This window comes from Chitinophaga filiformis, from assembly GCF_900102545.1.
Taxonomy (GTDB): Bacteria; Bacteroidota; Bacteroidia; order Chitinophagales; family Chitinophagaceae; genus Chitinophaga; species Chitinophaga filiformis.
The window spans coordinates 545,132-660,474 of the sequence record NZ_FNBN01000003.1; the positions used below are offsets into that span (position 1 = coordinate 545,132).

Sequence of the window (115,343 nt, forward strand, 5' to 3'; positions counted from 1 at the left end):
TATTCCAGCCACAATTTCTGTCCTTCTTTCTCAAACCCGGTAGGGGAGGGATTATTGAGATATTTACGCAGGAACGTAAGCGCCTCTTTACTGAGTATAGATTTTTGCTTTTTAGACATTGCTGTTAAGTTAATTGTGCTGCAAAAGTAAGTGTTTGCCAGCTTACAGCAAGCCCGGTATTGATTACAATAATGCCGTTATAACAAAATGAAGCAGAGCAGAAAGCATTACCATGCCATCCAGCACAAAATAGTAGAAATGATCTGAACGGTTACTGATGGCATATCGTGTAAGCAGTGCTGTTATTACTACCGGGGCCAGCAGGATAGCCGTCAGCTGCCAGCCATATGCGGGGAAAAGTGCCAGTGCAAAGATGGTGGCAAGCACCAGGGAACTGATATATAGTTTTTTAAGACCGGGTGCGCTCAGAATGGTGATCAGGGAGCGGATCCCTTCTTTTTTGTCCGACTCCAGGTCCCGGTAATCAAACAGGATGCAGATGGCATACACCAGGAAGAAGCGGTGTAAGGTGAGGAACAGTATAGTGGATGAATAAGGCTGCTTTTCTATAAATACCGGCAACAGGGTGGTGACATAGATCCAGACCGCAGTCAGGAACAGGGTTTTGCCAACGGCGATCTTTCTGAGCCATACAAAAGCCCGGTGTGGCAGTTTGGGGGCGGAATACAGGAAAGTAAGCACGGCAGCGCCTGACAGTGGCAGCCAGTGGTCCCGCAACAACCAGAAACCATAAGCTGCTCCAAGCGCCCCCAATGCACAAAGCACTAACTGTAACGTCTTATGACGGGCGCCCCAGAGAATGCGTTCAGAGGTGGAATAATCTGCGGGAGTCAGGTACCAGTGGAAATTATAACTGCAGATAGTTGAGCAAAAAACAAAGAAATAATAAGCCTCGTTAATGTCCCGGACCTGCAGCAGCGTATTTGTCTGCCATATCATGAGTATGGCGCAGCATGCTACGTAGAGAGACGAGAAGATAATAAAATTAAAAAGACCGCGAAGCATTAACAATCGGCATTAGGAAATTAAGAATCAGAAATTGGAATGCGAAATTAGGAATTATAGATCCTAAGATTACATTAATTCCTGATTCTTATGCTTAGTTAAAGCGGAATATTTCCATGTTTCTTCCGGGGCATTGTCACCATCTTGTTTTCCAGCATGGCATATCCTTTAATCAATTTTATACGGGCCTGGTCGGGTACGATCACTTCATCAATATATCCTTTTTCTGCCGCCAGGTAAGGATTGGCAAAACGTTCAGTATATTCTGCCACCAGCTCGTTGGTACGTGCTTCCGGGTCAGGGGCAGCATCTATTTCCTTCTTATAAATGATCTCTACAGCGCCTTTAGGCCCCATTACGGCTATCTCGGCCTGAGGGAAGGCAAAGTTGAGGTCTGCACCTATGTGTTTTGAGTTCATCACACAGTAAGCGCCGCCGTAGGCTTTACGGGTGGTAACGGTGATCTTCGGAACAGTAGCTTCACTCAGTGCGAATAGCAGTTTGGCTCCGTTGGTGATGATACCATTCCATTCCTGGTCAGTGCCGGGAAGGAAGCCCGGTACATCTACCAGTACCAGCAACGGGATGTTGAAGGCATCGCAGAAGCGGGTAAAACGGGCGCCTTTTACAGAGGCATGTATATCGAGTACCCCTGCCAGGTGGGCTGGCTGATTAGCCACAATGCCTATACTTCTGCCGGCAATGCGGGCAAAGCCTACAATGAGATTTTCAGCAAAGTCTTTATGTACTTCAAAGAAGCTCTCCTTATCCGTTAGCTCACTGATCACATCTTTCATGTCATATGGCTGATTGGAGCTGGCTGGTATGATGGTGTTCAGTGCAGTGCGGATTTCGTCGGCCGGTTCGTATGGATAGACAGGGGCATCTTCTTCACAGTTCTGTGGCACATAACTAAGCAGCTGCCGGATATTGTTGATGCATTCTACCTCATTGGTGCAGGAAAAATGGGTTACACCGCTTTTCACTGCATGGGTGTGTGCACCTCCCAGTTCTTCTGCCGTTACTTCTTCATGGGTAACCGTTTTAACGACGTTAGGCCCGGTTACGAACATATAGGAAGTCTCTTCCACCATCAGGATGAAGTCGGTAATAGCGGGGGAGTATACAGCGCCGCCGGCACAGGGCCCCATAATAGCAGAGATCTGCGGGATGACACCGGAAGCGCGGGTATTACGGTAAAAGATATCCGCATAACCACCTAGGCTTACCACGCCTTCCTGTATACGGGCGCCGCCACTGTCGTTCAGACCAATAACGGGAGCGCCGTTCTGCATGGCGAGGTCCATAATCTTACAGATCTTACGGGCATGGGGCTCCGAAAGACTACCGCCGTAGACGGTGAAGTCCTGCGAAAAAACGTAAGTCAGACGGCCGTTGATAGTGCCATAGCCGGTTACGACGCCATCGCCGGGAAATTGTTCCTGGTCGGTGGTCATACCACGGTTACGGTTATGTACGAACATGTCAAGCTCTTCGAAGGAGCCTTCGTCCATCAGGAGTTGTAACCTTTCCCTTGCTGTAAGTTTTCCTTTTTTATGTTGGGAGGAGATGCGTGCTTCGCCGCCACCAAGGATGGCTGTAGCGATCTTGTTCCGGAGTTCGTGGAATTTGTCCATGGAACAAATATAATCAGGAATCAGGAATTGAACGTGTCTGTGTAAGCATTCCTGATCCCTGATACTTATTTTATTGGTAGAGGATCTCTATTTTGGGTGTAGCGATGGTATCACTGATATTGCCGGCATTGTCAGTAATAAATACGAGATAATGCACGCTATCCTTCGGAATGCCGGTGTTAGGGAAGTCAATCGACTCCTGATGCAGAATTACTTCTGCCGTCAGGTTTGTTCCGTTATGGGCATCCAGATTGGGCATTTTACGGGAGGTAAATACTGTATCGGTGTCAACCTGGATATCGTAAATGGCCACGAAGTTGAACGAATTTTCAACATCTCCATCACCGTCTTTGACCTGAAAGTGAACATCCATTCCGTTGGACGATATCACGGGGTCGGAAGAGTAGGAGAGGAAACTGATCATCGGTTTGGTACCAATGGAGTCCTTCCCGCAGCCAGACCCGGATATAACTGCCAATGCGAACAGGGATAAAACGAGTATTTTCTTCATATAACAAACCTACATTATTTTTTTAACTATAGCTAATGTGCACAGGTACGCCGGTCCACTGTCGGTATAACGTAAAATCTGGTTTGATTGTTACGTATCCCCTAAATTTGTGCGTTTAAAGCAAGCGACAATGAGTGGCATTAATACGGCAGCGTTATTTACATTGCAGGAGCAGGATATGGAAGCGGCGGCCCTGGAGCTGTTCCATTACCAGTACAGGGAAAATGACCTTTACCGGGCTTATACGGATGCCCTGCGAAGAAAACCGTCCGAAGTGCGCTCATTGCAACAAATCCCTTTCCTGCCTATCCAGTTCTTTAAAACGCATACCGTTACCTGTGGTACCTTCACGCCGGAGCTGATATTTGAAAGCAGCGGCACTACCCAGACCATCAACAGCCGCCACCTGGTAAAGGAAGCCTCCCTCTATGAACGCAGTTTCCTGGCAGGGTTTGAACGTTCCTACGGCCCTGTATCCGACTTTGTGATACTGGGACTGCTGCCCTCCTACCTGGAACGCCAGCATTCCTCCCTGGTATACATGGTGCAGGACATGGTGAAAAGAAGCGGGCATGCAGCTAGCGGGTTTTACCTGTATGAACATGATAAATTGGCAGACCGGCTCGGGGAACTGGACGCCAGCGGACAGAAAACCCTGCTGATCGGTGTTACTTTCGGCCTGCTGGATTTCGCAGAGCATCATTCCCTGCAACTGAAAAATACTATTGTTATGGAAACCGGGGGTATGAAGGGGCGCCGCGAAGAATGGACCCGGCAGCAGGTGCATGCTTATCTCAAAGAAAAATTAGGTTGTGAGCATATTCATGCCGAATATGGGATGACAGAGTTATTATCCCAGGCCTATTCCCATAAAGATGGATTGTTTACCACTCCACCATGGATGAAAGTGCTGGTAAGGGATGAAAATGATCCTTTTCAATTGTCGACAGCGAATGCTTCCGGAGTGATCAATGTAGTAGACCTTGCCAATGTTTATTCCTGTGCATTTATTGCGACGGAGGATATTGGGAGATTGCATGAAGAGGGAAGTTTTGAAGTGCTGGGAAGATTGGATAATTCGGCATTGAGAGGGTGTAGTTTGATGGTGAGTTAGGAGGAAATGAACTCCAGAGAGCAATCTACATTTAGTAAATCTTCCAGTAAATAACCGTTCTGCTCGATATTGCCCAGTCTGATCTCATTTAATATGAAGTAATCTTCGATACTTTTCCGTTCTGTGGTCGGTTTCGAAAGGCAATCGATCAATTCATTAAGGATAAAAGTCAGATAGTATCTTAAGTTTGATGTTATCTGTTCATTATTGGTATTGGTTGCGGCATCGTGTATAATTTCATTTCTAAGCCTGTAGATCCTGGTGAAATGAATTTCCAGGTGTTCTTTATGGGCTCTTATATAGTCTTTAGCATTACCGGTTTTTCCTTTTTTGAAGAACCATTGTTTAAGTTTCATTCCTCTATATGCTAATAAGGGAAATTTCGGAAGGAGTTTAGAAAACTCATTATAAAATGATTCCTCTTTAAGAAAACTATCATCCGGCGAATGATATGCAGGCACCAATGTATTATCTAGTCGGGCAAAGTTCTTTTTTAGATGGTGCACATTTCTTTTCACATAGGCGAGACAATGTGCGTTTATGAAGTGTTCTTTTATTCTGTTGATTGTATGCTGGCTTTCGTAGTTTGAAAATAAATATTCCAATCCGATCCAGTAATTTATAAATTTGTGTTCGACTTCGATCGATTGATTACCTAGCCTCAAATAACGAATCGCAGATTTTATTTTCTGTTTTGTTTCATTAGCGATGAGAGGATCATTTAGAATCGCTGGAAGCTTTGTGGTGAATTCCCAGTAACGATCTTTTGTTACACGATACTTTCCATCCAGAATATTTACATGATGTTGGAAATCTCCGCTTTGTGGTGATCGGGAGTCTATAACTAATACCCGGTTATGTATCTCTAAAAATTCATCTGACAGTCCAAGGTTGATTACATCCAGGTATTCAGATAAAACACTTCGTGCTGTTTTTAAGGCGGCTAAATAATCTGTTGTTTTGACCTTACAATGAATAAATTTTCTGGTATTACCAGTAGCGTTAAAAGATGCCAGTTCTTCTTTTTTACTCATGCCGTCTAATTGAATATTGTTGATGTTATCAGATAGTGAAAGTTTTGGGTCTGAAATTGAAATTGTGGATATGGCGTCATAAACTTTATAGGTTGTATCAACTCTGAATATTACTGTATGTTCAACCTCACTATCTGATATTCTTGTTTTGAAGCTTTGGAAATGATCATTAAAGACACTTTCAGGGCCTAATGATTTGACAAATGTTCCGTATACCAATTTATATAAAAATCCTTTTGAGAATCCGTTATTGATCAATTCACTGAACAGGATATTTAATGTGTGATCCAGTTTTTCCAGCGTGGCAATGCTTGAGTTATTGATGGCCAAAAGTGAATCCAGTTCGTTAATAACAGTTCTTAAATATTGTTCGTTTTCGCTCAGAAGAATTTCAATACTCGAGATCACTTTTCTGTAATTGAATTCGTCAATTGTTCTAAGCGATTGTTCCAGGTATTTCTGGGATATGGATTTAAAAACCAGGTAATTGGGGTTATCGCTGCTTAATAAACTGATAGCCTCATCAACTGCGGCTTTCTTATCTTTTTCTTTGGCTTTAAGTGTATGGAAATGTTTAATACGACCTGTTTCATATTCCTGCAGACAATATTTTAATTCTTTTAAAATGGTTTTAGGATTATTGAGTTTGACTCTGTAAGAATCCATACTGCCCAGAAATAACAACTCTATTGACTTCTCAATAAAAAAACGCTGGCAAATTGATAAGGTGGAATTTTTATGATTTATTTTTTGCATACTCCCTTAATGATCATATCTTTACAACGGAAAAAAGAAACTCAAGAATAAAAAGGGAAGACTAGGTGGATGTGGTTCTGGAGAAATACCGCGCATCTTCGCTGCTTCCTTGAATAAAGAGAAGGGCACTTCATTTGAAGTGCCCTTATTATTTACAAGTTTAAGAGAGTTCTCTTTAAAACCAATTGTTCATTTTATTCATTTACTACATCATCGCCTTCTTCAACAACTCTTCCATTCTCTCCGGTTTCCCACTCATCTCCATCAATTCCGGCATATACGGAAAACTAAAATGATCCATACCAAACTTCTTCATCAGATACGAATCAAGTGCTTCCACATGTTGCGGTTGTTCTAAAAAGCTACGCAGGAAATATAGAAAATGCTGTTGTTCTTTTTCTATCAGCAATGTCAATGCGATCTTTTCTTTTAGTGGATTTCCTCCTTGTTGTTTAAACAACTGTAGTGCCTTTGTAAACTGGTTTTCCGTCAGTTCTTCATGATAAACCGGCAGGAAGTCAAGGCAGAAATATTCTACGGCAAAATCATCCATAATACCGGCACTGAGCTGATCTTCTTCAAAGGTATACCAGGTAGCCCAGTCGAGCAGTTCCTGTACAGTGATCTCTTCCTGCAGCAGTGCTTCAAGATGGTGGATCAGTCCCTTACGGGTAGGAACGGTACCTGAAGTATGTTGAATACTATCTACGATGTCTGCATAGAAAGCATCATTCATCTGGTGTGCAGCAGCAGTAAGCAGTTGGCTGACTTCGTTATGGGCAGAGGGAGGAAGCAGATCGGCAGTTTCCGCAAGTATTTCGGGCTTTGTTTTATGACCCTGAAGATATGCTTTTATCAGGGAGACGAAATAGGTTGAAGTGATATAAGGCAACTTGTCCTTCATACTTACAGGTTTTTTCTTTTTTGACTAACAACAGCGTTTCATGTTGGCTGTATTAGTAGTTCAGGCATAGGTAACGTAACGATCTGTGTTGATACAATTTACCACTAAAATCCGGGAAAATTAGTTAAACGAACAGAAATGATCAATCTGGTGGTAAATTTTAAGAGATTTTTCACATATAAAAAACGTTGAGTACTATAGCTGCGCCTGCTTTTGCTGGCATGGTTTTGGGGCCGATTAGGATGTAAGTACATTTTATTTTTAATCATCAAAAACAGCGTTATGGCAGTCAGGGATAGATCGATCGGTAGTACCGGTTTAGAACAGGGAGGTCCTAATATGGGGAATGACTATAGTCGTGACATTACCCGCGAAAAGACCGGAGATGACACTATTAAAGTGATCTTACCAAAAGACAAGAAACATCCGGTCAAAAAAGATAAAAACAAGCGCGGACCAGAAAGGCGCAACAATGAAAACAGGTGACAATGGGTTAAACTATGATCTGCTTGTTCCATAAAAAAGGATAGTTTAAACATGCATAATCAAGTCATCTGTACTCAATAAAGGCATAGACCCGTCTATGCCTTTATTGATGTTGTAGAGTGTGCTACTATATTGAGTATTAATTTACTAGATGTAATAAAAATCTATCGAGAGCGTTATATTAATGAAAAACATATTGTATCTTTAGCATGTATCTTATTGAAACCGGAATGCAATAGCAAGCCAATTTAATATACGGGGGATTCCCGACGTCCTCCTCACCGTACCTGTGAATTAAACCAGACACAATGCTGGACTGGCTACTTAAGTCCGTTGGAATTGCTAATCACAAAAAACAGAAATAACGAATTTATTGACCGAACGACCTAACTATTAAATCCTATGTTGCTAACTATCCAGGCCGTCCACACACGGCTCAGGGGAATACCATGTTGTTATCTCACATATTCTGTCGCAAGGATATGTGTATTACTAACGATCCTGCTGTCATGCTCTTTTTTGTTTAATGTAGCATCTGCACAGCATCTTACTTTACAGAATTCTTCACTTGAGGGTAAACCCGGAGTGAAGGTTGCACCACCTGGATGGCATGTGGCTACTAATACGCCTGACATATTGCCTGGCGTCAATGGTTGCCATAAAGTAGCGAAAGCCGGTAAGACCTTTATTGGTCTTCAGGCAGGACCTGTTTACAGGGAAGGAATAGAACAGGAACTATCTTCTCCTTTGTTAAAAGGGAAGATCTATAGCCTGTCTTTTGACCTTGCTTTCAGCCGGATCTATGGTCATGAACACTGTTATGGCAACCTCGCTGTTTTCGGTGGTGATACGCCCGGCGATACATCGGAATTACTATGGACGTCTGGTAGTTTTACAGATACGGCGTGGCACCGGTGGACGGCAGAACTGAGGCCCCGTGCATCTCATAAATTCATTTCGTTTTATGCTTATCCGGAAGAAAAATGTGCGCTTAACAGTTATGGTGTAGTGGTGTTCCTGGATAACCTGTCGGCCATTAACCAGATACTGAAAACAGAGATCTCCGCTACTTCTTCCTGCAACAACACTCCCACCGGTAGTGTAAGTGTCCGGGTAACAGGAGGGGCACAACCTTATACGTATCTGTGGACACCTGGGAATTATCGTACGCCACAGGTATCCAATCTGCCCGGAGGATTTTACGAAGTACAGATCACTTCTGCAGATGGCGTCACTACAAAAGCCGCTGTTACGGTGGGTGAGTCTGACCTGGCTGCCAGTACGGATGTTACATTGTCAAATTGTGCAGGTGATAATAAAAGCGCGATATCACTGAATATTACAGGTGGCATACCTCCATATGATCTGTCGGTAAATGGTATTGAAAGAGAGGGGAATAAGTTTGATAACCTGGTGCCCGGTAACTATGTCTTCATCCTGAAAGATAAACAGGTGTGCTCAGATACATTCAATGTGTTGATAAAAGAGCCGGATCCTTTGGTCATCAGGCAGGTGAATGTGGAGCCCTGTAGCTGCAGCGAAGTAAATGACGGTAGTATCAGTTGGGTAGTGGAAGGAGGGACTCGTCCTTATAAGTATCGTGTGGATGGAGATATGTGGCAGCCGGACAGCCTTCATCGTAATCTGAAAGCGGGTAGTTACCATTATGAGATAGAAGACGCTCAGGGATGTGGTGAGACAGGATCAGCAACGGTTACTTCTCCCTGGCAGAACTGTCTTGTTGTGATGCCGTCTGCATTTAGTCCAAACGGTGACGGGAATAATGATCTCTTTCGTCCGAAGGTATATGATGCAGTGACAAATTATCAGCTGAAGATATTCAACCGATGGGGGAGTCTTGTTTTTCAGACAAATGATCCGAAGAGGGGATGGGATGGTTATTATAGCGGTATGCCGCAGAGTTCACAGGCATTTGTGTATGTGTGCTCTTTTAATACCAGTCGTAATGAACTAAAGGAGTACAGGGGAACTGTGATGCTGGTGAAATAAAAAATCCTGGCTACATAGAAAGGAGGCGCTGTCAGCAGCCCGGTCCGGATTTAATGAATGACCCGGATTTTAATGCTGAAAAATTTTAAAAATCATGATTGCTGATTCTTTTTCAAGGCTTTTTTAATCTGCTCATGCAGGTGTACAAATACAAACGGTTTAACAAGATATCCTGCGGCGCCTTTTCGCATAGCATGTTCTATTTCGTCATCTTCTTTTTTGGCGCTGGTAATGAGCACGGGAATTTTGCAGAGAGCTGGATGTTCACGGAAGCGGTCCAGCAATTCATAGCCATTAATGACAGGCATGTAGATATCACTGATCACGAGATCAGGCAGATGCCGGATAGCCATTGCAAGTCCTTCCTCTCCGTTACGGGCGGTAATAACTGAATAGTCGTGCAGTTCAAGCAGACTTTTAAGTGTATTCAGAAGACCGGCTTTGTCTTCAATTAAAAGAATTCTGGCATTCATGTGTATATTTTACTGGTAGGTATCAGGGTACCTGAAAGCCAGTGTAAAAACCGTGCCTTTATCAGGCTCGCTGCTCACGGTAATTTCTCCATCGTTGGCTGTAACAAATGTTTTAACAATAGTAAGACCTAATCCGGTACCGGCAATACCATTTGTATTACTTCCCCTGTAATAGGGCTGGAACAAATGGGGCAGATCTTCGGGAGGGATGCCTATACCATCATCGCTAACAGTAATTACAAGTGCTTTTTCCTGGTAAGATAGATGAACGGTTGGAGCGTTTTTACGGGAGAATTTGAAAGCATTGCTAAACAAATTTGTAAATATTCTGGTCAACTGACCAGAATTGGCCAGTATTTTGCAGGGCGTACCCGACATTGTGATTTGCAATGTTTTATGATCGTCTGTAAGAGAACGAAACTGCTCCTTTAAAGGCAGGATTTGTTCTTCGACATAAAGTAGTTCTTTCTTTGCTTCGAAGTTGCCGGACATGATGTTGTTGATAGTCAGCATCTCGTCAAGCATGTTATTCAGGGAAAAGATCTCTGAAGTGATCCTGGACAGCTGTTCTTCATAGAATGGATTCATATAACGGTCTGCCTGGAGCTTGATGGAGAGAAGATCAACGATAGAAGCGATGGTGGTCAGTGGTGTCTTGAATTCATGAGCAGTAATGGCTAATATATTACTGGCATTACTCAGTAATGTGCTGCTCTTAGAAGTATGCGTGGAGTCCATTGTTCTAACTTTTAATGATTGGCTGCTTCTTTATCATAAATGTCTGATGAACAACCTGTAGAGAATCTCCACAGGTGTTAATTACACAGTTTGCCGCCAATTTGAAAAGCAAAATACTTAATAAAGGAGTAATTATCTAGTGAGTATTTAATTTTAAAATGTATTTTTACGTTAACGTTGAAAGTTGTGCTGAATTTTCGGAAAAGTTAACCAAAACATCATATATAAAATAGTATTATAAAATAGTGGGGACTGAGAGTGAACATGGCTTTATCTTTATTGTTTTCATAGTCAATGACTTATAAAATTGCCTTATGAGTTCTCGTTTTTGGAACTATTTTTGCAACAGTAAGTAACTTTTATATGCCATATTTTTTTATTGAACCGATTATGAACCTTGCTAACTTTTTACCCCTATGATCAATATTGGAATTATAGAAGACAATTATTTCCAGTTGAACAATTACAAGGAGTTTCTAGAGGATTTTCAAGAGTGTAAGGTCGTATTTGCTTGTAAGTCGATGGAGGAGTTCAGAGCACTCCCATTTAAAGAGACAGAGGTAAACGTAATATTACTGGACATTTCATTGCCGGGGGAATCAGGCATACAGGGTATGCAGGAAATAAAAAGGGTTTACCCTGAAGCAAAGCTTATTGTATTATCAGGACATGATGGGAAACATTATGTAATTGAATCGATCCGCCAGGGGGCGAATGGTTATATTATTAAGACCAGCCGTTTAATGGAGATCTATCATTCAATTATGGATGCTGTCAGCGAAGGAGGCACTCTTTCTCCTAAAGCAGCTCATTTACTCATTAATTATATTGCCAAGGATCCCCTGGAGGATATAAAACATAAGCTGACTAAAAGAGAATATGAGTTGCTCGCACTGTTAAAGGAAGGCTACTCATATAAGGAGATGGCAGAGAAGCTTTTTGTGACTGTTTTCACAGTAAACCAACACCTGAAGAAAATTTACCAAAAACTTAATGTTGCCACAAAATCAGAACTAATTTCGAAGATCTGGTCAAATAGTTTGTATTCTTTCTTTTTAATTACGAATTCTTGGATTTTTTTTCAAATGCTTTCGTTTAAAGATATGACGCTATTTTTGTGAGAGTGTATACTCTAATTAGTAGGCACGTTTGTGTTATATGGGCGTTTTTTACTGTATTGAGTAGTGTTCGTAAAGACCTCGATAGGCTAATATTGTAGTACGGAAAGCGCGGAAGAAAAACCTTTAAATATTTAAAACGGTAAGATGATTCTAAAGAAGGATTATTTGCGTTATATCTTTGTTGTTCCGGTCCTTATCTGCTGTTTCTTTTTTACATCTTGTGTCAGTACACAGAAATCAGTTTATTTTAAAAATCTTCCTGATACTGTTATTGCCCCCGTGAAAGGAAATTTCGAGCCGGTAATTCAAAAAAATGACGTTTTACAGATTATTGTGAGTAGCATGAACCCCGAGGATGCTATTGTGTTTAACACCCCAAGTACTGCATCCACCGGAGCTACGGGAGGTACCCAGGTAACAGGTTATCTGGTTAGTGAACAGGGATTTATTGAATATCCGGTGCTTGGACATGTAAAAGCTGCCGGACTTACAAAAGACCAACTGACCACCTATCTGCGTGATGAGTTGAACAACAGGAAACTCATGAAAGATCCTGTGGTGAGTGTACGGTTCCTCAATTACCGTGTAACTGTTCTCGGCGAAGTAAGCCGTCCCGGTGTTTTCGCCATCAATAACGAAAGAATGTCGATAATGGAAGCTTTGGGTGTAGCAGGCGACATTACTATTTATGGTAAAAAAGACAATGTACTGTTAATCAGAGATGTAGAAGGGCAAAGAGTGATTAAACGGCTCAACCTGAATAATGATGACATCTTATCATCTCCTTATTATTACTTGCAGTCCAATGACGTAGTATATGTTGAACCAACCAAAGCGAGAGTGGCTAATGCAAGTGGCAACCGCCAGACAATATCTATTATCCTAAGCAGTATTTCACTGTTTGTGATTATTCTGGACCGGTTGATATTAAACTAAGTTGATGCTATTCAAATAATTCATCCTACAAACTTGTGTGAGAGCCATGCAACAGAAAGTATTAAATACGCGCACAAAACGAGAGGAACACACGGGCCTCCTGGAAATGATCAGGCATAAATATCAGCCTTACTGGCCTTTATTTGTGATTGCGTCAATAATTTCTTTCTCTATAGCCTATGTTTATCTGAAATACGCAACTCCACTCTATAAGATATCTTCTACATTATTGATAAAAGAAGATGCCAGGGCTGTGGAAAGCTCTATCATAGAAATGATGGACCCCCTGGGATCAGGTAAGAAAATAGAAAATGAAATAGAAATATTGAAGTCCCGTAGTCTGTCCAAGGCTGTTGTAAGGAACCTCAATCTCTATGGAGAAATTTTCGAAAGAGGTACCATCCGGGATGTATCTATGTATAAAAGAGCGCCCGTTCAGATTACCTTTCTCGATCCTGACCAGATCAATCCGATGGAAGGCGCCCTCCTGGACCTGACATATGATTACAGAGGTAAGAAGCTGACCATGGGCGATAAAACTTATCCGCTGAATGATACAGTAACTACTACCCGCTGGGGACGTATATTAATAACACCCACTCCGGGTTTTAATCCTGCCAGCCTGCGTGATAAACATCTGTATATACGTATTGCGGGTGAAAAGGCCCTGGCCGGACAATTCCTCGGTAATCTCAAGATTGCGCCTGCGAATAAACAGGCAAATGTACTCAGACTGGAATATGTTGATGCCGTGCCTCAGAAAGGTATGGATATGCTGAATGAACTGATGAGGACATATGACGCGGAATCTATCGAGGATAAGAATAAGACAGCGTCAAAGACAATGTCATTTGTGGAAGACAGGTTACGTATCATTACCGCAGAACTGAGCCAGGTAGAGGGTCAGATTGAGCGTTATAAAACAGAAGAAGGCATTGTTGATATTGGCGAGCAGGGTAAAATGTTCCTCGCATCCGTAAAGGAAAATGATGCTCAGCTGAGTGAAGCTGATATGCAATTGTCAACACTGGATGCTGTTGAACAATATGTAAGAAATAAACATTCCGAAGATAACGTGGTACCTGCTACTATCGGTATCGCAGACCAGACATTACTGGGACTGCTGACCAGGTTGCAGGAAACGGAATTACAGCAGGATAAGCTGCGTAAGACCACCGGTGAGAACAGTCCGCTGCTGGAAAGCCTGAATGCGCAGGAAGAGAGACTGAGACCGGCAATTATGGACAATATCAGGAGCTTGCGTTCCAACCTGGAATCAGGAAGGGCAAAGCTGGCTGCTCAGAATGCACGCTTCCGATCACTGCTGAAAGGTGTACCTAATAAAGAAAGGACATTGCTGGAAGTAAGCAGACAACAGGCTATCAAAAACAATATCTATACTTTCCTGCTGGAAAAACGTGAAGAGACAGCATTACAATATGCTGCTGCTATCTCCGACAGCCGTATCATTGATCTGGCTGAAGCAGATACCTTCCCTTTCAGCCCGAAGAAATCCATGGTGATGGCCTTGGCTATCATAGCAGGTCTGGCTGCGGTAGCGGGCTTCATTGCAGTGAAAGATATGATGAACAATAAAGTAATGTTCCGGTCAGATATCGAAAAAGGTACTTCTGCACCGATCATTGCCGAGATCATGTTCGACAAAAGTGGTGGTATTGCCATCACTGAAGGAAGACGTACACCTGTTGCAGAGCAATTCAGGGCGCTTCGTACTACCCTGTCTTATATCGGTATCAATGGGGATAATAAAACCATCCTGGTCACTTCTTCCATCTCCGGTGAAGGAAAGAGTTTCATTGCTGTAAACCTTGGACTGAGCCTTTCACTGACAAAGAAGAAAGTAGTGTTGCTGGAGTTTGACCTCCGTAAACCGAAAGTAAGTAAGATCCTGAATGTGCCACATCATCCTGGTATCAGTAACTACCTGGCAGGCCATTCTTCACTGAGCGATATTTTAAAACAGCCAATAGAGAATAACGAATACATGTACCTGCTTTCTGCAGGTGTGATACCACCAAATCCAACCGAGTTGATTTTGAATGGCAGACTTGAACATCTGCTGGCCACTTTAAGAGCTTCGTTTGACTATATCATTATTGACACAGCTCCGGTGGGACCTGTTACTGACGCACGTTTGCTGGCGCCATATGCTGACGCTACGCTGTATGTGGTACGTCATGAAAGGACACCGAAGTTCAATCTGAAAATGGTAGAAGACCTGTATGAACAGGGGGACCTCGGCAAGTTGAATATTGTATTCAATGGCCTTAAAATGCGTGGACTGCCCGGTTATGCATATGGCTATGGCGGAGGCTATGGTTATGGCAACGGACAGGGATACGGATATGGGTACACAGACGACCACAAAAATGGCACTGTAAAAAAGGGACGTTTTACTAAAATTTTTAAATAACGAGATGTATTCCGCGGGTCACTGAATCTGACGGAACTCATTGAAAACTATTACTATTGAAAACTACTCATGTGACTGAGGAGGCGAAGCTATGCCAACTTTTATCCTCCTCTTCTCCCGCCTTTATACTTTCCACTTTACTTGATAATAAGTCATGCTTTATTAACTTTTAAATCCTCTGAAATGGAACAGAAGACACACACGTGGTATGCAGTCTACACTAAACCAAGATGGGAGAAAAAAGTGGCGGATGCCCTTGTTCGGAAGCAGATCGAAACATACTGCCCAATCAATAAGGTAACGCATCAGTGGAGTGACAGAAAGAAGATTGTGGAAGAGCCCCTTTTTAAATCGTATGTGTTTGTGCGTATCCCGGAAGACAAAAAAACGCTTGTACGTGAGACAAGTGGAATCGTAAACTTCGTTTACTGGCTGGGTAAACCTGCCAGTATTCCTGATCATGAGATTGATCTGATCAAACGTTTCCTGCGTGAATATCAGGACGTGGAAGTTGAACGTTTCCCGATACACGAGGATGATCTGATCCGGATCACCGCAGGTCCTTTGATGCACCAGCATGGAAGGGTGGTGGAAACAGGCAAGAATACTGTTAAAGCTGTATTGTACAGCATGGGATTCTCGCTGATCGCTACCGTGAAAACAAGTGATCTGATGGTGCTCAGTAATAACGGTAAAGAGTATGCCGGCGCCGGGAAATTAGGCGTTGGAAATCCTATTTAAAATATCAACTCTGAACACTATGCTACACGTATTATTATGTGGAGGGTCGGGAACCCGTCTCTGGCCGCTATCCAATAAACAGACGCCAAAGCAACTGCTGCCGTTATTTGACGGACAGAGTTTATTACAACTCACATGGGTGCGTAACAGTACCTTCTGTGAAAGTGTAATGGCTGTCGTAAATGAACAGCAGTCTGAAATGGTGTCGAAGCAACTGGGTGAAGCAGGTGCTCAGCATGTACAGATGATGGAAGAGCCTGTGGGGCGTAATACTGCAGCTGCAATCGCATTAGCTGCATTCTCCGCAACACCTGAAACTATTCTCCTCATCACGCCGGCAGACCATCTTATAGGTACGCCTGACCTGTACGCAGAAACAATAAAGAAAGCAGAGGAACTGGCTGCAGAAGGACATCTGGTAACGATCGGACTTCAGCCTGCCTACCCTGAAACAGGATATGGTTACATCCAGTATACGGGCTACGATGTAGTGCGCTTCACGGAAAAGCCAAATAAAGTGACTGCTGAAGCGATGCTGCAGAGCGGGGACTACTTATGGAACAGCGGCATCTTCTGCGGTAAAGCAGGCGTATTGTTACAGCAACTGCTGGAACATGCTCCTGAGATCTATACAGCAGCGGCAGAAGCGGCACTGATCTGGAAAGAGACCGGTTCTATTCCGCTGACAGCAATGGAAGCTATTCCTTCTGACAGTATTGACTACGCTGTGCTGGAGAAAAGCAATATTGTAAAGGTGGTGCCAAGCGCTATGCAATGGAGCGATGTAGGTGGTTATGAAGCCCTGGCAGAAGCCCTGGCAAGTCATTACCGCTATAGCAATCACCAGGCGGTATTTATAGAGAGCGATCCTGTAAACAGCATGGTGATAGGAAAAGATAAACTGGTAGCATTAGTGGGCGTCGAAAATGTGGTGGTAGTGAATACTCCCGAAGTGCTGCTGATCTTACAGAAAGGAAAGGGACAGGAAGTAAAACAACTGCATCAGTGGGTAAAGGAGAACAGGCCTGAACTGCTATAAACAATATTCAACCGTATGCAACTTAACGATAAGATCTATATAGCCGGACACCGTGGTATGGTGGGCGGTGCGATCAGCAGAAGACTGACAACACTGGGATATCAGAACCTGATAACGAGAAGCTCCGCAGAACTGGACCTCCGTTCACAGGCTGACGTGAATGAATTTTTCAGCAAAGAGAAACCGGACTATGTGTTCCTGGCTGCTGCCAAAGTAGGTGGCATCCATGCTAATAATACTTATCGTGCAGAATTCCTGTACGATAACCTCATGATGGAAACCAACATCATCCACGCTGCCTGGAAGCATGGCGTTAAAAAGCTCATGTTTCTTGGTAGCTCTTGTATTTATCCTAAAATGGCCCCCCAGCCATTACAGGAAAGCAGCCTGCTGACAGGCCCCCTGGAACCAACCAACGAACCTTATGCTATTGCTAAAATAGCGGGTATCAAATTATGCGAAGCATACCGTGATCAGTATGGTTGCAACTATATCAGTGTGATGCCAACCAACCTCTATGGCATCGGCGATAATTATCACCCTGAAAATTCACACGTGTTACCGGCATTGATCCGTCGCTTTCATGAAGCGAAGGAAGCCAGACAACCCAGTGTAACTGTATGGGGAAGTGGTACACCTAAACGTGAATTCCTCTTTGCAGACGACCTGGCAGCTGCCTGTGTATTCCTGATGTTACATTATGATGAGAAAGAACTGGTGAACATCGGAACAGGAGAAGATCTGACCATACGCGAACTGGCAGAGACGGTGAAAGAGGTGGTATGTTATGAAGGTGATATCGTTTTTGATACTTCAAAGCCTGATGGTACGCCCCGTAAGCTGATGGATGTATCAAAGCTGCACAAACTCGGATGGAAACATAGCGTGGAGCTGAAAGAAGGACTGGTACAGGCTTATGCCGACTTCCTTCATAAAAAGCACATGGTTGCACTATAAATAAGATTTCAAAACAGCGTCTCAATCTTAATGCACATGAAAGCAATTGTAATTGGAACAGGATATGTAGGGCTGGTTACCGGCGCCTGTCTCGCGGAAGTAGGTACGCAGGTGGTTTGCGTGGATGTTAATGCAGAAAAGATCAACAACCTTCAGAAAGGTATTTTACCTATTTATGAACCAGGTCTCGAAGAGATCGTTACCCGTAACTATAACAATGGGCGTCTGGCTTTCAGCACCAATCTTGCTGAAGTGATTCCCGGTGCAGATATCGCTTTCATTGCTGTAGGCACACCTCCGGGTGAAGATGGCAGCGCCGATCTGCAATATGTATTGCAGGTTGCGAAAGAGATCGGTACATATATGACGGACTACCTGGTAGTGGTAACAAAGAGCACTGTTCCGGTAGGTACTGCTGTAAAGGTGAACAGGGAGATCAAACAGGCGATGCTGAACAGGAATGCACTGATTGATTACGACGTGGCATCCAATCCTGAGTTCCTGAAAGAAGGTGCTGCTGTACAGGACTTCATGAAACCTGACCGTATCGTCGTAGGTGTGAATACTGACAAGGCAAAAGAAATGCTGGAACGTCTGTATCATCCATTCCTGCTGAATGGCCGTCCTATTATCTTCATGGACATTGCTTCCGCAGAAATGACCAAGTATGCGGCGAACGCGATGCTGGCAACAAAAATTTCCTTCATCAACGATATCGCCAACCTGTGCGAACTGGTAGGTGCTGATGTGAATAAGGTGCGTAAAGGTATTGGTAGTGATGCCAGGATCGGTAACGCCTTTATCTATCCGGGTATCGGTTATGGTGGCTCCTGCTTCCCTAAAGATGTAAAAGCCTTAGTGCAGACAGGTAAAGAATATGGTCACGGATTACGTATCCTGGAAGCTGTGGAAGCAGTGAACAATGATCAGAAAAAAGTATTGTTCGGTAAGGTCAGCAGGCACTTCGATGGTATGCTGAAAGGTAAAACTTTCGCTGTATGGGGCCTGTCTTTCAAACCAGCTACTGATGATATGCGTGAAGCATCCAGCCTGGTACTGATAGAGTCGCTCCTGGAAGCCGGCGCTAATGTACAGGTGTTCGACCCTGTAGCGATGCATGAAGCGAAGAAAACACTGGGCAATAGCGTTAAATGGTGTAATGACATGTATGCTGCCGCAGAAGGTGCAGATGCCGTATTGCTGGTAACAGAATGGAATGAGTTCCGTTTGCCTGACTGGACACGTGTAAAACAATTATTGAAAGCCCCTGTTGTATTTGACGGCAGGAATATATATGATAACGTATATCTTGAGAAGAATGGTTTCACCTGCTACAGCATTGGTGTATCTCAACCGGCAGTAAGCGTACTCTCCGGAAGTTAATCATATTCCCCACTTATCTTAAAAAAATTATTTTGTATGAAAGTTGCTTTAATCACCGGTGTAAATGGACAGGACGGCGCATACCTGGCAGAACTACTGCTTGAAAAGGGGTATATGGTACACGGTGTAAAACGCCGTGCCTCATTGCTGAACACTGACAGGATCGATCACCTCTATCAGGATCCTCATGCTGAGAATGTACGTTTCAAACTGCACTACGGCGATATGACCGACAGTACTAACCTGATTCGTATCATCCAGGAAACACAACCTGACGAGATCTATAACCTCGCAGCAATGAGCCATGTAAAAGTGAGTTTTGATACACCGGAATATACTGCCAATGCAGACGGTATCGGTACCCTCCGTTTACTGGAAGCATTGCGTATTTTAAAGCTGGAGAAGAAGACAAAAATCTATCAGGCAAGTACTTCAGAATTGTATGGCTTGGTGCAGGAAGTACCGCAGAGAGAAACCACTCCTTTCTATCCGCGTAGCCCTTATGCCGTAGCGAAGTTATATGCATACTGGATTACAGTGAACTACAGAGAGGCATATGGTATGTTTGCCTGCAACGGTATCCTGTTCAACCATGAAAGCCCGCTGCGTGGTGAGACTTTCGTAACCCGTAAGATCACCCGTGCTGTTGCTGCCATCGCATTGGGTTTACAGGATAAGCTGTACCTGGGTAACCTGGATGCCCGCCGCGACTGGGGACATGCAAAAGATTATGTTGAGGCAATGTGGAGGATCCTGCAACAGGATACACCGGAGGATTATGTGATAGCAACAGGTATCACTACGCCGGTACGCGAATTTGTACGTATGGCCTTTAACGAGCTGGGTATAGAACTGAAATTTGAAGGCAAGGGTGTGGAGGAAGTTGCATATGTGAGTGCCTGCCGCAACAAGGAATATATTCTGCCAATCGGCAAACAGGTATTAGCCGTGGATCCTGCTTACTTCCGTCCTACTGAAGTAGAACTGCTGATAGGCGATCCAACAAAAGCAAAGACGAAATTAGGCTGGGAACCGAAATATGACCTGCAGGAGCTGGTAAGTGAGATGGTAACCTGCGACGTGGAACTATTCAGAAAGGACAATAAAACACAGTGGGAACAACTGGCAGGATAAGGGCTTGCTTTGCCGAAATGCGTTATGCGAGTAAAAGTTTTTAATCAGCTATCTAGCAATCCGAAGTACACCAAAACGTTAGAGTGGGTTAAACTGGTTACCATGACCGGTTTCGCCCAGGTTTTTGTACAGGGTATCAGTCTTATAAGTGGTATCCTTGTGATACGTATGCTGGAACCCGAAGAGTACGCGTTGTATACCCTTGGCAATACCATGCTGGGTACGATGACGGTACTGGCTGACGGGGGGATTTCAACAGGGGTGATGTCGCAGGGGGGAAAGGTCTGGCTCGACCGTACCAAACTAGGTACTGTGATGGCTACGGGAATGGACCTGAGACGGAAATTCGCCGTAGGCAGCTTACTGGTATCCGTGCCGGTACTGCTGTACCTGATGCGGCACCACAACGCCAGTTGGCTGATGTCGGTGCTGATCATCCTCTCACTTATTCCATCCTTCTTTATGGCGTTGTCCGGCACTTTGCTGCAGATAGCGCCTAAGCTGCGACAGGACATCGGCCCCTTGCAAAGGAACTCAGTCATACTGAATGTTGGCAGGCTATTATTACTTGCGCTGACCATTTTTATTTTCCCATGGGCGTTTGTAGCCATCCTGGCTGCAGGTCTTCCGCAGATATGGGGTAACTTCAATCTCCGGAAGATCTCTGCCGGTTATGCAGACTGGCATCAGAAGCCAGACCCGCAGATCCGCACAGAGATCCTGAAGATGGTGAGAAGGTTACTGCCAATGGGTATTTATACATGTCTTTCGGGACAGATCACCATCTGGCTGATCTCTATCTTCGGAACAACAAGGGGAGTAGCCCAACTGGGTGCACTGGACAGGCTATCTATGGCGCTTAGCTTTATTACGATATTATTTGGTACCCTTATCTTACCGAGGTTTTCCCGGTTGCCGAATAACTCAGGTCTGTTATTGCGGCGTTTCTTACAGATCCAGGCAGGGCTGCTTGTCATGAGCGCCTGTATCGTTCTGACTGTCTGGTTATTCTCTACACAGATCCTGATGATCCTTGGGCCCAATTATTCCGGGCTGACGAAAGAGGTGGTACTGAAGATCATTATCAGTTGTCTCGGGATTATCTCTACTTCCACTTTTTCTCTTTTTACCAGCAGAAGCTGGGCTATTAATCCATTCATTTCAATTCCTGTCAGTATTGCTTCTATAGCGTTGGGTGTTGCATTCATTGATATCTCTTCCCTGCGCGGGGTACTGGGACTTAACATCATGATACAACTGATCCAGGTAACGATGAACGTTACTTATACGCTGATCAAGATCCGCAGGACGAACAACTCAACATTACCTACAGAAATTTAATAAGGATATTATATGAATTATTACTATCAGGTAGAAGGATTACTTCGGAACAATATCGGAGACGTACTTCAGGGAATGGTCGCCAAAGACCTGTTGCCTGAAGGTTCGAAGGTAGCTGACAGGGAAGCGCTGGCTGACCTGGCAAGTAACGAAAAAGGAATGCTGATAGCCAATGGCTGGTACATGCATTCCTTTAAGAAGTTTCCTGCACCAGATAATATCACACCTGTATACGCAGCTGTACACATCGCTAATTCTGCCCTGCTGGCAGATGCCGGCGTAAGAGAGCATTTCAGGAAACACGCACCTATCGGTTGCCGTGATAACAAAACATTGCAATTGCTGCTGGGCTGGGGCATTCCTGCTTATTATTCCAGCTGTCTGACCATCACTGCAAAGGCTCGCGGTCGGGTTACCAACAACCCTGACGGAGATGTGCTGCTGGTAGATAACGTAGACCATCCGGTGCCTGATGCTGTATTCAATAAGCTGGAAACTTTACTGGGTAAGAAGCTCGTAAGGATCTCCCACGACCCGCCTGATACATCAGGTGATATCGAATCGTATGCAAAGGTTTCTGAGGAGCACATGAACCACCTGCTGGCTACTTACTGCAAGGCTTCACTGGTACTGACGACCAAGATCCATTGTGCATTGCCATGCCTGGGTATGGGGGCTAACGTGAAGCTGATCCATCCGAATCCATCTGATCCCCGCCTGGCAACAGTAGCGGAGTTCATCGATATCATTTCCTACAAAGAGATCCTGGAAAGGACTAACATGGATAGTTCTCCTGTGAATAAAGCCGCGCTGGAAAAGAGAAGACAATTCCTGCTGGAACTGGTAGCTGATTCTATAAAAGAAGGCGCTAATGCTGTACAGGCATCCGGCAAAATGAAATACCGTTTGATCAGGGCTAAAGCTGCCCTGATGTCGAAGCTGTACCGCCTTGGTGTGGTATTGTCTTACCGTGTTGGATTTGCAAAGGATAAGATTGAAAGAGTATATGGCGCAGGCTTCTGACAAAAAAAGGATACTGGTCTATACCACCCAGTTGATGGAAACAGGGGGGATAGAGAGTCACCTGCAGGAGTTTTGCAGGCAGATGGCAGCAGCAGGTAATGAAATAGACCTGGTGGTGCTGAATGCCGCCATGACGCCCGAAACAGAAGAATTTTACAAACGTACATGCCGCTGGGTATACTTCGGCAAACATGGACGTTCCTATAAACGTTTACTGTGGATGCTGCAGCTGGGTATTAAGCTGCGCGGCACCCGTAAATACGATGCTGTATACACGAATGGTCAGGGAGAAAGTATCTGGATGTTTTCCCGTATGCTGCCTGCCTACGATAAGTGGGTACATCATCACCATACTTCCGGCGACGCCAAAGATCAGGCTACCTGGGGTACAAAATACAGAAAGACGCTACAGGAGGCAAATACCATCGTTGCCTGCTCCTTCAGGAATGCTGGTGATATGAAGGTGGTATTAAATCGCCAGATAGACGTTATTCCGGTATTTTCCAGGAATGTGGAAGTGCCTTTCACGCAAAGTCCGGCAGGCAAACTGCGCTTTGGTTATTATGGTCGTCTGATCCCCGAAAAAGGGATCGATCTGATCTGCCGGATGAGTGAGGACGCTGATCTGAAAGATATAGAGTTTCATCTCTGGGGTGAGGGGAAACAATATCCTGGTGGATATTTTGACCGTTATCCTAACGTACGCTTTCATGGTCCTTTTGCAGGTGAAGAAGGCTTAAAGAAGGCTATTGCGCAACTGGATGTATACCTGTTGTTGTCCACTCACCCGGAGGGGCTGCCTGTAAGTCTGCTGGAAGCAATGAGCGCAGGACTTCCCTGGCTGGCAACTGACAGGGGAGGCATTCCGGATATCGCCTGCGACCCGCAGGCAACACGCGTGATACCGGCTGGTTCTTCCTATGAGGAGTCAAAAGCGGCTGTAATGGCGTTTGCGAAAGATATCAGGAGTGGCCTGGTAACAAAAACGGCCCAGAAAGAATTGTATGCGAACAGGTTCTCTGCGGCAGCATTACGTTCGGCCTGGGGCGATATACTTGGATTACATAAGCAAAACTAAGAATGGTCATCATATCTCATCCTACAGGCAATGCGAATGTCAGAGCTGCGGTAGCGGGGCTGGCAGATGCAGATATCCTGTCTGAGTTTCATACGGCAATTGCTTCATTTCCCGGGAGTACGCTGGACCGCCTTGGCGGAATAGGGCCTCTGTCAGAGATCAGGCGTCGCGGTTTTGAAGCACGTCTGCAGCCTTTTACCAAAACCTGGCCCTGGTTTGAACTGGGACGCCTGTTAGCAGCAAAAGCAGGGCTGAAAAGCCTGGTAAGGCATGAGAAAGGCATGTTCTCAGTAGATGCTGTGTACCATAACATGGACAGGCGCCTTACCAGCCATCTGAATAAAGTGGCGCGTGAGGTGAATGCTGTTTATGCTTACGAAGATGGCGCCATGTTCACTTTCCGCGAAGCAACCCGCCTGGGGCTGAAATGCCTGTACGACCTGCCTATTGGCTACTGGCGTTCTGCAAGGCATTTGCTGGGAATTGAAAGAGAACGTTGGCCGGAGTGGAAGAATACCCTGATAGGGTTTAACGCTTCGCAGGAAAAACTGGACAGAAAGGATGAAGAACTGAAACTGGCCAACAGGATCTTTGTAGCCAGCAGCTTTACAAAAAAGACACTAAACGATTACCCTGGCAAACTGGCGCCGGCAGCCGTGATACCTTATGGTTTCCCTACGGTTACAGGCACCAGGGATTATGAGAAGATAAGCGGGCGTCCGCTGAAGTTATTGTTTGTAGGAGGACTGTCTCAACGTAAAGGCATCGCAGACCTCTTTGCTGCGGTAGAGAGACTGGGAGATGCAGTGACGCTGACAGTAGTAGGAAAGAAAGTAACAGAGGATTGTCCGGCACTGGATGCAGCCCTTGCTAAACATACCTGGATTCCCAGTATGCCGCATGCTGAGATACTTAAAACAATGAGAGCACACGATGTACTGTTGTTCCCATCCTTGTTTGAAGGATTCGGGTTGGTGATCACAGAGGCGATGTCGCAGGGCACACCGGTGATCACAACAGACCGTACGGCAGGACCAGATCTTATCACACATGGAAAGAACGGCTGGCTGGCAGAAGCCGGGTCTACTGATGCTTTATACAATGCCATAGCAGCACTGCTGGATCAGCCGGACAATATACCGGTGGCAGGACTGGCGGCAATGGAGAAAGCCCGCAGCAGACCATGGCAGGTTTATGGACAGGAACTGGCGACAGCAATCATACATGCATAAATGACCCACTAATGATGACTAAAAGGCCAAGACTTGAATTTCTGGATGGTATAAGAGGGCTCTGTGCCCTTTACGTGGCATTCTATCACGCGGTGTTCTTTACCGGCAACGGTATTGAGAAAACACAGTTCACCGGTGTGTTTAAGCCGCTTACATATCTGCTGGAGTTTGGTCATTATTCCGTTGCAGTGTTCATCGTATTGTCAGGGTTCTGCCTGACTATACCGGTAGCATTATCAGAGAACAGGGACCTGCGCGGAGGCTTCAAAACTTATATCAGAAGGCGTGCGCACAGAATATTGCCGCCTTACTATTTCGCGTTATTGTTTTCATTACTGCTGATATGGGCACTGCCCTTAATGCAAACCCCGCATGATACTGCCTGGGATTCCAAATTACCAGTGAAGCTGGAAAGTATCGTGACACATCTTTTGCTGGTGCATAATATCCATACGCACTGGATCTTTAAAATAAACGGTCCGCTGTGGAGTGTGGCTACTGAATGGCAGATCTATTTCACCTTCCCGGTGTTATTGCTGCTATGGCGCCGTTATGGCCTGGGTGCAGCAACAGCAGCAGCTGTGATTGTGGGCATCTTACCCGAACTGGTATTGCCTCACCGTATCAGTTTCTGGTGGTTACATCCCTGGTACCTGGGACTGTTTGGTATAGGAATGGCTGCCGCCATCGTTGCTTTTGATACAAAGGGGACAACAGAAAAGGTGAAACGCCTGTTTTCAAATGGCTGGATCGTAAGTGGTCTTGTAGCGCTGGTAATAGCTATACTGGCTGTAAGCAAGCCACTGAGCCTGTCGCTGACCTTTACAGAAGTGATGGTAGGACTGGCAGTGAGCGCCGTGATAGTATACTATACGCTGAAAGAGCATGCTATGCAGGGCCGCCCTTTGTTGTTACGTTTCCTGAACGGAAAGGTAGCTGTGGGACTCGGTGCTTTCTCCTATAGCATTTACCTGATCCACAGCCCTATACTGGCTGCGATCAACCTGTATACACTGAATTTACAGATGACAGACAACATGCGTTTACTATTTATGCTTTTGGTAGCCGTACCGGTGTCTGTATTGTTGGCACATGTGTTTTATTTACTGGTGGAACGCCGTTTCCTGAACATGCCGCCAAAGGCAGCAGCAACGCCCGCAACACCTGTTATAAATGTTTCCGGTAATTATGAATCAGTATCCCAATAAAAGTCAGATGGCGGCAAACCGCCTGGCTGAAATAGCAGCCCTGCGTTATCAACAGCTCACGGCACTCAACTCACAGAAATTGATGCTGCGGCTGAAGCAGGGGATATGGGCATACTTTTTACTGTTGTTGTTTGAAGGTGCTTTACGCCGCTGGATATTACCGTTCCTGGCCACGCCACTGCTGGTAGTACGTGACCCTGTGGCATTATGGCTGATCATTGTTTGTTTGCAGCGGAAGATACTCATCCCAGCCTATTCACTTTCTCTCATGACGATCATCGGGGTACTTGGCCTCATTGCCGCACTCACGGTAGGGCATGGGAATCCTTTTGTGGCAGCTTACGGCGCACGTATCCTCCTGATACACTTCCCGATGATGTTTGTTATAAGGAGCATCTTTACACGCAAGGATGTGGTACAACTGGGAAGGGTCATGGTGATGATAGCCATACCGATGGCGGTATTGATTGCCGTACAGTTTTATAGTCCACAGACGGCCTGGGTGAACAAGGGTGTGGGTGATGCTGAAGGAGGTGCAGGGTTTAGCGGGGCTTTAGGCTTTTTCCGTCCACCGGCAACATTTTCATTTACCAATGGAACTACTTTGTTCTTCAGCTTTCTGGCGCCTTTTGTCTTCTATTTCTGGCTGAGTAATGAAAAGATCAATCGCTGGATATTAATCGGGGCCACCTGTGGCCTGTTGATGTCCATACCACTTTCCATCAGCCGTGCATTGCTTTTCCAGATCATTATTACGCTGATGTTCTGCCTGTATGCAGGCTCCAGCAATCCTAAATATGCCGGCAGAATGTTTGGAGCGGTGCTTGGCCTGTTGGTATTGGTAGCACTTCTCAGTCAGACAAGTATTGTCGGAGGAGCTATTGAGGCATTCACGGCACGTTTCGAGAACGCCAATGAGAGTGAAGGCGGTATGGAGGGTGTATTCCTCGACCGTTATCTTGGAGGTATGCTGGGTGCCTTCTCTGCTACCTCGGATATGCCACTTTGGGGGTATGGGATAGGCATGGGAACGAACGTAGGCGCTATGTTACTGACAGGTGGATTTACCTTCCTGATCGCTGAAGGTGAGTGGGGCAGGGCAGTAGGTGAACTGGGACCTATTTTAGGATTAGGGCTGGTATTCATCCGTGTAGGATTGGCTATTAGTCTTGGGTTTGAGTCATTCAGAAAGTTGCGCACGGGAGACATTCTCCCCTGGTTACTACTGAGTGACGGATTCCTGCTGGTGGCACAGGGAGGATGGGGGCAACCGACCTCGCTTGGATTTGCAACCCTGGTAGGAGGTATTTTGATGGCATCATTGCGTGATGATGAAGAGGAGGAAGTACCGGAAACAGAAGAAGTGGAAGAGATGACAGTTTAGCATACATTCCACATATACATACCATAACCACAACAAAAACCGGATTCCTGATGAAACACGATGCCAACCCCGGAAGTAGCCGGATAGTCGTGCTGGACAGTCTGAGAGGACTTGCCGCCATGATCGTTTGCCTGCATCATTTTTTGTTTATCAATACCAGCTATTTCCAGGTATATAAGGGGCAAACCTGGTATGATATATTATTCCGGATCTCTGAGTATAACAAAGAAGCAGTGCTCTTCTTCTTTGTTTTATCTGGCTTCTCCATCGGGTTAAGCCTTAAAAACAAGACGCCTGACAGTCCTGAAACGATCAACGAATATATTTACCGACGTTTCAAAAGGATATTGCCGGTATATATACTAGCCTTGCTTTTTACACTGGTATCGGGTTTTGTCATGCATCAGGTCCATCTGCCAAACTATAGTGCCTGGAATATGCTGGGGAACATACTTTTCCTGCAAACAGCAGATATTATAGAAGGTTCCTGGTTCATCCCCTATGGATTTAACGGCCCCCTATGGTCATTGTCGTTCGAGTTTTTCTTTTATTGCTTCTTCCCATTGGTATACCTTATCAACAGGAAGTATCTAAGCAAGATCAATATACTGGTGAAATATGCTGTACTGCTGGTTCTATCCGTTGCTGCATTTGCTGTTAACAAGATCTTTTTTGTACCATATTTTGCTTTCTTCAGTTCATTCATTATCTGGTTATCAGGCTACCTGGCATCCAGAACATATCTGAAGGGAGAGACCTATCATTTATTGTTTACAGGCGCTTTTGTGTTTGGCGTACTGTACCTTGTAGCAGGCAGGCATTTCCTCTCCTCCAACACGCTGGTCTTCATTTGTAAGGGACTGATGATGGCCGCGGTATTTTACCTGATCACCTTCTTTAGTAAATCGGAAACAGCACAGACTATTTTTAAATGGCCGGTATGGGTTCTAAATAAAATATTCAATTACGTGGGCAAGGGCAGTTATGCTACCTATGCATTACACTACCCACTGATGCTGATGCTGCGGTATTTTCATGTGAATATAATCGTACAGATAGTATTGATCCTTCTTTTCGTCATCTTATGCACAACAATAGAGGAAAAGACCATCAGATGGAAGCTCAATATGCTGCGCCTGAATTATACATCACTTTTCTTCAGAAGGTTTAACATGGCCAGCTAACAGGCCGCTATGCTACTTTATACCATGAGTAATACTACAAATACCTCCAGAATAGGATGGATAGATACCCTGAAAGGTATCGGTATTTTAACAGTAGTGGCGGGGCATATATTCCCTGACAGTATCGCCAGGTACCTGTTTCTTTTCCATATGCCCTTATTCTTTTTTATAGGCGGTTTTTTATTTAAACCTTCTGCCGACTGGAAAGAATATCTGACAAAAAAATCATTTCACTTACTGGTGCCTTATGTGGCATTCCTGTGCCTGATCTACGTACCATATGAGATCAAAGAGATGCTGACAGGCAAGGAAACAATCGTCAAAGGTCTTGTAAGGCCTTTACTGGGAGGCCGCTTTCTGATAGGATGGGTGGCAGTGTTCTGGTATGTGACATGTTTCTTCCTGGTGCAGCAGGTGATGAATTTCCTGGTGAACAAAGTGAGTAAGAAAATCATTGGATTGTTGATGCTGGTGAGTCTTGTGATTAGCTATGCGATCAATACGGTCTTACCTCATTTCCCTGGACTGCCGTGGAATGCAGATGTAGTATTAGCAGCGCTACCCATCTTTTATATGGGCTATCTGTATAAGGGAATGCATGGCGATCCCGGAAAATATAAATGGGTATTCTTCGTACTGCTGGCTGCAGTGATGGTGTTCACTTACTACTATCCGGCCAATACATACGATATGAAAACAGGTAGCTATGGTATTCCTTTTGTTACACTGTTTTCCGCTTTGGTGATTGTAGTATGCCTGATAGAAATAGCGAAGCTCATAGCGAAGTCTCCTGGTGTCAGCAAGCCATTCAATGAATTGGGTACAGCATCTATGGTTATTATGTATCTGCATCAGCCGGTACAGTTCATCGCACTTGAACAATTTTCTATCGCGAATCCTTTGGCACGATTCTTTATAGCACTGGCCGTATCAATGGGAGGATATTATCTCCTGAACAGTTTTACGATCGGCCGTGCGCTTTTTATGGGCTCTCTACCTGACTTTAAGAAGGTCTTTAGACGGGAGAAGTTAGCGACGGTATAGCAGATAAATATTCAGACAATATATGCGAGTTGTTTTAATAGGAAATTATCCGAAGGACAGGCAGGAAAGTATGGAACGTTTCGCCCGTATGGTGGAAAGTGGTTTAAATGATGCCGGGCATACAACCGAGATCTGGCGGCCAACAGTTTTCTTCGGATCTTTTTTCAAAGCCACTAACGGTGGGATCGGTAAGTGGTTCGGATATGTGGACAAGTGGATATTATTCCCTTTAGTACTTCGTCTTAAAAACGTTTTCAGACCAAAGGATACACAGTATCATATCTGTGATCATTCCAACGCTTTTTATCTCAAACATCTGCCAAAGCAGCGTACTATCATTACCTGTCATGATGTATTAGCCATCAGAGGAGCACGTGGGCATGCAGATGCTTATTGTCCTGCTTCTTCTTTTGGTAAGGTGATGCAGGAGTGGATACTCTCTAACCTGATCAGTGCAAAGAAGATTGCCTGCGTATCTCACCTTACACTGAACCAGCTGAAAGAACTGGCTGCGGGAAAAGGAAAGGACGAAGCCAACTGGCAGGTAATTCATAATGGTTTCAATGGTGATTTTTCTCCTGTAGCTAACGCAGAACGTGAGGCCTTGTTGAAAGATGCTGGTCTGCGTGCTGATGAACCTTATATCCTGCACATCGGTTCCAAACTGCAGCGGAAGAATAGGAAAATGCTGCTGGATATGGTGCATGTACTGGGTGATAAATACAAAGGCAAGATCTGTTATGCCGGTAATGAAATAGAAGAGTCCTTGCATGCACATGCGGTGAAACTGGGATTGCAGGACAGGTTGGTGTCGGTAAAGAAGCCACCGCATGCTACACTGAAAGCTTTGTACAGCGGGTGTTATGCATTTATTTTCCCCTCTTTCTCTGAAGGTTTTGGATGGCCGGTAATAGAAGCACAGGCCTGCGGAGCGGCTGTCGTAGCCAGCAATATTGAGCCAATGCCAGAAATAAGCGGAGGCGCTGGTCTGCATGCAGATCCTCACAAGCCGGAAGCATTCGCAACAGAGTTCCTGAAATTATTTGATCAAACAACTAAAGACGCTATAATTAACCAGGGTTTTGTCAATGTAAAGCGTTTCTCTCCTGATATCATGATCAAGGCGTATTTATCCATGTATTCAAAGAACTAATATATCAGCAGATGATCCTAAAACTGATTACAGTGTGTTTACCCTGGCGCTTAAAACGCCTGGCATTACAAAGCTGGTTTAAATATAAAATTCATCCTACTGCACGCATCGGACTGGCATGGGTATTCCCGGGGAAGCTGGTTATGGAAAAGAACAGCCGCATTGATCATCTTACTGTTGCTGTGAATCTGGACCTCATGCAGATGAGCGAGCATGCTAAAATAGGCAGGGGAAACTGGGTGACAGGTTTTGCCACCAATACTAACTCTAAACATTTCCGTCATCAGCCAGAGCGTAAGGCAGAGCTGATTATGGGGGAGTGGGCAGCTATCACCAAGAATCATCATATAGACTGTACTAATTCCATCACAATCGGAAAATTCACCACTATTGCCGGATATCAGTCACAATTACTTACACACTCTATCAACGTGTATGAAAATCGCCAGGACAGCGCGCCTATAGTAATTGGTGATTATGCATTTATAGGCACGAACGTAGTGATCCTTGGTGGAGCAGTATTACCGGGTTATTCTGTGCTGGGCGCAAAATCTTTACTGAATAAACCATTCGATGAGGAATGGAAATTATATGCCGGTGTTCCTGCAAAAGCAGTGAGTGATATTGATAAAGATGCGAAATACTTCAGCAGGGTAGATGGCTTCGTCTATTAAGCAGTATTGTAAAACATTAACCGACAAATTGTTAAAAGAAAGTAACAGAATGAACATCCTTCATGTAATCCCTTCTTATAAACCTGCTTACGTTTACGGCGGCCCTATCTATTCAAGTTCGGCACTGTGCGAACAACTGGTAGCAGAAGGACATAAGGTGACTGTAGTAACTACGACTGCCAACGGAAAAGAGGAGCTGAATGTGCAGCAAGGTGTAGTACAGCAGGTAGACGGTGTGGATACGATCTACTTTAAACGTTTAACAAAAGACCATACACATTTCTCACCAGCGCTGATCAGTTATCTGTACAGGAATATCAAAAAGTATGATGCGGTACATATCCATTCCTGGTGGAACCTGGTGAGCATCTTTACGCTGTTGGTATGTTATGTGAGAAGAGTACGTCCTGTAGTTTCTCCCAGGGGTATGCTGAGTGATTATATTCTTGAGACTAATCACAATTTCCAAAAGAAGATCATACAGAAAGTAGTGGGAGATCCGCTATTATCTAAAGTGAAATTTCATGCTACTTCCCTCGCAGAAGTACACGAGATAAAGAAGATGTATCCGGCATCACAAGTGGCAGAGATATTCAACTTCGTGACAGTACCTGAAGCGCCTGTAGTATCTAAGACGGTTCAGCCAAAGATCAGGTTTGTATTCCTGAGCAGGATAGATCCGAAGAAAGGACTGGAGCTATTGTTCAAAGCACTTAGTATGGTCAGCTTCCCTTATGAACTGTCTATAGCGGGTCCTTATAAAGAGGATTACCTGGAGCAGTTGAAAGCGCTGACACGTGAATATGGCATAGACCAGCATATTACCTGGGTAGGGCCAGTATATGGAGATGCTAAGTTCAAATTGCTGCGTGATCATGATGTGATGGTGCTGACTTCTCACAATGAAAATTTCGCCAACATCGTTATAGAATCCCTGGCTATGGGTACGCCTGTACTGATCAGTAACATGGTCGGATTAAGCACTTACATCAGTGATAATCAATTGGGCTGGATCTCTGGTATCGACCCTCAGCATATTAGGGAAATACTGGAGCAGGTATATGCAGAACGTGACAGACTGCCAGCTATGTCTGCAGCTGCACCGGTATTGATGCAGCGTGACTTCGACAGAAGCCGGCTGGTAAACAAGTATATCGAATTGTATAAGTCAAAATAAATCAGGGTGTCTAATTCTTTAACAGTTATCGTCCTCAGTTATAACGAGGAAAAACATATTACCCGTTGTATTCAGAACCTGAAGCGCGTGTCAGACAATATTATCATTATTGACAGTATGTCTACTGACCGCACTGTTGAAATAGCGACTGCACTGGGTGCTACGGTTATTCAGAGACCATGGCCGGGCAATCACTCTGATCAGTTTAACTGGGCGCTCGACAATTGCAATATCACTACGACATGGACCATGCGCATGGATTGTGATGAATATCTGCTGGATGAACTGATAGATGAGATCAATACTAAACTGCCACAGGCAAAACCTGAAACAGGAGGTTATATCATCAAACGTCGTGTGATCTTCATGGAAAAGTGGATGAAACGTGGCGGCTTCTATCCGCACCGCCTGCTGCGCATCTGGCGTACGGGCACCGGCAGACTGGAAGAGCGTGCCATGGATGAACATGTGGTACTGGAAAAAGGGGAAACCGAGACGTTCCTGCATGATATGGTGGATCATAATCTGAATGACCTTACCTGGTGGACGCATAAACAGAATAACTATGCTTCACGTGAAGTAAAGGATCTGCTGGATATAGAAAGAGGTACAACATCAGCGAATAATGTGGATGTATCATTAAGTGGAGAGCAGTCTTCCCGTAAGAGATGGATCAAAGAAAAAGTATATAGTAAGATACCCTTGTTCGTACGTCCATTTATTTATTTTATTTACCGCTACTTTATACGTTTAGGTTTTCTGGATGGCGGCGCGGGCCTTGTATGGCATTTCCTGCAGGGATTCTGGTACCGCTTCCTGGTAGATGCCAAAATGTATGAATTAAAACGCAATAACAGGTTAAGATAAGGATGATATTGAGAATAAAGAGGCGTATGGTCGTAGTGACAATGATCATCTATATCGCAGCATTGTTGTATATCGTTTTCCTCGAGCCAACAAGGAGTGCCGGCGAACACTATGCCCCACCGAGATGGGTGCCACTGAAGAGTAATTATGATTTCATTATTGAAGCCGGTCATTCTATCAGACACTGGCTTTTCTTTCTGCTGAATTTACTGGGCAATATCATATTGTTCATGCCATTCGGCGCCCTTGGAGATGCATTGTCAGGAACACCTGCCAATAAATTTAGAGTAATAATCACTGCATTCTTTTTCAGCCTGTGTATTGAATCGTTGCAGCTGGCCTTTATGATCGGTGTGTTTGATGCTGATGATATCCTGCTGAACACACTCGGTGCCTACCTGGGTCTTTGCATATACCGTTACCTGGTAAGAAAAGATGTAGTACTTGTTTATAATAATTCCTGATAGCAATGGATAACTTTTATCTGTCACAGGTCCGCTTAAAAGACTTTAACGCTGCTGAAGGCCTGGACCGCGGCGCTGGTAAATTAAAGGAAACCTGCTGGTACATTGTCAAGATGCTGTTCTTCCTGACAGCCTTTCCTGTGCCCTCCGGTATCAAGGCCAGACTACTGCGCCTGTTCGGAGCGAAGGTAGGGAGTGGTGTAGTGATCAAGCCCAGAGTGAACATTCATTTCCCCTGGAAACTGGAAATAGGTAATGATGTGTGGCTGGGGGAAGAAGCTTACCTGCTCAACTTCGAGCCATTGGTGATAGGCAATAACGTGTGTATATCACAACGCGCGTTTCTATGCGGAGGCAATCACAATTTCAGGCATCCTGCCATGCCATATCGCAATGCGCCTATTACGTTGATGGATGGATGCTGGGTAGGCGCCTGTGTATTCATCGGGCCAGGTGTTACTATTGGAACAGACACTGTGATCACAGCAGGTTCTGTAGTGACGGCTTCTGTAGCACAGAATGGTATATTCAAAGGCAATCCACTGGCGTTTGTGTCAGAGAGATGGAGATAATAAAAAAAACAGAAATCTATATAGCGGTATGTCCAAGCGATTACTATTGATTGGAGGTAATTTCTCTCCGGAACCCACCGGGATAGGTAAGTATAATGGTGAAATGATCAAGTGGCTGGCAGCGCAGGGATACGATTGCACTGTCATTACCAGTTATCCTTATTATCCGGAGTGGAAGGTGCAGCCTCCATATGACAGGAACAAGAACTGGTATAAGAAGGAAGTAATAGAGAACAACGGACAGGGAGGAAAGATCACTGTATATCGTTGTCCGCAGTACGTGCCGGCAAAGCCATCCGGCAAGACGCGTATCATGCTGGACTTCTCTTTCGCAGTATCTGCCTTTTTCAAAATACTGCAATTGCTGCCCCGTAAAAAGTATGATGTAGTGATCACGGTGGTACCACCGTTTCACCTGGGATTACTGGCAGTACTCTATAAAAAATTCAAAGGCGCGAAGTTCTTTTATCACATACAGGATATGCAGATAGAGGCGGCACGCGACCTCAAGATGATCTCATCTCCAAAACTCATCAAAGCATTGTTCGGATTGGAGCGCTATATCTTTAAGAATGCGGATATGGTTAGCAGTATATCAGACGGTATGATGCGTAAAATCCAGGAGAAAGCAGGCAAGGATATTTTCTTCTTCCCGAACTGGGTGGATGTTACCTTGTTCCATCCTATTGAAGACCGTGCCAAACTAAAGACAGAATACGGCTTTGACAGCAATGACAAGATCGTGCTGTATTCAGGTGCGATAGGAGAGAAGCAGGGACTGGAAGCAATTTTGAATACAGCTGAAACGCTGAAGAGTGATAAACAACTGAAGTTCCTGATCTGTGGTTCTGGCCCTTACAAAGAGAAATTGAAAGGAGAAGCGGAGGCAAGAGGTCTTGATAATGTGATATTCTTTCCGCTACAGCCATTTGAAAAATTCAATCAGTTCCTCAATATGGCAGATGTGCACCTGGTGATACAAAAAGGTAACGCGAGCGACCTGGTGATGCCGTCCAAACTGACCACTATCCTGGCAGTAGGAGGATTGGCACTGATCACTGCGAATAGCGGAACAAGCCTGTATGAGCTGGTAGACAAACATAATATGGGTATACTGGTAAAGGCGGAAGATCAACAGGCGCTTACTGATGGTATCATCAGGGCGATGGAGGACAATGCTTCTGAAATAGCAAGGAACGGACGTGTGTATGCAGAATCACATTTGTCTGTAGGAAAAATAATGTCTCGTTTTGAGGAAGCCGTAGTTAGTTAACATCATTGAACCTTATTTTATATGTTAGACCGATATCTTAAAATATGCAGCATCCAGATCCTTGTAATGGATTTTATTTGCCTCAATGCATTCTTCTTTTTTACACTTTACTGGCTGCAGCAGTATGGCGTGCCGGTAAGCGTTAACAGAGATACTTTCCTGCTGGCTTCAAATATCGCATGGATTGTTGCCCTGTATACGACAGGCATTTATTTTATGAGCCAGCAGATGTCTGTGGAGAGGATTATCAAAAAACTGCTGCAGAGTATTATGTTGTACCTGCTGCTGTTACTGGCGTTCGTGTTCCTGAACAAGGAAGCTTTTAACAGGATCTTCATTGTAACCTATATGACATTGTTCGTACTGGTTGTGTTGCTGGACAGGCTCTTCTTTTATATGCTCACGAACTATATCATTCATCGTAAGGAGATCGAACGTAAGGTGGTAATTGTGGGCTATAACGAGCTTTCAAAGCAATTGGTGGATAACCTGGTAGGCCGTAAAAGTAACCTGCGTTTTGAAGGGTATTTTGAAGAATATAACAATGTACATGAACTGTCTTTATATCCGGTGATAGGTACACTGAAAGACTGCATCCCATATGCACAGTCAAACAATATCAGGGAGATCTATTCTACATTATCACCTGAGCAGTTCCCGTATCTGTATACGCTCGCGCATGAAGCAGAACGCCATTTTATCCGTTTCCGCTTCGTGCCTGACTTCAGGATGTTCGTGAACCGCCAGATATATGTAGACTACCTGGATAATATACCTATCATATCATTGAGAGCAGAGCCGCTGGATGATATTGCCAACCGGTTGAGGAAACGTATTTTTGATATTGTATTCAGTGGTGCTGTGATGTTGTTCATTCTGAGCTGGCTCATACCACTGCTGGCGTTGCTGATAAGACTGGAATCAAGAGGACCGATATTCTTTGTGCAGCACCGTACTGGGCGTAACAATCAAACCTTCCGTTGTCTGAAGTTCAGGAGTATGTATGTGAACAAGGATGCTAATTCCAAACAGGCAACAAGGAATGACCGTCGTTTTACGAAGATCGGGCGTATATTGCGTAAGACAAATCTGGATGAGATGCCACAGTTCCTCAATGTGTTCCTGGGTGATATGTCTATCGTTGGCCCACGTCCGCATATGTTGAAACATACAGAAGAATATTCAGCAATCATCCAGAAATATATGATCCGTCACTTCCTGAAACCTGGTATTACAGGCTGGGCGCAGGTAAACGGGTATCGCGGTGAAGTTACTGATGAACTGCATTTGCGTAAACGTATTGAACATGATATCTGGTACATGGAAAACTGGTCGGTGTATTTAGATCTGCGAATTATATTTTTAACTGTATTTAACACTATAAGAGGAGATAAGAACGCATTTTAACATTTTTTATAGCATATTTTACTCGTATTAGTAGGAATGTTAATGGAAAAGAAATCGCGTTAAGTGTTATTTTTACACTCCGGTAGTCAGGGTACACCGGGGTCAACTTCAGGGATGCCTGTAAACAGCGTTACATGAAAAGTTCTGTGTCAGCACAAAATTTCCTTGACGACAGCCGGCTAATAGAAGACATCTTTCACGAATTGAAATCTATTGTAGCAAGCATTCTTTCAAGTGTTGAACTCATAGTACTGTACGACGGGAAAGCAATGGGAAACAAGATTACCCGTCAGGCAGAATCAATCAAATCGCAGGTGATAGAGCTTGATTTTCAGCTGCAGAATATAAGGATCATACAGCATATGCTGGATAAAACCTTCCAGCTGAAGCGAAAGATGACCAACTTGCATTTCTTTCTGGGACAACTGGTACGTGAAGAGCCATACAACAATCTACTGTCTCCCGCCGTTGAATTACAGCATAGTAAAATACCTGTGGAGGCGAACATTGACGAAACCGTGATGCGGCAGTTGATCCTAAACCTTTTTTTCTGGATGCAACGGCACTCAACCACCCATCAGATCCCGAAGATGGTATTTAGTTTTGAGCCTGGATACTTTGAAATAAAGGGAACCTTTTATGCAAATTATATCTTCTCGTCTCCTTTCAAGTCATCGGAGAAAGGGGATAGCGAAATATTTCACCAGCCGATATGTCATATGATGTCGTATTTCGCCGCCTTACATGACGGCACTTTTGAAATACTGGCGGAACCGGAGAAGAATGTAGTGGTGCTGGTGAAAATACCCTGTAAGGCTTAGGTCTTACAGCCCGAAACACGTCTCTTAGAAACAATAAGATAAGGTTAAAACAAAAGGGGATATTTCCATATCCCCTATTTTTTTTATTACCAGTATGTAAATTCTGCTTATTTCTTCAGCTGTAATACTGCATTTGACCAGGTTCTTACCTGCTCCAGGAGAGTAGGATTCTCCGCCAGCTTTTGTCCGTAAGATGGGATCATCTGTCTCAGCTTGTTCTGCCATGCCGGCGTTGCCAGCATTTTAGGGAAGCAACGTTCCAGTAATTCCAGCATAATGGATACTGCAGTGGAAGCGCCAGGAGAAGCGCCCAAAAGGGCTGCAATAGAGCCATCTGCGGCACTCACTACTTCAGTACCAAATTCGAGGATGCCGACATGTTCAGGATCTTTTTTTATCACCTGTACACGTTGTCCTGCCACCTCCAGTTCCCAGTCTTCCATCTTCGCTTCCGGCAGGAATGCCTGCAGGGCTTCCAGTCTTTCTTCCGGCGACTGACGTACCTGATCGATCAGGTATTTGGTCAGTGGCAGATTGTCCAGTCCAGCGGCCAGCATAGGACGGATATTGTTGAACTTAATAGATTTAGGCAGATCGAGCCAGGAACCATTCTTCAGGAACTTAGTAGAGAAGCCGGCATAAGGTCCGAATAGCAGGGCCTTTTTACCATCTATCACACGTGTATCCAGGTGAGGCACGGACATAGGGGGAGCCCCTACAGAAGCTTTACCGTATACTTTTGCAGCGTGTTTTTCAACAATTGCCGGATTCTTGCAGACAAGCCACTGACCGCTTACGGGGAAGCCGCCAAAGCCTTTACCTTCAGGAATGTCTGATTTTACCAGCAGCGGCAGAGAACCACCACCAGCGCCTATGAATACAAATCTTGTATGTAGTTTTCTTTTCTTGCCTGTTTCCAGGTTTTTTACCTTCAGATACCACCTGCCATCTTCTTCTCTGTCGAGGTCGCGTACTTCATGTTTCAGGTGTACCTGTACGCCTTCCTGCTTCTGCAGATGGCCGATGAGTGCACGTGTGAGAGCGCCGAAGTTGATATCAGTACCGGCTTCCATACGGGTAGCCGCTACTTTTTCAGAAGCGTCTCTTCCTTCCATCACCAATGGGATCCATTGTTTCAGGACGGCAGGATCTTCTGAATACTCCATACCCTTGAATAAATTGTTGGCTTCCAGCAATTGCTGGCGTTTCTTCAGGTATTGAACGTTGTTTTCACCCCATACAAAGCTCATGTGAGGAACACTCTGTATAAATGTCTCCGGGGATTTAACGCACCCTTCCTGTACCAGGAAAGACCAGAACTCCTTGGATACTTCAAAGGATTCAGCAATCTTAATCGCTTTACCGATCTCGATATTACCATTCTTCTCGGGAGTATAGTTGAGTTCGCAGAAGGCAGAATGCCCTGTACCTGCGTTATTCCATGCATCCGAACTTTCTCCTGCAATGATATCCAGTCTTTCGAATATCTCAATGGTCAGTTCCGGTTGTAATTCTTTCAACAGTACGCCAAGCGTTGCACTCATTATGCCCGCACCGATTAAGACGATGTCAGGCGCCGATTTAGGAGACATATTAAACTATTTACGCGATTTGCGCTGCAAAAGTAATACGAAAAACAATAGTTCTATAACGTTTTAGTGTTCGTATTACACCTTTTTACGATAAAATATTGTCATTTTTCACTGTAACTACCTGCTGTAGTGCATATACTAAAAATGCAAATATATTGTTAATCCTGTGTGCCGGCCAGCCATCCCAGTGATGTTGCCGTAACAGGTGTGAAGTCGCTCAGTGGGGCCTCGCAGAGTGAGCAGCAGTATTGTTCCGGCAGTTCATGAAAGGATGTGCCAGGTACAATGCCCTGGCTGGGATCGCCAATGGATTCATCGTAAACAGTCAGGCAACGGCTACATTGATGCACCTCTTTCTCCGGTTGTGTCGTGCTGATAACTGTCTGCTGACCAGCTACATAATTCTGAAGAGGATCAGTAACGGCGCTGTTCTCGTAGAATTCACGGCAAAGGGACGTGATATAGGGCCCCAGGTGTTCTTTGGCCACTCCTGTCCGATAAGGCAGCAAAGTGCCGGAATTCGGGTTAAAATCCTGTGTATAAAGAATGTCAAAGCGCTGGTGACCTTTCAGGCGGCTTTTATTGACACTTTCCTGTCTGTTGATCACAATAGAGCCGAAGCAGTTATTGCCGGGATTGATCCTGATGCTGAAACACAAACCATAGGTTCTGACATCGGCATTATCAAAATGACGGATGATATGCCTTTTGATGATCAGGGCATCTTCACTGTTGTCTTCCACATGCCAGTTCAGCTCATTGGCCGCATGCCTTACATTGATCCCGTATTTACCGAGAATGTAATCCCACAGTCTCCTATGTTCAGGCGCTATATTCCTGATGATGAGTGATTTCCATGAAGTGGCGTATAACTGTCCGGTCCGGGTTTCCAGGCAGATCCTGCAGACATTCTGCAGGAATGCAAGGGGAAACTCTTCGTCCCGGCGATAGATACCCAGCCAGTAATGGTTCTCATGGCGGTTAAAACCTTCATAATAAGGCAGATGGAAAGGCGGTAACTCAAGTTCGGTGGTTACCGGGCGACAGGTATATTCCAGTTTGCTCTTTACAAGTGTATATAACTCATCGTTACTGATAGATGGACGCTGATATACGATGGACTCGATGCATTGACTCAGCTGTCCGATATTGTTCGTATAAACCAGCTCTGGCCATGCAAAGAGACGGCTGCTTTTCGGAAACCGGATGAACAAATGCCAGTAATGCGCAGCCCCTGCTGCAATCCAGTTAATATGTCCTGAGAAGAAAGGAGTGAATGTCTGTTTACTGTCGCAGATATTCACCTTCAGGGCAGGCGTATAGTCAAATAACGCAAATACGTCTTTATAGATACCTTCACTCAGCCAGCTGTCACTAATGAAAATACCAGCTGCCGGATAGGAGCTGGTGATATTGGGTGCAATACCGTAAGCATGGAATACGATCTGCTGGCGGGCACAATCTTCTTCAAATTGATCCCGGTATTTGCCGGGCACTTCTATCAGCAGTTGTTGTCGCAGGCCAAATTTTACCTGGGTTACCCTGGCCGCTGCCGCTATATCCAGAATAGTCAGCAGTTGTCCGGGAGAGACGATCCCTCCCGTAAAATTGATGCTCACTGTCTGTGTATGTCTGATCATATTAAACTGCTTGCATGATAAATACTGCTTCCTCTTTCTTACCGGAAGGCAGTTCCTTCTCCAAAATGGCTTTGATCTCCGGACGGCAACTGCCGCATCCCATTCCTGCGCCTGACGCCTGACATACGCTTTCCAGGGTATGAGCGCCTTCTTTTATTTTCTCACAGATATTGCCTTCTCCCACACCTCCGCAGCTGCATACCAGTTTGCCGATCACCGGGGTGGCTTTCTTGCCTGAACGCAATAATTCCAGTCGTTTTTCGGATAACTCTATTTTATTGGAGATCAGATCCCTGAACTCCAGGAACTCCGATTTGTCGCCAATCAGGATAGCGCCTATCAGCCGGTCGTTATGGATAACGCATTTCTTGTAATACCGTTTAGACTTGTCAATGAACACCACTTCTTCATATGCAGGATCATCTGGCGTTTCTATGGTGCCCAGTGAGCACAGATCAGTGCCATGCATCTTCAGGATATTCATGAACAATGATCCTTCGTAATAACCTGTCAGATCGCCGGCCATGTAATGGGCTACAACAGCTGCCTGTTGCTCTGCGGCTGCAGTAATACCAAACAGTGTTCCGTTGAATTCAGCAATCTCCCCGATAGCAAAGATGTTGGGATCACTGGTTTGCAGGTATTCATTTACCACCACGCCTCTTTTACAAAGCAGGTGAGCAGCACGGGCCAGTTCAATATTCGGCACAGTTCCTATCGACATAACAACAGCCTGACAAGGTACGTGTCTTCCGCTCTTCAACCTTATACCATCGAGTTTATTCAGGCCGGTAAATCTCTCTATCTCATCATTGTACAGGATCTCAATTCCACGGTCAGTCAGCTCTTCATACAACAGCTGGCTGCCCAGGGCATCCAGCTGTCGGTCCATCAGTTTAGACGTGCGTTGTACAACAGCCACGTCTATATCCATTTCTCTTAGTGAAGCCGCTAATTCAATACCCAGCAATCCACCACCAACAATCATCACTTTGCCAGCTGCCGGGTCAATATGCCGGACGAATGAATCTGCATCACGCCGGTTACGCATAGTAAAGATACCTTCCAGCGGAGGTGTATCCCTGAGGGTCGCCGCACGACTGCCCATGGCCAGTATCAATACGTCATATGTGTGTATATTGCCATTGCTGTCAGTTACCGTTTTCTGCTCACGATCTATCTCATTCACGCTAACACCTCTGTGCAGGGTAATATCCAGCAGATTTTCTTCTTCGTCTGTCATCTTCACCAGCTGTGCCCATTGCTGGGTACCGCTGATGTAATCGGGTAACATCACCCGGTTATAAAAAGGCTGATCTTCTTTACTGAATACCGTGATGGTATCAGTGGTGTTTATATCACGGTAAGCCTTTACAAATCCACAGGCGCCTGCACCTGCACCTATGATAACAATCTTTTGCGCCGGCTTCTCGTACAGTTTAACCTGCACTGCGGTGTACTTCAGATCCGGTTGTTTGGAGATCTTGTCAAGCAGCCGGTTAGTGAGATTGTTGGCGCGGTTCAGGTCATTGTCAAGTATTTTACCCCAGTGCATAGGGAGGAAAACCACACCCTTTTTGATGGATTTGCTTAACTGCGCTTTTACACGCACAACGCCATTCTCACTGAAGATCTCCACAATATCTCCTTCACGGATATCTCTGTCCATAGCATCCTCCGGATGGATCTCCAGCAGTGGCGCAGGAATATGTTGTTTCAGTTTGCTGACTTTACCGGTCTTGCTCATGGTATGCCACTGGTCGCGGATACGGCCTGTGGTAAGGATGAGTGGCCACTGAGGATCGGGCGGCGTTGACCGGTTATCATCAGGAAAAGAATGAATAATTGCTTTGGTGGACGCTGTATAAAATTTATGATCAGTAAACAGTCTTGGTGTACCATGATCTGTAGCATCGGCGGGATATGGCCATTGCACGGACCTCTTTTCTTTCAGCAGCTCGTAGCTAACACCGCTGACGTCGATATTGGTGCCTTGGGTAAGACGGCAATGTTCCGCATATATTGCCGCGGGGTTTTCATAGTCAAACCCATGATATCCCATTTTGTTGGCAAAGCGGCAGATGATCTCTGCATCCGGTAATGCTTCTCCCGGTGCATCATTTACTTTTTGCAGATAGGTGATACGTCTTTCCGCATTTGTCATGGTGCCTTCCTTTTCAGTCCATGCGGCAGCAGGAAGTACCACATCTGCGTAGCGTAATGTTTCTGGTTTGGAAGATATCTCCTGTACTACAACGAACTTCGCCTTTTGTAAAGCAGCTTCCGCCATACGTGCGTCAGGAAGGCTCACCAGCGGATTGGTACACATGATCCAGATCGCTTTCAGCCGGCCGTCATTCAATGCTTCAAACATTTCAGTCGCAGTCAGCCCCGGCTTATCAGAGATCGTAGTACCGCCCCAGAACTCCTCTACTTCTTTGCGGTGCGCCGGATTGTCGAGCACACGGTGTGCCGGCAACATGTTTGACAAACCACCTACTTCACGACCACCCATGGCATTGGGTTGCCCGGTTAGTGAGAACGGCCCGCAGCCCGGTTTTCCGATCTTTCCTGTGATGAGGTTGAGATTAATAAGGCTCAGGTTTTTGTTTACGCCTACTGCACTCTGGTTCAGTCCCATTGTCCACATAGTCATAAAACCTTTCGCCTGTCCAAGCGTCGCAGCAGCTTCATAGATCAGATCTTCCGAAATACCGCATACTGCTGCCGCGCTGCTAATGCTGCGCTGCATGACAGTATCCCGGTATTTCGCAAAACCTTCTGTATGTTGCTGAATGAAGTGATGGTCGGTATGACCAGCTTCTATCAGCAGCCTGCCAATCGCGTGGTGCAATACGATATCCGTACCCGGCATCAGTTGCAGGTGAATATCCGCTATTGCGCAACTCTGTGTTACACGCGGGTCACTTACAATGATCTTCAGGTTAGGATTCTTCGCTTTTGCAGCTTCTATCCTGCGCCAGAGTATCGGGTGACACCAGGCAGGATTAGCGCCGGCTACAAATATGCAATCTGTCTGTTCTATATCATCATAATTTCCAGGCACACTGTCTTCACCCAGCGACAGCTTATAGGCAGCTACTGCACTGCTCATACACAGTCGCGAGTTGGTGTCTATGTTATTACTGCCGATGAATCCTTTGATCAGTTTATTCACCACATAGTATTCTTCCGTCAGGCATTGACCAGAAGCATAGAAGGCTACAGATTCAGGGCCATATTGCGCTATCATCTGTTTGAACACTGCTGCGGTACGCTCCAGCGCCTGATCCCAGGAAACGCGCTGCCTTGGCATATGCCGGTGGTAGCGCATTTCTGGGTAATAAAGCCTGTCTGATGTGTCCATCACGGTGTAATGCAGGTTCATGCCTTTGGAACAAAGCATGCCCTTGTTCACCGGATGGTCTTTGTCTCCTTCCACGCTGAGTTTTCCCTGCCTGTCCCTGTGTACAACAATACCGCAACCTACGCCGCAATAGCAGCAGGTGCTTCGATAGCTGCCCGCAGGGAGTTTACTATGTTGATGATTGCCTGTCATTGTTATTCAGCAAATGCTACGTTTCCGGCAGTGGCCGTTTCTGCAGCTGGTTTCTTAATGAATTTTGTAATCATTACTATAAATGATACAACTATCACGATATAACCGATATAAGTAAATGCCTGTACATAAGTGATGCTCTCAGACTTGAAAAGGAAGCCGAACAGCATACCTCCGAGGTTACCACCGGCGCCTACTATACCACTTACCAGGCCCACATTCTTTTCATTGACAAAAGGCACAATACCATAGGTAGCACCATTAGCCATCTTCAGGAACAGTGCGAAGCTGAGCATAGATATGATAGCCAGCGCCAGTGAACCTGCCTGTGCAAACAGCAGCAGTCCTATACCTTCCAGCAGCAATACAATTGCCAGCAGAATACCTTTTCCTCTCATACCCGCTTTAGCGCCTACTTTATCTGAAATGATACCACCCATCGCTCTCGCAAAGATGTTCATGAAGCCAAAGATGCCTGCCCAGAAACCGGCGCTGCTCTGTGACAGATGGAATGTATCCACGAAGTGCAAAGAGGCAACGTTATCAAATGTGATCTCCATACCGAAGCACATACCGTAAGCCATTGTCAGTGCCCATATGCGCCAGTCGCCCAGTATGGTCCAGTCAGTTTTTGCTTTCACTGTATTGCTACGATCTATCTCATCGAAATTGCCGGCAGGAGTGTCCTTGGTAAACCGATGGTACATCCATGCTACTATCAGCATCATGATACCTGGTACGATCATCGCAAAACGCCATGCTTCGTGTTTGGTATATCCGAATCCTACAATGGCAGCAAAGATGAGTGGCATCACCATATTGGTTACACCACCGCCGAGGTTACCCCATCCGCCCGTAACGGCATTGGCAGTACCTTTTATATTCGCAGCAAACATCATGGATGTATGGAACTGTGTGATTACGAAAGAAGCGCCTATCACACCGATAGCAAGGCGAAATAACAGGAACGTTGTATAATCATGGGCGAATCCTACAAGAAATACCGGCAGGGAACCTGCTATTAACAGGCGTATAGCCGTTTTGCGCGGTCCCCAGGTGTCGCACAGTTTACCGATGATCAGTCGTGCGATGATAGTGCTGGATACAGACGCGATAATGATATTACCTACCTGTGATTTCGTCAGTCCCAGGTCTTCCCTGATGGTAGGCATCAGCGGCGCCAGACCAAACCAGCCAAAGAAGCAGACAAAGAACATCAGCCAGGTGGTATGAAACGTACGCATCTGCACCGAGTTCAGTGAAAAGAGAGGAAGTTTATTAAGAGGTTGTTGAGTATTCATGTTGAAAAAGATCTGGTTGAATAATGTTGTTTACTTGTTAAAAATCATCTCCGGCCTGATATTGATCGACACATATGCCCAGTTACTGTTGCTTTGTGCGTTGGAGACGTTCTTAACTGCTGCTGAAGTCAGTGAAGCTGTATTCCAGAAGTGACTGTATCCCGCTTCAAATGATATCACCTTTGTCAGCGCATACATGGCCACCATGTCAGCTTCAGTACCGAACTTCCGGCTGAGAGAGACACCGTTCTGTACCACATTGCTCGCACTATAGAATTCATGTACATCTCCTGTCAGCAGAAACTTTGATCCCGCTTTGTATTTTGTCTTCAGGTAGTAATCCTGTAATCCCCGGTTACCGAATCCGCTGGCCACATAGAAGTAGTCCATATAGCCCCAGAATTTATGCGGTGTTCCATACAGCGGATCGAAGGCGTGGCTCTTGCCTGCTGCATTGGTACCTCCGGTAGTGTAATCTGCACCCAGACCTGCGCTGAAAGATTGGCACAGCTGGTATTGAAAAGCGGCAGATAGTAATCCGGAGCTGAGCTCCTGTGCATTGGCGTTCGTTCCGAACTGGTAATATCCTGCAGCAGTGAGCGTCAGCTTATTGAACCTGTTATTAAAATACAGTCCGGTTGTCATGCGCGTATGTACGCCCTTATCCCAGATCTTAACGCCTGTGCTGTCCGGATGGAATTTGGAGAACTGGTCAGCCAGGAATAAGAAAGAGATACTTCCTGCAGATAGTTTCCTTGCACCATACAGATATTCCAGGCTTTTATACATGGTACCGCCATTTGTCGTAGCGGTGTAATTCCCCGGAGGGGTGGGATTATAAACTGTACCTGCTGCATTTTCTTTGTTCTGATTGAAAGCAGCACCCAGGTGTAGCGTATATGGTCCCGTTTCATACTTCAGTACCGCTGCATCGTGGCGGCGGCCTTGTTGCGCCCAGTCCAGGTTTCCCAGCAGGCGGTGATCATCATAAATAATTTCCTGTCGACCGATCTTGAGGCTTAGGTTCTTGTTTTTTACTACTGTGTCCAGCAGCATAATTTCGGCCCAGGCCTCGTGCAACATCAGTCCATTGTTCTCCTGTGTAGTGGTCTTGTTAATGGTGGATCCGTCCTGTCCCCATATCCGGACGTCCTGTACTGTCAATCCCAGTTTAAAACGGTAGCCGCTAAAGCCTGCAAAGAGGCGGCTGCGCTGGGAGGTAAAAAAGGCAGGGGAGGAGCCTTGCGGCAGTGGGGCCCCCTGGCCGTCCTTCAATTCTGTGCGCGTTCTGAGTTGAGCGCCAAGTGTAAATTGTGCCTGCGCTGACGTGCGCAAAAAAAACATACAGAGCAGGTAAAAGAAACCCGCTGAGAACAATTGTTTCATGCATTCTGGTTGATAATGTGAGCAATAAGAGTATTCCCGCTCTCTGCTGCTGTTATTATGCTTCCTGCATGATCCCTATGTACACCTTGTCGTTTTCAACCTTGACAGGGTAGGTGGTGAGGGAGCATTCTGTCTCGTCTGACAGGCAACGGCCGTCTTCGAGAGAGAATGTTTTTTTGTGAAACGGGCAGGCCACTTTCGGCTCGCCATTATGTGTGCCTGTCATACCGCGGCTAAGAGCCATCTGCTGACGGTGAGGGCACAGGTTCTGTGTAGCATACCAGGCATCGCGTCTGGCGAAACGGAACAATGCAATTTGTACATCATCATACTTTACGCATACGCCTCCGTTAGGCGGAACGTCGATTACGTTACAGGCATAGAACCATTCTACTGTTGTTTGTGTGTTTGTGCTAATGGCTGTCGACATAAGTTATCTGTTTATTGATGAATGTCTTTTAATGGGCTGGTCTTTTATTTCCACTCTGCGGCTTTCTTCTGTTCCCGCATGTTGTCAAATTTTACCGTCGGGTCTTTTGCACCAGGCGCATTCACAAAGTGATTGAAGCGCTTGCGCAGTTCAGGACTTTCTACCACTTCCTTCCACTCGCATTTATATTTATCTACAAGGGCCTGCATTTCTTTGTCCAGCTCTTCTGCTATTCCCAGGCTGTCATTTATCACTACGTTACGCAGGTAGGTAATGCCGCCATCCAGCTTATTCAGCCATGTTGCAGTACGGGTTAGCGGATCGGCTGTCTTGATGTAGAACATCAGGAAGCGGTCTATGTAACGGATACAGGTTTCGCTGTCCAGGTCTGCCGCCAGCAGAATAGCGTGCTGTGGTTTGGAACCGCCATTACCACCTACATATAGGTTCCAGCCCTTTTCTGTAGCAATGATGCCAAAGTCTTTCGACTGTGCTTCTGCACATTCACGGATACAACCGGATACGGCGGACTTGATCTTGTGCGGAGCACGAAGACCGCGGTAACGTTCCTCTATCTGTATGGCAAAGCTCACACTGTCATGCAATCCGAAACGGCACCAGGTAGAGCCTACGCAGCTTTTAACTGTACGCAGGGCTTTTCCGTAGGCATGACCACTTTCGAAACCTGCTTCGATCAGTTCTTCCCAGATATCTGGCAGGTCGCTCAGGTGAGCGCCGAAAAGATCGATACGTTGTCCGCCGGTGATCTTGGTATACAGGTTATATTTCAGGGCCACCTGTGCGATGACCAGTAATTTAGCGGGAGTGATTTCTCCTCCGGGGATGCGGGGTACTACAGAGTAGGTACCACCTTTCTGGATATTGGCGAGGAAACGGTCATTGGAATCCTGCACTACATCATTACCCTTATCCAGGATCATATCATTCCAGAGGCTGGCCATGATAGAAGCCACAACGGGTTTACATACTTCACAACCATCACCGTGACCATAGTGGTCCAGCGCTTCATCGAAGGAGCGGACATCTTTAATACGGATCAGGTCATAGAGTTCCTGACGGGAGTAAGCAAAGTGTTCGCAGATAACGTTGCGGATATATTTACCCTGGGCTTTCATGGTGCCGGTAATGAGGTCTTTCACCATTGGCGTACAACCTCCGCAGCAGGTGCCTGCCTTGGTACATTTCTTAACGGCGTCCAGAGTTTCGTTGCCAGCTTCCACAGCGCCACAGATAGCGCCTTTGCTCACGCTTTCGCAGCTGCAGATGATGGCATCGTCCGGCAGACCCAGTACGCCTGGACCAGCCTCCTGGCTACCACCACGGGAACCCAGCAGCACATCTTCAGGGTTAGGAGGGAGGACTACTTTGTTTTTGGATGTCTGCAACAGCATATTATAGGCGTCTGCATCACCGATCAGGATACCACCCAGGAGGTATTTTCCGTCGTTGGTGATGCTGATACGTTTATAAACCCCTTTCATGGTATCTTCAAACACGATACTCCGGCTGGTTTCTGCTGACACAAAAGGATCACCGAAGCTGGCCACGTCCACACCTATCAGTTTCAGTTTGGTGCTCATGTCAAAACCGGTGAAGGTTTTCTGCTGTGCTTCGCCGGCGATATGAGAAGCTACTACTTCCGCCATTTCATATCCTGGTGCCACCAGACCGTAGATCATGCCATGATAGAGCGCGCATTCTCCGATGGCATATATCTCAGGATCAGTAGTTTGTAAGTGTTCGTTCACCACGATACCGCCTCTGTGACCAGTCTCCAGACCGCTCAGTTTAGCCAGTTCGTCCCGTGGTTTGATACCGGCGGAAATCACCAGCATATCTGCTTCCAGTATGCTTTCATCGGCGAATTGTAAGCCGGTGATAGTTTCATCGCCCAGTACTTCACTGGTATTTTTATTAGTATGAACCTGTAAACCAAGCTGTTTTAACTGCTGCTCCAGGATGCGGGAACCACTTTCATCAATCTGCCGGGGCATAAGCCTTGGAGCAAATTCTATTACATGGGTATCTGAAATGCCCAGGTCCAGCAGTGCCTTAGCTGCTTCCAGACCCAGCAGACCACCACCGATCACTACCCCTCTCTTCGCCTTAGGGGCATAATCGCGCATTAGCTCCAGGTCTTCTATAGTGCGGTAAATAAATACACCTTTTTTATCCACCCCAGGAATAGGAGGTACAAAAGCGGAAGAACCCGTGGCAATAACGAGATAGTCATAGGCTTCTGTAATACCTTTATATGAGTGAACTGTTTTATTGGAGCGGTCGATCTGCTGAACAGGATCGCCCAGGTGGAGGGTGATATGGTTGGAAGCGTACCAGTCTGCAGGCGCCATTAAAAGGTCATCTGCTGTTTTGCCGGCAAAAAACTCGCTTAAATGTACACGGTCGTAGGCAGGGCGGGGCTCTTCTCCAAAAACTACGATCTCAGCAGCCTGGGCTGGCAATTTGGAGAGTATTTTCTCGCAAAACTTGTAGCTAACCATGCCATTGCCTATAATTACAATTTTCATTGCCAAAGATTTGAGTTGATAAATTTAAAACGGTCTTTATATGCTTAATTATTTAATATGATAACTATTTTCCTGTTCGAGTTGTAAAAAGAGCCGTTTTTTATGATCTGCATCATGAAATTAGCAATAAGAGTTCTAATTTTATAGTGGTTAGTCTGATTTTACTCATATAAATATTATTATAATATATCTCGTATGGCATATTTATCTTTGCTGGGTGCAGGACCGGGGGATCCTGAGCTGATTACTTTAAAGGCTGTGAACGTTATCCGGCAGGCGGATGTAATATTATATGACGCCCTGGTTAATGAGAGCTTATTAAGTTATGCAAAACCAGGAGCTGTTGTCCGGTTTGTAGGCAAGCGCTACGGGTGCCATTCACTGTCTCAGCAGGAGATCAACCACCTGATCGTGTCTTATGCCCGGAGTCATGGACATGTGGTAAGGTTGAAGGGAGGAGATCCCTTTGTATTTGGCAGGGCTACAGAGGAGATAGCCGCCGCTAAAGGAGCCGGTATCCCCGTACAGGTTGTTCCCGGTATCTCAAGCGCGCTGGCAGGCCCTGCTGGTCAGATGATACCGCTTACTTCCAGGGGTATTACAGAGAGCTTCTGGGTAACTACCGGTACTACCCTGACAGGAGAGATCTCTGCAGATATAGACCTGGCAGCCCGTTCCTCCGCCACTATTATTATATTAATGGCGATGAGCAAGCTGGAGGCTATTATGGATATATTTGCAGGGTATGGTAAAAGCAATCTGCCCGTGGCCATCATCCAGAACAGTTCTACTGACCGGGAAAAGGTGGTTACAGGTACAGTTAAAGATATTGTATTCAAAGCGCAGCATGCCGGCATGTCGAATCCGGCAGTAATTGTGGTAGGAAAAGTGGTGGACCTGAAGGATATGACCGGCACAGTGCAGCAATTAATCGACAGGCATGAAGAAAGATAAACATGGTTGCGATCTGCAATCCTGTATGTTATGTACGTTGTGTATCCCTGCATGGAAACCAGCCATTGCAGCACACAGACAAAGTTTCACATTAAAAAAAGGTCAGATGCTCTTCCGGGAAGGAGAGCCGGTGAATGGGATCTATTTCGTGAATGCAGGCAAAGTAAAAGTACACAAGCATTGGGGCGATGACAGAGAACTGATCGTCCGCTTTGCAAAAGAAGGCGACATTGTCGGACACAGAGGTGTGGGCAGTGAAATGGTCTATCCGGTATCGGCAACTGCCCTGGAGACAGTAGATCTCTGTTTCATAGACCTGGCCTTCTTTCAGGCTACGCTCGGAGTCAACCATGAATTCCTGCACGCATTGATGATGTTCTATGCAAGTGAGTTGCAGGAGTCCGAGAAGAATATGCGCAATCTGGTGCATATGCCTGTAAAGGGACGTATTGCACATGCGCTCCTCGCGCTCCAGAAAAAGTTCGGTACAAACGAAGAAGGTTGTATTAATATGACGCTCAGCCGGCAGGACCTGGCCTCCTATACCGGTACTACCTACGAAACAGCCTTCCGTATCATGAGTGAGCTCATACAGGAAGACATTATCGCTATCACCGGTAAGTGTATCGCCGTAAAAGATCCTGCCAGATTAGAGATCCTGGAAGCGGCAGCTGGTTAGAGCAGTTTATATTCTGACGCCAGCTTCACAACAGAAGTGGTATTGTTTACACCGAACTTCTCCATCAGGTTCTTACGGTGACTTTCCACCGTATGGGTACTGATGAATAACTGGTCGGCTATCTGCATGGTGGTTAAACCCTTACCAATCAGCTGTAGGATCTCCTTTTCCCTGCGGGTAATACGTGGTATGGCTTTCAGGAGTTCCATATCTGCATTCTTCAGCGCTTCTTTGGTGCTGCTGCAGAGGTACTCCTCTCCATCCATAATGGCGTAAATAGCGCGGATGATTTCATTACCCAGTGCATTCTTCAGCACATAACCACTTGCTCCGTTCTGCAGCATGCTGTGGATGACAGGCTGTTCGTCATGGATGCTCAGCGCAATGATCTTTACATCTTCATACTTCTTTTTCACTTCCCCGCAAAGGGTTACACCACTAATGTCCGGAAGGTTTACGTCCATCAGTATCACATCAGGCTGTCCTTTTTCCAGCGCCTGTAATACACTTTTACCGTCTCCGTAATCGCCGTTCAATTCTATTCCTGCATCACTCCGCAGGATGTTCTTCAACCCTTCTACCATGATAGGATGATCTTCTACCACTACTACTTTGATCATAACTTCTTTCAATTAAGTTTAACTAATGGATGTTGCGCATTCTATGGTAATGGCCGTGCCGGTACCAGGTTCTGACTGGATATCTATCTTTCCACCCAGGAATTCCACACGGGCTTCTATATTTGCCAGTCCGGCTCCCTTGAGCTTATTGCCCACGGTTGTATCAAATCCCTTTCCGTCATCTTCTACAGTGAGGAACAGGGTATTGTCTGTCTGCTGTAATAACACGAGTATCTGCGATGCTTCTGCATGTTTGACGGCATTGTTCACCAGCTCCTGCATAATTCTGTATAATACCACCTGTCGTGTATGCTCCATCGTATCTGCCTGAAAATTGAACACCTGGCAGATAATGTTGTCGGTACCCGTCTTTTTCAATCCCCTGCAATATTCTACAGTAGCCTCTCCGAGGCCATATTTAATCAGTATCTCCGGCATCATGCTGCGGGCGATACGACGCAGTTCATCCATTGCACCATCCAGTCGCTGTAAGGTATTCTGTACCACTGACTGCCGGTGTACTGTAGTCTGGGAAGGATTCACGGTAGACAGTTCCAGTTTAATACCGGATAAGAGTCCGCCCAATCCGTCATGCAGGTCGCGCGCCAGTCTTGTACGCTCTTTCTCCTGTCCTTCCAGCATAGCAGAGAGGAGGGATATCTTATGCTCCTGACGGATGCGTTCTACTTCGAATTCATGCAGCTGCCGTTGTTGTTCCAGCAGTTTGCGGCCGTTACGGTAAAAAAGGTAACTAAGCGCTGCGACTACCAACAGTGATAATATGATCACCACCATCAGTGAAATCAACAGCCGGTTCTTCTGCAATGCAAATTCCTGGCGTTCATTCTCGTGCTGTAGCTGGAGGATACGGTTCTCTTTTTCGGAAGACTGATAATGTGCTTCCAGCTCATGGATCTTTTCCGTTATCTCCCAGTCCTGCAGACTGTCGGCCAGTATAATATACTGTCTAAGGTACTTATAGGCGTCATCAGGGAAGTGCTGTTTAAATGACAATTCTGCCATCAGGTCCAGCGCATTTAAACGGAAGGGGAAATCTTTCAGCGTAAAGGACAAACGCCCGTATTCATCCATCAGCTTCATGGCCTTGTCGTATTGTCCCTGTCTTTCAAAGAGTCTGGCCAGTGAGTACATGTTATTGCAGATAGCCACATTGTAGTTTAGCCTGCGGGCGATAGTAAGACCGTTGTAAAACATAGTTGTTGCATGGTGATACAACTGATGTTTCACATCCAGCAATCCCTGGTGATAATAATAATCAGCCCATATATTAATGGAGTCTACTCCCGTCTTGTCCAGTTTTTCTTTGGCTTCCATCAGATGGGTTTCCATCTTCTGCAGACTATCCAGGTGATACATGCAGCTGGCCAGGCTTAAATGCCTGCTGGCTATCAGATCGTTATACCGGGCAGGGTCATCATAGCTGGCAAGGCTTTTATAATAATAGGAGATAGCGGTCTTGTATTGTGATTTACTGAAGAAGATATCCCCCAGGCTTTGATAGGTAGCGTTCAGCTCAGGAATGGCATGTAGTTTCTCCAGTAAGGGAATGGTCTGCAGGTATTCTTCCATCTGAAACTGTGCCTGCCCCTTATTACCCAATACTTCTGCCAGGTTAATCCTGATCTGCGCCAGCAGCATACGTCCTTCTCTGCTCGTATCTTTCAGCATATCTTCTCTGGCAATGAGCAGGTGTTTTTCTGCCTCCTGGAAATTATTAATAGAATTGAACCAGGCACCTATTGCCAGGTAAGTACGTGCAATACCGATTTTGTTATCGTGGTCTTCTTCCAGCTGCAAGGCCTGTTTGAAATATTTCAACGCCTGCACAGTATCCCTTAAGGGGAGTTTCCGGGCCAGCCTTATATATAGTTCGGAAGATACCTCGTCGGCAGATCCGCGTTTGGTACCCGCTGTAGAATGAGTCTGGGCGCATAACCGGGCAGTTATACAAAATAGGACGATAAGTATAGGTATTCTCATGGGCATAAATCAGGGCGGAAATATATAATTATTTGAGATACATATTCTTATTATTTTTCCTTTGTAAAAGTATCAATAGGTCCTCCCTGGGAAAACCCCTGTTTTCCGGGATTTTTTTCCCTGACTTCGTTATTAATTTTGCATTGTGATTTTGAAAGCCCTTGAAGATGATTGTTACAGGTATATAGCTGCTTTAATTGTCCCTTAAGATTGTTTAGACCAATGTCTTATGTGGACGGCATGTATACTCCGAAGATATCACAAAGCAAATTACCAGAAATATTTTAACCGTCTTTATAGTATCAACATAGTATCACCACGAAGAAAATCGTGGCCATTTTTGTCACGCCCCAGATTGTATTTTTGTTGAAGAACCTTGATGAAGGGCAGCGGGTGTGTGGACCCGCTGCCATCCACCATCAAAACGAAGATCAGGCAGGTACTCTGCGTGGTTTCTCTCTCTCCCAGAACCGATGTTGCGCAATAGCTTTGATGAATGTCGCTGACAATTCAGCCATATCCTCACTCACAATAACGCCTTCCATCAATGCCGATTCTACAGATGTATCCTCCGGTAGTTTTTTGAAGAAATAAGTGGCCTCCAGTACCTGCAATGCACCTGTATGTGCTGCAATAGCCTTACAATGTCTGTACGCCTCGTTCAGGAAATGTACCGCATCTGCATCTGCTTCCAGTGTTGCGACACTGTTGACACCCGCTGCTACATATACCGCATCATACAGTACCGAAGCGGCCGTCAGGAAACTACGGACTACCGGTATGGGCGTATTATCTTCTGCAAGGATATTGCCGAGATGCGGTGCTATCACTTCCGGAATGGCGCCTGCAGCCTCCAATGCCTCTTTCACTGTTGTAAGCGACGCCGCATCCACGCCATCGGCTGCCAGCAGTGCGATCTTCCGGGTCCGGATACTGTTTTTCACTGTATTGGCCATACTCAATGCCGGAGATATATCAGGAACAGGTGCTTTAGGTGGAAAAGGTTCATATCTTTCCCTGTCGGCATCCGCAGGTACGCCATGATTAATGGGCTTTTCCGGCGTTTCAGGCACCTCCAGTCCTAGGCCATGTGCCACTTGTGCGGCCAGGTCTTTATCTACCTGTGTCAGGATGCCTACCATGCGTTGCCTGATAGCCACTGTCTCCACTTTGCCCAGTTCAAACCGGAACGCATCAATGAGGTGTTGTTTCTCGGCGTCTGACTGACTGTTATAGAAAAGCGTCGCCTGACTGAAATGATCGAAGAAGCTGCGGCTTCTTTCCCTGATTTTAACAGCGCTGATCTTTTCTGTATAGGAGGTGAATCCGCCTTCCGCAGCTTTCGCCTGGGCCGGATCTCCACCGCCAAGGGAATTAGGACTATAACTGCTTCTGCCCCTGTTGATAGTTTGCCGCATGAATCCATCCCGCTGATTATTATGTACAGGATTGATCGGACGATTGATAGGGATCTCCTGGAAATTGGGGCCTCCCAGCCGTATCAGCTGTGTATCCGTATAGGAGAAAAGGCGACCCTGTAACAGGGGATCATTGGTGAAATCTATGCCGGGCACTATATGCCCGATATGGAATGCCGCCTGCTCTGTCTCTGCAAAGAAGTTATCAGGATTACGGTTCAGTGTCAGTTTACCGATTCGCTGCACCGGAACCAGCTCTTCCGGGATGATCTTGGTGGCATCCAGCAGGTCAAAATCAAACTTATGTTCATCTGCTTCAGCCACGATCTGCACGCCTAATTCCCATTCAGGAAAGTTGCCACTTTCAATAGCCTCCCAGAGGTCGCGCCGGTGGAAGTCCGGATCCTTGCCGGAGATTTTCTGTGCTTCGTCCCAGGCTACCGAGTGTACGCCAAGCAGAGGCTTCCAGTGAAACTTCGCAAAAACACTTTCGTTAGCTGCATTTACCAACCGGAAGGTATGCACGCCAAATCCTTCCATCATACGGAAGCTGCGCGGAATAGCACGGTCGCTCATCAGCCACATGACCATATGAGTGGACTCAGGCATGAGTGAAATGAAATCCCAGAAAGTATCATGAGCAGATGCTGCCTGTGGTATTTCATTATGTGGTTCCGGTTTTACGGCATGTACAAGGTCTGGAAATTTCAAAGCGTCCTGTATAAAAAATACAGGCATATTATTGCCCACCAGGTCGAAGATGCCTTCTTCTGTATAGAACTTCGTGGCAAATCCCCTTACATCACGGGCCAGGTCTGTAGAGCCCCTGGAACCTGCTACGGTAGAGAATCTTACAAATACCGGCGTCTCCCGTGAAGGATCTGTCAGGAACCCTGCCTTCGTGTACTTTTCCATGGATTCATATACCCTGAATACACCATGTGCACCGGAACCACGGGCATGTACTACCCGCTCCGGAATGCGCTCGTGGTCAAAGTGAGTGATCTTTTCTCTGAAGATAAAATCCTCCATCAGCGTGGGACCACGATCGCCTGCCTTCAGCGAATTATGATCATCGTTGATCTTTACGCCGGTATTTGTCGTAATTATTTCACCTGTGCTGTCTTCTATATCAGGGGAGAGCTTCTCGATTTTTTTATTCTCGTCAGGAACTTTGGAGGTCTTTTTACCGGGCATTGTTTTGAGTTTTTATGGTTATCAGATGGGAAGGGTTTATTCTGCTGCAGCTTCGTAATTGATGTTGTTTTCCGCGATTTGAGTAAGCAGTACATCTGTTTCTTTTTCTTCTGCCAGTGTAGCTTCGAGCAATGAGGCAACCTCCGTAAGACCAAGGGTAGTGGCCAGTTGTGCGAGTCCACCATAAGTAGCGATCTCATAATGCTCTACTTTCTGTGCTGCGAGGATCAGACCTACGTCCCTGGTGGCAGTTCCTGCTTCTGTATCGGCGATAATGGACTCACCTTCCAGCACAATACCTTCAATGGCATCACATTTTTTACCTCTCGCGGGTTTACCCAGCAGGTCGAATACCTGCTCAAGGCGGTTGATATGCCCCATTGTTGCCTGCAGATGATCTTCAAATGCGGTCTGTAACTCAGGCGTTGTAGCTGATTTTTTCATTTTAGGCAGCGCCTTGGCGATGTGATTTTCAGCCCAGTAAATGTCTTTGATTTCTTCACAGAAGAACTCCTGCAGGCGGGAGTCCATTGTGGCGGTTGATGCCGTTTCAGCAGACCTGGTCGCTTTCTGATTGATGGATGAATTTTTTGCCATAAGTAGATAATTTTCATATTGTCTTGCCAACACTATACCGCTGCCGCTATATACAGCAGTGGCTTCTCTGAATTGATAAGCCTGTAGCAGATTTTGCACAGTATGTGCAGGATGAGCAATAGTGGAACAAGGCAATAGAAAACTCTTCCGTTATTTAAGGCTAAATTCGCGCAGGCTTACAACGCTGAATCGGCTATGTACAACTATCTCTTTATTGCCAGCTTTATTGGAATCCTTTTGACAGGCACCGGATGTAATCCGCAGGGTAATAGTCGTCGGGAAACCGTTCCTGATACAGTGCTGGTCGGCGAACTTATGCAACAGGCAGAACGATGTCTGGATAAGCCGGGATCTTTCCGGGAGGACATGGACAGTGCAATGAACATTGCGACCGAAATGGAACGGATAAGCGCCCGGCAGCAGTACATGCGTGGTATAGGGCTCAGCAACTTATTACGCGCAAAAACATTCAGGGAAATGGGGCGGGGTAGCCAGGCAAGGCAACCCGCAGCAAAGGCGGTGGAAATGCTGAGCCGCGCAGGTACTGAAACCGATAAGGCCCAGGCTTTGATCGAGCTGGGAGGTAGCTATGATATCAGGAAGGCGGATGAAATGCGGGGGAAAATAGCGCTCTATGAACAGGGAATAGGGATCTACAACCATCTCGGCGACAAGCTGAAAGAAGCCCAGTTACGGGAATTCCTGGGAGATCTGTACCAGATCACTCAGGATACTGCCCACGCGCTGAGTAACCTGAGGAAAGCCCTGGCGCTCTATCAGGAAGTGGGCTTTACACGGTTACAGGGAGTATACGGACTTATTGGTTCCGTCTATATGCAGGGCGACAACTTTACGGTGTCGCTTCGTTACAATATGCTTGCAATAAAAATCGGAGAGCAGCTCAAAGACAGTGGCGCGCTGATGGCAACCCTTTACAACCGCCTTGGTGGCAGCTATTGGTATATAGAGAATGATCAACAGGCATTGACCTATTTCAGAAAGGCGGCTATGATTGCGCGGGCTGGCAAAGATTCATTGGCATTACAGGATATACTGGGAAATATTGCCCGGCTCCTGGCCAGGCAAAAAGCATATCAGGAAGCGCTGGATTCAATGGATGCAGCGATAGCCCTTACACGCGAACGTAATGTTTACGATCAAAGCCTGTTTGATATGTTTCATCTGTATGTTTATACGATGATGAACGATCTTCCCAACGGAGAATTATATTTCAGGAAACTGAAAAAGATCTACGATGAGCATGTCCAGGACGACAATATGATGCAGTCTTTACGGTATACAATGGCGAATTACCTGGTAAAATCCGGTAACTTCGAAGCAGGTCGTCAATACCTCAACGCCCTTTCTTATAAGGCCGGCAGCTATCCCGTTATAATAACCAGACGTGCGATGGTAGAGTATCTTTATTATCAGGTCGATTCAGCGGCGGGTAACCTACAGGCAGCCATTACGCATTTCAGAAACTTCAAATCGATATCTGATTCTTCTAAAAATTTGCTCCAGTCGAAGCAGCTGGGAGAGCTACAACTCCGGTTTGAGACAGAAAAGAAAGACAATGATATTAAAATGCTGCTGCAAAAGAACCAGGTGCAGGAAACCTCTTTGCAAAACGAAAAAGTTATCAGGAATCTGGTCATTGCAGGAATCTTCATACTGGTTGTTTTTCTGGGGCTGATTTATAGCCGATACCGGAATAAGAAAATAATGAACATAAGATTGGAAAACCAGCAGAACGAGATCAACAAACAGAATGAGGCCCTGAGAAAACTGGTTGATGATAAAGAATGGCTGCTGAAAGAGATCCACCATCGTGTAAAAAATAATCTCCAGGTTATTATCAGCTTACTGAACACACAGTCCAGGTATCTTAATAACAAAGATGCACTTGACGCCATTCGTAACAGTCAGCAGCGGATGTATTCTATGTCACTTATACACCAGCGCCTCTACCAGACAGACAGCCTTGGTAAGCTGGATATGCGCTGGTATATCCCGGAACTGATCAGCTATATGAAGGACGGACATGAAGCAGGGAATAACATCGCATTTATTATTGATTGTGAAAATATAGAACTTGAAGTTGTGCAGGCCGTACCGCTGGGTCTTATTCTCAATGAGGCTATCAGCAATTCGTTGAAATACGCATTCCCCGATAAAAGAAAAGGCGCTATTACCGTGCGTTTAGAAATGGAAGATGATAAAAATTGCCGGCTTCGTATTGCGGATGACGGTGTCGGTATACAGCATCCCGAAGTTGTACTTGAAGGAGATTCACTTGGAATGAGCCTGATGAAGGGACTAAGTGAGCAACTTGACGGCTCATTTATTATTGATCACAATTGCCCCGGATTACTGATAGAAATAAATTTTCCATATCATGCATTTATACCGGATATCAGAAAATCGATCCTGAACTGATGAGAAACAAGGGAAAAATATTAATCGTTGAAGACGAATTCATTGTTGCCAATGATCTTCAACATATGTTGAAGAAGGCTGGATATGATGTTTGTGGCATTGCGTCTTCTGTTCATAAAGCGCGGACACTGATAGAACAGCATCGCCCGGATTGGGTGCTGATCGATATTATACTAAAGGGCGACTATTCGGGGATTGATCTCGGTCATGATTTGATGCAACAGCATATTCCTTTTCTGTATATCTCTGCGAATACAAACCAGCGGACACTGGAAGCAGCCAAACTTACCCGTCCGCACGGATTCCTTGTGAAACCTTTCAGGGAGAAGGACCTGTTCATTATGCTTGATATAGCAAGGTATAAGCTCCAGACAGAAACTGAGCGGCAATTGCCACCAGCGCCTAAAAGTCCAGACAATGAAGTGCCGGATATCACTGTAGCAGGATTCCATGCTGCGGAAACTTTGGAAAAAATAAAAATTGTTTCCCCTGCCGATACCTCGGTATTGATCATGGGAGAAAGTGGCACGGGAAAGGAACTGGTAGCACGATGTATTCATCATCTGTCACTTCGCCGTGATCAGCCGATGGTGGTAGTGGATTGTGCTGCACTGCCACTTGCCGTTATCGAAACGGAACTGTTGGGCCATGAAAAAGGTGCTTTTACGGGCGCAGAACAGCGCAGGGTGGGAAAGTTTGAGCAGGCGAACCACGGAACGATATTTCTTGATGAAGTGGGGGAGTTATCTCCGGATGCACAGGTGAAGCTGTTAAGAGTACTCCAGGAAAAGGAAATTACCCGTATAGGTGGGGACACCTCAGTTAAAGTAGACGTGCGTATTATCGCTGCAACTAACAGGCAACTGGAAAAGGAAGTAGCTGAAGGCCGGTTTCGCTTGGACCTGTATTACCGGTTAAGTGTATTCCCTGTCGAACTGTTGCCGCTGCGTGAACGGAAACAGGATATTCCCGTGCTGGCAAATCATTTTCTGAAGAAATATGCAGAGAAGAACAGAGTTGGTGTTGAAAAGATAACGGAAAGGGCCATGGAGCAACTAATGTCGTACGACTGGCCCGGCAATATCAGGGAGCTGGAACATCTGATAGAACGTCATGTATTGCTGGCCGCCGGTAAAGACATTCCTGCGTTCGATTTACCTGCATCTACCGCGGCTCCCGGTATTGAACAAACCGGCCGGCTTAAAACAATGGATGAAATGGAACGTGATCATATTCTTACTGCACTGCAGGCCAGCAAAGGTAAAGTATCTGGTCCCGGTGGCGCCGCTGAGTTACTTGGACTTCCTGCGCAGACATTATATTCCAAAATAAAAAGACTTGGAATAAAACAGATATTCAGATAATATCCGCCTTCCTGAGAGTGCCGCGGATGCTAAAATGCTCCTTTTTTATGCCCAGTTTCTGCATCCTGGAATTAAGGGTTGTGGAAGGCATCCGCAACTTCGCTGCGGCGCCGTTAGGACCAGCAATTCTTCCATTACAAAGCCTGACCACTTTAAGGATATAATCCCTTTCCATTGTTGCTAAGGGTACAATACTGAATGACCTTTCTTCGTCAGGAAGTAGAATTTTATGATCGGTGCCGGGAATATCTATATGAAGTGCGCCCTCTTTACTAAGCAGCATGGAACGTTCCAGCAGATGTTCCAGCTCTCTCACGTTCCCAGGCCAGTCATACTGCATCAGGCTTTCCATTACCTTGTCTGTTATTACCGGCGCTTTTTTCGCGTTGACACTTGTATAACGTCGGATGAAATGTGTGACAAGCGCCGGAATGTCTTCTTTTCTGTTACGCAGCGGGGGGATTGTTATGGGTACGACATTCAAGCGGTAGTAAAGGTCATGCCTGAAATTACCAGCTTTCACTTCTTCTGCAAGATTGCGGTTGGTAGCAGCAATAATGCGTACATTCACTTTAATAACACCTTTTCCCCCTATACGTTCTATTTCTTTTTCCTGGAGTACTCTTAATAGTTTTGCCTGGAATTCCATCGGTATTTCTCCTATTTCATCGAGGAACAGCGTACTGTTCTCTGCCAGTTCAAACTTGCCGATCCTTCGCTGAATAGCTCCTGTAAATGCACCTTTCTCATGGCCAAATAGTTCGCTTTCAAAGAGGCTGTGAGGTAATGCGGCACAGTTTACTTTTATCATCCTGTTATGCCTCCGGGGAGAGGCCGCATGTATAGCACCGGCAATTACTTCCTTACCCGTACCTGTTTCACCCAGCAACAATACGGTAGAATCAGACGGCGCTACCCGTTCCATTATCGTCAATATGTTTTGTATACCCCGAGAAGTGCCAATGAAGTCTTTGATATCACTATGCTGTTTTGTGCCTTCCTGCAAGCCGGCGGCATCGCTGTCTTCCTGTTTCCGGTACTTCCTTATTTCCCTGAGTTGCCGCTCCATGGTTTCATTGAGCAGGATATTGCGGAATCCTGTTCCAAGTATGTCAGCTATACATTTAAACAATCTGAATTTTTCCGCCTGAAAAGAACCATTCTTTTCCCCATAAAGATATAATACGCCTACAGGTATGCCTCCCCCTGATATTTTCACCAGCAGCATTTCCCTGATACCGGCATTGAACCAGCGGTAAATATACCTGGGAACGGTGCTTGCTTTCATGGCAGTGTGCAGGTCTATCAGCAACGGCTCTTCTGACGCAAGTGCCCTGTCAAAAATGCCGTCATTAACAGGATGACTGGATACGATAATGGGTGTTTCTCCTCTATAGGGGATATTGTTTTCTGCCGTATACAGAAATGGTGAATGTGTCACGCCGTCTTCGTTGATCAGGCAGAGTGTATAATATCTTCCGCCAAAAAGCCCTGGTAACTGGTCTGTGATAGCTGTCCGGAGATCCTGTCTGTTCTTGGCTCCGGCAATGATGCTACTCAGTTCCAGCAGAATGGCCTGTTCTTTTTTCTGTTGTTCAAGGCTTTCAATAAGGAAATGGTTGTCGGGAATAAAAGGCCCGCTCTGTTCTTTGGGTGTACATTTTTTCATACTTGCTCACTATGTTCCCCGACAAACATAATTACAATAAAACAGCTCTGGTAGAAATGTTACGTTTGCCCGCAATTTTTAGGTTCCTGCATAAATTCACGAAATATCGTGAATAAAAGTTCGGTGCTTCAGAAATAAGTGCATTGACAATCAGTTTGTAACTAACGGTGGAACGAATCCATTCCACCGTTAATTATTAAACACTATATGGATTAAATATGCCTGAATGTCCGGAGCTGATGATCACCTCCATTGTCTGTATACTGTACTACACGGGCGCCGGGTGCTGTTGATTGTGCTCCTATCTCCAGTACCTTACCGCTTTGCAGGCCGCCGCTACCGGCAGCCGCGAGGGCATAAGCAATATGATCGGAGACAGTGGTCATGATACCCTGGTCGATATCCTTCTTTGTACAGGCACTCAGCAGGAAGGAAAGTATTTAACATGTTCCTTGTTTTACAGTGTTGAGAACAATTACAATCTTCATGGAGCACTGATGATCCACTGCTGATTCGTACCGTTATTCAGTCCATATTGTTCAATCAGCGTACCTGATGTGGTGGATAATGCGGGTACTTCTATCACTTTTCCGCTTTGCACGCATTGTATCGTGTAATATCCACCTGCAGTAGGCGATATTATCCATTGCTGATTAGCGCCGCTGTTATAGTCATAGAGTTGCACCTTAGCACCATCATCAAGGCTTTGTCCGGCTATATCAAGGGCTTTCCCGCTTTGTACTCCGATAATCCTGTAATGATCACCACCGAGACTGGTGATTGCCCATTGCTGATTGCTGCCACCACTGTAAGGCCATTGTTGTACAGGCGTCTGATTGACAGTACCCTGTCCTTTTGCATCCAGTGCCAGATTGCTGTTGCGGTTGATGATCCGGTAGGTGCCATCAGCCAGCGGGCCTTTTCCACCTATGATATGAGGCGTGGGGTGAGTGGCCTGGTAGGGAATCTCACCCTTGATCATCCTTCCTGCATCATGTACAAGGCGCAGGTAAAAATCTGATGATACTGCCACGCCATCCTGATCAAGATTGACAAATGTGGTACCTGCTGGACTCTGTGAAGCATTCTCTGCCACTTTAAAAATGGCGGTACCTTCATTCACTTCGTCGAACATGGCGATATATAGACTTTTCACGCCCACCTTTTTCATCACCGCAACCTGCGCCCACATGAAATCGCCATGGTTTCTGGGAATTTCATTCAACGGGCTGCCGGCGTTAGTATTGTGAAAAGAGAAACCGGGATAAGCAATCGGCTGGTAATCGATACCATGAGATTCACAGTAGTCGTAATCACCCTGTATCCATGGCTGGTAGGATGCCACCACCTGTGCGGCTACTGCCCATGGAGCCAGCATGTTGAATGACTCATATACTTTCATGAAGTTGGTGCGGGAAAATACATTCGGTGTGCGCCAGTCCATAGGAACGCTACCAATGACATAGCATCCCTGGCTTTTGAACCAGTTGATAACATCGATACAGGCAGCAGAGTCGCCACCACCTGGTTCTTTTGCGCCCTTATAACCCATGCCGAATATACACACCACTGGTTTTCCATTCTGTTTCGCATAAGCAGGTGAAGACAGCAGGTCCAGGCTGCCTTTAATGGTATTGATCCAGTCTGTTTTCAGACGGCTCTGCATCTCCGCATCTCCGGAGATGTCATACATGACATAGAACTTTCTGCCGGTAGCTTCCGCTGCAGCTCTTACTTTCCGCGCCATACCATCTCTTTGTGATTTAAAAGGCGGATCAGACAATTCACCTGTGAACCGTTGCAGGGCGGCGCAGTCAATGCCGTTCTCCTGCATCCATCTGAAATGAACATCAACGGTAGACTGGTCATAAGAGGAGAACATCTTCGCTGGTTGCCCATTCCCCAGCGCAGGGAAAGGCGTTTGATACGTCACCGCATATTCTCTTGTATCAGGCCACATTTCCAGGTTCTGGTGTGTCCAGCGGTCAACAGCAGATCCATCTCCGGGAGCAGTGAACCATCCCTGGTAACCGACGGTTACTTTTCCTACTACATCGCCAATAGGAGATCCTTTCGGAACTGCATCAGCCGTCAATCCCGAAGGGGTTGGTATAGTTTCCGTATTGTTTTCTTTTTTGGTACAGGCAGACAGTAAGGCTATCAGCAAGCCTAAGGCAAGACAGGTTTTCTTCATAAGATAAACTGGTTTACGTAAATGGTTATTTGTTTCCGGTATTCCGTTTGTCGCGATCATACATGGCAAACCAGGGACCATTCTATTAAATGCTTATCTATGAGAAAGTTCGCATCTGCAGGGAATAAAATTTCTTACGGTATGTCGTAGAATGACGAAAGAGGGTTATGAAATAAAATAAAAAAAGGACTGCCAGCCTCCTGAAATGGATGGCTTCACAGTCCTTCTTTAAACATGCATAGCAGGCTCCAAAACCATACCTATGCCAACGTACGCGTCTCCGGCCTGTACCTTACAAAAAACGCCAGCCATATGGTCCTTGATATCCGCATAATAGGTGGTTGCAGGAACACCAGCAACACCGCATTAATTCCCAGCCACCAGAACATCCGGCTATCGTACAATGAGAAACCAATCAACACAAACCACGCAACAAATGTGGCCACACTGAATGCAATAGTCAACGCATAGCTAACATATCCCGTCCCGAAATAAAACCCTATCTCTCTTTCAAAATCCTCCCCACACACCGGACAATGTTCATTCATCTCGGTAAAGTGCTTCAGGTTATAAGCATTATCAGATTTAAATATTTTTCCCTTACGGCAGGCAGGACACCTGTTTTGTAGTATACTGCCCATCAGGTTAGGCTTTTTGTCAAATTTCGCTGCACACATATAATAGTTGTTTTAGCTACACCAAAGGTACTCCAGGGCCGTTCCCCCGCTGTGGTGGTATTCATCTTGTTTATGGTATTTTTTACTGATTCGTCGCAGGAAAAAGGTAGTACATATAAAATATTTTTATTTTATAGGGGTGCTTTCTATTTTTGTCGTTATTATTACCTTAAGACAAGTCTCAACACCATGACGGGCAAGATGCGAAAGAGGATTCTCCGAATCGTTTTAATACCTATTGCTATCCTGATAATATTAGCCGGTATCGCAATAGGCGTACTGTATTCCCAACAGCAGCGCCTTATTAATCTGGCAATCAAAGAGTTGAATAAGCAGCTCCCCGGCGAGCTGGTCATTGAGGGTAGTACCATTTCCCCATTCCAGAATTTCCCCTACATCTCTATAGGACTTAAAAACGTCCGGTTTTTCGCCACCAAGCAGCAAACCGGCAGGCCCATGTACCAGCTGGAAAAGTTGTATGTCGGGTTCAGCCTTCCCGATATACTCAGGCAGAAATATAATGTCAAGGTAATACTACTCAAAAAGGGTCACCTCGATCTCGTGAGGGATGTGAACGGTAAACTGAACATCGTTGAGGCAAACAGGATACAACAGGATACCATAACGACAACCGCAGCGGAATCTGCATCCCTCGACCTGGATATCAAAAAGATCGTGCTGAGAGACCTGGATATCGACTTTTCTGATAAACAAAGTGGTCAGCATGTCAACGCACATATCGGGAAGGTGAAAACCGCTTTCCGTATGGATAGCACTACCATCTTTGGCCACCTGGAAGGAGGGATGATAGCCGATTATACGACCCCGACAGATACCTCCCTGTTCCGGCATAAAAAGGTAGAACTGGACCTTCAGCTGACATATGACCAGGATCATGAGTTTGTCAGCCTGTCAGAAGGGGGGCTGAAACTACAAGATGCCAGCTTTAGCGTTACCGGAACGGCAGACCTGAAACATGGCAATAATGTTAACTTCAAGGTGAAGGGAGATAAGCCGGATATCGGCCAGTTATTATCTTTTGCACCGGCATCCGTTGCAGAGCAACTCAAGCAGTTCCGTTATGATGGCCGTCTTTATTTTGACGGTATCATCAAGGGAAAACTCTCCGGCGATCAGATGCCGCTGATAAAGATCAATTTCGGATGTGAGAATGGTTGGTTACTGAACGCCACCGCTAATAAAAAGATTGACTCCCTGGGCTTCAAAGGTTTCTATACAAATGGTGCAGAGCATTCCCTGAAAACCTCAGAACTACACCTGCTCAGCGTAAGCGCCCGTCCGGAGAAAGGTATCTTCAAGGCCAATTTTGTCATGAAGGACTTTACCGATCCGAAAATGATCATGCAGATCAATTCCGAGTTGGAACTGGAATTCATAGGGGCATTTCTCGGTATTGCCGATATGCAGCGCTTAACAGGGCATATCAACCTGAAAATGGACTTTAATGAGCTGGTGGATATGACTGTACCGGAAGTTTCTATGGGTAAGCTGAAAGAAGGTATCCAGAGTGAACTGAGAGTGAGTAACCTGACCTTCCGTATTCCCAACTATCCGCATATCATCCATAACCTGAACCTGCACGCAGATATGAAGGGTGGTTTCGTGAAACTGGATACGCTGTCCTTCTACTTCGGTAACTCCGACTTTGCCATGAATGGCTCTCTGAGTGACCTGCCTGCCCTGTTTCACCAACAGGAAAAGCCGGTACAGGTAACCTTCAATGCACGCAGTAAGAAGATGATTCTGAAGGAGCTTTTGTCATACGATTCAACCGTGGCAAAGAAAGCAAAGGAAGAGATATACGGGTTTAATATTGGCTTGTCACTGGAAACATCTGTAAAAGAGCTGCAGCATCCTGCTCCATTGCCTAAAGGTAAATTCAAAATGGAGAAACTGTACGCCAGCTTTAAAGAATACCCACACGCCTTCCATGATTTCGGCGCAGAACTCACTATCAATGATACAGCCTTGTTACTGCGGAACTTCGGAGGTATGATAGATAGCAGCGATATACGTTTCAGCGGTCGTGTGATTAATTACCAGCTTTGGTTTGATAAAGTGATGCGCGGAAAGACACAGGTGGCGTTTGATCTGAAATCGCAGCACCTGGCAATGAAAGATGTACTGGGACCTATCAGCCGCAATTATGTTCCGAAAGATTACCAGAAGGAAGTTGCTTCCGGTATATGGTTACGTGCGAAGGCAGACCTGCGTTACGATTCCATATTTAAATTCGCCAAAGTGAAACTGGCGAATGTATCTGGAGAGCTGCAGGAGCACAAGATCAAGGTAGATAGTATCAAGGGAATGGTGAAGATAGGATCTGATCATTTCCTGAAACTCGACACCCTCACAGGTCGTATCGGTAAAACTGATTTTGATATCAGTATGCGCCTGTACATGGGTAAAGATACTACGAGACGTAAGAAGGAAAACTTCCTGCAATTCACTTCCCGGAACCTCGATCTTGACCAGCTGACCAACTATAAATTAACGGCAAATGAAGACGATGAAACTGTTGTGGCAGCACCTGCTGTAAGCCGTACAGTGATCAAAGACACTACTCATTCCAGTGGCTTTAATATCTTCAATATACCATTCATTGACTTCCGTGCTACTGTCAATATCGGCAGGGTAAAATATCACCGCCTGTGGCTGAAGAACGTTACCAGCAACATCCGTATGCAGGCCAATCAGCACCTCTACCTGGATACGCTGGGAATGGGTATAGCGGAAGGCCAGATAGGCATGAGAGGTCATTTCAATGGTACTGATCCGAAAAAGATATACTTCCGCAGCAGGATAAGGGTATTCGACGTCAACATCGAAAAACTGATGTTGAAGCTCGATCACTTCGGACAGGATTATGTGATCAACAAGAATGTAAAGGGGCGCCTCAACGGACAGGTGAGAAGCCGTATACAGATGCATCCTGACCTCACGCCGATCATCGATAACTGTGAGGCGCAGCTGGATCTGGATATTCGCAATGGCAGCCTGGTGAACTTTGCACCGATGCAGGCAATGGCGGGTTACTTCAAAGACAAGAACCTGAACATGATCCGCTTTGATACGTTGAAGAATAAACTGACCTTGAAGAATGGCGTGCTGGAAATTCCGAAGATGAATATCAACTCTTCCCTGGGTTTCATGGAGATCTCAGGTAAGCAGTCGCTGGATATGAAAATGGAGTATTACATGCGTATCCCACTGAAGATGGTCACACAGGTAGGTTTTCAGTCGCTTTTTGGCCGGAAAAAGGAAGAAGTGGACCCTGACCAGGTGGATGCCATTGAATACCGTGATAAGGATAAAAAGGTCCGTTTTATGAATATCAAGGTAACAGGTACGCCTGATAATTTTAAAGTCGGATTAGGAAAAGCTAAAAAAGCGTAAGTAACTATATAGTAACAAGGCCGCCTCATTATATATGGGGCGGCTTTCTTATGTCCAATATTGAGTATTTATTGAGTAGAAGCAATTTGTTGAATGATAATCTATTAGCGGAAGGCCATCTTTGAACAAGATAATTTAACCTGAAATATATTATTTCTGTTATATATTTATGGCTGAGTAATGCAATACCCGGACAATACAAATCCCTATATCCATTATAACTAATGTTTGATAATCAGCGCAACCCTATCCCGGTACTATCACTGGTAGTCTTGTTTTTCCTGTCATTTTCCCTGCAAACGGCTATAGCAGGATCCCGTAACAATAACGCAGACAGATTTTACACAACTGATACCACCTCGGCTCCTGATATAGAAGGGTATGTCACAGGCGTCTTTGAAAAAATTAAGGAAGGTAATCACTATGTGAACAACGTAAGCGAAGAAGACATGGGCTCTCTGCCTGTGGGACTTGTCCGGGAGATCAATGGCAAAGTTTATGTAATAGCGATTGACAGCGCCCGTATAACACCGGAGGGCGCGTATTTCAGTGCCTATTTCAGATTCCCGTTTCCAGGTACCAACAGTGAACTGATATTCGGAGGCAAGGATATCGGGTTCACGCCAGGCGGTATCGCCATGACAGCATCAACCAAACTGGTACTGCTGAAAGAAAAGAAGATCGGTATCAACGATCACCTCGATCTGATTTTTCCAGGTGATGGTTCTAATTACGTAGAGTGGAACTGTAATGGATTCAATGCCGCCAACCTGAGTGGTGTTTTTGAATTCGATACTACATGGCTGCAACCGGTGGACAGTGCGTCAGACAAACTGCGTGCAGAGCTGCAGGTAAACGTGCATGACCTGAATAATATCCTCGCTACAATTGATATACCCGCATTCCGTATCAGCAAAATGAAGGACTTCAGTTTTAAGGTGAAAAATGCTGTGGTGGACATGAGTGATACAGAAAATCCTACCGGACTGAATGTAACCGGCGACATGCTGGAGGACCCCTCCGATAAGCTGTTATGGCGTGGATTTTATCTGCAGGAAATAGAAGTCGGGCTGCCCTCTCAATTGGCTACAAAAAAGGGGCGTCCTGAAGTGAGTGTGCATGATTTTATTATAGATGATCATGGTGTGAGCGGAACGGTTACCGCAGAGAATATTGTGAAACTGGGCGATGCCAGCGCCGGAGGATGGCCCTTATCTGTAGATAAGGTAGGACTGACCTTCCATCAGAATAAGCTTAGTGGTGGAGTACTGGGCGGAAAGATGCAAATGGACTTCCTGGGCGAAGATACATTGAAGTATGATGCCAGTATAAACATGCGTGGCGATGATACCTATTACTCATTTGCGGTAAAAACAACGAAAGAGAAGAAATATAAATTCTTTGGTGGTGAAATCATCCTGGATGAGAACTCCGGTATTGCTATTACAAAAACAGATAAGGACTTTCTGCCGGTAGCTACATTAAACGGCAAGGTCACATTGAATAAGAGTGTACTCAATGTGAAGGATATTACCTTTCAGGAGCTGACAATATCTACACAGAAGCCCTATGTGCATAGCGGCACTTTTCAGATATCCAACGAGGACAGTTCAAGAATGGGTGGGTTCCCAATCGGAATTGACAGTCTTAAGATTGGTATATCCGAAGGTAAGATTGCCATTGGTGCAACCGTACGGCTGAACTTTATGAACAGCAGTGATAAAGGTTTCAGTGGAAGCACTTCCTTCATCGTATCAGCGGCCAATGAAGAAGAGGTACAAACAGTAATGGTCAATAACACACCGGTACAGAAAACAAGGACACACTGGAAACTGGACAAAGTTAAGATCAACGATATTAACCTCGCTGTAAAAGTAATGGCCTTCCAGATGAAAGGCTCACTCAGTCTTTTTGATGATCACCCGGTATATGGCAACGGTTTTCGCGGATCACTTGAATTTGCAATACCCGGCCCTATTCCCAAAGCAAAGGCCACTGCCTATTTTGGCTCCAAAGATGATTATCGTTACTGGCATGCAGATGTATATATAGGTGTACGGCTACCTATTCCCCCGATGTTACAGATCACGGGAATGATGGGAGGAATGTCCTATCATATGGAACGTCCTTCAGACTTCGACCCCTATGATCAGCGAAATGCCATTGATCAGAAAGGGGGACTGCCGAAAGAGTTGGATGAGATCTTTAAGTATGTGCCTTCTAAAGAAGCCGGACTTGGATTTATGGGCGGCGTTTCCCTTGCCCTCTTTGAAGAGATGATCATGAACGCCAATGCTATCCTTGAAGTGCAGTTTGGAACTAATGGAGGATTACGCTATGCACAATTTGATGGCGCTGGCTATTTACTGCATAAAGCGGAGAAAGCCCCGAATGAAGACGCCGCCCGTGAAGATGCTTCTGCGCCTGTATGGACACAGTTTAAGATGCGATATGATAATACCAACAGCTCCTTTGACGCGAATATGAAGACATATATCAATATTGCAGGTGCCCTGAGAGGAAGTTATGAGCGTGGTCTGGTAGGCGAAGCTGCTCTCCATATAGCGCCGGACGACTGGTGGTTCTATGTGGGGCGTCCTTCTGCAATGTATGGCTTGACGGTATTGGGACTGGCGGATATTAAAAGCTATTTTATGATGGGCTCCCATGTAGAAGATATGCCACCGCCGCCTCCGGAAGTGAACGAAGTGATAGATGACGTCAATAACAATTTTATGATGGTTGAAAATGCCATGAGTAGTGGTTCCGGATTGGGATTTGGCGCGCATTTCAGGAGTGGATTCGTCTTTGATTATGGTGTATATGGTGAATTCGCCATCGGCGCGGGCAGTGACATACTGCTGCGTAATTACGGAGATGCCACCTGTAAAGGAAGTAATAGTGTGATCGGTTTCAATGGTTGGTATGCGTCCGGGCAAGCCTATGCTTTTCTGAAAGGAGATGTGGGGCTACGGGTGAAAGTGTTTGGAAAGAAACGGGCATTCTCTATTGCCAAACTGGCTGCGGCCGTGCTGTTACAGGCCAAAATGCCTAATCCATCCTGGTTTAGGGGCACCGTAGCTGTGAAGTATTCGGTATTGGGAGGTATGGTTAAAGGAACCGCAAAGATAAGAGTGGAGTTGGGTACTCAGTGTGAAATAGTCGGTGCAAAAGAACTGAACATACAGGTGATCAGTGATGTAAAACCAGACGATCAGGCTACAGATGTCAGCGTGTTTGCCACACCACAGGTCGCGTTCAACATCGCCGTTGCAAAGCCATTTTCTATGATGAATGAGTATGATGAAGTGGCTACTTACCGTGTGAGGCTGGCTGACTTAAAACTGAGCAATGGTACACAGGCTATAAACGGTGACGTTGATATTAATCCTGATGGTATGTCTGCTGCGCTGACACTGAGAGATATTCTGCCTCCTTCCAGCAAGCTGACAGCCGCTGCCAGGGTATATATTGAGCGGCAGAATGGTGTTGTATGGGATGCACTGAAAAATGATAAGAAAGAAATTGACTACGAAACCAAATCAACCACCTTTACCACAGGAGAAGCACCAGACAATATTCCATGGGAGAACGTAGCATATGCGTATCCTGTAAGAAGCCAGTATAACCTCTATCCTAAAGAATATGGAAAAGGATATATCAAGCTGAAACGTGGACAGCCTTATCTCTTCGCGACAGTAGATGATAAAGGAAAGAAATGGAAGATAGATGCCACTATCAATACTGCTCAGAGACAGTCAACCGCCATCAATGTAACCTATGATGTTGCCCAGGCACAGGTGAACTTTGATATTCCGGCTACAATGCCGAAGGAGACAGTGCATACTTTCGGTATTGTACGCTCCTCCCTGGATGGAGAAGCCGCTGTGAATAACACGGTGAAAAATGAGCAGACTGATACGAATGATGGGGACACGACCACAGTAACGCAGACAGGTCTGAAAGGAAATGCTGTCGCTGACGCCACTAAAGATATCATCCGGTACAGCTTCCGTACCAGCAGGTATAGCACATTTACTGAAAAGATGAATGCGGCCACTGATCAACTTGACCTGTATGACGTGGCGACTAATTACATCAGCGTAATTGGTAAGCAATTCAGCATGGATGAGACGTTTGATAAGTTCGAGATTGAAGGTGACGGCACCTTCGCTACAAAACCGCTCATTGCATTGAAAGCAGGGCTGAACAATAAATGGCTGCAGGAAAAGATACTGCCAATCATGTATAACGGCTATCCTTTCGAGCCATCGATGAAACTTGACAGGGATCCTTTACTGACGGATGGTATACCCCCCCTGGAGGCAGTGCGACTTTACAACAATGATCATAGTTTATATAAATTGGAAGAAACTGCTGTTGCAGATGGATTTGCTATGAGTAACCCTGGGTATTGCCGTTTCATGTATTATGTATCCTTTACAGCAAATGTTGATTACAGGGAACTGGCAGCTAAAGCATTCCGGCTTTACAGTAATGCAGGTAACGCGCCTGCCCCAATCAGGACAATACTGACAACGCCATTCCCTGACCTGATGGGTAACATCTATTACCCTGTGGACATTCAATACCGCCTGCCGGGCACGAATCATATTACATCATCAGTAACAAGAAGCATTTACTATAAACTTTAATATCAGCATGTACCGTGCCCTATACACCCGTTTGTTATCGGTATTGCACATACCGGGGAGAACTAGTTCCCTATTTGCGCAGCAATCACATTCTAAAGGTTCATCAATGATGAAACAAAGCTTACATATTATTGGGTTTGTTATCCTGTCTGGGATTTTTCTATTATGTCATAACGATGTATCGGGACAAATAAATTTCCCGTATCCTGTTACCTTTTACTTACAGGTCGACGATAGGGGGGCGTACGACGTGAATGGACTGAAAATGGATGGCGCGTCGCTGTCATTCACGGGTTATGGGCCGGGTCGGGTATATGAAGTTACCCAGAGTAAGCTGCCTATAGGATCTTACACGCTAAGCATAGGAGCGGCTAATACTAATATTGGTTCTGTGGGCTACCGTCAGGCATATCCCGGTGGGGAGCTTGTTTATGAATTGCCATTTTCCGGAAACTATACGAAGTATCAAAATTATTTCTATGGACGTTGGGCATACAAGATGTCACGACCAGCAAGGCCCCACGTCTCGGATTACAGCACACAGATCTGTGGCAATCAGCGTCTGGGTCTTAACTCGGATTATAACTGGCCTTTGTTTACCGATAGTTATGTAGCCGCTTCCGTTGTTTGGGAGTATGATATAAATGGTAATAACAACTGGCGGGCGATTGATTCATCTAATATTGATTACTGGGCGTCTTTCATCCCGGCAAAACTGATCCCGGAGATCCGGACGGTAAAATGTAATGTCAGGTTCCGCTGTAGAGCAAAGGCGCAGTATGCAACAGCTACTTATTATTCGCCTATGTCAGATGCTTCGGCAGCCATTGAGATCAGTCCGGGGCCTCCGGCATTTGATTCCCTAGATGCAGTAAAAACACCCGCCTGCTATGGTATGTCCAATGGATCTATCTACATACCTGGCAACCGTATTTATTCCAGCTTCAGTACTATGCGATGGATACTCAGGCCGGGTAATGTCACACAACCCTGTGACCCAGGCCTCAGCAGCGGTTCGTCCAACTGTGGTGATATGATCGCCTGGAGTGATGGGGTAGTGCCCGTATCAGACGGTATAAATATTAATGCAAGGTTGCCCGCTGGTAAGTATACCTTATGGTTACTGAACCCGGGACAGGATGCAGGAAACTGTTTAACACCTGTAGTACTGACAATTGATCAGCTAAACCAGTTAAGGATCACGCAGAATACCACCCAGTCAAAGAGCGTCACCTGTCCTGGTGGCAGTGATGGTGCTATTGCCGTATTTGCGGCAGGTGGAGAATATCCTAAAAGCAGTTACTACTTCACACTGACAACAAAAGACAATGTAGTCGTGCGGACGGAAGCAGCAGGTACCGGTGTTAATATGAAGTGGACCGACCTGCCTGCCGGTGACTATAAGGCCATTGTCAGGGATACACGCTGTGGCGGTACTTCGATTAATGTAACAGTAGGAGGGCCTCCGGCACCCAAAGGCGAACTTACAGTAGTGCAACCTACCTGCTTCGGACAGGGGAATGGTAGCATTGGTGTAGTCGCCTCTGTAACAGGAGGAACGGCGCCATCTTCCTATAAATTCATTCTTTTCAAAGACAATGCGAGGAAAGATTCAGCCACTGTAAACGCAAACACATATGCCTTTAACGGATTAAGCGGCGGTACTTATATAGTAGAGATCCGCAGTGGTCAATACCTTTCCTGTCCGGGCTGGAGAGATACCGTGCAGCTGGACGTGCTGAACCCATTAGCCCTGCAAACAGGAACGCCTGATTCTGTGAGTTGTTACGGGGGCAGTGACGGTCGCCTGCAATGCAGTGCTACAGGTGGCTCAGGCAGATACACATTTACACTTTCCGGTAACGGGGTGTCTTTAAAAAATAATACAGGTCTCTTCGAGGGACTGTCGGCCGGTGCTTACACTATTAAACTAACTAATGAGGATGCCGCTTGTAGTGATGAAGTAGTGCAAGTTGTCAACGTATATCAACGTGGACAACTTGATGCGACATTGCAGGTAACTCCTGTTACCTGTTATCAGGCAGATAATGGTAAACTGAAGGCCGTTGTCAGTGGGGGTTCTGGTAGTTACAGTTATACGTGGCAGGAATGGAAGAACAATACCTGGTCAGAAAATCCTTTCTGGTTCAGTACAGATATACAGATCGTAAACCTGTCACCTGGCACATACCGGGTGATCATCTCTGATAATAAATCAGCAGGTTGCACGGATACAGTAATGGCTGTTACATTGGATGACGTTGCACCACTTGTAATAAATAACATTACCGTACATGACGCTGTCTGTCTGGCGGAAGGAGCTTCCATTGAGATGACTGCTACAGGCGGAGACGGCAATTATACTTATCAGTGGTCCCTGGATGGCGGTGCAAATTTCGAGCCATTCACATCCACAACAGCCATCCATAGTGCCGGTCAGTACCAGTTGCGTGTCAGTGATGGCAAAGGATGTATTACCGATGCAGCTGCATCATATACAATCATTTTGCCAGCAGAGGCTTTCGCATATACGACTACCCTGTCTGATTACAATGGCTTCAACATCTCCTGTAATGACGCCAGTGATGGAAAGATCATGATCAACGCTATAGGTGGCAATGGCGGTACCTATACTGGCTATCAATACAAGCTGGATGAGGGTGCATATCAGTCTGCACCTGAGTTTACAGATATGAAGGCGGGAACATATACACTGACAGTAATAGATGGACGCGGTTGTGAAATAACAACACCTGTTACCCTGATCCAGCCATTCATCACTATCAATGCAGCCAAAGAGGATATTAAATGTTACGGAGCAGCAACAGGCAGTATTACGACAAATATTAGCGGTGGCGCCGCACCATATACACTACAGCTGAATGGTAAGCAGGTAGGCGTTAATACGACCTTAAACGATCTTCCAGCGGGAGATTATCTTCTGCATGTCACAGATGCTAATCAGTGTACAAAAGATTCTACTATCAGCATCGTGTACAGTAATCCGGAATTTATTATCCGTAATGCAGTAGTAAGCGACATCGTCTGTTATGGTACATTCGGACATATCACTGCAGATGTTGCCGGTGGCGATGGCGCATATAGCTATGCGCTCAGTCTTGATAACTGGGCTACAGCAATACCATATACAAACGGTGCGGATCTTTCTGCCGGTAAATATGCACTGCGTGTGACCGATGGACAGGGTTGTACCATCGCATATCCGGACTATCTGACTATTACCACTCCGGCAGCGCCAGTGCGCTTCACTGCTAAATTGTCTGATTACAATGGATACAATATTTCCTGTGTAGGTGGTAATAACGGTTTCGCATTGATTACAGCAGCCGGTGGTAATGACGCGGAATACAAAGGCTATCGATATGCACTGGACAACGGTGCCTATAGCGACGACAATCTCATTCAGGGTATCAACGCCGGTAATCATACGATTAGCGTAAAGGACGCAAGAGGATGTGAAATAAAAACGCCTTATACTTTTACAGCTTCTGCTACTGCGATTAATATCACCCTGGTCAGTACAAAAAATCTGAAATGTGCATCTACGCCCGCTGGTAGCATCACGGTGTCTGGTAATGGAGGTGTAGGCGTATTGCAATACACTATCGATAACAAATCATGGCAGACCAGTCCTGTGTTCGATAATCTGATGGCTGGAACATACACCGTTACCGTAAAGGATATCAACAGTTGCACCAGTTCAATAGTAGTGAATGTCCTTTCTGATGATCCGGCTATTCTGATAGACAGTATCCGTAGAAATGATATCGTGTGTTATGGAGCGAAAGGAACTATCCTGATGTTTACACATGGAGGTTCCGGCACGCTGACACATGAATATGCTTATAACGGAACAGCATACAAAACATTTAATAACGCAACACCATTGGAGGCGGGTACCTATACACTCCGAGTACTGGACGGCGCCGGTTGTTATTCGGAGGTCGCTGCGCCTGTAAGCATCACAGCACCCGCGGCGCCATTGGATGCAGTGATCAGCACCAGCGATTTTAACGGTCGGCAAATCTCCTGTTTTGGTCTGACAGATGGTGCATTCTCCATAGCGCCTTCCGGTGGTAATGGTGGACCATATAGCGCTTACAAATATAGCGTAGGAAATGGCGTCTATACAGACAGGAATAATTACAATAACCTGTCGGCAGGTGTCTATGCTGTTAGTATACAGGATGGCCGCGGTTGTATCCTGTCAAAACAGGTCAGCTTACAACAGCCGGATGCATTGTCGTTGGGTGTAAGTGACATTGATCATCTTATATGTGGTGCAGATCCTACCGGTAAAATTGAGTTGTCAGCTACCGGTGGTACCACGCCGTATACATATGCATTGAATGACGGCGGATGGCAGCAGACGCCCTCTTTTGGTGGTCTTACCGCAGGACAATATGCACTGGCAGCAAAAGACATGAATGGTTGTATGGCACAGCAAACGGTTACTGTCACGACACTTTATCCTGCTATCAACGCTACTGCTGTTGTAGCGCCTGTACTTTGTAATGCACAGTCAAATGGTGCCATTGCAACCACAGTCACAGGCGGTGATGGTAGTTACCGCTACGAATGGTCATCTCCACAGCTGTCTGGTGCACATGTACAGGATCTTCCTGCCGGCAGCTATACATTGACTGTTACAGATGGCACAGGTTGTAAACAGGTCTTTAACTATGCTGTAACAGAACCTAATGCCCTCCAGCTGAGCGTAACAGCGCCTGCTATCTGCGACGGGCTCAATGAAGGACTCATCGAAGCAACTGCTACCGGTGGTACACTTCCTTACAGCTATGCATTGAATGAAGGCGAATGGACGGCAGCAAACACATTTAGTGAGCTGGCCGCCGGTAATTACCGCTTGCAGGTGAAAGATGGTAATGGTTGTAATGTCAGTAAAGAGACAGTGATTGAGAAAGTGAATATTAAACCTGATATTAACTTCCTGGTCGCAACAAGAAAGAATGCCCTCGATACACTGGCGGTGAAGGATGTCAGTGTCCCTGCACCAGATGCAATAAGCTGGACATTTGATCCGGCTGCAACATTGCTTGGATATGAGAAAGGCGCTCCACTTATCAAATTTGGCAAACCGGGTATCTATTGGGTCACGATGACAGGCACCTTCGGTTCCTGTACTTATTCACTGCGAAGAGAACTAACAATAAATCCTTATGATCCGCTGGCTGGTCCGGGGTATAGTATGCCGGTACATGTGATTGATACCGTCATGCTATCTCCTAATCCCAATGATGGCAATTTTAACTTCAAAGTGAAACTGAACAGAAATCAACAAGTGATGGTATATGTCTATGATATGAATGGCATCATAGCAGATAAACGGCAGTACCCGGCTTCATTATTAATTGACGATCGCTTCTCGCTGGGAGGCACTGCAACGGGCACTTTTATTTTGCGGGTGATTGCTGAAAGTGAGAGCAGGGATGTACGCTTCATTATATCCAGATAAAGCCATTTACCGTGTGAGGAAACGTGTGCATTGAAATTACTATTAACTATTACTATTCGTTCCAATAATGGATACTTCAAAACCGGGCCCGTTCCCGATATTCCGATACCTGTTATGCCTGCTGTTATTAATACTACAGCAGGCGTCTAAAGCACAGACGTACCCTATTGCTATTAGTACACAGGTAATACCTCCCTACAGTGTTTACCTGCCTGATTATGCGGTGCCCGGCAGTGATAAGCTGCGTGTTATCCTTATTCAGAATGACCTCGGACAGCCTTCTTATAGCATACGTTTGCAAATGACAGTAGAGCGTAACGGAACACTGATCATGCGTACGGCGCCAACATATACGCCGAAGCCATTATTGTTAAGTCCTGGTATACCTACTATCATCGGAGGTAATGAATTATATGACTACCTGAGTGCTGCCAATATTGAATTCAGTGGTGGCTTCAGTCGTGACGAATACGAGCGCACCAAATCATTGCCTGAGGGAGCCTATCGTATCAGCTTTGCAGCATTCGACTATCGGCGTCCTGAGGTACAGGTGAGCAATACCGGTTCCAATGTATTCTTCTTCCAGAAGAGCGATCCTCCCTTATTGAACCTGCCCGTGTGTGGCAGTCGTGTGGAGAAGCGCGATCCGCAGTTCCTGTCTTTTAGCTGGAGCAGCCGTAATACGCCTAATCCTCTGCCTGGCAGCGGAACAGAGTACGTCTTTTCACTGTATGAAATAAAGCCTGCAGGTAGCAACCCGGATTATATCCTGCGCAGTGCCCGGCCTATCTTCACGACAGTTACTGAAATGACCAACCTGATATATACGCAGGCAGAGCCAGCCCTGACAGACAGTATGCAATATGTGTGGGCCGTACAGGCGCGTGATAAGAGTGGCCGTGACATGTTCAGTAATCAGGGCCTGAGTAAGAGTTGCACCTTCACTTACCTGGGCGCTAATCCTTTTACACAGTTTGGCATTCCTAAGCCTAAACTATCAGCTGTGGCAACAGGTGCAAGAAGTATCCGTTATTCCTGGCCCTTGGCGCAAGCGAATGCCGGCTACCAGGTGGAAGCATATAGGTTACAATTCAGGGCTGCTGAAAAAGACGGTGTGGAGTTTGACTGGCAGACAGAAGAGAAACTGGAGGACACTGCCTTTACATCAGATAATCTTGAACCTGCCCGTTTATATGAAGCACGCCTGCAGTGGAAAGTGACCGGTGTCTACGGTCCATTCAGTGATGTGGTAAAGGTGATGACAGATAGTACGAAAACTTTCAAATGTGGTGATGAGAATCTGGCTCCTGTGTCAACTAATACAAAAGTGCTGCCATCGGCTATCGTAGGCGACATTATAAAGTCAGGCAATTTTGAGGTCAGACTACTGGAGGTAACAGGAGGTGACGGCATCTTTAGTGGGAAGGGGAAAGTGATTACGAAAGGATTCGGCTCCGGCTTGCTGGTGGAGTTTAAAAAGATTACGATCAACACCGACAAGGTCGTGCTCAAAGGAGAAATGCAGGCTGTAACAAAAGGCATTGACAAGTTTGTCAGTGATGCATTGAGCGAGCAGCATGGTGGAGGTGATGTAGGACAGGTGAAAACAGGAGATGTGAAGCCATCCATTATCACAAAGCTGTACATCTTCAGTCCCGATAGTGTGGTGGTTAATACGGAAGATAGTACTATCACATTGCTGGGTCGTGACGGTGAAAAAGAAGTGATCGACTACGGAACGGGCACTAAGACACTGCCTTTGGTACTGGAAGATGCGGGAGGTAATCTTTACAACATAGATAAGAATGGAAAGGTGACAGCTGCCGGCAGACGTGATCCATCACTGGCTGGTAACAGCGCAGCCTTAGCGGCATTGAATAATCTGCAGCTGGAAAATGGAAGGGTCACCTTCTCTGCCAGTGCTGATAGCAAATATGCGTTTGATGCCTGGAAAGATGCTTATGCAGGACATGCAAAGCTGGATAGCAGTTATGAGTTACTGGCCAAGGGACAGTACCGCGTCAGCGTCAAAGCGATTGTACCCGGTGGGCAGGATGAAGTGAAAGCCACATTGAAGGATGCCAATGGTATTGCTCCTGAGAAGCTGGTTTTCGTCAGCGGTACGGGCATTACTTACCCGGCAGAGAGAAACGGCAATACCTTCACGATTACCTTAACCGGTGGTCCCGGTGGAGATGCCCAGGAAATATACGCAGCGTATAAGGGGCCGGACAGCGCTTATATCAGCGTCGGCAAGTTGTTAGTGGTAAGTTATACGCAGTTGCAGAAGAAGCTGATTTTGGTGCCCGTGGGCGCTAATACCAACGTACCTGAAGATGCCATCAGAAAGAGCCTGCAAGAGGCCTACGAGGCTATAGGAGTTGCTTATACGGTGGAAGTGGATGAAAGCTTCCGGAATGATACCTCCTGGGATATTAACCATGATCAGCAGTTGCAGGACACGAAGAGCAGTTTCCTTAGCAGTGCTTATACCGGTGAAGAGAAGAGGATGAAGAAGGCATATACCAGCCTGCATAACATTGATGACAATGCAGTTTATCTGTTTGTTATTAATGAGGCGGCACTGCTGGACGGCGATCTGAGAGGTAAGATGCCAAGAGGCGGACAATTCGGATTCCTGTTTATAAAAAATACCACTGATGAAGTAATTGGACGTACTGCGGCACACGAAGCCGGACATGGCGTCTTTACGCTTGAGCATACTTTCGCAGAAAGCATCGGTTTACCACAGAATACTACTGATAACCTCATGGATGCCGGTCATGGGTATGAGTTGCTAAAATACCAGTGGGATATCGTACATGACCCGGGCAACGTATGGGGTATTTTTGAGGATGATGCTGACGGGCAAAGTCAGGGTACTGAATACCTGCCCGGTATGTTCCTCGACAAGGATAATAAATTTACGTTCATCACATATGGAGGCCAGTATATCACCCTGCCTTATAACGCAAATAATTTTGTGTTCCATTTTGGTATTTCCGATGTGGCGACAACGAAAAATCTGGTAACAGGTGTACTGCAGGGCTTTGAGATTGATCATAAAGGATACAAGGCCTCGCTGGATGGTGGTGTGGTCAGGTATGTAGCCGCAGATGGTACTATCTACAAAAATTCCTCTCCTCCATGGAAGACACTGGAAGGTGTTATCATGGCATTGCCTTATAAGTATTCGCTGTATGCCTTTAAACTGGGTGTAACTGGTTTACAACCGTATAATCCCGATGCTCCTGTTGCTGTTAAGAATGAATTTGACTTCCCGGTACTGCCTTTCTCGGAGGCTAACCCGCTATTGAACAGCGATTTGGGACAACCGCTTATTTACAATATGGGGCAGGTCACAGCAGAGTGTGCGTGGTGTTACAATGACACTATCAGGAAGATGGTTGCAGATCATAGTCTGAAACCGCAGATATTGTATGTTTCAAAAATTGCACAGTTAAGAAGAGCCTATCCGGCCGACTTTTGCCGGTTTACTTCAACCGGGTCTGACTGGGCATTCCCCAGGAAGGCGGATAATTCCTCAACCCGATCCGATGCGCATGAACCTGCTTTTGAACCAGTAGGCTGGTGGGGAGAAAAGATCGACGCTGATCCGGCTGGGCAGCTGAAAGGGCTCTATGAACGGGAGGATGGAAAGCCTTTGTTCTTCCGGCAGATGTTAAGTGAGCTGCTGACATTCACAGAGAGAGGCAGCGCAGAAAGGACCAGTTTCTTTGATACTGTAACTACCCGCTGCGATATTATGAAAATCATAGATGTGGTAAATCCTACTGCAAATGCGGAATGTACAAACATCAATATCAATGCAAGAGATACACTCCTGAAAGTATTAACGGCCGACTGGACCTTTGCAGGCGTTTCTATGAATGGGATTGATTTTGATATCGATTTTATCACCGAACATCAAATGGCTATTCTTAAGCTGGTGAAATACATAAAACGATGGGACATTCCTGCCCTGCTCCGGATGTTACATGACGAAAAAATGCTGGAACCGATAGTCAAAAATATATCTGATGACGCCATCCGGTATGAAGTGACAGATTCAATATTGTCGTACCTCAAGCAGAATCCTGATGAATGGATAGACCAGGCTTTTAATAAGGAATATATATTTACTAATAATAAACAGAAATATACAAATAGTCCGGTAACAATGAAGGGTAACCAGGTAAAGATGGTGTATCGTGAGATATCGGATCTGGATAGTACTGGTAAACCGAAACCCAGACCTTTCCCTGAAGAGGCATACAGAGGCACTATCACAATCGATCTGTATGAAACGGTGATTTTCTTGTTAGAGGAGGATTATAAAGTATTCGGGGCTACAAGGTACAAGACAGGCGATTATCTCGGGGGCGTCAAAATGACCGGGTTGGAATTATTCTTTTTAACGAATGAACGTACAAAACAGGCGTCAAGAACACTTACTGAAATGGTCAAGACTGCATGGGAACTGGTGCTTGGTGCAAAAGAACTGACGGCTGCCGCAGAACTGGCGGTTGCCGGAGAACTAACCGCTGCACAGAAATGGGAACAGTATTTGAAAATGATGGATATGTTACAGAAGATCTTTGAGGTGACGTATGATGCGGGTACACGGAATCAGCTTAAAGAACAGTACCCGCAGTCGGAAAAGTATTTTGAGATATGGGATACCATTCATTCGACATATAGTTCAGCGAGAGATTTACAGGGGAAACGTGAGAAAGTGCTCGAATACCGAAAGAGGTTGATCGAAGAAGCGGAAAAACTGAATAAAGACCCTTCAATACCAAAGACACTAAAAGAGGTGTGGAAACTGGGGCAGCTAATAAAGGATCTGAGTGAGTAACAAAATGACATTCTCCTGCTGAATCATTTCAGCAGGAGAATACATATAAAAATGCTAAGTTTAGTCATACATTTGTTATTCCCTTTTGCGTAAATGAAATTCCCGCTTTGATCAATCGCCCTTATCTTTTTGAAATAGCTTCGCCATGATCTATTCGCCATGATCTAATGAAATAAAAGACACCTATTTAACCCGTTTTAAAACCATTTTAGCAGGTCGCAGCCCGTCAGTTCCTGTGACCGTCTATAGCGGAAAAACCGATAGATACTATTTTGATTATGCAACAGAAGCGTAATAAATGTGGTGACCACATACCGGCCTTTCTATGCCCGGAAAGCGGTACCTCCTTCGATAGCTTGATTCCTTCCTGCGGTCATTTTCATCTCCGGCCATTAGCGCTGGATACAGATGTTCCGTTTATACATGAATGGGTGAATAAACCTTACGCCGTTTACTGGCAGTTACAGAACAGTACAGTAGAGAAAGTAAGGAATATGTACAGTGAACTTATCTGCACGGAACATATACAGCCTTTCATGGGATTCTATAATGACAAGCCAGCCTTCCTGGTAGAATTCTACTGGGCATTCAAAGACAGGATAGGAGAGTATTATGATGTGCAGACAGGCGACTATGGATTTCATATCCTCATGGCGCCTGCGGATACGCCGGTCAGGCACTTTACCTGGAATGTCTTCACTGTATTGATCGATTTCATGTTCAGCGAGGAAAAGGTAGAACGGCTAATTGTGGAACCTGACGCCAGAAATGAAAAGATACACCTGCTCAATAAACGCGCTGGCTTCGAATATCATCACCTTATCAATCTTCCTGAGAAAACCGCTCATCTGGCCTTTTGCACCAGGGAGCAATATACTTCTGCATTGGAAAGAGAACGGCAATTACAATCCGCCGGTACCATTTAACCGCAATTTAAGGATCTAATAAAAACTTTATAATGCATCCCTCATCAGCACTGTCTCCCGGGAGCGCAGTCGCACACCTGCGCCCCGAAGTCTGGAGCAAAGCCAACGCTTTGCATTTACGGAAGATTATCAGCGAATTTGCCCATGAACTTTTAATACAGCCAAAGGAGCTGTTTGTAAAAGACGGCTGGGGGCATTACATGCTCACGGCAGATACGCCAGGTATTGAATACCGCTTTCGTGCGAAGATCCTGAGCCTTGACCATTGGTACATCGAAAACGGGTCAATAGAAAAATGGGAAGATGGTAAAAATGCTCCACTGGATTCTGCCAGCTTCATTGCAGAATTCAGTGAGGCGATTGGCATCCGTCCCGACATCCTTCCCAAGTACCTGGAAGAGATCTGCAGCACCTTATATGGCAGCGCATATATGCGTGCACAGGAAGGACCTGGTGTAGAAGCCCTGGCACATGCCGACTACCAGGAAATAGAGCATGCCATGATGGAAGGACATCCATCTTTTGTGGCTAACAATGGGCGTATCGGTTTTGATGCGGCAGACTACAGGGCCTATGCGCCGGAAGCAGCAGCACCTGTTTCCCTGCTGTGGATCGCTGGTCATCGTAGCAGGGCTACTTATACCGCTACAGCCGAACTGCCTTATGATACATTGCTGGCGCAGGAGTTGGATACTGCTACACTGACGCGATTCAACAAGATAATGCTCGACCAGGGACTACAGCCAGCCGACTATGTATATTTTCCCGTGCATCCCTGGCAGTGGTACAACAAGATGAATCACATATTTGCAGCAGATATTGCCACACGTAATATGGTCTTCCTTGGTGTTAGTGATGATACCTATCTGGCGCAACAATCTATCCGTACATTCTTTAACATCAGCAGGCCGGAACGTTTCTATGTGAAAGTAGCATTGTCTATCCTGAACATGGGATTCATGCGGGGATTATCTCCTTATTACATGCGTACAACGCCTGGTATTACCCAATGGGTACGCGATGAATTGGGAGATGATAAATACCTGCAGGAAAAAGGTTTCATCCTGTTGGGAGAAGTAGCCACGGTAGGCTATCGCAATCTGTTGTACGAAAAAGCAGAAAAGAACGACAGCCCTTATAAGAAGATGCTGGCAGCACTCTGGAGAGAAAGCCCTGTTCCTATGCTAAAGAAAGGACAGGGTTTGATGACCATGGCGGCGCTGCTGCACATCGATCGTGAAGGCAAGGCCCTGTTGCCTGAACTGATCCGTACCTCCGGACTGGATACTGCTTCCTGGCTGCAATGCTACCTGGATGCTTACCTGAGCCCCATCCTGCATTGCTTCTACTATCATGACATGGTATTCATGCCGCATGGCGAGAACCTGATCCTCATTATGGAAAATAATGTACCGGTAAGAGCAATCATGAAGGATATCACAGAAGAAGTATGTGTTATCAGCAAAGAGAAGGTATTGCCTGACGAAGTAAAACGTCTGGCGGTGGATATGCCGGAAGAAGTGAAGATCCTCTCCATCTTTACAGATGTCTTTGATTACATTTTCCGTTACATCGCGCATATTCTGGTAGAACATAGCCAGTATCCGGAAGAGCAGTTCTGGGAGCTGGTGGCAGATTGTATACTGGCTTACCAGGAATCCTTCCCTGAATTAAAAGAGAAATTCAGGCAACATGATCTTTTCGCACCTGAGTTTATCCGTTCCTGCCTGAACCGTTTGCAGATCTGTAACAATGAACGCATGGTAGACCTGGCCGATCCAGTGGGCAGTCTCCAGTTTGTAGGAACACTGAAAAACCCGGTTGCATCATTTGCAAAGCATTCCAAATTCCCAATTTATTAACGATGATCATGAATCAATACAGTGACCTCTTTTATGAAGGCACTGCCAATGAATATAGCAAAGCCATTCAACTGGCCAGCGGCTCAGTAGTACGGTTCTTGGAGAAGAACAGAAAACCATTCAGCGGTATTACACCTGCACAACTGAAAACGGCATTCGACCAGGTAGATCTGAATACACCATTGCCTGATTACGACAGCCTGCTATCGGAAGTAGAACGCCTCTATTCGGATCATGCCGTGACCTTTCATCTGCCACAATATATTGCTCACCTGAACTGCCCTGTAGTGATACCTGCTATTGCAGCTGAGGTGCTGATCTCTGCTATCAACTCTTCCCTCGACACCTGGGATCAGAGCGCAGGCGCTACATTGATAGAACAACGCCTGATAGAGTGGACCTGCAGTGAGATTGGCTTCGACAGTAACAGCGACGGTGTGTTCACCAGTGGAGGTACGCAGAGTAACCTGATGGGTCTATTACTGGCCAGAGATCATTATGCAAAGGAACGCCTGCGTTATAATATCAAACAAAAAGGATTGCCGGCGGAGTCTTCCCGCTTCAGGATATTCGTAGCCGCCACAGGACATTTCAGTATTCAGAAGAATGCTGCCTTGCTGGGACTGGGTGAACAGTCTGTAGTCAGTATACCAGTGAAAGGTTACCGCATGGATGTGGTATTGCTGGAAGAAGCGATTCAGCAGGAATTAGAAGAAGGCAACATTCCCATCGCTGTAGTAGGTACTGCTGGTACTACTGACTTTGGCAATGTTGATCCATTGGAAGAAATAGGACAACTGGCTGCCCGCTATAAATTATGGTTCCATGTGGATGCAGCTTATGGCTGCGGATTACTGCTCACTTCTAAATACCGTCATCTGCTGAAAGGTATAGAACTGGCTAACTCTGTAACGGCAGATTATCATAAGTCATTTTTTCAGCCTGTCAGCAGCAGCGCTTTCCTGGTGAAGAACAAACGATCACTCGACCTGCTTACGCATCATGCGGATTATCTGAATCCGAAGGAGCATGATGAAGATGGGTTGCCTAACCAGGTAAACAAATCTATCCAGACCACCCGCCGTTTTGATGCCTTGAAGCTCTGGTTCACACTGCGCCTGATGGGCAAACAGAAACTGGGTAGTTACATGGAAACAATCATTGATACCACTGCCAAAGTAGCGGACATGATCAGTGGGGATGAAGAACTGGAACTGGTAAGCTATTCCGATATCAGTGCACTGGTATTCCGTTATTTTCCTGCCAGTCTTGACGAAGCAGATGTTACAGAAGTGAATCTGCATATCAAAAAAGAAATGCTGAAAGACGGTGCTGCATTACTGGCCGGTACACGTATCAACGGTGCTTTTTATCTAAAGTTTACGTTGCTGAATCCACTTACGACTACGGACGATGTAGCGAAACTATTATCCATCATCAAATCCCACGGAGCTGCTTACATAAGACAACACCGGGAAACACTTTACCACACAAGAGAAATAGCATAAACATGAGCACTCCACATACATACGATATTATCGGCATTGGCATAGGTCCTTTCAATCTTGGGCTGGCAGCCTTATTACAACCTGTGAGCAGGATCAATGCGGTATTCTTTGATCAGGCGCCGGGCTTTGACTGGCATCCCGGATTGATGTTAAGCAATGCCACCCTGCAGGTACCTTTCATGGCCGATCTTGTGACCATGGCTGATCCTACCAGTGAATACAGTTTCCTGAATTATCTGAAACAGTCAGGACGATTGTATAAGTTCTATATCAGGGAAGATTTTTTTATCCTGAGAAAAGAATACAATGCCTATTGCAAATGGGCAGCAGAAAGACTGTCCACATGCCGTTTCTCTCATAAGGTGACTGCCGTGCAGTATGAGAATGACAGGCAATTGTATGCAGTGAATACAACACATACCCTCACAGGTAAAACAGAACTGCACTATGCCCGTAAACTGGTATTGGGCACTGGTACACAACCTTACCTGCCTGCATTTGCAAAGAAAGGTATCCTGCCGGATGTGATCCATACATCGGAGTATCTCAACTATAAAGACAAGATAGGAGGGAAGCGTTCCGTAACAGTTATAGGCTCAGGACAGAGCGCAGCAGAAGTGTTTTCCGACCTGCTGCCACTGGCGGAAAATGGTATGCAGTTAAACTGGTTCACCCGTCCTGACAGGTTCTTTCCGATGGAGTACTCAAAACTTACACTGGAACTAACCTCACCTGAATATGTGGATTATTTCTACAGTATGCCTGCAGAAAGCAGACAGGAACTGTTATCGAAACAGAATCCACTCTTCAAGGGTATTAACTATGATCTCATTAACCAGATCTTTGATACCCTATACGGGATGAGTGTTGACCAGGATATTTCACATATACAGTTACGCCCCAATGTACAGCTCAATGATATAACGTATAACGGTAACAGGCATACGCTTTATCTGACACAGGTGCAGCAGCAACAGTCATTTACCCAGGAGACGGATTTTGTGGTGCTTGCTACTGGTTATAAATACCGTGAGCCGGCTTTCCTGGAAGGTATCAGCGAACGTATCATCAGAAGGGAAGATCAGTTGTTTGATGTACAGCGTAACTACGCCATAGACCTTCATGGGGATGAGATCTTTGTGCAGAATGCAGAGCTGCACACACATGGTTTTGTAACGCCCGATCTGGGAATGGGTGCTTATCGCAATTCCTGTATCATCAATGCGATAGCAGGAGAGGAGATCTACCATGTAGAAAAGCGGATTGCTTTCCAGCAATTCGGGGTAGAAGCATCCATACCAGCTATTACAGCTATATAAATAAGTACACGGGACATTGTCAATGAAATACGGAGGCACGGCGTCTGTTGGCGCTGTGTCTCCTGATCTTCCGCAACCTACTTTTCATACAAACGATACTGCATCTGATATGCAAAAAATAGTCTCGCCGGCGCAATCGCGTTCAGCGCTCATTTTCATCTTTATCACACTGCTGATTGATGTAACAGGATTGGGAATCATCATTCCTGTGCTACCGAAACTGATAGAACAGCTGATCCATGGCAATATGGGAGAAGCGGCTGCTATCGGTGGCTGGCTGACGTTTGCCTATGCCCTGGTGCAGTTTGTCTGTGCGCCGGTACTGGGTAACCTGAGCGACCGTTATGGACGGCGTCCCGTATTATTGTTGTCCTTGCTCGGTTTCGGATTAGACTACTTCTTTATGGCATTTGCCCCAACCATCATATGGCTGTTTGCCGGCCGTATCATATCCGGTGTGATGGGCGCCAGTTTTACCACCGCAGCAGCCTATATAGCAGATGTCAGCACACCTGAGAAGCGTACCCAGAACTTCGGTATCATCGGCGCCGCTTTTGGACTGGGCTTTATACTTGGTCCGCTGATGGGAGGTGGCTTAGGACAGTTTGGTCCGAGGGCGCCCTTTATCGCGGCAGGCATTTTGAGCTTGTTGAATGTTGCCTACGGCTACCTGGTACTTCCGGAGTCATTACCTGCAGGGAATAGGCGGGCCTTTGAATGGAAACGCGCCAATCCGGTTGGCTCGCTGGTACAGATGAAGCAATATCCGGCCGTATATGGGCTGATTGCCACCCTGGTGCTGATCTATATTGCCAATAACGGTGTTCAGACCACCTGGGCCTTCTATGGTATGCAGAAGTTTAGTTGGGATGAAGCCTGGGTAGGATATTCACTCGGCTTTAGCGGCTTGCTGGTCGCCATTGTACAGTTGGGTCTGATCCGGCTGATCATTCCCCGTATCGGGACTAAAAAGAGCCTGTATATCGGACTGGCATTTTACAGCCTGGGATTGCTGCTGTTTGCATTTGCCACCAGCGGCTGGATGATGTTTGTGATACTGGTGCCTTATTCGTTGGGGAATATTGCGAGCCCGGCCTTACAGAGTATCATCACAGGGCAGATCTCTTCTTCTGAACAGGGAGCATTACAGGGAGGACTGACCAGTCTCATGAGCGTTACCACGATCGTCGCGCCGCCCCTGATGGGTAGTTTGTTTGCCTGGTTTACCGGGAATGATGCGCCTTTCCTTTTCCCGGGCGCTCCTTTCTTCGTTAGCGGAGTGCTTGTGTTCGTGAGTATTTTCCTGGCCATTAAAAGCATGCGGAAACCCAATGTCAGATGAGGATTGCATCAATCTTCTATATCTCTTTTATGCTTTACCGTCATTTCCATATCACTTCACCGGCATATGTATATCGATTCGATATAGAGATGCCGGTAAAATGATATGGAAATGACGGTAAAGCGATATGGAAGTAAGAAGGAAACATGCTACACACAAGCAATCTGTAAGCATACAATTACGTATTACTAGCCTCTGGTACGACCGGCTCTTCCGCTGGAAGAACCATTGGTTCTGCCTCCGGAGGAATTGTTATTCCTTCCGCCACCTTGATAGCTTCCCTCACTTCTTCCGCCATTTTGTGAGCCGCCTCCCCAGGTGTTACCACGGGTGCCTCCTTCAGTTCTTCCTCCGGTTTGTGAATTACCTCCCCAGTTATTACCACGGGTGCCTCCTTCAGTTCTTCCACCACCCTGCGAGTTACCTCCCCAGGTATTACCACGTGAACCACCTTCATTTCTTCCACCATTCTGAGAGTTACCACCCCATGTACCGCCCTGGTAATTTCCTGAGCTGCCCTGAGGACGTCCGCCTCTGATGCTGCCATCGTTGCGTGAGCCCCTGTTGTCGTTGTAATATCCCTGGCGACCGCCGTTCCATCCATAATTATCCCGGCCGGAGCGATTGTCGCGGTAACCGTTGTTGTAATTCCTGCCGCCGTAATAGTTGTTCCTGTTATACCCGTTATAGCCATTATAGCCATTATAGCGGCCGCCATTATACCTGCCGGGGAAATGACCCCGGTCGGCTCTTGCTGAGCGGTAATTGGTCACTATTACGCGATTACGGTTATAAACAAAGCCGGAATAGGTCCTTATGGGATAATACATCCCACGGGCAGGGACGATCCTTCTTACGGGAGCGTATCCATATCCATACATGTAGTGATGGCATACAGGGCGATAGGCGTATACCGGCATCGGGCGCCAGGGCCTCCACCATCCGGGGGGATTGATCCAGGACCAGGGAGAGGTCCATACCACATAGGCTGGGGCATATACCCGGCGTACGCAGGGCCAGAACCATACGTTCACAAATACCCCAGCAGGAGCAATCCTGGCTGTGTTGGCATCAGCCGCAGGGCCATGTGCACGGGAAGGCGTATAATCGAAGGAATTATCTTCGGCGGAATACAGGCTGTCGGATGTTTCCACTGGTTCAGTCAGGGTGGTTTCGCCATAGATGTCTTCATCGCCGGCTATCTGGATAACGGCGGTGTTCTCGCCGGTCTTTTCCAGTTCGATAACGGCCACATCCTGGCTTTCCTGGTTAGATACCAGTGCCTGTATGATAAAGAGTTGTACCTGGTTTTGCTTTTTATTGATCACCCGCAGGTAGTCGATATTGCCATCCCCGTTCAGGTCAAGGTTGTTGACCTTGTTCGCTTCTGTATTCAGCAGTCTTTCAAATTCTTCCGGAGTACTGGCCTGTTTGAAAAGGGTAAGTGCCCCCTGCAGACTGAAGTTGTCGCCTGGTAAGCCGGTAGAATCGTGATCGGGAGGAGACCAGCTGGCATTATCCCATTCATCTGGTTGTTCCTGTAATTGTTGCCGGGGATTGTAATCCTGCGCATTGGCATCTAATACCGGTAAAAGGGATATGAGCAGCACAGGTAGGGATAGGCGAATCTTCATGGCAGAAATGTTTAGTATATAACTAATAAACGAAGTTGAATGTACGAATAGTTTAATAATGCAATATGTGTGCCGTAATTTAGAAGGGGCGCGGGTTTAAAAAGAAGAAGGGCCTTATAATATATCGTTGTAAGACAACATATTATAAGACCCTTACTATGATGAGTAGTTTTCTGCTGATCTGCCTGAGGACTTAATTCCCTCTCTCAGCCCTTTTGCGGCTGCCTCTTGTTCTGTTCCCGCTGCTTCGTCCTCCCCGGTTTTCACTTACCCTTGTCCCTCTGTCAGCTCTGCCTCCCCTGTTAATAGCGCTACCCCTGTCAGCCCTTACTGGTGTGGACGACTGGTATTGTCTGCCGCCACTATTGGTCCTGTTAGGTGTATATCGGTTTACATTCCTGGTAGTACGGTAATTGTTCACAACCACCCTGTTACGGTTAATAACAGTCACGGAAGTGGTTCTTACGGGGCGATAAATGACCCGGGCAGGAGGGATCCTTTGAACCGGTACTACAACATATCTGCGGGCATAGGCATAACGAACTGGCCGGTATACATGCCAGGGCAGGGGGCGCCAGGGACGATACCATACCGGGCGGCTGTACCACGTCCACGGGGATACCCATACAGCATATGCTGGTGCATATACGAAACGTACGCAGGGCCATAACCATACGTTCACCACAATACCCTCAGGAGAGGCGGCGGCAGGGCCATGGCTGGCGGTGGTATAGTTAAATGCATTGTCTCCTTCTTCTGCAGGTTCGGCGATAACAGATTCGCCATAAATGTCTGCATCGCCTACGATCTGGACGATGGCGTTATTGTCGCCTGTCTTTTCCAGTTCGATCACCGCTATATCCTGGCTTTCTGTGGATGAAACCAGTGCCTGCAGGATAAAGACCTGTACATCATTATCTTTTTTGTTGACAACGCGGATATAATCAGTGTTGCCATCTTCATTGAGATCCAGGTTGTTAACTTTGTTGTCGGCAGAGTTCAGGAGCTTTTCAAATGCTTCAGGGGATGCCGATTGTTTAAACAGGTCCAATGCCCCCTGGAGGCTGAAATTATCGCCCGGCAGACCGGTAGAATCCTGTTCGGGTTGATCCTGGGCTGATACTGTTAAGGTCATGCCCAGGCATACGATGCATGCGGTAAAGTAATGTCGGATATTCATGTACTTGATTTTTTGGGATACTCCCGGGTGCACCTGATAATCCGGGGAATATAGGTCCCGGTTATCTTTACTGTAACTACTGTGAGTATATATAGGTAGACTGCCGGAAACGGGTATAGTTTAACGGGAGGGGCAGAGAAGGCCGGGGAAGGATGAATTTTGCTTTGTTTTTATGTAAATAAAGCTAATAATCAATTGGATAGTCGTAATTATTGACCGTTGCTAACACAGATGATGAAATTACCACTTTGTTGTATATATGTAATATTTTGACGTCAAACCCTAATGTTTTTAGGTTTTAATTGAAATTTTTTCCTAATTTGGTGCCGTCATTCTGGTTTGATATTTATAAACCGGCTTATGATCTACCTTAGACCACAACTAGATATACTGTTAGACCTTCGATTCTTATCACCTATTGTTTAGTTACAACCCGTAGCTACATGTTTAAACCGCAACTAGCATACTGTTAGAGTTATGGAATCCGTCTTATGCCGGAGTACGTAATTTGATTGACATAATTATTAAACACTGCTTGTTTGCGGGGACTTTATCGCTTACCGTCATCGATTCACTGCAAATTTTTAGTGTTCAATATATAAATTTGGATCTGAAAACTTTTTCAGAACAGATAATCTTATACTTTCGCATAAAGTAGAAAGATTATACAACAGCTTAAGATATATCAGAATGAGCAAATTGTTACGTGCAAAGGAAGCCTCATTGGCCAGAGTTTACACTACCAAGGAAAAAGGGATCTACCCTTATTTTAGACCGATCTCTTCTTCTCAGGACACTGAAGTTGATATTGACGGTAAGAAAGTGTTAATGTTCGGATCAAACTCCTACCTGGGATTGACGAACCATCCCAAGGTGAAAGAGGCCGCCAAACGTGCCATTGACAAGTATGGTACGGGTTGTGCAGGTTCAAGGTTCCTCAATGGTACCCTTGATCTCCACCTGGAACTGGAGCGTCGTCTGGCGGAGTATGTGGGAAAGGAAGCCGCGCTGTGTTTCAGCACAGGTTTCCTGGCGAATCAGGGTGCATTATCGAGCCTGACCGGCCGTAATGACTACATCATTCTGGATGAACTGGACCATGCTTCCATTATCGATGGTAGCCGTCTGTCCTTTTCGAAAGTTGTCAAGTACCGCCACAACAACATGGAGGACCTGGAGGCTAAATTATCAGCACTTCCGCAGTCTTCCATCCGTCTGATCGTTGTGGATGGTGTATTCAGTATGGAAGGTGATATTGCCCGCCTGCCGGAAATCGTAGCACTGGCAGATACTTATGGCGCCAGTGTGATGGTAGATGATGCGCACGGACTGGGAGTAATTGGAGTGAATGGTGCCGGTACCGCGTCTCATTTTGGTCTTACTGACAAAGTAGACGTCATCATGGGTACTTTCAGTAAGTCTTTTGCGTCTCTGGGTGGCTTTATTGCCGGCGACAAAGATGTGATCGAATACCTGAAGCATGCCGCCCGCTCCCTGATCTTCAGTGCGAGTATGACGCCTGCAGCCGCAGCCAGCGTAATTGCTACCCTGGATATCATCCAGTCTGAGCCTGAGCATATCCAGCGCCTGTGGGACAATACCAACTATGCACGTAACTTATTAAAAGAAGCAGGTCTCGATACCGGAGATGTGTCAGAAACCCCTGTTATACCGATCTATATCAGGAATGAAGAAAGTGTTTTCCGCATCACCCGTATGCTGCAGGATGAAGGCATCTTCGTGAACCCGGTAGTACCTCCGGCTGTTCAACCGGATGCGACACTGATCAGGTTCTCCCTGATGGCAACGCACACCTTCAGCCAGATTGAGATGGCTGTAGATAAAATAGCGGAGACATTTACACGTGCGGGTATACCTTTAAAGCAAAAAATATAAATGGAAACATTGCAGACATCTCAGCAAACGGTACATGCTCCGCAACAAACCAACGGTTTACCAAAAGTGATCGTTCAAGCGGTTACTACCAAGAAGCAGTTGGCGCAGTTCATCGATTTCCCGCACGACCTGTACAGGAACGATGAAAAATATGTACCTGAGTTGTTTATTGCTCAACGTGACCTTCTGACTCCCGGAAAACATCCTTTCCATGAACATTCAGCGTTGCAGGGATTCCTTGCCTTCCGCGGTAATGAATTAGTGGGCAGGATAGCAGCTATCGACAATAAGAATCACAATATTTTCAATAAAACGAACGATGGCTTCTTTGGTTTCTTCGATTGTATCAACGACAATGAAGTAAGCCAGGCCTTGTTCAACGCAGCCATCAAATGGCTGAAAGAACGCAGACTGAGTACCCTGATCGGCCCTGTTAACTTCTCTACCAACGAAACCTGCGGGTTGCTGATAGAAGGATTTGACGGTCCGCCGGTGGTGATGATGACCTATAATTATCCCTACTACGTCAAACTGATTGAAGAACAGGGGTTGGCCACCAAGATCACCATGTTCGCCTGGAAGATCATTCCTGAGTACATGGAAGACCGTCCTTACCGTGTGATGGAAGTGATAAAGGAGCGACTGACAAGGCGTAATATCACCTTCCGTAAGGTGAACATGAAGAAGTTCGATGAGGAGGTAAAAGCCATCCATGCTATCTATAACAGCGCCTGGGACAAGAACCTTGGTTTTGTGCCAATGACAGAGAAGGAGTTCGAATACCTGGCGAAAGATCTGAAAATGATCCTGGATCCTGATTTTGGTATTGTAGCAGAAGAGAACGGGAAAATGATAGGGTTTGCCCTGGCTATCCCGGATATTAACCAGATCCTCATAAAGATCAAAAGAGGACGCCTGTTTCCAACAGGAATACTGAAACTGTTACTGGGCAAAAAGAAAATAAACGGTGTGCGTGTGCTGGCATTGGGCGTATTGGAATCTCACCGCAAACTGGGCATCGATGCCTGTTTTTATGGAGAATTAATGAAGGTAGGCAGGGCAAAAGGTGTTGCTTACGGAGAAGGGTCCTGGATACTGGAAACCAACGACATGATGAATGCCGCTATGCGCGGCATCAATGCCGATCCATACCGGACTTATAGGATATACGAAAAAGAGATATGAAACCCCGGATACTGATAACAGGTGCCAGCGGTTTTGTAGGATATCATCTGGTAGAGGCAGCTCTTGACGCAGGAATGGAAGTTTATGCTGCCGTGCGTGCGTCAAGTAGTGTCTCCCACCTGAAACATTTGCCGATAAATTTTGTTTATCCTGATTTCAGCAGTAAAGATGATCTGAAGAATCTGATTTTGGAGTACGGATTCGACTACATCATTCATGGGGCAGGTACAACAAAGGCAAAGTCTTTGGACGAATATAACAGGATCAATGCAGGGTATACCCTGAACCTGGCAGTAGCAGCCGGGGAATCTAAGGTCCCCATTAAGAAATTTGTATTTATCAGCAGTCTGGCGGCCGTAGGCCCCATCGCATATGATGCCAGCTGGCCTGTACCGGATGTGGATAAGCCCCAACCGGTGACCAGTTACGGAAAAAGTAAGTTACTGGCTGAAGAATACCTGGGAGTTATTTCAGATGTCCCCTGGGTAGTATTAAGGCCCACCGCAGTGTATGGGCCAAGAGAACGGGACCTTTTCGTATTGTTCAAGACGTACAGACGGGGTTTGGAACCTTATATGGGCAAAGGCGCCCAGTGGCTGAGTTTTGTCTACGTAAAGGATCTCGCACAAGCAGCATTGCTGGCACTGACAGCTCCTGTATCGGGAACTATGTATAACATTTCAGATGGTAAACGGTATGACCGTTACGCACTGGCCGATGTTATAAAGCAATATCTGAAGCTGCGCACTTTTCGTATTCACCTACCTCTGCCTGTTATTAGAACTGTTGCCACTATTATGGAAATGGTGAGTCGTGGGGCTCCCTTGCTGAATAGGGACAAACTGAATGAGCTGACGGCAGAGAACTGGGATTGTAATATTGAAAAGATACGGCAGGACCTGGGCTATCGCCCTGTATATGACCTCGAAAAGGGTATGCGGGAAACGCTGGACTGGTACACCGCCAATAAATGGTTTTGATTAAAACAGTTAAATAAAAGTCTCACATTTTTATGAAACATCAAATTAAAGAAGCAAAAGGGAAATTGGGTGTCCTGATGCCGGGCCTTGGCGCGGTAGCCACGACATTCATTGCCGGAGTAGAATCAATTAAGAAAGGGCTGTCAAAGCCCATTGGCTCTGTGGCACAGATGGGCCATATCCGACTGGGAAAAAGAACTGAAAACAGGAATCCGCTGATTAAGGACTTCGTTCCCTTAGCAAATCTGAATGACCTGGTATTTGGTGGTTGGGATGTGTATGAGGACAATGTGTATACCGCCGCAGTAAAAGCTGAAGTACTTGACAGGTTTATGCTGGAAGCTATCAGGCCTGAACTGGAATCCATCGTTCCAATGAAGGCGGCTTTCGATAAAAACTTTGTTAAAAATCTGGATGGTACACACGTTAAGGACTACAAGACCCGTTATGACCTGGCACAGGCCGTAATAGAGGACATTAAAAATTTCCAGAAAGAAAAAGGTTGTGACCGTGTTGTAATGGTATGGTGCGGTTCTACCGAAATATATCACGAAGCTGCAGATGTTCACCAGTCGCTGGCTGCATTTGAACAGGGGCTGAAAGATAACGATCCGCGTATTGCTCCAAGCATGATCTATGCATATGCGGCGCTGACCCTGGGCGTTCCTTTTGCGAACGGTGCGCCAAACCTGACCTGTGACATTCCTGCACTCGTAGAATTGTCCAAGAAAACTAAAACTCCGATCGCCGGTAAAGACTTCAAAACCGGTCAGACCCTGATGAAGACCATCCTGGCCCCAGGTTTGCAGGCACGTGCGCTGGGTATGGAAGGCTGGTTCTCTACTAACATCCTGGGTAACCGCGACGGTTGGGTACTGGACGATCCGGATAACTTTAAGACAAAAGAAGTATCCAAACTGGGTGTATTGGAAGATATCCTGATGCCGGAGGAAAATCCTGAGTTATATGGCGATATGTACCATAAGATCAGGATCAACTATTATCCTCCGCGTAAGGACAACAAGGAAAGTTGGGATAACATCGACATCTTCGGATGGATGGGCTATAAAATGCAGATCAAGGTGAATTTCCTTTGCCGTGATTCCATCCTGGCGGCGCCAATCGTACTCGACCTCGCTCTGTTCATCGACTTTGCGAAGCGTGCCGGTATGAGCGGTATCCAGGAGTGGCTGTCCTTCTATCTGAAATCACCACAAACAGCACCAGGCCTGCGTCCTGAGCATGACATCTTCAAACAGCTGATCAAGTTGCAGAACACCCTGCGTTACCTGATGGGCGAAGATTTGATCACGCACCTGGGTCTGGATTATTACGAAGGAATTTTAAACGAAGGATGATCCGAATTCATAAAATAATCGCTACCAGCCTGGGCATAGGCTACATTGGCAAGGGAGGGGGCACGGTTGCTGCCGCCGTGACAGCTCTTTGCTGGTACCTTGCGCAGGCTGGTGGTAATATATCTGCCCTATGGCAGGTAGCCATTACCATTGCCATCACAATGTTAGGCATTTGGTCCGGTACGGAAGTTGAACCTCATTGGGGGAAGGACGACAAGAAAGTAGTGATAGATGAAGTGTCTGGTATGTGCTTCAGTCTGCTGTTCCTGCCGGTAACCCCCGGTTATGTGCTGGCGGGACTTGTATTGTTCAGATTCTTTGATATCCGTAAACCATTACTGATCCGCCGCACCGAGGCGCTGCCCGGTGGATGGGGAGTAATGATGGATGACGTGGTAGCAGGAGTATATACCAACTTGTTACTGCAGATTGTGTATCACAGTAACGTTTTTGGAGGATGATGAAATTTTTGAAGGCTCAGGCCTCCTCACTGATAGCAACAGGCTTGGATTTCCTTGTGGTGATCCTGCTGTCAACCCAGGCGGGAGCCTGGTACGTCGGTGCGAATATGGCTGGTACCTTTGCAGGTGGAGCCGCCAATTTTATGATTAACAGGCAGTGGGTCTTTAATAAGGAGAAAGGCGCGATAGGAGGACAGGCACTGCGCTATGGTATCACCTGGGTGGGAAATATGCTGCTGAATGCAGCAGGCGTGTGGCTCATACTACATTTTACAGGATGGTACAGTCTTATAGAAAGAGTAGCCATGGTTAAAATGATAGTATCATTACTGATTGGTTTTACGTATAGTTATATAATGCAGAAGCGGTTCGTTTTTAAAGATGTTAGATAGAATGAATGGTAGTAAAAATATTAGTTTAGGTCTTTTGTTATTGCTTACGCTCGGCTTTAGTTCAGTATTTGCACAGACAACGAAGGTGAAAGGTGTAGTTACAGACAAAACAGGTGCACCTTTGCCCTTTGTGAGTGTCTTTGTGCCCGGTACTTCCTTTGGCATCGCTACTGATGCTGCAGGCCGGTACGAATTGCAGTTTGATAGCCCAAAAGATAGTGTACGGTTTTCCCTGATGGGGTATAAAACCGTTGTAGTACGCGTACAGAGAGGTAATGAACAGGTCAGGAATGTGACCCTGGAAAGTGGCGCAAAGGTCCTGAATGAGTTTGTAGTTCGGCGTAAGAAAGAAAGATACCGTAACAAGGATAACCCGGCTGTAGAGTTGATCCGACTGGTCATTGATAACAAATCAAAGAACAGAATGGAGCATTATGACTATGCCAATTATAACCAGTACGAGAAACTGGAGTTTGCACTAAGCAATCTCTCAGATAAGATCCGTAACAACCGGTTCACCCGGAAGTATAAATTCGTGTTCGACAACCAGGATACCACCAAAATGGAAGGACGCTCGCTCCTGCCAATGTACCTGGAAGAAAGACTGGCAGACGTGTACTTCCGCAGGGACCCTGAAAAGAAGAAAACAATTGTCACTGCTGATAAGAAGGTCAGCTTTGAGAACTATATAGATAACCGCGGTCTGAGCGCTTATCTGAACCACATCTATCAGGACGTGGACATCTACGACAACAACATGATGTTGTTCACCAACCAGTTCCTGAGCCCTATTGCAGATGCGGGTCCTACTTTCTACAAGTACTTCATTGCCGATACCATTAAAACAGCAGACAGCACAAAACTGATTGTCCTGGAATTCTACCCCAGGAATAAAGCAGACCGTTTGCTGGAAGGTAAACTGTACATCACGCTGGATGGGAAATACGCGATACAGAAGGCAGATATGACCGCCAATAAGGAGATCAATCTGAACTTTATCCGTGATTTCCACCTCTATATGGACTTCGAGAAGACGCCTGACGGCCGTTACTTCATGAACAAGAATACCCTGATGGCCGATTTTGGTCTCTTTAAGGGTAAGAGCGGTCTTTACGGAGAACGTACAGTGTCTCTGAAGAACATGGTGATCAATAAGCCGATGCCTGCCAGTTTCTACGAAGGAAGCTCCTATGTGGAGAATGAGCAGAATGTTGAGAAACCGGAAAGCTTCTGGGAACAGAACAGACATGATACACTGACAACTGCAGAATCGAAGGTATATGCCAATATCGATAGTCTGCAGCACATGAAATCCTTCAAACGTACCATGGATATCGCTACCCTGCTGTTGGCCGGCTGGAAGAGCGTAGGTCCCAAGTTTGAAGTAGGCCCGGTGAACACCTTCTATAACTTCAACCCGGTGGAAGGTTTCCGTCTGAGGTTAGGTGGAAGGACCACGCCTAAGTTCAATAAGAGCATTTACCTGGAAGGATATGGCGCTTACGGTTTCAAGGATGAGAAATGGAAATATTACTTCGGAGGTTCTTATGCCTTTAATCATAAGTCCATTTACGACTGGCCAGTACGCGCCATTAAGGCCAGCTTCCAGCACGATACGAAGATTCCTGGTCAGGAGCTGCAGTTCGTACAGGAAGACAACTTCCTGCTGTCATTCAAACGTGGTAACAACGATAAATGGCTGTATAATGACATCTTCAGGATATATTATCTCCATGAGCTGTACAATCACTCCTCTTTCCAGGTGGGCTTCAAACACTGGGAGCAGACGCCTGCCGGTACGCTATCTTACTACAAAGGTACCAGCGTTCCAGATAGTGTGAAGAAGATCTCTACCTCAGAACTGTCGCTGGAGCTCCGCTGGGCGCCTCATGAGCAGTTCTACCAGGGAAAGAACTTCAGGATACCTATCCCCAACAAATATCCTATCTTCACACTTAGAGCAATCGCGGGAGTGAAGGGGCTGGCAGGAGGTGATTATAACTACCAGAACATCACTCTGAATATTTATAAGATGGTATACCTTTCTCAGCTGGGGTATAGTGAGGTAGTAGTAGAGGGTGGTTACATCTTCGGGCACATACCTTATCCGTTGTTGACCATTCACAGAGCGAACCAGACATATGCTTACCAGTTACAGTCTTATAACCTGATGAACTTCCTGGAATTTGTGAGCGACCGCTATGCTGGTATAAATATTGACCATAGCTTTAATGGATTTATCTTCAATAAGATACCTTTGCTGAAAAAACTGAAACTCCGTGAAGTAGCAACAATAAAGGTATTGTACGGAGGATTGAGCAAGGGCAATGATCCAAGACTGGATCCGTCGAAGATACAGTTCTCAAATTATGCAGATGGAGTACCAATTACTTATACACTGGGCAATACGCCATATGTGGAAGGTAGTGTTGGTGTTGCCAATATATTTAAACTGCTCAGGTTAGATCTCGTTAAGCGATTTACATACCTGGATAACCCATTGATTGCCAATTGGGGTATCAGAGGCAGGGTTAGATTTGATTTTTAATGTTTTTCAATCGTAAGCCATGAAAAAACGATTCAGAGATAAGCTGCAGCAAGCAATTTACGTGGTGATCAACCCTCTGGTAAAGGGCTTAATAAAGCTGGGGCTGACGCCTAACGCCGTGACCCTGATAGGGTTCCTGCTGAACGTGGGTGTGGTAGTAATATTTGTGACGGGAGTTGAGGAAGGCCACAGGGGAGACCTGTCTTACGTAGGATGGGCCGGCGCCCTGATCCTTTTTGCAGGATTATTTGATATGCTGGACGGGCAGGTAGCCCGCCTGGGGAATATGGGGTCGCGATTTGGCGCCCTGTTTGATTCCGTACTGGACCGTTATAGTGAAATGGTCCTGTTCCTGGGGATCTGTTATTACCTGATCGGACATCACTATTTCCTTAGTTCCATATTTGCCTTTATTGCACTGATCGGCTCTATGATGGTAAGTTATACCAGGGCGCGTGCAGAAGGCCTCGGTATTGAGTGTAAAGGTGGGCTGATGCAACGCCCGGAAAGGATCGTGATCATTTCCGTATCTGCTATCGCCTGCGGTATCACTTCACACTTCATCGGCGGGGACTATAAACTGTTCGTACCAGGTATTCCTTTCCATATATTCGAGACCATTTCGATCTTCACCTTCCCGCTGTTCATCATGGCCATTATGACAAACATTACTGCCATCGGCCGCCTGAAGGATGCAAAGAAAGCGATAGACCAGCAGGACCAGGTAACCCGCGTGATCAGAAGCGCTACCACTACTCCGGTAGTTGCCCTGCTGATTATGGTACTGCCTTTTATGGCAGTAGCCAACGCACAAACGACGAAAGCAGAACCGGTATTCCCGGTACCGACCAATATTCCGCATATGCTGTTTTATATGCAGCGTACGCCCAATGCGAACACTATTATCTACGACCTGAACCTACAACAGGATGGTACACTGGATGAAGATGAACCGGTAAATATTTACTGGATCAGGTACACCGAAAAAGGTGAAAAGAAGGGATTAAATTATATACAACGTAAATTTGCGTACGGACTGAAGGTTAAGCAACTGGCGAAAGACAAGTATGAATTACGTTCCGTAGCCTATGACAAGAAAAAGATGTACCTGATGAAGTCGGCCCAGGGCGACTACCATATCTACACACAGATTGGTAGCGTAATGGCTCAGCTGAACAGGATCTACCTGCAGATCGAAGGTGGCACTTTCTGGTTTCCTAATGTGGTATACGTAGAAATGAAAGGGATAGATCCTGCTACCGGCAAAGAAATAAAGGAGCAGTTTAAGCCATAAAAGGTTGATTGTTAAATTTACAAACGAATGAGTAATAGACAGTACGTTTCCAACTCGCAGGAGTCTGTACCTATGTTCAAGAACCGATTGCTGGAAAGTTTATCTAAAGTACATTTCAGCGTTCCGCTGTTCTTATATGTTCCTGTGATCATTTATTGTAGCTGGATGGCGTTGGCAACAGTGAAAACAGGCGTTGGATTATGGTTGCTCTGTATAGCAGCAGGTATCTTTATCTGGTCGCTGACAGAATACATCATGCATCGCTTTGTATTCCATTTTGTACCGAAGTCTTCCTGGGGTCTAAAGCTGCACTTCATTTTTCATGGTGTGCACCATGATTATCCCAACGACAGGCTGCGCCTGGTATTGCCTCCATCTGTGAGCATACCGCTGGCACTAGGCTTCTGGTTCCTGTATAGGAGTTTTATACCCGAAATATATTTTTACGGATTTTATGCAGGTTTCATCGGCGGATATCTTTTCTATGATATCTCCCACTATGCCCTGCATCATTTCAATTTCAAGGCAAAGTTCTGGAAGAAGTTAAAGAAACACCACATGATGCATCACTATGCCGATGCTTCCAAAGGGTATGGCGTAAGTTCTTCATTCTGGGACAAGATCTTCGGATCAGATTTTCAAAAGTGAGATAAGATGGATGCACCGGTTCCTGCCAGGCCTACAACTGCTTTTTTTGATAGGCGAAATATGCTGATCGTTACTGCGATCAGCATTGCTTATCTGTTGCTTTCCACCTGGCTGGTTGGCTTTAAGAGTGATCAGCTGTGGCTGATAGCGATTTTCAATGTTTGCTATTACGTATCAAGACCGACCCGGCGTTTTATACTGGGTTTTTCGATCTTCATTTTTTACTGGATCGTGTTCGACTATATGAAGGCCTTCCCGAATTACCTGACGGGACCTGTACATATTAAGGACATCTACGAGACAGAAAAAGCATGGTTTGGCGTGATGATGGATGGAGTGAGAGTTACTCCCAATGAATACTGGCTGCATCATACCCGCGTATGGCTGGATGTGCTGACAGGATCATTCTATTTATGCTGGGTGCCGGTACCGCTGGCATTTGCTACATACCTGTTCTATAAGGATAGGCTGGCATTCCTGCATTTTGCCTTTACCTTTATACTGGTTAACTGGGTGGGATATATCGTTTATTACACCTATCCCGCTGCGCCACCATGGTATGTACAGATGCATGGTTTTGATTTCATTGCGAGCACACCGGGTAATACAGCAGGACTGGCCAGGTTTGACGCTGCGCTGAACGTTAATATCTTCGGATCATTATATGCAAAAGGATCAAACGTATTTGCGGCAATGCCATCATTGCATTCTGCATATCCGCTGATCGTATTCTTTTATGCGAGGAAGACCACTAATTTGTTCTTTACAACCATTTTCGGCATCATTGCCCTCGGTATCTGGTTTGCAGCAGTTTACACCAGCCATCACTATGTGCTGGATGTATTGGCAGGTATTGCCTGTGCGGCCGTAGGTATTGCCTTATACCGGCTCGTATTAATGAGAAGTGTGGCTTATAATGAGCGGATCAGCAAGTATTATGCAGCTGTTACGAAGTAGCAGCTTTTTGTTTGTCCAGGCGGCGTAACAATTCTTCCACTTCATTGCCATAATTACGTTTAAAGTGAAATCGTTGCGCCTTTAGCAGCATTTCCCTGGCAGTGTCTTCGTCTTGTTCTTTCAGGGCGAGCAATGCCAGGTTTCTGTAGGCATAGGCATTGCCTTTATTGAACTGCAGTGATTTCAATATGAGTTCCCTGGCAGCTACCGGAAATCCCAGGTGCATCAGTACATACCCTTTATTGTTGTAGGCATAGGCACATTCTTCATCATATGCTATAGCCTGATCGAAATAAGAGATCGCCTCCACATACAGCTCCAGCTTAATACACTCAAACCCAAGGCTATTCAGCAATTCGGAAGATCCCGGATTCAGGGATAGGGCATGTGCGTACAGGCGTTGTGCCCATGCATGGTTGCCCAACTCACTGTAACAATGCGCTACTTCTGCCAGCACGCCTGTATGTTGCGGATGTTTCTTGTGTACCTTTTCATAAAAGGGGAGGGCCTTCTGAAAATTCCTTTCCACTCTCCAGGTCACCCCCGACAGCCACAATGCGTTCACATGATCGGGCTGCATCTGTAACACCAGGTGGCAAAGTGCCCGGCACCTGTGTATATCATTATATTGCAGCAGGGCCTGTGCCTCCCCGAAATATCTTTCCACAGCAAGTTTCTTTTGCCGGGGACCGTAAAACAGCCGGATCAGCGGGTGGAAGAAACTGACATGGGAAGTTTTGATACGGGGGCTACGGAAAGGGACATCGACCTGGATCTTCCTGAGCGCCAGGATCTGTTCCAGGTAGCCGTCGAAGATGATACCAAGGGACTGGAATTTGTACTGGCAGCGGTTTTCTATGCTGAGCAGCGAGAGAATGATGTGCTGCGGGTGGAGCTGTTCATCTCCCAGCTTTTTCTGGTAGTAAGCCGCATTTTCCAGCATTCTTTCGGCCTCGGTCATGATGGGTACTTTGGGCCTGTTACCCGCAGGAATGGGCGTACCGGGGCGTTGTTCCCAGTTAAGAGCATGCAGCCACTGGACAAGCTTTTCCCTGTCAGATGCATCGATCGCGATATCACTGGCGTAGGAGTCCAGAATACCCAGGAGGATCATCTGACTGTCTATGTAAAAAAGCTTCCTTTCCAGGCTAAAAGTCCTGGCATAGGCAAATGCTGTCTTCAGTTCATAGGAGGAAGTCAAAAGCATCAGCAATGGTTAAGTACAATATCAAATTTATATTATTTATGGGTATCTGCCAGCGGTCAAATTACCAGAGTTCAATGCGCTGATACCTCATGCCGGGGCCTCACTGAGAATCAGCATCAATGCGGATTCTCCGTTAAAACAAGTATACCCTTTTTCACTGCAATTAGATTGTTACTGAGTGTGTTATCTTAGGGAAATTAACATTGGAACAGTACAGGCCGTGTAGCCATTGACTATTTTAATGTTTGATATTCATATTTACTGGTTTTTTAATAATTCCTACCTTCATTCTATGGAAGAGTCAGAAAAATTAAAAAGGGTCGTAGAAGCCCGCATGAAACTCAAGGCCCGCTTTGAGGACAAGATGCAGCAAACGCCCTCTGTGGCAGACAGCAGGCCTATGGGATCTGGTAATCCTAACCGCCATGGTATGCCGGTAGTGCCAGTTGGTCAGATTATTACGCATAAGTGGCCTGTACTGGATCTGGGGATCGAACCCGATGTGCCGCTGGAAGAGTGGAAGCTGATCATCGACGGGGCTGTAGAGCATCCGCTGGAACTGAGCTGGGAAGATTTTATGGCCTTGCCGCAAACGGAAGATACTTCCGACTTCCATTGCGTGACTACCTGGTCTAAATTGAATATGAACTGGAAAGGCGTACGTCTGCTCGACCTGGCAGCGCTGGCCCAGCCCAGGGAGAATGCCACGCATATCCTGTGTTATGGATATGACGACTATACTACCAATGTTTCCCTGGAGGAAGCCCTGAAGCCAGATGTACTATTGGTGCATACCTATGAAGGATTGCCTTTGCCAAAGGAACACGGTGGCCCGGTGAGAATGATCACGCCGCAGTTATATGCCTGGAAAGGATCGAAATGGATTCATAGGATTGAATTCCTTACACAGAATAAATTAGGCTTCTGGGAAGAGCGGGGTTACTCCAATACCGCGTACCCATGGAGAAATGACCGTTATAGCTGACATATTTTCCCTGGTGCGGATAATTGAATTATTCATCCCTGTTTTTCCCGGGGCTATAAACATACAGCTCGCCCGTGGTGAGCTGTTACATTAATTGGTTATAATTATCTCCGGGACCCTATTTCTCACCCCTAATTGTTTGATTTTTATCATTTTTACTTTGTTATGTGTAATTCTGTTGATGTGACAGATCGTAGTTTTGTGCTCTCAAAAAGAACGTACTGTTGGCAAAGAATATGTCAGATCACTAAAATAGGGGATGCATATAACCAGGTTTGGTAATTTTTAATGAGCGCAGATAGTTTGAGCTTTGCATACCCGATCAGCGTAATTATCAACAGCCATCAGGGCAAAAATAATAACAGAATGTCACGCAGCGCCTAAAATAGCCGCTGCGTAACGCCCCGCTGTCATGACAACTGTGACAGGAACTTATGTTACATGAACAGTGTAAACAGTTGTAGGTTTAGCAATGGCTGGAGTATTCCTACTTTAGCCTTTTTTTTATTCTTCCGGCGTCAGCCACACCAACCTTGATTTTCTTGCCGTACTGGTCATCTCTAACTTGAGCGTTACATAAGTATTGGTGGCTTTGTTATAATCTGAAAGATTGAATACTGCCAGTGTATGTTTCTCATCCTTCCTCAATGGACCAAAGAACAAACTCCGTTGCGGTGCAGGCGTTCCTGTTACATAGGAGTATGCCTGTCCGCCGGATAGTGCACGCAATTGTACAATATTTCCGTTCTCGGGATGTGTGTTCTGTTCTGCATCATTCATAAGAACGTATAATTTGTTCTTTGTATGCAGATAGGCAAACGAACGGTATTGTTCCGCCTGGATCAGATGCTGGGCAGACATTTTTCTTTGTGCGATATAGAAAGAAGGGTAGGAGGTGTTTTTGAGATATTGCTTTTTCGGAATGAAGCTGGTAGAAAGCATTTTACCATTTACATCAAATGAGGCAACTGCCACGTCATTCAGCATATAGTAAGTATAGGGCGTAGCATCCCGTGGCGTATGTTTTTCGTTGATCAGTTCTTCGTAAATAATAGAAAAGCTGCCGTCATCATTGATGACGAGGTCCTGCGGCATGCCTGTGAATGTTTCTTTTGCTCCATACAGCTTCTTTTTCTGCACATCAGCTTCTGTCGGATATATATTGATCTCCTGCTCAACTTTGGCTTTAAAAGGGTCTATAATGAGCAGGAATCCTTGGTAAGGCTGTGGATTAGCATCTTCTATATGAGCAGTGCCCAGCAGCATTAGTTTTTTAGTAACAGGATTGAACCGCACAATGGCGCTATCAGCAATACGGTTCTCAGACAGATCCAGTAGTTCAGAAGTCATACGCCTTCCGTTTTTAGGTAGCGTCATCATTACCAGTTGTCCTTCACGGTCACCGGAGGCGATCTCATTGTACGCAAATCCCAGGATGCATACCCTGTCATCTCCCAATACAGCCATATCCAGGTAGTTCAGAGAGGCATATTTAAAAGCCGGTTGATAGAAGGCACGGCTGAGTTCCTGGTGATTTCCATTATATACGACTACCTCCATCTGATTTTTATCTGCCAGACCGCTGTTATCGCGACGGATGAATACCGCATAGTTGTCGCTGTAAGGATCTTTACTGACAGAGAAAGAGTTCACAGGGTCAAATTCAGGGATCCAGCGTACATCCTTGAACAGGTATTTTTCTGCTTCCGCAATCTTTTCCTCCCATTCCAGGTTGCCGGTGGTTCCATCAAACAATAACTTGTGGAGAACAGGTGTTCTTTCCTGTACCTCACTGATCAGGAGTGCAATAGTTCCATTGGTTTCGAAAATAGCATTGACGCGGGCTCCCTTCAGTTTCCCGAAAGAAGGGTCGTGATGTTTGAAACCCGCCAGCTTGTGTTCGGGATTGTAAATGGTAAGATCTATACCGTTTCTGGCGCTCAGGTGTACAACAACGGTATTGCCGTTTTTAAGCTGGAGTATTTTTGCATAGCCGGTTTCAGGTTCCTCAAATAAGGGAGTTTCAGCTACAGTCTTGAATTGTGCATAGGCAAATGCCTGTAACAGTGTCACCATGCACATCAGGGTGATCTTTTTCATAGGTTCAGGTTGTTAGGATGGATATAATGACAATACTGGCGATAAAGATATCAAAATTTCCGGCCTAGTTATCCATAAATTCCCAGGCGCTCTGGTAGGCGTTTTGCTGCTCTGCATAGGAGATGAATCCTGCATAGAAGGGCAATTGGGACAATGTAGCGCTGTCGCCGATGATCACCAGCTTCTTACGCGCCCTTGTCATGGCTACGTTCATACGGCGGATATCCGACAGGAAGCCGATCTTATTATCGTTGTTGCTCCTGGTCATGCTGATGTATACAATATCCCTTTCCTGTCCCTGGAAACTATCGATCGTATTCACAGAGATCTTATCCCCGTAGGATTGCAGCTCCGGAGAGTACTGCAGTTGTTCCTTCAGGAGATGGATCTGCTGTTTATAGGGGGAAATGATGGCAATGGAAGGGAAATCTTCCTGCTGGTAATGAGGAGTGAGCCCTGATACGAGCTGTGTCAGGTGTTTGAACAGGAAGGCTGCTTCCTCCGGATTGGTGGTACTGGTACCTTCGGATTTTTCGTCAAATCCGCAGCCAGCGGTATCCACAAAGGAGAGGGGCATATCCTGGGGGAAGAGGGTATGTCCGGCTACCGAAGCATGGGCCTTCAGCTTGTCTTCATAGAAGATGGCAGAAGAATATCCCATGATCATCTGGTGCATGCGGTATTGTTCCTCCAGCAGCACAACTGATTCGGGATGCCTGGACGTGCATTTTTCCAGCAGGGTGGTACTCAGACCGTTCCTGGCGGCTTCATCTGACTTAACGGTAGGTGACAGCTGGCAATGGTCGCCGGCCAGCACTACTTTCTGTGCCTTCAGGACAGGGATCCAGCAGGCAGGTTCCAGAGCCTGTCCGGCTTCGTCAATGACGATAGTATGGTATTTCAGCTGGCGTACGGTGTAGTGATTGGCGCCCACCAGGGTAGCCGTGATCACCTGGGCCTTTGCCAGCAGGTCGTCCATGATGTATTGTTCCGTATTTTCGATGGATTTCATGATACTGCGGGCCTCGTCAAACAGCGCCTTGCGTTGTTCCCTTTCTGCCTTCCCGAAGTTCCGCTTGTATTTGTGGGCCATGTCCCTGAATTCATTGGCCTGTTTTTTCAGACGTTTGATCTCCTTCATGCTGTTGTGTTCTGCCATCCGGCTATCCAGCGTCAGGGCGGAGAGTCTTTCGGAGACACGGGCAGGATTCCCTACACGCAGTACGTTCAGGCCTTCGTCAGACAGTTTTTCGCTCAGCAGGTCTACAGCGGTATTGCTGGGGGCCACTACCAGTATCTGTTTGTTATCCTGTTTGATCAGCGCCTTGATGGCCTGTACCAGGGTGGTGGTCTTTCCTGTACCGGGAGGACCATGTACAATAGCCACGTCATTCGCTGCCAGTATCCGGTTCACAGCCGCCTGCTGGGATTCATTCAGTCGGGGGACGGTAACCGGAGGCAGGTCATCCCGGAAGGTAGGCGATTTCTCTCCGGTCAGTATCCTGATGAGGTGATCATTCTCTTCCTTGCTAAGGCGGGTATCAGCCTGTTTAAGGGCATTTTGCATCTCATCGTAGCTGTTGTCGTCAAACAGCAGGTCAATGCCCAGTTTGCCATTATTAGCCCATTCCGGCAATTCATCCGTACGGAGTGTGATTTTCAGGCGGTTACCGCCCTGGTAGGAGATCGTGCCTTCTATACGGTCGGTTTTAGGATCATGATTCGAAAAAAGGACTGCTGAAACGCCAAAACGGAGCTGGTGAACGACATCCTGGTGAGTGGTACGCTCCACTTCCACGGTGAGATAGTCTCCCCGGCTCATTTCTGAACCTCTGATGGCGATAGGGTACCAGGTAAGTCCATTAGCCCTGCGTTCGGCTACAGACGTTGATGCTGTCATTTCCAGATATGCTTTCCTGTCTACTTCCCGCTCTGTTTTCAGTAATTCAAGCAGCTTTTTGAAATAATCCATTTTGCAAAGGTAAGACGAATGGAAGATATTCGGGGGAATGGAGGAAACACGGGGTGTATCAAAAGTATGATACACCCTGTGTCGATTCGTATCCCTGATGGAGCCAGATAATCATTTAGACAATTCTCAACGCCTAATTTACTGTTGAGCCTTCCTCTGTCCGTTGACTATTTCTTCAGCCTTTGAATAATATTAGTGGTATAACTGATATCCTTCGTGATATTACCGCTCTGATCTTTATTGTGATAGCTGCAACCGAAGATGAATTCCATCATACCGCTACCGGGAGCGGAGGCTCTGAGCGTATCCGCAATTTTCAGTTCCTCGCCCGGCACAGTTGCCTGTCCGGCATTGATGGCACAGCCTGCGCCTACACCGATCAACACATTCTGACGGTTGCCGATGCCATCTCCATACGATTTTATCCATTTCATTACATCGGTAGCCTTGTTCCAATAGGACATCGTCATCACGTAATCAATGTACTGTTTTGACCTTTTGATCTGCTCCAGGTTGTAGTTATTATAGTCTACTACAGACAATATTCTACCTGTCTTTGAAACCGGACCAAGGTATTTGCTAAGGGCTATAATACTGCTGTCGATATTCGCTGTTCTGACATTACCATATTCCAGGTCAAGATCTATACCGTCAAATTTCCATTTGTCCAGAGAATCTTTCACAACTTTCGCCATGGAATCAGCTGCAGCGGAGGATAACTTTACCAGTGCGCCGGCAAAGGAGGTCGCCACTATCCTGATCCCCCTTTTTTGCAAGGCATGTGCTTTGGTCAGCACATCGCTCCATTCATTCTGACCGGACACACCTCTGTGTTCAAATTCCCAGCCTCCGGCAGTGGTTCTGCCTATGCCCAGGGTGAAAATGTTGACAACGTCCACGCCATCCGGCATAGCATCCAAAGGGCCTACCGTTGACCGGTCGTAGCAACAGCCGCCCCAGTAGTCTACCATAATGGGTCTTTTAGTGAGGGGCTTACCATAAAAGGGGGACGTATCTTCCTGATGAGTAGTGTCAGGACCTGGTCCCGGTGGATTGTTGTTGTCTTTCTTACAGGAATTGGATAAGGTGAGCATTGTACTCAAACATAATAACAACGCGGACGTTTTTACGATAATGTAGAATTTGGGTTTCATGTGTAACCGGATAAATTTAGCGTTAAATGAATCTGTAAAATATAGGCATCAGCAATTACCGGCATGGGTGATTGTCCGCCCTTCAGCAGGTGTATAATTTAAAAGTCATAAAAAGGGTGATGGAAATGCTATAAAGGCAGTCGCTGACAGCAATAATAAACGCACGAAATGAGATATTCGTATAACCAGAAAAATGTCTCCCTGTAGCTACATCAGACGGGAAAGACTACAGAATTATTACAGAATTGGCCCCGATATTTGGATACATTCCGGTAATCAGATTATTGATAAACTATGGAACTAACGCAAACGGAGTATCTCGCCGAAAAATATGTTATTGATCTGTTTACCCGGTTGGCTTCCACTTATCTGGTATATCACAACCTTTCGCATACAGAGCGCGTTGTAGGCCACGCCATGGAAATTGCAGATCATTACAGACTGAATGAAAGAGACAGGTTTATTTTAAGTGTGGCAGCCTGGTTCCATGATACAGGTCACCTTATTACCGATATAGCATTACATGAACAGGCAAGCGTCCGGCTGATGAGATCCTTCTTTATTGATAAAGATGCCGATGAAGCATTGATAGATACCATCTCCGAATGTATAATGGCTACCAAATGGCCTACAGCTCCTAAAACACTGCTGGAAGAAATTATCTGTGATGCAGATACCTATCATTTCGGAACGAAAGAGTTTGAAATAACAGATGAGTTGGTAAAGAGAGAATTCCAGCTGCGGACACATAAAAACTACGCTCACTGGTGTGATGATACTTTGATGTTATTAAAAAGCCATCGATTCTTCACTTCCTTTTGCCGTGATAAACTGGATAAAGGGAAAAAAGCAAACATCGCATACATGGAAGCAAAAATAAGATCCAACTAAAGTTCTCCGGAGAATAGCATATATATTGTCCAAATCGCATATATTACATTTAGATATTCCTACAACTGTTATACACCATGTGTAAAAAGACCTTATGCCTTTTGCAGCTCATTGTCATGCTGCTACCTTACTTGTCATTCGGACAACAACGAGATACTGCCATTACAGAACCGCAGTTCCAGCAAGATTCATTTTATCAGTATCGGCCAGAAAAGATTAAAAGACATTACAAAGGGTTGTTGTTGGTACCTACTACATTCATTTTATACGGCGTAGCTTCTCTTAAAGTAAATGGTCTGCAGGGCTTGAATCATGAAATGAAAGAAGAAGTATACCTGGAAGGGAGTCGCAGGATACATAAGTTTGATAATTATCTGCAGTATGCCCCGGGCCTGCTCGTATATGGATTGAACATCGCAGGTATCAAAGGCAAACATAATTTCGTGGATCGTACGGCTATTTATGCGATGGCGAATATCTTCATGGGAAGTACGGTAACAGTTACCAAGCATCTT

The 115,343-nt window shown here is 45.9% G+C and carries 83 protein-coding genes (2 of these 83 running past the window's edge); 54 read left to right on the forward strand and 29 right to left on the reverse strand.

Annotated elements, in window-relative coordinates:
- From BLR32_RS14485 to BLR32_RS14500, 4 genes are all read right to left on the reverse strand, one after another.
- Positions 1-119, reverse strand: partial view of a M42 family metallopeptidase gene (locus BLR32_RS14485; RefSeq protein ID WP_089832952.1) — the 5' portion only. It extends 982 nt beyond the left edge of the window; 119 of the gene's 1,101 nt are visible here — the first part of the coding sequence; the start codon lies at positions 117-119; the stop codon falls past the left edge of the window.
- Positions 120-183: 64 nt separating this feature from the next.
- The gene (locus BLR32_RS14490) at positions 184-1,026 is read right to left on the reverse strand and encodes a UbiA family prenyltransferase (protein ID WP_089832953.1); all 843 of its coding nucleotides are present in this window, start codon (positions 1,024-1,026) and stop codon (positions 184-186) included.
- A gap of 98 nt (positions 1,027-1,124) precedes the next feature.
- Positions 1,125-2,663: an acyl-CoA carboxylase subunit beta gene (locus BLR32_RS14495; RefSeq protein WP_089832955.1), complete on the reverse strand. Its 1,539-nt coding sequence runs from the start codon at positions 2,661-2,663 to the stop codon at positions 1,125-1,127.
- A gap of 70 nt (positions 2,664-2,733) precedes the next feature.
- Entirely contained in the window at positions 2,734-3,174 is a 441-nt protein-coding gene (locus BLR32_RS14500; RefSeq protein WP_089832957.1) for a hypothetical protein, read from the reverse strand.
- Between the two features lie 130 nt (positions 3,175-3,304).
- On the opposite strand from BLR32_RS14500, the gene BLR32_RS14505 reads away from it, so the two are divergent.
- Positions 3,305-4,288 carry a LuxE/PaaK family acyltransferase gene (locus BLR32_RS14505; RefSeq protein ID WP_089832959.1) on the forward strand — a complete coding sequence of 328 codons (984 nt, stop codon included), beginning with the start codon at positions 3,305-3,307 and terminating at the stop codon, positions 4,286-4,288.
- Here the strand turns inward: BLR32_RS14505 and BLR32_RS14510 are convergent.
- Both BLR32_RS14510 and BLR32_RS14515 read right to left on the reverse strand, forming a co-directional pair.
- Positions 4,285-6,078: a hypothetical protein gene (locus tag BLR32_RS14510; RefSeq protein WP_143011474.1), complete on the reverse strand. Its 1,794-nt coding sequence runs from the start codon at positions 6,076-6,078 to the stop codon at positions 4,285-4,287. The genes BLR32_RS14505 and BLR32_RS14510 overlap by 4 nt on opposite strands.
- A 205-nt stretch (positions 6,079-6,283) precedes the next feature.
- Complete coding sequence (locus BLR32_RS14515; protein WP_089832963.1) at positions 6,284-6,982, reverse strand: hypothetical protein; 699 nt, start codon at positions 6,980-6,982, stop codon at positions 6,284-6,286.
- Between the two features lie 282 nt (positions 6,983-7,264).
- Here BLR32_RS14515 and BLR32_RS14520 point away from each other — a divergent pair, with 282 nt between their 5' ends.
- Both BLR32_RS14520 and BLR32_RS14525 read left to right on the forward strand, forming a co-directional pair.
- Positions 7,265-7,468, forward strand: coding sequence for a hypothetical protein (locus BLR32_RS14520; RefSeq protein WP_089832965.1), 204 nt, complete (start codon positions 7,265-7,267; stop codon positions 7,466-7,468).
- Positions 7,469-8,053: 585 nt separating this feature from the next.
- On the forward strand, positions 8,054-9,478 hold the full coding sequence (locus BLR32_RS14525) for a T9SS type B sorting domain-containing protein (RefSeq protein ID WP_176842286.1): 1,425 nt from the start codon (positions 8,054-8,056) through the stop codon (positions 9,476-9,478).
- Positions 9,479-9,570: 92 nt separating this feature from the next.
- Here the strand turns inward: BLR32_RS14525 and BLR32_RS14530 are convergent, their stop codons facing one another.
- Positions 9,571-9,951 carry a response regulator gene (locus tag BLR32_RS14530; protein ID WP_089832969.1) on the reverse strand — a complete coding sequence of 127 codons (381 nt, stop codon included), beginning with the start codon at positions 9,949-9,951 and terminating at the stop codon, positions 9,571-9,573.
- A gap of 9 nt (positions 9,952-9,960) precedes the next feature.
- A complete protein-coding gene (locus BLR32_RS14535) occupies positions 9,961-10,689 on the reverse strand; it encodes a sensor histidine kinase (protein WP_089832971.1) in 729 nt (242 codons plus the stop codon).
- A gap of 416 nt (positions 10,690-11,105) precedes the next feature.
- On the opposite strand from BLR32_RS14535, the gene BLR32_RS14540 reads away from it, so the two are divergent.
- From BLR32_RS14540 to BLR32_RS14660, 25 genes are all read left to right on the forward strand, one after another.
- Positions 11,106-11,810 (forward strand): response regulator, encoded by a 705-nt coding sequence (locus BLR32_RS14540; protein ID WP_089832973.1) that lies wholly within the window; start codon positions 11,106-11,108, stop codon positions 11,808-11,810.
- A 144-nt stretch (positions 11,811-11,954) separates the two neighbouring features.
- Positions 11,955-12,746, forward strand: coding sequence for a polysaccharide biosynthesis/export family protein (locus BLR32_RS14545; RefSeq protein ID WP_089832975.1), 792 nt, complete (start codon positions 11,955-11,957; stop codon positions 12,744-12,746).
- Positions 12,747-12,792: 46 nt separating this feature from the next.
- Entirely contained in the window at positions 12,793-15,180 is a 2,388-nt protein-coding gene (locus BLR32_RS14550) for a GumC family protein (RefSeq protein WP_089832976.1), read from the forward strand.
- 183 nt (positions 15,181-15,363) lie between these two features.
- Positions 15,364-15,921 carry a UpxY family transcription antiterminator gene (locus tag BLR32_RS14555; RefSeq protein WP_089832978.1) on the forward strand — a complete coding sequence of 186 codons (558 nt, stop codon included), beginning with the start codon at positions 15,364-15,366 and terminating at the stop codon, positions 15,919-15,921.
- A gap of 19 nt (positions 15,922-15,940) precedes the next feature.
- Positions 15,941-16,960 (forward strand): mannose-1-phosphate guanylyltransferase, encoded by a 1,020-nt coding sequence (locus BLR32_RS14560; protein ID WP_089832980.1) that lies wholly within the window; start codon positions 15,941-15,943, stop codon positions 16,958-16,960.
- A gap of 15 nt (positions 16,961-16,975) precedes the next feature.
- Positions 16,976-17,917, forward strand: a complete 942-nt coding sequence (gene fcl, locus BLR32_RS14565) for a GDP-L-fucose synthase (RefSeq protein WP_089832982.1) — start codon at positions 16,976-16,978, stop codon at positions 17,915-17,917.
- Positions 17,918-17,953: 36 nt separating this feature from the next.
- On the forward strand, positions 17,954-19,300 hold the full coding sequence (locus tag BLR32_RS14570; protein ID WP_089834167.1) for a UDP-glucose dehydrogenase family protein: 1,347 nt from the start codon (positions 17,954-17,956) through the stop codon (positions 19,298-19,300).
- A 36-nt stretch (positions 19,301-19,336) separates the two neighbouring features.
- Positions 19,337-20,434 carry a GDP-mannose 4,6-dehydratase gene (gene gmd / locus BLR32_RS14575; RefSeq protein WP_089832983.1) on the forward strand — a complete coding sequence of 366 codons (1,098 nt, stop codon included), beginning with the start codon at positions 19,337-19,339 and terminating at the stop codon, positions 20,432-20,434.
- A gap of 102 nt (positions 20,435-20,536) precedes the next feature.
- The gene (locus BLR32_RS14580; RefSeq protein WP_245705429.1) at positions 20,537-21,775 is read left to right on the forward strand and encodes a lipopolysaccharide biosynthesis protein; all 1,239 of its coding nucleotides are present in this window, start codon (positions 20,537-20,539) and stop codon (positions 21,773-21,775) included.
- Positions 21,776-21,787: 12 nt separating this feature from the next.
- Positions 21,788-22,798 (forward strand): polysaccharide pyruvyl transferase family protein, encoded by a 1,011-nt coding sequence (locus BLR32_RS14585; protein ID WP_089832987.1) that lies wholly within the window; start codon positions 21,788-21,790, stop codon positions 22,796-22,798.
- Positions 22,755-23,876, forward strand: coding sequence for a glycosyltransferase family 4 protein (locus BLR32_RS14590; RefSeq protein WP_143011475.1), 1,122 nt, complete (start codon positions 22,755-22,757; stop codon positions 23,874-23,876). Before BLR32_RS14585 ends, BLR32_RS14590 begins: the two co-directional genes overlap by 44 nt.
- A 2-nt stretch (positions 23,877-23,878) precedes the next feature.
- Positions 23,879-25,108 carry a glycosyltransferase family 4 protein gene (locus tag BLR32_RS14595; RefSeq protein ID WP_089832991.1) on the forward strand — a complete coding sequence of 410 codons (1,230 nt, stop codon included), beginning with the start codon at positions 23,879-23,881 and terminating at the stop codon, positions 25,106-25,108.
- A gap of 11 nt (positions 25,109-25,119) precedes the next feature.
- On the forward strand, positions 25,120-26,316 hold the full coding sequence (locus tag BLR32_RS14600) for an acyltransferase family protein (protein WP_176842287.1): 1,197 nt from the start codon (positions 25,120-25,122) through the stop codon (positions 26,314-26,316).
- Positions 26,297-27,700 carry a hypothetical protein gene (locus BLR32_RS14605; RefSeq protein WP_245705430.1) on the forward strand — a complete coding sequence of 468 codons (1,404 nt, stop codon included), beginning with the start codon at positions 26,297-26,299 and terminating at the stop codon, positions 27,698-27,700. The genes BLR32_RS14600 and BLR32_RS14605 overlap by 20 nt, the downstream gene beginning before the upstream one ends.
- A gap of 50 nt (positions 27,701-27,750) precedes the next feature.
- The gene (locus BLR32_RS14610; protein ID WP_089832995.1) at positions 27,751-28,884 is read left to right on the forward strand and encodes an acyltransferase family protein; all 1,134 of its coding nucleotides are present in this window, start codon (positions 27,751-27,753) and stop codon (positions 28,882-28,884) included.
- A gap of 9 nt (positions 28,885-28,893) precedes the next feature.
- Positions 28,894-29,928, forward strand: coding sequence for an acyltransferase family protein (locus tag BLR32_RS14615; RefSeq protein WP_089832998.1), 1,035 nt, complete (start codon positions 28,894-28,896; stop codon positions 29,926-29,928).
- Between the two features lie 22 nt (positions 29,929-29,950).
- Positions 29,951-31,081 (forward strand): glycosyltransferase family 4 protein, encoded by a 1,131-nt coding sequence (locus BLR32_RS14620; RefSeq protein ID WP_089832999.1) that lies wholly within the window; start codon positions 29,951-29,953, stop codon positions 31,079-31,081.
- 11 nt (positions 31,082-31,092) lie between these two features.
- On the forward strand, positions 31,093-31,755 hold the full coding sequence (locus BLR32_RS14625; protein WP_089833001.1) for an acyltransferase: 663 nt from the start codon (positions 31,093-31,095) through the stop codon (positions 31,753-31,755).
- 49 nt (positions 31,756-31,804) lie between these two features.
- Positions 31,805-32,932: an XrtY-associated glycosyltransferase XYAG1 gene (locus BLR32_RS14630; protein ID WP_176842288.1), complete on the forward strand. Its 1,128-nt coding sequence runs from the start codon at positions 31,805-31,807 to the stop codon at positions 32,930-32,932.
- Between the two features lie 6 nt (positions 32,933-32,938).
- Positions 32,939-33,799, forward strand: coding sequence for a glycosyltransferase family 2 protein (locus BLR32_RS14635; RefSeq protein WP_089833004.1), 861 nt, complete (start codon positions 32,939-32,941; stop codon positions 33,797-33,799).
- Positions 33,800-33,825: 26 nt separating this feature from the next.
- Positions 33,826-34,263: a VanZ family protein gene (locus BLR32_RS14640; RefSeq protein ID WP_176842289.1), complete on the forward strand. Its 438-nt coding sequence runs from the start codon at positions 33,826-33,828 to the stop codon at positions 34,261-34,263.
- A 5-nt stretch (positions 34,264-34,268) separates the two neighbouring features.
- Positions 34,269-34,835 carry a WcaF family extracellular polysaccharide biosynthesis acetyltransferase gene (locus tag BLR32_RS14645; RefSeq protein ID WP_089833008.1) on the forward strand — a complete coding sequence of 189 codons (567 nt, stop codon included), beginning with the start codon at positions 34,269-34,271 and terminating at the stop codon, positions 34,833-34,835.
- Between the two features lie 28 nt (positions 34,836-34,863).
- A complete protein-coding gene (locus tag BLR32_RS14650) occupies positions 34,864-36,108 on the forward strand; it encodes a WcaI family glycosyltransferase (RefSeq protein ID WP_089833010.1) in 1,245 nt (414 codons plus the stop codon).
- A 21-nt stretch (positions 36,109-36,129) separates the two neighbouring features.
- Positions 36,130-37,515, forward strand: coding sequence for an undecaprenyl-phosphate glucose phosphotransferase (locus BLR32_RS14655; protein ID WP_089833011.1), 1,386 nt, complete (start codon positions 36,130-36,132; stop codon positions 37,513-37,515).
- Between the two features lie 134 nt (positions 37,516-37,649).
- Entirely contained in the window at positions 37,650-38,336 is a 687-nt protein-coding gene (locus BLR32_RS14660; protein WP_089833013.1) for a histidine kinase, read from the forward strand.
- A 107-nt stretch (positions 38,337-38,443) separates the two neighbouring features.
- On the opposite strand, the gene BLR32_RS14665 is transcribed toward BLR32_RS14660, so the two are convergent.
- From BLR32_RS14665 to nirB, 7 genes are all read right to left on the reverse strand, one after another.
- Positions 38,444-39,928 (reverse strand): malate:quinone oxidoreductase, encoded by a 1,485-nt coding sequence (locus BLR32_RS14665; protein ID WP_089833015.1) that lies wholly within the window; start codon positions 39,926-39,928, stop codon positions 38,444-38,446.
- 158 nt (positions 39,929-40,086) lie between these two features.
- Positions 40,087-41,568 (reverse strand): rubredoxin, encoded by a 1,482-nt coding sequence (locus tag BLR32_RS14670; RefSeq protein ID WP_089833017.1) that lies wholly within the window; start codon positions 41,566-41,568, stop codon positions 40,087-40,089.
- A gap of 1 nt (position 41,569) precedes the next feature.
- Positions 41,570-45,127: a nitrate reductase gene (locus BLR32_RS14675; RefSeq protein WP_089833020.1), complete on the reverse strand. Its 3,558-nt coding sequence runs from the start codon at positions 45,125-45,127 to the stop codon at positions 41,570-41,572.
- 2 nt (positions 45,128-45,129) lie between these two features.
- Complete coding sequence (locus tag BLR32_RS14680; RefSeq protein ID WP_089833022.1) at positions 45,130-46,428, reverse strand: MFS transporter; 1,299 nt, start codon at positions 46,426-46,428, stop codon at positions 45,130-45,132.
- A gap of 30 nt (positions 46,429-46,458) precedes the next feature.
- A complete protein-coding gene (locus tag BLR32_RS14685; protein WP_245705431.1) occupies positions 46,459-47,814 on the reverse strand; it encodes an alginate export family protein in 1,356 nt (451 codons plus the stop codon).
- A gap of 55 nt (positions 47,815-47,869) precedes the next feature.
- Positions 47,870-48,244: a nitrite reductase small subunit NirD gene (gene nirD, locus BLR32_RS14690; RefSeq protein WP_089833024.1), complete on the reverse strand. Its 375-nt coding sequence runs from the start codon at positions 48,242-48,244 to the stop codon at positions 47,870-47,872.
- A 44-nt stretch (positions 48,245-48,288) separates the two neighbouring features.
- On the reverse strand, positions 48,289-50,793 hold the full coding sequence (gene nirB, locus BLR32_RS14695; protein ID WP_089833026.1) for a nitrite reductase large subunit NirB: 2,505 nt from the start codon (positions 50,791-50,793) through the stop codon (positions 48,289-48,291).
- A gap of 195 nt (positions 50,794-50,988) precedes the next feature.
- Between nirB and cobA the strand changes: the two genes are divergently transcribed.
- Together cobA and BLR32_RS14705 are read left to right on the forward strand one after the other, a co-directional pair.
- Positions 50,989-51,747, forward strand: a complete 759-nt coding sequence (gene cobA, locus BLR32_RS14700) for a uroporphyrinogen-III C-methyltransferase (RefSeq protein WP_089833028.1) — start codon at positions 50,989-50,991, stop codon at positions 51,745-51,747.
- Positions 51,734-52,426 carry a Crp/Fnr family transcriptional regulator gene (locus BLR32_RS14705; protein ID WP_089833030.1) on the forward strand — a complete coding sequence of 231 codons (693 nt, stop codon included), beginning with the start codon at positions 51,734-51,736 and terminating at the stop codon, positions 52,424-52,426. The genes cobA and BLR32_RS14705 overlap by 14 nt, the downstream gene beginning before the upstream one ends.
- Here the strand turns inward: BLR32_RS14705 and BLR32_RS14710 are convergent.
- The 4 genes from BLR32_RS14710 to BLR32_RS14725 form a co-directional block, all read right to left on the reverse strand.
- Complete coding sequence (locus tag BLR32_RS14710; RefSeq protein ID WP_089834170.1) at positions 52,423-53,046, reverse strand: response regulator transcription factor; 624 nt, start codon at positions 53,044-53,046, stop codon at positions 52,423-52,425. The two genes, BLR32_RS14705 and BLR32_RS14710, sit on opposite strands and share 4 nt — an antisense overlap.
- A gap of 18 nt (positions 53,047-53,064) precedes the next feature.
- Positions 53,065-55,047 (reverse strand): ATP-binding protein, encoded by a 1,983-nt coding sequence (locus BLR32_RS14715; RefSeq protein ID WP_176842290.1) that lies wholly within the window; start codon positions 55,045-55,047, stop codon positions 53,065-53,067.
- A gap of 431 nt (positions 55,048-55,478) precedes the next feature.
- The gene (locus BLR32_RS14720) at positions 55,479-57,662 is read right to left on the reverse strand and encodes a catalase (protein ID WP_089833034.1); all 2,184 of its coding nucleotides are present in this window, start codon (positions 57,660-57,662) and stop codon (positions 55,479-55,481) included.
- A 36-nt stretch (positions 57,663-57,698) separates the two neighbouring features.
- Positions 57,699-58,259 carry a YciE/YciF ferroxidase family protein gene (locus BLR32_RS14725; RefSeq protein WP_089834171.1) on the reverse strand — a complete coding sequence of 187 codons (561 nt, stop codon included), beginning with the start codon at positions 58,257-58,259 and terminating at the stop codon, positions 57,699-57,701.
- A 195-nt stretch (positions 58,260-58,454) separates the two neighbouring features.
- Here BLR32_RS14725 and BLR32_RS14730 point away from each other — a divergent pair, with 195 nt between their 5' ends.
- Positions 58,455-60,698: a tetratricopeptide repeat-containing sensor histidine kinase gene (locus tag BLR32_RS14730; RefSeq protein WP_089833037.1), complete on the forward strand. Its 2,244-nt coding sequence runs from the start codon at positions 58,455-58,457 to the stop codon at positions 60,696-60,698.
- Entirely contained in the window at positions 60,698-62,062 is a 1,365-nt protein-coding gene (locus BLR32_RS14735) for a sigma-54-dependent transcriptional regulator (RefSeq protein WP_089833039.1), read from the forward strand. The genes BLR32_RS14730 and BLR32_RS14735 overlap by 1 nt, the downstream gene beginning before the upstream one ends.
- On the opposite strand, the gene BLR32_RS14740 is transcribed toward BLR32_RS14735, so the two are convergent.
- The 4 genes from BLR32_RS14740 to BLR32_RS14750 all read right to left on the reverse strand — a co-directional run bounded on the left by BLR32_RS14740 (position 62,055) and on the right by BLR32_RS14750 (position 66,602).
- Positions 62,055-63,731 carry a sigma-54-dependent Fis family transcriptional regulator gene (locus BLR32_RS14740; protein ID WP_089833041.1) on the reverse strand — a complete coding sequence of 559 codons (1,677 nt, stop codon included), beginning with the start codon at positions 63,729-63,731 and terminating at the stop codon, positions 62,055-62,057. The genes BLR32_RS14735 and BLR32_RS14740 overlap by 8 nt on opposite strands.
- A 212-nt stretch (positions 63,732-63,943) precedes the next feature.
- Positions 63,944-64,117 carry an RICIN domain-containing protein gene (locus BLR32_RS33785; RefSeq protein WP_143011476.1) on the reverse strand — a complete coding sequence of 58 codons (174 nt, stop codon included), beginning with the start codon at positions 64,115-64,117 and terminating at the stop codon, positions 63,944-63,946.
- Between the two features lie 98 nt (positions 64,118-64,215).
- Positions 64,216-65,925, reverse strand: coding sequence for an RICIN domain-containing protein (locus BLR32_RS14745; RefSeq protein ID WP_176842291.1), 1,710 nt, complete (start codon positions 65,923-65,925; stop codon positions 64,216-64,218).
- Between the two features lie 260 nt (positions 65,926-66,185).
- Positions 66,186-66,602 (reverse strand): DUF983 domain-containing protein, encoded by a 417-nt coding sequence (locus BLR32_RS14750; protein WP_089833045.1) that lies wholly within the window; start codon positions 66,600-66,602, stop codon positions 66,186-66,188.
- A gap of 201 nt (positions 66,603-66,803) precedes the next feature.
- Between BLR32_RS14750 and BLR32_RS14755 the strand changes: the two genes are divergently transcribed.
- The 9 genes from BLR32_RS14755 (at position 66,804) to BLR32_RS14795 (ending at position 91,986) form a co-directional block, all read left to right on the forward strand.
- Entirely contained in the window at positions 66,804-70,019 is a 3,216-nt protein-coding gene (locus BLR32_RS14755; protein ID WP_245705432.1) for an AsmA family protein, read from the forward strand.
- Positions 70,020-70,243: 224 nt separating this feature from the next.
- Positions 70,244-74,674, forward strand: a complete 4,431-nt coding sequence (locus BLR32_RS14760) for a hypothetical protein (protein WP_089833049.1) — start codon at positions 70,244-70,246, stop codon at positions 74,672-74,674.
- 106 nt (positions 74,675-74,780) lie between these two features.
- Positions 74,781-80,171, forward strand: coding sequence for a T9SS type A sorting domain-containing protein (locus BLR32_RS14765; RefSeq protein WP_218124196.1), 5,391 nt, complete (start codon positions 74,781-74,783; stop codon positions 80,169-80,171).
- A 67-nt stretch (positions 80,172-80,238) separates the two neighbouring features.
- Positions 80,239-85,029 (forward strand): fibronectin type III domain-containing protein, encoded by a 4,791-nt coding sequence (locus tag BLR32_RS14770; protein WP_089833053.1) that lies wholly within the window; start codon positions 80,239-80,241, stop codon positions 85,027-85,029.
- A gap of 278 nt (positions 85,030-85,307) precedes the next feature.
- Positions 85,308-85,955 (forward strand): GNAT family N-acetyltransferase, encoded by a 648-nt coding sequence (locus BLR32_RS14775; protein ID WP_089833055.1) that lies wholly within the window; start codon positions 85,308-85,310, stop codon positions 85,953-85,955.
- 32 nt (positions 85,956-85,987) lie between these two features.
- Positions 85,988-87,817 carry an IucA/IucC family protein gene (locus tag BLR32_RS14780; protein ID WP_089833057.1) on the forward strand — a complete coding sequence of 610 codons (1,830 nt, stop codon included), beginning with the start codon at positions 85,988-85,990 and terminating at the stop codon, positions 87,815-87,817.
- 8 nt (positions 87,818-87,825) lie between these two features.
- Complete coding sequence (locus BLR32_RS14785; protein WP_245705433.1) at positions 87,826-89,325, forward strand: pyridoxal phosphate-dependent decarboxylase family protein; 1,500 nt, start codon at positions 87,826-87,828, stop codon at positions 89,323-89,325.
- A 2-nt stretch (positions 89,326-89,327) separates the two neighbouring features.
- Positions 89,328-90,644 carry a lysine N(6)-hydroxylase/L-ornithine N(5)-oxygenase family protein gene (locus BLR32_RS14790; RefSeq protein ID WP_089833061.1) on the forward strand — a complete coding sequence of 439 codons (1,317 nt, stop codon included), beginning with the start codon at positions 89,328-89,330 and terminating at the stop codon, positions 90,642-90,644.
- A gap of 109 nt (positions 90,645-90,753) precedes the next feature.
- Positions 90,754-91,986, forward strand: coding sequence for a TCR/Tet family MFS transporter (locus BLR32_RS14795; protein WP_089834172.1), 1,233 nt, complete (start codon positions 90,754-90,756; stop codon positions 91,984-91,986).
- A 188-nt stretch (positions 91,987-92,174) separates the two neighbouring features.
- On the opposite strand, the gene BLR32_RS14800 is transcribed toward BLR32_RS14795, so the two are convergent.
- Together BLR32_RS14800 and BLR32_RS14805 are read right to left on the reverse strand one after the other, a co-directional pair.
- Positions 92,175-93,620, reverse strand: coding sequence for a dermokine domain-containing protein (locus tag BLR32_RS14800; protein ID WP_089833063.1), 1,446 nt, complete (start codon positions 93,618-93,620; stop codon positions 92,175-92,177).
- Positions 93,621-93,813: 193 nt separating this feature from the next.
- Entirely contained in the window at positions 93,814-94,800 is a 987-nt protein-coding gene (locus BLR32_RS14805) for a hypothetical protein (RefSeq protein ID WP_089834173.1), read from the reverse strand.
- Between the two features lie 690 nt (positions 94,801-95,490).
- Between BLR32_RS14805 and spt the strand changes: the two genes are divergently transcribed.
- The 10 genes from spt to BLR32_RS14855 are packed head-to-tail and all read left to right on the forward strand — an operon-like array spanning position 95,491 to position 106,519.
- Positions 95,491-96,696 (forward strand): serine palmitoyltransferase, encoded by a 1,206-nt coding sequence (gene spt, locus BLR32_RS14810; RefSeq protein ID WP_089833065.1) that lies wholly within the window; start codon positions 95,491-95,493, stop codon positions 96,694-96,696.
- A complete protein-coding gene (locus BLR32_RS14815) occupies positions 96,697-97,881 on the forward strand; it encodes a GNAT family N-acetyltransferase (RefSeq protein WP_089833067.1) in 1,185 nt (394 codons plus the stop codon).
- Entirely contained in the window at positions 97,878-98,861 is a 984-nt protein-coding gene (locus tag BLR32_RS14820; RefSeq protein WP_089833069.1) for an NAD-dependent epimerase/dehydratase family protein, read from the forward strand. The genes BLR32_RS14815 and BLR32_RS14820 overlap by 4 nt, the downstream gene beginning before the upstream one ends.
- Before the next feature lie 32 nt (positions 98,862-98,893).
- The gene (locus BLR32_RS14825; protein ID WP_089833071.1) at positions 98,894-100,219 is read left to right on the forward strand and encodes an inositol-3-phosphate synthase; all 1,326 of its coding nucleotides are present in this window, start codon (positions 98,894-98,896) and stop codon (positions 100,217-100,219) included.
- Positions 100,216-100,680 carry a phosphatidylglycerophosphatase A family protein gene (locus BLR32_RS14830; RefSeq protein WP_089833073.1) on the forward strand — a complete coding sequence of 155 codons (465 nt, stop codon included), beginning with the start codon at positions 100,216-100,218 and terminating at the stop codon, positions 100,678-100,680. Before BLR32_RS14825 ends, BLR32_RS14830 begins: the two co-directional genes overlap by 4 nt.
- Complete coding sequence (locus tag BLR32_RS14835; RefSeq protein WP_089833075.1) at positions 100,677-101,072, forward strand: GtrA family protein; 396 nt, start codon at positions 100,677-100,679, stop codon at positions 101,070-101,072. The genes BLR32_RS14830 and BLR32_RS14835 overlap by 4 nt, the downstream gene beginning before the upstream one ends.
- Positions 101,062-103,620 carry a DUF5686 and carboxypeptidase-like regulatory domain-containing protein gene (locus BLR32_RS14840; RefSeq protein ID WP_245705434.1) on the forward strand — a complete coding sequence of 853 codons (2,559 nt, stop codon included), beginning with the start codon at positions 101,062-101,064 and terminating at the stop codon, positions 103,618-103,620. Before BLR32_RS14835 ends, BLR32_RS14840 begins: the two co-directional genes overlap by 11 nt.
- Positions 103,621-103,639: 19 nt before the next feature.
- On the forward strand, positions 103,640-104,914 hold the full coding sequence (locus BLR32_RS14845) for a DUF4833 domain-containing protein (protein WP_089833079.1): 1,275 nt from the start codon (positions 103,640-103,642) through the stop codon (positions 104,912-104,914).
- 27 nt (positions 104,915-104,941) lie between these two features.
- On the forward strand, positions 104,942-105,562 hold the full coding sequence (locus BLR32_RS14850; protein WP_089833081.1) for a sterol desaturase family protein: 621 nt from the start codon (positions 104,942-104,944) through the stop codon (positions 105,560-105,562).
- Positions 105,563-105,568: 6 nt separating this feature from the next.
- On the forward strand, positions 105,569-106,519 hold the full coding sequence (locus tag BLR32_RS14855; protein ID WP_089833083.1) for a phosphatase PAP2 family protein: 951 nt from the start codon (positions 105,569-105,571) through the stop codon (positions 106,517-106,519).
- Here BLR32_RS14855 and BLR32_RS14860 read toward each other — a convergent pair.
- Positions 106,509-107,726: a tetratricopeptide repeat protein gene (locus tag BLR32_RS14860; RefSeq protein WP_089833085.1), complete on the reverse strand. Its 1,218-nt coding sequence runs from the start codon at positions 107,724-107,726 to the stop codon at positions 106,509-106,511. The two genes, BLR32_RS14855 and BLR32_RS14860, sit on opposite strands and share 11 nt — an antisense overlap.
- A 292-nt stretch (positions 107,727-108,018) precedes the next feature.
- On the opposite strand from BLR32_RS14860, the gene BLR32_RS14865 reads away from it, so the two are divergent.
- Positions 108,019-108,711, forward strand: coding sequence for a sulfite oxidase-like oxidoreductase (locus tag BLR32_RS14865; RefSeq protein WP_089833087.1), 693 nt, complete (start codon positions 108,019-108,021; stop codon positions 108,709-108,711).
- Between the two features lie 504 nt (positions 108,712-109,215).
- Here the strand turns inward: BLR32_RS14865 and BLR32_RS14870 are convergent.
- From BLR32_RS14870 to BLR32_RS14880, 3 genes are all read right to left on the reverse strand, one after another.
- On the reverse strand, positions 109,216-110,811 hold the full coding sequence (locus tag BLR32_RS14870) for a hypothetical protein (RefSeq protein WP_089833089.1): 1,596 nt from the start codon (positions 110,809-110,811) through the stop codon (positions 109,216-109,218).
- A 64-nt stretch (positions 110,812-110,875) separates the two neighbouring features.
- A complete protein-coding gene (locus BLR32_RS14875) occupies positions 110,876-112,783 on the reverse strand; it encodes an AAA domain-containing protein (RefSeq protein ID WP_089833091.1) in 1,908 nt (635 codons plus the stop codon).
- 167 nt (positions 112,784-112,950) lie between these two features.
- Entirely contained in the window at positions 112,951-113,937 is a 987-nt protein-coding gene (locus tag BLR32_RS14880; RefSeq protein ID WP_089833093.1) for an EndoS/ChiA family endoglycosidase, read from the reverse strand.
- Between the two features lie 294 nt (positions 113,938-114,231).
- Between BLR32_RS14880 and BLR32_RS14885 the strand changes: the two genes are divergently transcribed.
- The gene (locus BLR32_RS14885) at positions 114,232-114,828 is read left to right on the forward strand and encodes an HD domain-containing protein (RefSeq protein ID WP_089833094.1); all 597 of its coding nucleotides are present in this window, start codon (positions 114,232-114,234) and stop codon (positions 114,826-114,828) included.
- A 101-nt stretch (positions 114,829-114,929) separates the two neighbouring features.
- Positions 114,930-115,343: the 5' portion of a phosphatase PAP2 family protein gene (locus tag BLR32_RS14890; protein ID WP_245705435.1), read on the forward strand. It continues 363 nt past the right edge of the window; the window shows 414 of its 777 coding nt (coding positions 1-414); the start codon lies at positions 114,930-114,932; the stop codon falls past the right edge of the window.

Bases quoted from the DNA above. Each gene is read 5' to 3' on its own strand.
- BLR32_RS14625 (WP_089833001.1), top strand. From the start codon at position 31,093: ATGATCCTAAAACTGATTACAGTGTGTTTACCCTGGCGCTTAAAACGC.
- BLR32_RS14735 (WP_089833039.1), top strand. From the start codon at position 60,698: ATGAGAAACAAGGGAAAAATATTAATCGTTGAAGACGAATTCATTGTT.
- BLR32_RS14705 (WP_089833030.1), top strand. From the start codon at position 51,734: ATGAAGAAAGATAAACATGGTTGCGATCTGCAATCCTGTATGTTATGT.
- BLR32_RS14880 (WP_089833093.1), bottom strand. From the start codon at position 113,937: ATGAAACCCAAATTCTACATTATCGTAAAAACGTCCGCGTTGTTATTA.
- BLR32_RS14620 (WP_089832999.1), top strand. From the start codon at position 29,951: ATGCGAGTTGTTTTAATAGGAAATTATCCGAAGGACAGGCAGGAAAGT.
- BLR32_RS14655 (WP_089833011.1), top strand. From the start codon at position 36,130: ATGTTAGACCGATATCTTAAAATATGCAGCATCCAGATCCTTGTAATG.
- BLR32_RS14650 (WP_089833010.1), top strand. From the start codon at position 34,864: ATGTCCAAGCGATTACTATTGATTGGAGGTAATTTCTCTCCGGAACCC.
- BLR32_RS14535 (WP_089832971.1), bottom strand. From the start codon at position 10,689: ATGGACTCCACGCATACTTCTAAGAGCAGCACATTACTGAGTAATGCC.
- BLR32_RS14605 (WP_245705430.1), top strand. From the start codon at position 26,297: ATGAATCAGTATCCCAATAAAAGTCAGATGGCGGCAAACCGCCTGGCT.
- BLR32_RS14770 (WP_089833053.1), top strand. From the start codon at position 80,239: ATGGATACTTCAAAACCGGGCCCGTTCCCGATATTCCGATACCTGTTA.
- BLR32_RS14805 (WP_089834173.1), bottom strand. From the start codon at position 94,800: ATGAATATCCGACATTACTTTACCGCATGCATCGTATGCCTGGGCATG.
- BLR32_RS14745 (WP_176842291.1), bottom strand. From the start codon at position 65,925: ATGAAGAAAACCTGTCTTGCCTTAGGCTTGCTGATAGCCTTACTGTCT.
- BLR32_RS14775 (WP_089833055.1), top strand. From the start codon at position 85,308: ATGCAACAGAAGCGTAATAAATGTGGTGACCACATACCGGCCTTTCTA.
- spt (WP_089833065.1), top strand. From the start codon at position 95,491: ATGAGCAAATTGTTACGTGCAAAGGAAGCCTCATTGGCCAGAGTTTAC.
- BLR32_RS14845 (WP_089833079.1), top strand. From the start codon at position 103,640: ATGAAAAAACGATTCAGAGATAAGCTGCAGCAAGCAATTTACGTGGTG.
- BLR32_RS14660 (WP_089833013.1), top strand. From the start codon at position 37,650: ATGAAAAGTTCTGTGTCAGCACAAAATTTCCTTGACGACAGCCGGCTA.
- BLR32_RS14860 (WP_089833085.1), bottom strand. From the start codon at position 107,726: ATGCTTTTGACTTCCTCCTATGAACTGAAGACAGCATTTGCCTATGCC.
- BLR32_RS14580 (WP_245705429.1), top strand. From the start codon at position 20,537: ATGACCGGTTTCGCCCAGGTTTTTGTACAGGGTATCAGTCTTATAAGT.
- BLR32_RS14780 (WP_089833057.1), top strand. From the start codon at position 85,988: ATGCATCCCTCATCAGCACTGTCTCCCGGGAGCGCAGTCGCACACCTG.
- BLR32_RS14550 (WP_089832976.1), top strand. From the start codon at position 12,793: ATGCAACAGAAAGTATTAAATACGCGCACAAAACGAGAGGAACACACG.
- BLR32_RS14500 (WP_089832957.1), bottom strand. From the start codon at position 3,174: ATGAAGAAAATACTCGTTTTATCCCTGTTCGCATTGGCAGTTATATCC.
- BLR32_RS14680 (WP_089833022.1), bottom strand. From the start codon at position 46,428: ATGAATACTCAACAACCTCTTAATAAACTTCCTCTCTTTTCACTGAAC.
- BLR32_RS14850 (WP_089833081.1), top strand. From the start codon at position 104,942: ATGAGTAATAGACAGTACGTTTCCAACTCGCAGGAGTCTGTACCTATG.
- BLR32_RS14725 (WP_089834171.1), bottom strand. From the start codon at position 58,259: ATGGCAAAAAATTCATCCATCAATCAGAAAGCGACCAGGTCTGCTGAA.
- BLR32_RS14830 (WP_089833073.1), top strand. From the start codon at position 100,216: ATGATCCGAATTCATAAAATAATCGCTACCAGCCTGGGCATAGGCTAC.
- BLR32_RS14520 (WP_089832965.1), top strand. From the start codon at position 7,265: ATGGCAGTCAGGGATAGATCGATCGGTAGTACCGGTTTAGAACAGGGA.
- BLR32_RS14765 (WP_218124196.1), top strand. From the start codon at position 74,781: ATGATGAAACAAAGCTTACATATTATTGGGTTTGTTATCCTGTCTGGG.
- BLR32_RS14560 (WP_089832980.1), top strand. From the start codon at position 15,941: ATGCTACACGTATTATTATGTGGAGGGTCGGGAACCCGTCTCTGGCCG.
- BLR32_RS14720 (WP_089833034.1), bottom strand. From the start codon at position 57,662: ATGCCCGGTAAAAAGACCTCCAAAGTTCCTGACGAGAATAAAAAAATC.
- BLR32_RS14610 (WP_089832995.1), top strand. From the start codon at position 27,751: ATGAAACACGATGCCAACCCCGGAAGTAGCCGGATAGTCGTGCTGGAC.
- fcl (WP_089832982.1), top strand. From the start codon at position 16,976: ATGCAACTTAACGATAAGATCTATATAGCCGGACACCGTGGTATGGTG.
- BLR32_RS14585 (WP_089832987.1), top strand. From the start codon at position 21,788: ATGAATTATTACTATCAGGTAGAAGGATTACTTCGGAACAATATCGGA.
- BLR32_RS14670 (WP_089833017.1), bottom strand. From the start codon at position 41,568: ATGATCAGACATACACAGACAGTGAGCATCAATTTTACGGGAGGGATC.
- BLR32_RS14790 (WP_089833061.1), top strand. From the start codon at position 89,328: ATGAGCACTCCACATACATACGATATTATCGGCATTGGCATAGGTCCT.
- BLR32_RS33785 (WP_143011476.1), bottom strand. From the start codon at position 64,117: ATGACCACTGTCTCCGATCATATTGCTTATGCCCTCGCGGCTGCCGGT.
- cobA (WP_089833028.1), top strand. From the start codon at position 50,989: ATGGCATATTTATCTTTGCTGGGTGCAGGACCGGGGGATCCTGAGCTG.
- BLR32_RS14865 (WP_089833087.1), top strand. From the start codon at position 108,019: ATGGAAGAGTCAGAAAAATTAAAAAGGGTCGTAGAAGCCCGCATGAAA.
- BLR32_RS14685 (WP_245705431.1), bottom strand. From the start codon at position 47,814: ATGAAACAATTGTTCTCAGCGGGTTTCTTTTACCTGCTCTGTATGTTT.
- BLR32_RS14615 (WP_089832998.1), top strand. From the start codon at position 28,894: ATGCTACTTTATACCATGAGTAATACTACAAATACCTCCAGAATAGGA.
- BLR32_RS14715 (WP_176842290.1), bottom strand. From the start codon at position 55,047: ATGAGAATACCTATACTTATCGTCCTATTTTGTATAACTGCCCGGTTA.
- BLR32_RS14595 (WP_089832991.1), top strand. From the start codon at position 23,879: ATGGTCATCATATCTCATCCTACAGGCAATGCGAATGTCAGAGCTGCG.
- BLR32_RS14885 (WP_089833094.1), top strand. From the start codon at position 114,232: ATGGAACTAACGCAAACGGAGTATCTCGCCGAAAAATATGTTATTGAT.
- BLR32_RS14820 (WP_089833069.1), top strand. From the start codon at position 97,878: ATGAAACCCCGGATACTGATAACAGGTGCCAGCGGTTTTGTAGGATAT.
- nirD (WP_089833024.1), bottom strand. From the start codon at position 48,244: ATGTCGACAGCCATTAGCACAAACACACAAACAACAGTAGAATGGTTC.
- BLR32_RS14795 (WP_089834172.1), top strand. From the start codon at position 90,754: ATGCAAAAAATAGTCTCGCCGGCGCAATCGCGTTCAGCGCTCATTTTC.
- BLR32_RS14755 (WP_245705432.1), top strand. From the start codon at position 66,804: ATGCGAAAGAGGATTCTCCGAATCGTTTTAATACCTATTGCTATCCTG.
- BLR32_RS14730 (WP_089833037.1), top strand. From the start codon at position 58,455: ATGTACAACTATCTCTTTATTGCCAGCTTTATTGGAATCCTTTTGACA.
- BLR32_RS14645 (WP_089833008.1), top strand. From the start codon at position 34,269: ATGGATAACTTTTATCTGTCACAGGTCCGCTTAAAAGACTTTAACGCT.
- BLR32_RS14640 (WP_176842289.1), top strand. From the start codon at position 33,826: ATGGTCGTAGTGACAATGATCATCTATATCGCAGCATTGTTGTATATC.
- BLR32_RS14600 (WP_176842287.1), top strand. From the start codon at position 25,120: ATGATGACTAAAAGGCCAAGACTTGAATTTCTGGATGGTATAAGAGGG.
- BLR32_RS14870 (WP_089833089.1), bottom strand. From the start codon at position 110,811: ATGAAAAAGATCACCCTGATGTGCATGGTGACACTGTTACAGGCATTT.
- BLR32_RS14740 (WP_089833041.1), bottom strand. From the start codon at position 63,731: ATGAAAAAATGTACACCCAAAGAACAGAGCGGGCCTTTTATTCCCGAC.
- BLR32_RS14490 (WP_089832953.1), bottom strand. From the start codon at position 1,026: ATGCTTCGCGGTCTTTTTAATTTTATTATCTTCTCGTCTCTCTACGTA.
- BLR32_RS14710 (WP_089834170.1), bottom strand. From the start codon at position 53,046: ATGATCAAAGTAGTAGTGGTAGAAGATCATCCTATCATGGTAGAAGGG.
- BLR32_RS14665 (WP_089833015.1), bottom strand. From the start codon at position 39,928: ATGTCTCCTAAATCGGCGCCTGACATCGTCTTAATCGGTGCGGGCATA.
- nirB (WP_089833026.1), bottom strand. From the start codon at position 50,793: ATGAAAATTGTAATTATAGGCAATGGCATGGTTAGCTACAAGTTTTGC.
- BLR32_RS14815 (WP_089833067.1), top strand. From the start codon at position 96,697: ATGGAAACATTGCAGACATCTCAGCAAACGGTACATGCTCCGCAACAA.
- BLR32_RS14825 (WP_089833071.1), top strand. From the start codon at position 98,894: ATGAAACATCAAATTAAAGAAGCAAAAGGGAAATTGGGTGTCCTGATG.
- BLR32_RS14835 (WP_089833075.1), top strand. From the start codon at position 100,677: ATGATGAAATTTTTGAAGGCTCAGGCCTCCTCACTGATAGCAACAGGC.
- BLR32_RS14750 (WP_089833045.1), bottom strand. From the start codon at position 66,602: ATGTGTGCAGCGAAATTTGACAAAAAGCCTAACCTGATGGGCAGTATA.
- BLR32_RS14510 (WP_143011474.1), bottom strand. From the start codon at position 6,078: ATGCAAAAAATAAATCATAAAAATTCCACCTTATCAATTTGCCAGCGT.
- BLR32_RS14515 (WP_089832963.1), bottom strand. From the start codon at position 6,982: ATGAAGGACAAGTTGCCTTATATCACTTCAACCTATTTCGTCTCCCTG.
- BLR32_RS14540 (WP_089832973.1), top strand. From the start codon at position 11,106: ATGATCAATATTGGAATTATAGAAGACAATTATTTCCAGTTGAACAAT.
- BLR32_RS14495 (WP_089832955.1), bottom strand. From the start codon at position 2,663: ATGGACAAATTCCACGAACTCCGGAACAAGATCGCTACAGCCATCCTT.
- BLR32_RS14545 (WP_089832975.1), top strand. From the start codon at position 11,955: ATGATTCTAAAGAAGGATTATTTGCGTTATATCTTTGTTGTTCCGGTC.
- BLR32_RS14675 (WP_089833020.1), bottom strand. From the start codon at position 45,127: ATGACAGGCAATCATCAACATAGTAAACTCCCTGCGGGCAGCTATCGA.
- BLR32_RS14785 (WP_245705433.1), top strand. From the start codon at position 87,826: ATGAATCAATACAGTGACCTCTTTTATGAAGGCACTGCCAATGAATAT.
- BLR32_RS14555 (WP_089832978.1), top strand. From the start codon at position 15,364: ATGGAACAGAAGACACACACGTGGTATGCAGTCTACACTAAACCAAGA.
- BLR32_RS14855 (WP_089833083.1), top strand. From the start codon at position 105,569: ATGGATGCACCGGTTCCTGCCAGGCCTACAACTGCTTTTTTTGATAGG.
- BLR32_RS14875 (WP_089833091.1), bottom strand. From the start codon at position 112,783: ATGGATTATTTCAAAAAGCTGCTTGAATTACTGAAAACAGAGCGGGAA.
- BLR32_RS14505 (WP_089832959.1), top strand. From the start codon at position 3,305: ATGAGTGGCATTAATACGGCAGCGTTATTTACATTGCAGGAGCAGGAT.
- BLR32_RS14570 (WP_089834167.1), top strand. From the start codon at position 17,954: ATGAAAGCAATTGTAATTGGAACAGGATATGTAGGGCTGGTTACCGGC.
- BLR32_RS14800 (WP_089833063.1), bottom strand. From the start codon at position 93,620: ATGAAGATTCGCCTATCCCTACCTGTGCTGCTCATATCCCTTTTACCG.
- BLR32_RS14760 (WP_089833049.1), top strand. From the start codon at position 70,244: ATGTTTGATAATCAGCGCAACCCTATCCCGGTACTATCACTGGTAGTC.
- BLR32_RS14840 (WP_245705434.1), top strand. From the start codon at position 101,062: ATGTTAGATAGAATGAATGGTAGTAAAAATATTAGTTTAGGTCTTTTG.
- BLR32_RS14630 (WP_176842288.1), top strand. From the start codon at position 31,805: ATGAACATCCTTCATGTAATCCCTTCTTATAAACCTGCTTACGTTTAC.
- BLR32_RS14530 (WP_089832969.1), bottom strand. From the start codon at position 9,951: ATGAATGCCAGAATTCTTTTAATTGAAGACAAAGCCGGTCTTCTGAAT.
- gmd (WP_089832983.1), top strand. From the start codon at position 19,337: ATGAAAGTTGCTTTAATCACCGGTGTAAATGGACAGGACGGCGCATAC.